This is a genomic window from Metapseudomonas phytobenefica (assembly GCF_043392685.1).
In the GTDB taxonomy this organism is placed as follows: Bacteria; Pseudomonadota; Gammaproteobacteria; order Pseudomonadales; family Pseudomonadaceae; genus Metapseudomonas.
In genome coordinates, this window is the sequence record NZ_JBHZGM010000007.1 from 1 (window position 1) to 111607 (window position 111607).

Sequence of the window (111607 nt, forward strand, 5' to 3'; positions counted from 1 at the left end):
TGTCCTGGAGGGGGTGAACAACCGCATCAAGGTGATCAAACGCATGGCCTATGGCTTTCGGGACTCGGCCTACTTTTTCCTGAAAATCAAGGCCGCCTTCCCCGGGAAAGCGCGATGAACCTTTTTTATGCCCAAATATTGCGGGGCTCAAACTTCTACCGTGCTGCCCTGGGATTGGCTGATCGAGGCAGGTGCTTCGGTAGTGGCCGTGACCGGACGAATATTCACGGCGTGCAGCCCTTTCGGGCCCTGGATGATATCGAAGCTTACCGGCTGTCCAGCCTTTAGCGTCTTGTAGCCCTCCATCTGGATGGCCGAATAGTGGGCGAACAGGTCCTCATCTCGGCCTTCGGCAAGGATGAATCCATAGCCTTTGGCGTTGTTGAACCACTTGACCTTACCGCTAAGCATGCTGATATCCCTCTGCAAAGGACTCCATCACTGGAGTATCATCCACTACGACTCCATGCCTCGAAGGCCGCCATGGCCGCGCGCATGGAACCCCTGATACCCGAAGACGGGTATCCACTGGTTGTAACACCGTTTTGCCGTTAGTCAAGGCGTTCCCGGCATCGCCTGAGAAACGGCTCAAAGTCTTTCCAGTAGCCGTTTTCATTCATCCATGACCTTTATTTCCAGCATGCATGCAAGCAGCCAGATTCGACTAACATTCAATCAGGACAGTCCGCAGCATCATGAGGACGACTCCACGGGCCTGGCGGTGCAGGAAGCGAAACCGGCCCTGCAGGCGCCACCTATGTATAAGGTGGTGATGTTTAACGATGACTACACCCCTATGGATTTTGTGGTCGAGGTGCTCGAGATGTTCTTCGGTATGAACCGGGAGCTCGCCACCAAGATCATGCTGACTGTGCATACGGAGGGGCGGGCGGTTTGTGGTGTGTTCACTCGCGACATCGCCGAAACCAAGGCCATGCAGGTCAATCAATATGCGAGAGAGAGCCAGCATCCGCTGCTCTGTGAAATCGAGAAGGACGGTTAACGCCGCCGCTTGGGTATGAGGTGAAGCCATGTTGAACCGCGAGCTCGAAGTCACCCTCAATCTTGCCTTCAAGGAGGCGCGGGCCAAGCGCCACGAATTCATGACGGTCGAGCATTTGCTGCTCGCCCTGCTGGATAACGAAGCCGCTGCCACCGTATTGCGTGCATGTGGCGCGAACATGGACAAGCTGCGGCACGACCTGCAGGAGTTCATCGACTCCACCACCCCGCTGATTCCGCAGCACGACGAAGACCGCGAAACCCAGCCCACGCTCGGTTTCCAGCGCGTTCTACAGCGCGCGGTATTCCACGTGCAGAGTTCCGGCAAGCGTGAAGTCACAGGCGCCAACGTATTGGTCGCCATCTTCAGCGAGCAGGAGAGTCAGGCCGTATTCCTGCTGAAGCAGCAGAGCGTGGCCCGTATCGACGTCGTCAACTACATCGCCCACGGTATCTCCAAGGTTCCGGGGCATGGCGAGCAGCACGAGCACGACCAGGAGATGCAGGACGAGGAGGGGGGCGAAGCCTCCGCTTCCGGCCATCCGCTGGATGCCTACGCCAGCAACCTCAACGAGCTGGCGCGCATGGGGCGGATCGATCCCTTGGTCGGTCGCGAGAACGAAGTGGAGCGTGTTGCCCAGATCCTGGCGCGTCGTCGCAAGAACAATCCGCTACTGGTCGGCGAGGCCGGCGTCGGCAAGACCGCAATCGCTGAAGGCCTGGCCAAGCGCATCGTCGACAACCAGGTGCCTGACTTGTTGGCCGACAGCGTGGTCTATTCCCTGGACCTTGGCGCGCTGCTGGCGGGTACCAAGTATCGCGGCGACTTCGAGAAGCGCTTCAAGGCGCTGCTCAATGAGCTGCGCAAACGCCCGCACGCCATTCTCTTCATCGACGAGATCCACACCATCATCGGTGCCGGCGCTGCATCGGGCGGGGTTATGGATGCGTCGAACCTCCTCAAGCCGCTGCTTTCTTCCGGGGAGATCCGCTGCATCGGCTCGACGACCTTCCAGGAGTTCCGCGGCATCTTCGAGAAGGACCGGGCCCTGGCGCGGCGCTTCCAGAAAGTCGATGTGACCGAGCCTTCGGTCGAGGACACTGTGGGCATCCTCAAGGGGCTCAAGGCGCGCTTCGAGCAGCATCACCACATCGAGTACAGCGATGAAGCGTTGCGTGCCGCGGCTGAACTGGCTGCACGCTACATCAACGACCGACACATGCCAGACAAGGCGATCGATGTGATCGATGAAGCCGGCGCCTACCAGCGGCTGCAGCCGGAAGAGAAACGGGCCAAGCGTATCGAAGTGGCGCAGGTCGAAGACATTGTGGCCAAGATCGCGCGGATTCCTCCGAAGCACGTCACCAGCTCCGACAAGGAACTGCTGCGCAACCTGGAGCGAGACCTGAAACTGACGGTGTTCGGTCAGGACGCAGCCATCGATTCCCTGTCGACTGCCATCAAGCTTTCCCGTGCGGGCCTCAAGTCTCCGGATAAACCGGTAGGTTCCTTCCTGTTCGCCGGTCCTACCGGTGTGGGTAAGACCGAGGTGGCGCGCCAGCTGGCGAAGGCGATGGGCATCGAGTTGCTTCGCTTCGACATGTCCGAGTACATGGAGCGCCACACCGTTTCGCGTCTGATCGGTGCGCCTCCCGGGTATGTCGGCTTCGACCAGGGCGGCCTGCTGACCGAAGCCATCACCAAGATGCCGCACTGCGTGCTGCTGCTGGATGAGATCGAAAAGGCTCACCCGGAAGTCTTCAACCTGCTGCTGCAGGTGATGGACCACGGCACTCTGACCGACAACAATGGTCGCAAGGCGGATTTCCGCAACGTGATCCTGATCATGACCACCAATGCCGGCGCGGAAACCGCTGCGCGGGCTTCCATCGGCTTCACCCTGCAGGATCACTCCTCGGACGCCATGGAAGTCATTCGCAAGAGCTTCACGCCGGAATTCCGCAACCGCCTGGATACCATCATCCAGTTCGGTCGCCTGAGCCATGAAGTCATCAAGAGCGTCGTGGACAAGTTCCTCACGGAGCTGCAGGCGCAGCTGGAAGACAAGCGCGTGCAGTTGGTTGTCAGTGACGAGGCGCGCGGTTGGCTGGCTGAGCGTGGCTACGATGCGCAGATGGGCGCGCGCCCCATGGCTCGCCTGATCCAGGACAAGATCAAGCGTCCGCTGGCGGAAGAGATCCTGTTTGGCGAACTGGCCGAGCACGGTGGGGTGGTGCACGTCGACGTCAAGGACGAGGAGCTCAGCTTCGAGTTCGAAACCACTGCAGAGATGGCCTGACGGCCATCCACAAAAAAGCCCGGCGGATGCCGGGCTTTTTTATGATCGTTCGATCAGCGGGCGCGGTAGGTGATACGGCCCTTGCTCAGATCGTACGGCGTCAGCTCGACGCGAACCTTGTCGCCGGTGAGGATGCGAATGTAATTCTTGCGCATCTTGCCGGAAATGTGCGCGGTGACGACGTGCCCATTTTCCAACTCCACACGGAACATGGTGTTGGGCAGGGTGTCGATGACAGTGCCTTCCATTTCGAAGCTGTCTTCTTTCGACATGCAGTAAAGCCCTCGGTATTCAATGATGGGCCCTGCCGCAGAGAGCGGCGGGCAAAAACGGCGTGCATTGTGCCCGAAAACAGCACCTCTCGCCAAGGGCTTCAGCTAAGCGTCACCCAGCGCTGATTGACGAACAGTTCGATAGGCCGGTATTGGGTCTTGTAGTTCATCTTCCTGCAGTTCTTGATCCAGTAGCCGAGATAGACGGCCTGCAGGCCGAGGCGGGCGGTTTCACCGATCTGCCAGAGGATGGCGTATCGGCCAAGGCTGCGGCGTTCGTCGTCGGGGTCGTAGAAGGTGTAGACCGCTGACAGCCCATTGGGCAGGACGTCCGTGACCGCTACCGCCTTCAAGACGCCGTTGAGGCGGAATTCATAGAAGCGGGAAAACGGCAGGTCGCGTACCAGGAAGGTGGAGAACTGGTCACGGCTGGGCGGATACATGTCGCCGTCGGCGTGGCGCTGCTCGATATAACGGACATAGAGCGCGTAGTACTCCTCGGTGAATGCCGGGCGTACAGCTGTCACGGTCAGATCCGTGTTGCGCTTGAGGATGCGCTTTTGCTGTCGGTTGGGGATGAACTGGTCGGCCGGTATGCGCGCTGGTACGCAGGCATTGCAGCGCTGGCAATGGGGGCGGTAGAGGTGGTCGCCGCTGCGTCGGAAGCCCATTTCCGAGAGTTCGGCATAGACGTCCACGTCCATGGGCTGGCTGGGGTCGAGGAACAGTGTGGTGGCCTGCTCCTCGGGCAAGTAGCTGCATGGATGCGGTTGAGTGGCGTAAAACTTGAGGCGAGCCAGCTCGGTCATGATCAACCCCCGGGAGAACCCTTCAGCAAGTGTATGTCAGGCTGCGGGGCTCGCCTAGGCGATCCAGTCAGCGACATTCGGCTGGTCGAGGTAGAGCTGCAGGTAGCGGGAGAACTTCTCGCGGCTGATGGGGCGGGCGCCGAAGCTCTGCAGGTGCTGGGTGGGCATCTGGCAATCGATGAGCACGAATCCCCACTTGTGCAGGTGCTGTACCAGGGTGGCAAAGCCGACCTTGGAAGCGTTGTCGACCCTGCTGAACATGGACTCGCCGAAGAACAGCTTGCCCATGGCGAGCCCATACAGGCCGCCGACGAGCTGGTCGTCTTGCCAGACTTCCACCGAATGCGCCACGCCCCGCTTGTGCAGCTCGATATAGGCAGCCTGCATGGCTGGGGTGATCCAGGTGCCATCGGCGTAACTGCGCGGCCCGGCACAGCCTTCGATGACCGCAGGGAATGCCTGGTCGAAGGTCACCCGGAAGCGCTGCTGACGCATCAGCTTGGAAAGGCTGCGGGATATGTGGATCTCCTGCGGTGGCAGCACGGTACGTGGATCCGGAGACCACCAGAGGATGGGCTGGCCTTCCTGGTACCAGGGGAAGCAGCCGTGGCGATAGGCGCGGACAAGTCGCTCGGGCGACAGGTCGCCGCCGGCCGCGAGCAGGCCGTTGGGTTCGCGCATGGCGCGCCCGAGTGGCGGGAAATCGAGGGAGTCGCGTTGCAGCCAGGTGAGCATGGAGGAGGGGAGGGCGGGCCCGAGGGCCCGCCGTGCCTGTCAGTTGTTGTCGAGGAACTTTTCGGCGTCCAGTGCGGCCATGCAGCCCGAGCCGGCAGAGGTGATCGCCTGACGGTATACGTGGTCCGCCACGTCGCCGGCAGCGAACACGCCCGGAATGCTGGTGGCGGTAGCGTTGCCTTCCAGGCCGCCCTGGACGATCAGGTAGCCGTCACGCATTTCCAGCTGGCCCTTGAACAGGTCGGTATTCGGCTTGTGGCCGATGGCGATGAAGACGCCGGCCAGAGACAGCTCCTTGGTGCTGCCGTCGACAGTGCTCTTCAGGCGCACGCCGGTAACTCCGGTGTTGTCGCCCAGGACTTCATCCAGGGTGTGGTTCCAGTGCAGGCGGACGTTGCCGTTTGCAGCTTTCTCGAACAGCTTGTCCTGGAGGATCTTCTCGGAGCGCAGCTTGTCGCGGCGGTGGATCAGGTGCACTTCCTTGGCGATGTTGGCCAGGTACAGCGCCTCCTCCACCGCGGTGTTGCCACCGCCGACCACGCAGACCACCTGGTTGCGATAGAAGAAGCCGTCGCAAGTGGCGCAGGCGGAGACGCCCTTGCCGGCGAAGGCTTCCTCGGACGGCAGGCCGAGGTACTGGGCGGAGGCGCCAGTGGCGAGGATCAGGGCGTCGCAGCTGTAGGTGCCGCTGTCACCCTTGAGGATGAACGGGCGCTGCTGCAACTCGGCGGTGTGGATGTGGTCGTAGATAATCTCGGTGTCGAAGCGCTCGGCGTGCTTCTGCATGCGCTCCATCAGGGCCGGGCCGGTCAGGCCTTCGACGTCGCCGGGCCAGTTGTCTACTTCAGTGGTGGTGGTCAACTGGCCGCCAGGCTGGATGCCGGTGATGACCATTGGCTTGAGGTTGGCGCGAGCAGCATATACGGCCGCGGTGTAACCCGCCGGGCCGGAGCCCAGGACGATCAATCGGGAATGCTTGACTTCGCTCATAAAAAGGCTCCATAAGTCTTTGTCACGAAAGAGAATGCATGCTCAAATTGAGCATTGCGCAAATCGTTGGCGGCTATGCTACACCGAAGCGCGAGACGTCGCCAAAACGCCGGAGCGACAATCACTTCCCACATGGCGTCGCGCAGGCAAATCCGTACAATGGGCCACGTTCCGATTGGGTTGGAGCCCGTGATGGCAGATCGCTAGGCGGACTTTCACCCTCGACCGACTCTTGAGCGCGCCACGGGCGCAGGAAAAGACGCGTTTTGAAGAATTCCACGACCAGAGCCCAGATTCCTGTCTGGCGCCAGCAATTGCATTATCGCCTCAAGGAAGGTGCGTTGATCGCGCTGGGCGCAGTCTGCCTCTACCTGTGGATGGCGCTGCTTACCTACGATTCCTCTGATCCGGGCTGGACCCACACCAGTAACGTCGAGCAGGTGCAGAATGCGGCTGGCCGACTCGGCGCCTGGTTCGCCGATATCCTGTTCATGGCATTGGGCTACTTCGCCTATGTCTTCCCGCTGCTGCTGGCGATCAAGACGCTGCAGGTCTTCCGCCACCGCCACGAACCCATCGACTGGAGCGGCTGGCTGTTCTCCTGGCGCCTGATCGGCCTGATCTTCTTGGTGCTGTCCGGCGCCGCACTGGCCGATATCCACTTCCAGGACCACGCCGGCCTGCCGGCTTCCGCTGGCGGCGCCCTTGGCGAAAGCCTCAGCCATCTGTCGGTCAATGCCCTCAACGTGCAAGGCAGCACACTGCTGTTCTTTGCCCTGTTCCTGTTCGGTCTGACCGTGTTCACCGACCTGTCCTGGTTCAAGGTCATGGACCTCACCGGGAAGATCACCCTCGATCTCTTCGAGCTCATCCAGAGCGCCGTCAATCGCTGGTGGAGCGCGCGCGTGGAGCGCAAGCAACTGGTGGCCAAGTTGCGTGAAGTGGATGTGCGCGTGAACGAGGTGGCAGCGCCAGTGGTGCCTGATCGTCGCGAGCAGGCCAAGGTCAAGGAGCGCCTCATCGAGCGCGAAGAAGCTCTGACCAAGCACATGACCGAGCGTGAGAAGCGCCCGGCGCCGGTCATCGCGCCGCCGCCGCCGCCCAAGCCGGCCGAGCCGAGCAAGCGCGTACAAAAGGAAAAGCAGGCGCCGTTGTTCGTCGATACGGCGATCGAAGGCACTCTGCCGCCGATTTCCATCCTCGATGCCGCGGAAAAGAAGCAGAAGAGCTTCTCGCCGGAATCCCTGGAAGCGATGTCGCGCCTCCTGGAAATCAAGCTGAAGGAATTCGGCGTCGAGGTGATTGTGGAGTCGGTCCATCCGGGCCCGGTGATCACCCGTTTCGAGATTCAGCCGGCCGCCGGCGTGAAGGTAAGCCGCATTTCCAACCTGGCGAAGGACCTGGCGCGTTCCCTGGCGGTAATCAGTGTCCGTGTCGTGGAAGTGATTCCCGGCAAGACCACCGTCGGCATCGAGATTCCCAACGAAGACCGCCAGATCGTGCGCTTCTCTGAAGTGCTGGAATCGTCCGAATACGACGAAGCCAAGTCGCCGGTCACCCTGGCCCTTGGCCATGACATCGGCGGCAAGCCGATCATCACCGACCTGGCGAAGATGCCCCACCTGCTGGTGGCCGGTACCACCGGTTCCGGTAAGTCGGTGGGGGTGAACGCGATGATCCTGTCGATCCTGTTCAAGTCCACGCCGGAGCAGGCGCGGATGATCATGATCGACCCGAAGATGCTGGAACTCTCCATCTACGAAGGCATTCCGCACCTGCTGTGCCCGGTGGTCACCGACATGAAGGAGGCGGCCAACGCCCTGCGCTGGAGCGTCGCCGAGATGGAGCGGCGCTACAAGCTGATGGCCGCCATGGGCGTGCGTAACCTCGCGGGCTTCAACCGCAAGGTGAAGGACGCCGAGGAAGCCGGTACGCCGCTGACCGACCCGCTCTATCGCCGCGAGAGTATGGAAGACGAGGCTCCGCTGCTGAAGACCCTGCCGACCATCGTGGTCATCGTCGACGAGTTCGCCGACATGATGATGATCGTCGGCAAGAAGGTCGAAGAGCTGATCGCCCGTATCGCCCAGAAGGCGCGTGCCGCCGGTATCCACCTGATTCTCGCGACCCAGCGCCCCTCGGTGGATGTGATCACCGGCCTGATCAAGGCCAACATCCCCACCCGCATGGCGTTCCAGGTGTCCAGCAAGATCGACTCGCGCACCATCCTCGACCAGGGCGGTGCGGAACAGCTGCTCGGTCACGGTGACATGCTCTACCTGCCGCCGGGCACCGGGCTGCCGATCCGCGTGCATGGCGCCTTCGTTTCCGACGATGAAGTGCATCGTGTGGTGGAGGCCTGGAAGCTGCGTGGCGCACCGGACTACATCGAAGACATCCTTTCCGGCGTGGAAGAGGGCAGCGGCGGTTCTTCCGGCGGCTTCGACGGTGGTGAAGGTGGTAGCGAAGGCAGTGAAGACGATCCGCTGTACGACGAGGCCGTACGCTTCGTCACCGAAAGCCGCCGTGCTTCGATTTCCGCGGTACAGCGCAAGCTGAAGATTGGCTACAACCGCGCCGCGCGCATGATCGAGGCGATGGAAATGGCTGGGGTGGTGAGCCCCATGAACGGCAACGGGTCGCGCGAGGTGATTGCGCCGGCACCGGTGCGAGACTGATCCGAAACGGATTTTTGACGAGGATTTCCATGCGACTGATCCGCATGCTCATGGTGGCCGTGCTAGGCCTGGCGGCCCTGAACGTCCAGGCTGATGACAAGGTGGCCATCAGCCGCCTGACCGAAATGCTGAACAAGGCCCAGACCATCACGGGGCGCTTCTCCCAGCTGACGCTGGATGGCTCCGGTACTCAGCTGCAGGAAACCTCCGGCGATTTGTCGCTCAAGCGCCCGGGCCTGTTCCGCTGGCATACCGATGCGCCCATGGAGCAGCTGCTGGTATCCAATGGCGAAAAGGTCTGGCTCTACGACCCGGACCTGCAACAGGTGACCATCCAGGCCCTGGACCAGCGCCTGACCCACACCCCTGCTCTGTTGCTGTCCGGTGACGTCTCGAAGATCAGCGAGAATTTCGAGATCACCCACAAGGAGGGCGGCGATGTGGTGGACTTCATCCTCAAGCCCAAGGCCAAGGACACCCTGTTCGATACCCTGCGACTGTCGTTCCGCAATGGCGTGATCAACGACATGCAGCTGATCGACAGCGTTGGCCAGCGCACCAACATCCTCTTCCTCGGGATCAAGATGAACCAGGCGATCGACGCCGCGCAGTTCAACTTCCAGGTTCCGGAAGGCGCCGACGTCATCCAGGAATAAGCTGTAACGCCCATGGACCTTTTTCGCTCCGAACCCATCGCCCAGCCGCTGGCGGCGCGCCTGCGCGCCACCAGCCTGGACGAGTACGTCGGCCAGGAGCACCTGCTGGCGCCGGGCAAGCCTCTGCGCGAGGCCCTGGAGCAGGGCGCGCTGCACTCGATGATCTTCTGGGGACCGCCGGGGGTGGGCAAGACCACCCTGGCCAAGCTGCTGGCACAGGTCACCGACGCTCATTTCGAAACCATCTCGGCCGTGCTTTCCGGGGTGAAGGAAATCCGCCAGTCGGTGGACATGGCCAAGCAGCAGGCTGCCCAGTACGGCCGCCGCACCATCCTCTTCGTGGACGAGGTGCACCGCTTCAACAAGTCCCAGCAGGACGCCTTCCTGCCCTACGTGGAAGACGGCACTCTGATTTTCATCGGTGCCACCACCGAGAACCCCTCCTTCGAGCTCAACAACGCGCTGTTGTCCCGCGCTCGCGTCTACGTGCTGAAAAGCCTGGACGAGGCTGCCCTGCGCAAGCTGGTGGCGCGCGCCCTGAATGAGGACAAGGGGTTGGGCAAGCGCCGGCTGAGCCTGCCGGACGAAAGCTTCGCCATTCTCATGGCCGCTGCCGACGGCGATGGCCGGCGTCTGCTCAACCTGCTGGAGAACGCGGCGGACCTCGCCGAAGACGGCGGCGAGATCGGCGCCGAATTGCTGCAGAACCTGCTGGGCGATAGCCGTCGCCGCTTCGACAAGGGCGGTGAGGCGTTCTACGACCAGATTTCCGCCCTGCACAAGTCGGTGCGCGGCTCCGACCCGGATGCCGCGCTCTACTGGTACGCGCGCATGCTCGACGGCGGTTGCGATCCGCTGTACATCGCGCGTCGTGTCGTGCGCATGGCCAGCGAGGACATCGGCAATGCCGACCCCCGCGCCCTGAGCCTTTGCCTGTCCGCCTGGGATGTCCAGGAGCGCCTTGGCAGCCCCGAAGGCGAACTGGCCGTCGCCCAGGCCATCACCTACCTGGCCTGTGCGCCGAAGAGCAACGCCGTCTACATGGCCTTCAAGGCTGCCATGCGCGACGCCGCCGAGAACGGTTCGCTGGAAGTGCCGCTGCACCTGCGTAACGCGCCAACCAAGCTGATGAAGCAGCTGGGCTATGGCGAGGAATATCGTTATGCCCACGACGAGCCGGATGCCTATGCGGCGGGGGAAGACTACTTCCCCGACCAGCTCGAGCCACGACAGTACTACCAACCGGTGCCGCGCGGCCTGGAATTGAAGATCCGCGACAAGCTGCAGCACCTGAAGAACCTGGACCGCAGCAGTCCCTGGCAGCGGAGAAAGCCGTGATCGGGCTCGTCCTCGCAGTCTCCGCAGGTGGCGTGGCGGGTACGCTGCTTCGATTCGCTACTGGCAATCTGGTCGCTGCCTACTGGCCACGCTACTTCTACGCCGGTACCCTTGCGGTCAACATCGTCGGCTGCCTGCTGATCGGCTATTTGTATGGCTTGTTCCTGCTGCGTCCCGAGGTGCCGGTGGAAATCCGCTCGGGCCTCATGGTGGGATTTCTGGGTGGCTTGACGACTTTTTCATCCTTTTCCCTCGACACGCTGCGCCTGCTGGAAAGCGGCCAGCTGCCACTGGCCCTGGGCTATGGGTTGCTGAGCGTGCTGGGCGGTCTGTTCGCCACCTGGGCAGGCCTGATACTGACGAAAATCTGAGAGACGAGAACCTGACATGCTCGATGCCAAACTGGTCCGCACCCAGCCCCGGGAAATCGCGGAACGCCTTGCCACCCGTGGCTTTGAACTGGACGTAGCGCGCCTGGAGGCGCTGGAGAACCAGCGCAAGTCCGTGCAGACCCGCACCGAACAGCTGCAGGCCGAGCGCAACGCCCGTTCCAAGTCCATCGGCCAGGCCAAGCAGCGTGGCGAAGACATCGCGCCGCTGCTGGCTGATGTCGATCGCATGGGCAGCGAGCTGGAAGAGGGCAAGCGCGAGCTGGAAAGCATCCAGACCGAGCTGGACAACCTGCTGCTGAACATTCCGAACCTGCCCCATGAGTCCGTACCGGTAGGCGCAGACGAAGAGGCCAATGTCGAAGTGCGTCGCTGGGGCACTCCGCGCAGCTTCGACTTCGAGATCAAGGACCACGTCGCCCTGGGCGAGCAGCACGGCTGGCTGGATTTCGAAACCGCCGCCAAGCTATCCGGCGCCCGTTTCGCCTTGCTGCGTGGTCCCATCGCCCGTCTGCACCGCGCCTTGGCGCAGTTCATGATCAACCTGCACGTCACCGACCACGGCTATGAAGAGGCCTACACGCCTTACCTGGTCCAGGCCCCGGCGCTGCAGGGCACCGGCCAGCTGCCGAAGTTCGAGGAAGACCTGTTCAAGATCTCCCGCGAGAACGAGGCCGACTTCTACCTGATCCCGACCGCCGAGGTCTCTCTGACCAACATCGTTGCGGGCGAGATCCTCGATGCCAAGCAACTGCCGATCAAGTTCGTAGCCCATACGCCGTGCTTCCGTAGCGAGGCGGGTGCTTCCGGTCGCGATACCCGCGGCATGATTCGCCAGCACCAGTTCGACAAGGTCGAGATGGTCCAGATCGTCGAGCCGTCCAAGTCCTTCGAGGCCCTGGAAGGCATGACCGCCAACGCCGAGCGCGTACTGCAGCTGCTCGAACTGCCGTACCGCGTGCTCGCGCTCTGCACCGGCGACATGGGCTTCAGCGCCACCAAGACCTACGATCTGGAAGTCTGGGTGCCGAGCCAGGACAAGTACCGCGAAATCTCTTCCTGCTCCAACTGCGGTGACTTCCAGGCCCGTCGCATGCAGGCGCGCTTTCGCAACCCGGAAACCGGCAAGCCGGAACTGGTGCACACCCTGAACGGCTCCGGCCTGGCTGTCGGCCGTACCCTGGTTGCGGTGCTGGAGAACTACCAGCAGGCAGACGGCAGCATCCGCGTGCCTGATGTGCTCAAGCCCTACATGGGCGGCATCGAAGTTATCGGCTGATTGCCTTCCCCCTGCCTGGGCAGGGGTTGCGCAACGCCCTACCGCCCGCGTCGTAGCCAGGCTGCACGCGGGCGGTGACCATTCAAGCTCCACCACCTGTCATTGCTAGAAGGCGCTGCTATGGATTTCCTCCCGCTGTTCCACAATCTTCAAGGGCGTCAGGTGCTCGTTGTTGGTGGGGGCGAAGTGGCCCTGCGCAAGGCACGTTTGCTCGCGGACGCCGGGGCACGGCTTCGCGTGGTTGCGCCAGAGATCGATACGCAGTTGCTGGAAATGGTGGAGCAGGGCGGGGGTGAGTCTCTTCTGCGGGGCTACCAGGAGGCGGATCTGGATGGTTGCTTGCTGGTCATTGCCGCCAGTGACGACCAGCAATTGAACGCCGGGATTTCGGCCCAGTGCCAGGCGCGTGGCATTCCGGTCAATGTCGTGGATGCGCCGAAGCTGTGCAGCGTGATCTTCCCTGCCATCGTCGACCGTTCGCCTCTGATCGTCGCTGTCTCCAGCGCCGGCGATGCTCCGGTGTTGGCCCGGTTGATTCGCGCCAAGATCGAGACCTGGATTCCCGCAGCCTATGGCCAGTTGGCCGGCCTGGCGAAGAAATTCCGCGATCAGGTGAAAACTCTGTTCCCGGATGTGCAGCAGCGCCGGGTGTTCTGGGAGGAGGTGTTCCAGGGCCCGGTGGCCGAGCGCATGTTGGCCGGGCAGGGTGCCGAAGCCGAGCGCCTTCTGGCAGAGCGGGTAGCTGGCGGCGCCCCCAAGGCGCTGGGCGAGGTCTATCTGGTGGGCGCTGGGCCGGGTGATCCCGATCTGCTGACCTTCCGTGCCCTGCGCCTGATGCAGCAGGCCGATGTCGTGCTCTACGACCGCCTTGTGGCTGCGCCGATCATCGAACTTTGCCGCCGTGACGCCGAGCGCATCTACGTGGGCAAGCGCCGGGCCAATCATGCCGTGCCGCAGGATGAGATCAACCGTCTGTTGATCGAACAGGCCAGGCAGGGCAAGCGCGTGCTGCGCCTGAAAGGCGGGGATCCCTTCATATTCGGCCGTGGCGGCGAGGAAATCGAAGAGCTGGCGGCCAATGGCATTCCCTTCCAGGTCGTGCCCGGCATCACCGCCGCTTCGGGCTGCTCTACCTATGCCGGTATTCCGCTGACCCACCGCGACTATGCGCAATCGGTGCGCTTCGTCACGGGGCACCTGAAGGACGGAAGCTGTGATCTGCCCTGGGGCGATCTCGTTGCGCCGGGGCAGACACTGGTGTTCTACATGGGGCTGGTCGGTCTGCCGGTGATCTGCGAGCAGCTGATCAGGCACGGCCGCGCCGCGGACACGCCGGCCGCGCTGGTGCAACAGGGCACCACCTGTCACCAGCGGGTGTTCACCGGTACCCTGGCCAACCTGCCGCAACTGGTGGCGGAGCACGAAGTCCACGCCCCCACCCTGGTGATCGTGGGCGAAGTCGTGACCCTACGCGACAAGCTGGCCTGGTTCGAAGGCGATCAGGCCGGAGCCTGATCCTTCTCCGCGACCGGCAGGGCCTTCAGGTGCTCGCGGCCATGGGGGCGATTGAAGTCCTGCACGGGCCCCAGCGGCACCACACCGGTGGGATTGATGGTGCGATGGCTGGCGTAATAGTGGTGCTTGATGTGGGTGAAGTTCACCGTCTCCGCCACGCCCGGCCACTGGTACAACTCACGCAGCCAGCCTGAAAGATTGGGGTAGTCCTCCAGGCGCCGCAGGTTGCACTTGAAGTGTCCGTGGTACACCGCATCGAAGCGGATAAGTGTGGTGAAGAGGCGCCAGTCCGCTTCGGTAATCCGTTCGCCGGTCAGGTAGCGACGGGTTTCCAGCAGGGCGTCCAACTGGTCCAGTTCGTCGAAGAGGGCGTGGAAGGCTTCCTCATAGGCCTCCTGGGTGGTGGCGAAGCCGGCGCGATACACGCCATTGTTGATCGCCGGGTAAATGCGCTCGTTGAGCGCATCGATTTCCGCTCGCAGTGAATCCGGGTAGAAGTCGAGACGGTTGCCGGTGAGGTGATCGAAGGCGCTGTTGAACATCCGGATGATCTCGGATGATTCGTTGCTGACAATGCGCCCAGTCTGCTTGTCCCACAGCAGGGGCACGGTAACCCGGCCGCTGTAGTCGGCAGTGTCCCGCGTATAGCGCTGGTGCAGGTAGGCCAGTCCATCCAGCTTGTCGCCGGTGGAGCCGAATTGCGGGTCGAAAGTCCATCCCTGCTCCAGCATCAGCCAGCTCACCACTGAGACGTCGATCAGCGATTCCAGGCCTTTCAGCTTGCGGAAAATCAGGGTGCGGTGTGCCCAGGGGCACGCCAGGGATACATATAGGTGATAGCGGCCGGCTTCAGCGGGGAAACCGCCAATGCCCGAATGGCCAGGAGAACCATCGGCGGTGATCCAGTTGCGCCGCCGTGCGCTTTCACGCTGGAAGCGGCCATCCTTGGCGGTGTCGTACCACTTGTCTTGCCATTTTCCATCGATCAACAGGCCCATGTGCGGTCTCCGAAACTGAGTTCGGACTAGAGTCTATCGATAGATGTTCGATGGAAAAGCGCAAATAAGTGACCCTGAATATCGATCAACTCGATGACTTGCGGGCGTCCCAGATGCGATCCGCTTCCGAAAAGGCCTGTTCACGTTCCGCGCCGAGTCCGCGCAAGGCCAGGGCCAGGGTGGCTCGAATCGCCAGCCGGCCATATTCATCCTCGCTTTCATCGCGCCAGACGCGGACGAGTTGGGTGGCATCAAGCCTTTCCGGCTTCACATGGCGCAACGGGGAAAGTGCAGGCCACTCTTCATCCCAGGCTTGCCCATTGGTCGTGCCGTAGAGATGGCAGATGGCGTCCGGGTTGGTTTCGATCTCGCCGCCTTCGCCCTTGATGACGATGGCGTGGTCACCCAGGAGCCTGCTGGCTTCGCGGTGTTCCGCCTGATAACCGGGATGGAAGATGCTCTGCAGGCCACAGCGGGCACCGAGCGGATTGAGTATGCGCGCCAGGGAGTGGATGGGGGAGCGCAGGCCGAGGGTGTTGCGCAGGTCGATCATCCGCTGCAGTTGCGGCGCCCAGGCGCCGAGGGGAATGAAGGCTAGTTGGCGCTCGTCCAGAGCAGTGGCCACCTGTTCCCAGTTCTGGCACAGGGGAATATCCAGCAGTTCCAGCAATTGCTCGCTGTAGAGGCGTCCGGCGGTATGAGCGCCGCCACCGTGCAGCAGGATGCGTATGCCGCTGTCGGCCAGGGCCTTGGCGGCCAGCAGGTACCAGGGCAGGTGGCGTTTCTTGCCGGCGTAGCTTGGCCAGTCTAGGTCGACTGCGATCGCAGGGGCCTGATTGCGTTGCCGGAATGCTTCGGTGAACCCGGCCAGCTCCTCGGCGTTTTCCTCCTTGTGGCGCAGCAACATGAGGAAGGCACCAAGCTGGGTGTCCTCCACTTCGCCGTCGAGCAGCATGCCCATGGCTTCGCGCGCTTCCTCGCGGGTCATGTTGCGGGCGCCGCGCTTGCCTTTGCCGAGTATCCGAACGAACTGGGCGAAGGGGTGTTCAGGTGGGGTGACGAGATTCATAGGCAATTGGTCGGCTTTGGCAGTCCGGCGAGCTTGGCAGCAAGCTTGGCCGGTGCGCCCTTGAACAGGCGGTTCAGGTGCAGGCTGTTGCCCTTGTCGGGACCAAGCTTCTGCGCCACGTATTTGACCAGCGGGCGGTTGGCCGGGGAGAGCTGGAATTCGGCATAGAAGCCGCGCAGTAGCTCAAGGATTTCCCAGTGCTCCGGCTGCAGCTCCAGCTCTTCGCGCTCGGCCAGCGCGGTGGCGACTGCCGGGCTCCAGTCTGCCAGTTCGTGAAGGTAGCCGTCCTTGTCCAGCGGGATGCTGCGGCCGTCGATCAGAAGTTCATTCATAGCCAGCTGTTCACCTTGTCGTAGCGGCAGCACAGCTCGACGAACGCCGGGTAATCCGCTGCGTTCAGGCGCGAGGGCAGGTCGGTCAGCGCGCGGGCCTCGAGGTCTTCGGCAAGCGCGTGCAAGGCAATGGATTCGGGCATTAGTTCCAGCGCCTGACGGGCCGCGCTGCCCGGTTGCAGGGCGTAGACTGCTTCGCCGCTGAGCAGCAGGCCATCATTGGGGCCCAGCAGTCGAAGGCAACTGCCGAGACGGCTGTCGGCGAATGGGGAGTGGGAAAGGATATGCAGCGTGGCCATCAGAGAGTGAGCACCTGGTCGTAACGGTCGATAAGGGCAGTCAGGGCGCTGTCGTCGAGAACTTCCACCGCGAGTTTCAGGGGGGCGCCTTCAAGTCCGCGCTCCTGCAGGCTACGAGCGGAGGCGTAGAGTGATTCCACGCCAAACAGCGGCAGGGCCTGGAGGTTGGCGGTCAGGTCCTTCTGCTCGAGAGTCGCGGGCTGCTGGTCGGTGACGAGCTGGAACACGCCGTCATCCAGGAACAGCAAACCAAGGGGCAGATCGAAGGCACCACCGGCAAGGGCGATATCCAGCGCCTCACGGGCGCCCGGACCGCTCCAGGGACCCTGACGGCTGATGATCAGCATGGACTTCATCTCAATTGCCTCCAAAGCTGACCAGTCGATCGGCCATCTGCGCCGCTTCGTGCAACTGGCCCAGGCCGGAAAGCTCCCAGCCTTCGGCCAGGTTGGCGGCCGGGCGCTCGTAGCGTCGCGCCTCTTCCGGGTTCAGCACGCCACGGCGCAATGCCGCGGCAATGCAGACGACGCCGTCCAGTTGGTGCTTGCGCACGAACTCAGTCCATTCGGTGGAGAGATTCGGCTCGTCCTGGGGGGGGACGACATTGGCGGAGGCGCTATGTACGCCGTCCTGATAGAAGAACAGACGGACGATTTCATGGCCTCCGGCCAGGCACGCTGCGGCAAAGCGCAGGGCGCGGCGGGATGAGGGGGCGTGGGGCGGGGCGAACAGGGCAATGGCGAATTTCATGGTCGCTCGGGCGAATGGAAAACTGCTGGAATGATACGGCCAGACGCATTCTTTTGCCCGTCCGGACAGAAAAAAGCCCGCCGAAGCGGGCTAGTCCGAGGAGCGGTTGGCGATCAATCGTCGCTGCTGAATACGCCAACCAGTTGCAGCAGGCTGATGAACAGGTTGTAGATGGATACGTACAGGCTGATGGTGGCCATGATGTAGTTGCGCTCGCCACCATGGATGATGGCGCTGGTCTGGAATAGGATGCAGACCGACGAGAACACCACGAAGCCGGCGCTGATCGCCAGCTGCAGGCCACTGATGTTGAAGAACAGGCTGGCCAGCATGGCGCCGATCAGGACGAAGAAGCCCGCAGTGATGAAGCCGCCGAGGAAGCTCATGTCCTTACGGGTGGTCAGCACGTATGCGGACAGGCCGAAGAAGACCAGGGCGGTCATGGCGAAGGCCGAGCTCACCACCTCGCCGCCATTGGGCAAACCGAGGTACATGTTGAGGATCGGGCCCAGGGTGTAGCCCATGAAACCGGTCAGGGCGAAGGTGGATACCAGGCCCCAGGCGGAATCACGCAGCTTCACGGTCAGGAAGAACAGTCCGTAGAAGCCGATCAGTACGACGAAGATGCTGGGGTAGGGCACGCGCATCTGCTGAGCGACGTAAGCGACCAGGCCGCTGAAAGCCAGTGTCAGGGCCAGCAGCCCGTAGGTATTGCGAAGGACGCGGCTGACTTCCAGCTGCTCCGCCTGCGCAGGGTTGAGGGCATAGTTCTGTTCGTTCATCGCGACACTCCCGAAAATGGTTTCCGTGACCTTGGTCAGTCCTGGATATTAACAGAGGCTTTGAAGCCGCCAATTGCAAGAGTTTGACAGCGTGTTGCGTTCCGGTAGTATGGCGCCCCGCGCAAGCGGAGGTGTGGCCGAGTGGTTTAAGGCAGCGGTCTTGAAAACCTCTGTAGGAAGAATTTGGAAGCGTGGCCGAGCGGTTTAAGGCACCGGTCTTGAAAACCGGCGACGGGTAACTGTCCCAGAGTTCGAATCTCTGCGCTTCCGCCATATGAAACAAGCACTTACGCACCTGTTCGGCAGATCGAGTGGTGCAGGTTGCTTGTCAGGCAAAAGTAGAAAAAGCCCCCATCCTTGGGGGCTTTTTTGCATGCGTGAAACCTGCGGTAAGCAGAGTGTAGCCACGCTGCAGCAGCTTGATCGGGGCGGTGACGTCCAGCTTGCAGAGCCACTCAATGCGCATTGCCGGTCCACTTCTCCAGGGTGGCTTGCACCTCTTCGGCGGTGGCGAAGTCGTCTTCGTCGGCTTCGGCCACGGCGCGCTGGATTTTGGCGATCTGCCAGCTCTCGCGGCGGATGTATTCGCTCAGGGCTTCCTGGGCAAGGGCATCGGCACTGCGGCCGGTGGCCTTGGCCAGGCTGGCCAGGTGGCGGGCGATATCGTCCGGCAGGTTGAGGGACGCGAGTGACATGCGGGCCTCGGTGGGAAAGTGAGCAACGCACCGATGGTACACCCTGGGCGCAGCCTGACCACCGCTACAGGCCGATGGCGCGGCCACCAGGGGCCGCGCTCACAAGCGTCAGGTTCTGGTGTTCAGCCGAACGCATTCCCCCATCGCCATTGCCTCGTCTTCATGCTTGCCACCGACAAAATCGCCTGTGGCCCTGTCGATGATCCTGTACCAGTAGGCGTCCAGTGCTGTTCCCCCGAGAACTTCTCCATTCCTGACTCCTTTGGAATGTGTACGTGGGACCCTTTTCACCGAGAAGCGTGCACTCACGGTGGATCTCCTTGTGTAGGTAGAAGTGGAACATTTTTGATAGTCGTGCCTGGCCGGTCTCGCAACTTCGAAGTCGAAACGGATCGTTTCAGGCGGCCATCGCCTGAGGTCTTTATCTGCGACTCCCGGGGGGCGAGCGACCATGGTTCTTCAGTGAGCCGTTCGTCTATCGCGCGACTGTTTCCTGCTCTCCCGCGCTTCTTTAAACAGCTCTGACCGGGCTGTTCAGTCTTTACAGACAGGCGCGTCAATATCGTGACAGTCGGCATTTACATTTTGAAACACATGAACTTTAGTCAGGTTGTTGACGTTCTGCGGCGCTAAACAAAACGAGCGATTGCTCAATGAGTCCATTTCTTCACCGGTGAAATTCCTCCCAGAGACGCCTCTAGGCGCCCGGCCGGTGTCGAGGACCAGCAACTGGAGAGAGTCATGAAACGCCCTGACTGCGAGCACGCGACAGGTCGGCCTGAGGAATTGGCCGACAGCGAGGGGAGACGGACATTTCTGAAACTGACGGCAGCGACGATGGCGGCGCCGCTGTTGATGGCGGGCACCAGGGCTCGGGCGAAAGACGAGCTCCCAGCGTTCCCACCCAGCCCGTCGACCGTTCCCTGGGCCCATGAGTTGCCCACCCAGGTGAATCCCATCAGCCCGGTTTCTTCCCTGAGTCCGGCGCCTACCGAGGTTGCCAACGTCGCCGGGGGCGAGGCGGGGAGATATCCCCATCAGCGCTGGGCGCAGTTCGCGCCGGGTGCGCTGTACTACGAGATCAGTGCGATCGAGCGGAATGACTGGGTCTACAGCCCTTCCTACCCGGCGCAGCGGATCTGGGGCTACCAGGCCAACAACAATCCGGACAAGACCATGCCCAGCGCTACCGTTTTTGCGCGCTATGGGCGTCCGATGATCTGCCGCATCCATAACAAGCTGCCGCAGAACCACGTGGGCTTTGGCACGCCGGAAATCTCCACCCACTTGCACAACCTGCACTGCGGGTCAGAGAGCGATGGCTTTCCGGGCGACTACTACAGCCCTAACAAGCACGGCCCGACCCTGTCGGCCAACGGACGCTTCAAGGATCACCTGTATTCCAACGTCAAGGCCGGTTTCGAGGAGCGGCAGGACCTGGTCGGCGATCCCACGGAAGCGCTAGGAACGCTCTTCTATCACGACCACACCCTGGACTTCACATCCCCCAACCTCTACCTCGGCCTGGCAGGTTTCTACTGCCTGTTCGACGAACTGGACTCGGGGAACGAGGCCGATCCCAACCCCGCTGCACTGCGTCTGCCGAGCCATCCGTACGACTACCCGCTGAACTTCAACGACCGGCGCTTCGACGCGAACGGACGGCTGTTCTACGACCAGGTCAACCCGGAGGGAGTCCTGGGTGACAAGGTGGCGGTGAATGGTCGAATCGAGCCGGTGTTGCGAGTGGCTGCCCGCAAGTACCGCTTCCGCCTGCTGAACACCGGGCCGAGCCGCTTCTATAACTTCGCGCTGGTTTCACCGACCAACGTGCTGCAAAAGTTCACTCACATCGCCAACGACGGAAATCTGTTCCCGGCACCGCTGCTCAACCAGACCAACGTGACGCTGGGGGTGGCCGAGCGCGCGGACATAGTGGTCGATTTCTCGAAGTACGCGATCGGGGCCCAGTTGTACCTGGTCAACCGGATGCGTCAGGTGGAGACCCGCCGACCCAAGGACATCAAGGACCCGGGCGACCGGGTGCTGAAGATCATCGTCGATCGCTACCCGCCGTCCCAGGATCTGAGCCGGGTGCCGGCCACGCTGCGGCCGTTGCCGGTGATTACACAGGCGGAAATCAACTCCGCACCGGTGCGGCGCTGGATCTTCGAGCGCGACAAGGGCATGTGGGCAATCAATGGCAAGTTCTTCGATGTGAACGTTGCCAGGGCGCAGATACCCAAGGGTGGTTATGAGATCTGGGAACTGTCCAATGTCGACGATGGTTGGAGCCACCCCATCCACATTCACTTCGAAGAAGGGCGGATCCTGCAGAAGATCGTCAAGGGTGTCAGTGTCCCGATTCCGGCCTATGAGCGAGGGCGCAAGGACGTCTATGTGGTCGAGCCTTTCACCACATTGCGGGTCTTCCTGCGCTTCCGCGACTACAAGGGCAAGTACCCCATGCATTGCCACAACCTGATCCACGAGGACCACGCCATGATGCTGCGCTGGGACATCGTCTGAGCCCCGTGGCGACGCAATTTCGAGGTGGGAGGAATCGTCATGAACACGCGAAGAAACATGCTGGCTGGAATCGGTGGCGCTGCCGCCCTGCTGGCCGGCTGGACGGCGATGCGCGGGCGCGCCGGCCTGGCGGAAGCCACTTCCGAGCAGGGGAGCGGCGCCATTCCGTTTCCCAATGTCACGCTCTATACCCACGAGGGGCGCAGGGTGAGGTTCTATGACGACCTCATTCGCGGCAAGGTCGTGACCTTCAACATGATGTACACCCAGTGCGAGGGCAAATGCCCGACCATGACGGCCAACCTGCGTCAACTCCAGGAACTGCTGGGAGAGCGGGTAGGGCGGAGCGTCTTCATGTACTCCATTACCCTGCAGCCGCTGCTGGATACGCCGGAGGTGCTCAAGGCCTATGTCGAAGAGCATCACATCGGCCCGGGCTGGGCATTCCTGACAGGGGCGCCGGAAGACATCGACGCCATTCGCTTCAGCCTGGGTTTCTATGACATCGATCCTGAGGTGGATCGCAACCTGGCCAGCCACACCGGCCTGGTGCGCATGGGGAACGATAACTACCAGCGCTGGACCATGGCGCCGGCATTGACCGGCACGCAACATATCCTTGCCACGCTGAATCACGTCGACCGCGAATGGGACGCGGTTTCTTGAAACACGTGAGGGTGTCCCTGGATTAACAGGGGCACCCTCGCGCTCCTTGCCGTCCTTACTTAATCATTCGCGGTCGAAATGTCGGACAATTCGCTGTAATTATTCGCATTCGACTGCAATCGGGTGTTCGATTGGGCCGCTCGGGGCGCTTTTCGGTCGAGAAAATTGGCGCTGCCCGTTTGACGGTCCTGCATCTGGAACTAGGTCATTCTCCGCTCATTTGCTAATGTGAGCTTCATTTGGACGAGCTTGCTGCCATGGCAGCGCGCGATGCACTGAGAGGTGTCGCTTGATTAGGGTGCTGGTGGTCGATGACCACGATCTGGTGAGGACGGGCATTACCCGCATGCTGGCCGATATCGATGGCCTGCAAGTGGTTGGGCAGGCCGATAGCGGCGAGGAAGCCCTGAAGAAGGCGCGGGAACTGAAGCCTGATGTGGTCCTGATGGACGTCAAGATGCCCGGCATCGGTGGCCTGGAGGCGACCCGCAAGTTGCTCCGCAGCCATGCCGATATCAAGGTGGTTGCCGTGACCGCCTGCGAAGAGGATCCCTTTCCCACCCGCTTGCTACAGGCTGGCGCGGCCGGTTACCTGACCAAGGGCGCCGCCCTGGAAGAGATGGTCCTGGCGATTCGCCAGGTTTTCGCCGGCCAGCGTTTCATCAGTCCGCAGATCGCCCAGCAACTGGCGCTCAAGTCCTTCCAGCCCCAGGCCAGCGGATCGCCTTTCGATCTGCTGTCGGAACGCGAGATCCAGATTGCGCTGATGATCGCCAACTGCCAGAAGGTCCAGAGCATATCCGACAAGCTCTGCCTGTCGCCGAAAACGGTGAACACCTATCGTTACCGTATCTTCGACAAACTCTCCATTTCCAGCGATGTGGAACTGGCGTTGTTGGCTGTCCGGCACGGCATGGTAGACGCCGTCAGCTAAGATGTCCGACTCTTTCGATGCGAGTGCTTTCCTTGCCGCCTGCAGCGGTCGTCCGGGGGTTTACCGGATGTTCGATGCGGGCGGCAAGCTGCTTTATGTAGGCAAGGCGAAGAACCTCAAGAAGCGCTTGGCCAGCTATTTCCGCAAGACTGGCCTGGCCCCGAAGACCGCCGCCCTGGTGGGGCGTATCGCCCAGGTCGAAACCACCATCACCGCCAATGAAACCGAGGCGCTGCTGCTCGAGCAGACGTTGATCAAGGAATGGCGGCCGCCCTACAACATCCTGCTGCGCGACGATAAGTCCTATCCCTACGTGCTCCTCAGTGACGGAGACTATCCGCGGCTGAGTATCCATCGGGGTGCGAAGAAGCAGAAAGGGCGTTACTTCGGGCCCTATCCCAGCGCGGGCGCCATCCGCGAGAGCCTCAACCTGCTGCAGAAGGCCTTCCTGGTTCGCCAATGCGAGGACAGCTACTACAAGAACCGCACCCGGCCCTGCCTGCAGTACCAGATCAAGCGTTGCAAGGCGCCCTGCGTGGGGTTCGTGGACCCCACCGAATACGCCGAGGACGTGCGCCACTCGGTGATGTTCCTCGAAGGGCGCAGCAATGCACTGACCCAGGAACTGTCCACGGGAATGGAGGAGGCGGCGCAACGCCTGGACTTCGAACGGGCGGCCGAACTCCGCGACCAGATCGCCATCCTGCGTCGCGTCCAGGACCAGCAGAGCATGGAAGGCGGCACCGGTGACATCGATGTCATCGCGGCGATCGCTACCCCCGGCGGCGCTTGCGTGCACCTCATCAGCGTCCGCGGCGGACGTGTGCTGGGAAGCAAGAATTTCTTCCCGCAGGTGGCCATCGAAGAGGAGGGCGCTGACGTACTGGTGGCCTTCATTGCCCAGTACTACCTCGGCAATCACGAGCGCGACCTGCCCAGCGAACTGATCGTCAACACGACCCACGAGGATTTCCCGGCGCTGATCGCTGCTCTCGCCGAGCTCCGTGGCCGTGAGCCGGATATCAGCCACCGGGTGCGTGGTACCCGCGCACGCTGGCAGCAGCTGGCTGTCACCAATGCCGAGCAGGCACTGGCAGCACGCCTGGCCAACCGGCAGCACACGGCGGCGCGCTTCGAAGCTCTTGCCGAAGCCCTGGGGCTGGATGAGGCGCCGCAACGCCTGGAGTGCTACGACATCAGCCACTCCAGCGGCGAGGCGACCGTGGCCTCCTGCGTGGTGTTCGGGCCCGAAGGTGCGCTGAAGTCCGACTACCGTCGCTACAACATCGAAGGGGTCACCGCGGGCGACGATTACGCTGCCATGCATCAGGCGTTGTCGCGCCGCTTCGGCAAGCTGAAGGACGGGGAGGGCAAGCTGCCCGACGTCCTCCTGGTGGACGGCGGCAAGGGCCAGCTCGCCATGGCCCAGGAAGTCCTGAAGGAGTTGGCGGTGCCCGAGCTGATCCTACTGGGCGTGGCCAAGGGCGTCACCCGCAAACCCGGTTTCGAAACCCTCTACCTGAACGATGCCGCTCATGAATTCACCCTGCCTGCGGACTCTCCGGCACTGCACCTGATCCAGCAGATTCGCGATGAAGCGCACCGGTTCGCCATTACCGGGCACCGTGCCCGGCGCGGCAAGGCGCGACGCACCTCCAGCCTGGAAGACGTCGCCGGGGTAGGTCCCAAGCGCCGCCGGGAGCTGCTCAAGCATTTCGGCGGGTTGCAGGAACTCAATCGCGCGAGTATCGAGGAAATTGCCAAGGCGCCTGGCATCAGCAAAAAGCTTGCTGAGTCGATTTATGCGGCCCTGCACAGCGAGTAGAATGCCGCCTTCTTTCAGAACCAGCCTAACGATGAATATTCCAAACCTGCTCACCGTTCTGCGCGTACTGCTCATTCCTGTCTTCATCCTGCTGTTCTATCTGCCGTTCTCCTGGAGTTATCTGGCAGCTAGTGCAGTCTTCGCCATCGCCGCCGTCACCGACTGGTTCGACGGTTATCTGGCTCGTCGCTGGCAACAGAGCACGCCCTTCGGCGCCTTCCTCGATCCGGTGGCGGACAAGTTGATGGTGGCGGTGGCGCTGGTATTGCTGGTGGAAGAGCACCACAATCTCTGGTTGACCCTGCCGGCGGCGATCATCATCGGCCGTGAAATTGTCGTGTCGGCCTTGCGTGAATGGATGGCGGAACTCGGCGCCCGCGCCCATGTGGCAGTGTCCAACCTGGGCAAATGGAAGACTGCCGCGCAGATGCTGGCGCTGGTCATCCTGCTGGCCAATCCGCCGCTGCTTACCTTCTGGGTCGGCGTTGGCTACTTCCTGCTGATCCTGGCTGCGGCGCTGACGCTCTGGTCGATGCTGCACTACCTGCTGGCCGCTCTGCCGCACCTCAGCACCGACCCGAAGGAAAAATAAAAGTTTTTTTGAATCAAGGGGTTGACGGCGCTTCCTGAATCTATAGAATGGCGCCCGTCAACACGACAAAGCGGGAATAGCTCAGTTGGTAGAGCACGACCTTGCCAAGGTCGGGGTCGCGAGTTCGAGTCTCGTTTCCCGCTCCAGTTTCACGCGATGACGCCGCCGCAAGCGGCGTCATCGTTTAGGCCGGATGGCAGAGTGGTCATGCAGCGGATTGCAAATCCGTGTACGCCGGTTCGATTCCGACTTCGGCCTCCATCTAAAAAGCCCCGTAGATCAAAAATCTACGGGGCTTTTTTCATGTCTTTGCGAAAGTTCGTCCAGCTCTTTGTACCGGGGCGCGTCCCGGAACTTTCGTCACTTCGATGGCGGCTTCGCAATAGCGCCCACTGGCAGCAGCTGACTGATGCCCTCCGGACGAAGCACCATATCTCGTCTCGTATTCCTGACTCGATCTTTCCGTGGGGCGAATTTATTGGCTATGTCTGCGTCAGGTGTTGCAGTGCTGAAGGGAATGTCCTAGCCAGGGAGTTCAGGTCTCTGTGTCCGCCTGGCGCTTCCCTCTCCCCCGGCCCCTCTCCCGGAGGGAGAGAGGGGATTCGCACCGACATTGACCTGCTCCCAAGTCTGAAGATGCCGGCGCTGGCAGGTGGACTCAGCTCAGCTGGATCCAAGTGGTCTTCAGTTCGCAGTACTGGTCATGGGCATGGATGGATTTGTCGCGGCCACCGAAGCCCGACTGCTTGTAACCGCCGAAGGGGGTGGAGATATCGCCTTCGGAGAAGCAGTTGACCGACACCGTGCCTGCGCGAATGGCCGAGGCCATGCGGTGGGCGGTGTTGATGTTGTCGGTCCAGAGCGAGGCGGCAAGGCCGTAGCAGGTGTCATTGGCGATGGCGATGGCTTCTTCTTCAGTGTCGAAGGTGATGACCGCCAGCACCGGGCCGAAGATTTCCTCGCGGGCGACCGAAGAAGCGTTGGTCAGGTTATCGAAGATGGTCGGTGCCACGAAGTAGCCGCCGCTCTCCGGATAGAGGCGCACGCCACCGGTAACCAGCCGAGCGCCTTCGGCCTTGGCCTGCTCGATATGTCCCAGCACCTTCTCCATGTGGGCCTGCTCGATCAGCGCCCCCAGGCGCACGCTCGGGTCCAGCGGATCGCCGGTGGCCCAGTCTTCCAGCTGGCGCACCAGTTCGTCGAGCAGCGCGTCCTTGATGGAGCGATGGATGATCAGGCGCGAGCCCGCCGAGCAGTTCTCGCCCATGTTCCAGAACGCCGCACTCAGCACATGACTGGCCACGGTCTGCAGGTCGCCGGCATCGGCCATGACCACCTGCGGATTCTTGCCTCCGCACTCCAGCACGACGCGCTTGAGGTTGCTCCTGGCCGAATATTCCAGGAACAGGCGGCCCACTTCGGTGGAGCCGGTGAAGGCGGCGAGGTCGATGTCGGGGTGCAGGCCGATGGCCTTGCCGGCGGTATGTCCGAGGCCCGGCACTACGTTGAGCACACCGGCGGGAATGCCGGCTTCGAAGGCCAGTTCGGCCAGACGCAGGGTCGCCAGGGAGGTCAGCTCGGCGGGCTTGAGGATCACGCTGTTGCCGGTGATCAGCGAGGGCCCCAGCTTCCAGCCCGCCATCATGCAGGGGAAGTTCCACGGCAGCACCGCGCCCACCACGCCAACCGGTTCGCGCCTGATCATGCCGAGATTGCCGGGGCAGGACGGCGAGATGGCGTCGTACAGCTTGTCACCTGCTTCGGCATGCCAGCGGATGGTCGCCGCCGTATCGGGGATGTCGATGGCGAAGCATTCGCCGACCGGCTTGCCGGATTCCAGCGATTCCAGCACGGCCAGTTCCAGGCGATGTGCATCGATCAGGTCGGCGAAGCGCTGCATGATCGCCTTGCGGCCAGCGGGCGCCAGCTTCGACCAGACGCCCGATTCGAAGGCGGCTCGGGCAGCCTTCACGGCAAGGTCGATGTCTTCGGCATCACAGGCCGCGACTTCGGTCAGCACCTGGCCGGTGGCGGGGTTGAGGGTGGCGAAGGTGGCACCGGAACGGGCGGCGACGAAGCGTCCGTCGATGAAGGCCTGGTTGCGGTATTCGAGTCGTTCGATCTGCTGATCGATGGCACTGCGGGTAAGGGCGTCGGTCATTGTTGTTCTCCAGAGCGGGGCGGTCTCAAAGTTCGGCGCCGGCGGTCCATTCCTTCCAGGCGATGGAGGAACGCACGCCGATGCCCAGAAAGGGCTCGGGCGGGTTGCGGCAGGGTTTGGGCTGTTCGAGCATGCTGCGCAGCAGGTCGCTGTCCATGCCCAGGGCGTACTCGGCGATCAGCTTCCCGGAGATGGTCCCGCGCGTGAGGCCCAGGCCGTTGCAGCACACCGCGCTGTAAACGCCAGGGGCGATCTCGCCGAACACCGAACCGGAGTTGCGCGCCAGGCACAGCGCGCCACCCCAGGTGTATTCGAACTCGACGCCGGGCAGCATCGGGAAGCGGTTCTCGAAGGACTTGCGATGGGCGCGGCGGACGCGCTCGAGGGTCGCGGCACTGGCCTGGACCCGAGGGTTGTAGGTGAAGGAGTTGCGGATGCAGATCCGGCCGTTGGCCAGGCGCCGCACCGTGGTGCCCAGCGGGTCGGCTGGAATCAGGCCCCAGGATTCGTCGCCACCCAGGGCGGCCAGTTCCTGCGCGGTCAGCTGGCGCGTCATGCTGGCGTAGGTGTACACGGGCAGGATGCGTCCCTTCAGGCCCAACTCGCCGAAGGTGGAGGCGTAGGCGTTGTTGGCCAGCACCAGGCGCGGCGCCTTCACGCAACCCTGTGCGGTGGTGAGGGTGTGTGGCTTGCCGACTTCGATGGTCAGCACCGGGCTGTCCTCGAAGAGCCGGACATTCTCCGGCAAGGTCTGGCCCAGCCCGCGGACCAGCGCCGCAGGCTGCACCAGCACGGCGCCGGGGGCATGCAGGCCGGCCTGGTAGAAGGCGGAGCCGGTGACGGCCTTCATCTCCCGGGCATCCAGCATGCGGTAGGGTTCGCCAAGGACTGAAAGCCCCTTGGCGAACGCTTCCAGCGAGTGGGTGCCGCGGCCATTGACCGCCCCGTGCAGCTTGCCCTGTTCGCGCCAGTCGCATTCGATACCGTGGGTTTTCACGATATCGCGCACGTAGTCGATGGCGCCGCGGCACAGGCGGATGATCTTCTGATCGGCCTCCTGGCTGTTGGTGTAGCTGTGGGAGGTGAGGTCGTGGGGCAGGTCGACCATGAAACCGGAATTGCGTCCGGCGGCACCGAAGCCGACCCGCCGGGCGTCGATGAGGACGATCGACGCCTCCGGCTGCAGCTCCGCCAGGCGACGGGCAGCGGCCAGGCCGGATAGTCCGGCCCCCAGCACCACCCAATCCGCCTGCACGGTGCCGCGTAGCGAGGTGCCGGGCGGCGGCGGTGGCAGGGTTTCATACCAGCCGCAGTGGCCGTCGTTCTGGGGCAGGAAATTGCATTGAAGCTGCATGGGACGCCTCCAGTTCCGGCGAACTAACCGCGGTCGGCAATCAGTTGCTCGTAGGCGCGAGCAAAAGCGGCTTTCTCGTGCTCACCGAGCGGCAGCAACGGACGGCGGGTCGGGCCCACCGGCAGGCCGGCCAGCTCGCAGCCGTACTTGATGTACTGGCAGAACTTCCCGCCCTGTTCGAGCAGGTTGAGCATCGGCAGCAGGCGGCTGGCCAGTTCGCGGCCGGCGATCATGTCCTGCTCGACCACGCAGGTGCGGTACAGCGCGACATGCTCGGGGGCGAGGAAGTTGGAGGCCCCGGCCACCCAGCTGCGCGCGCCCCAGGTGAAGAACTCCAGCACCTGGTCATCCATGCCGCAGCTGACCTGCAGCTGGTCGGCGTAGTCCTGGGTCAGGGTGTGCATGCGCTCGATGGAACCGGTGCTTTCCTTGATCGCCTGGAAGTTCGGCCGCTGCTTGAGGGCATCGATGAACTCGAAGCTCATGGCGGTGCCGGTGCGGGCGGGGAAGTTGTAGAGCATGGTCGGCAAGTCGAGCGAGTCGTCCACGGTGAGGGCATGGGCGAGCAGCTCGTCCTGGGTCGGCTGGCAGTAGTAGGGCGCGGCCAGGAGGATGCAGTTGAAGCCGGCGGACTTGGCGTAGCGGCCGAGGTCGAGGCTGTCTTCCGTGGTGGTGGCATTGATACCCGCCATCAGCGGGATACGGCCACCGGCCAGCTCGGCAACCGCATCGAAGAGCTTTTTGCGCTCGCCGTTGCCGAGGGCGTAGTACTCGCCTGTGGTACCGCCGACGATCAGACCGTGGATGCCGTGGCCGATCAGGCTGTCGATCACCGGGGGCAGGGCAGCGAAGTCGATGGAACCCTCTTGGGTGAACGGGGTAACAACGGGGGTCCAGACACCATCAAAGTTCATGTAATCACCTGGGCGAACAAGTTGTATTTGTTGGGAATTTCGAGATGAAGGTTAATGAGGCGATTCTTTCACCAACAAGCAACATTTAAGGCTGGCAATCAATGAGCGGAGGTTATGAGTTGTTCGCAGGGAACAAAAAGCAAAAGACCTGCTCATGGCAGGTCTCTTGTTTTCGGGTAATACGGAATATTGCTATCGATATTGCCTGGCTGCGAATTCGATTATTAACAACCAGAACTTGGGGCTGACAATAACGCCAGATAATCAGATCTGGGCGATCAGCCAGTCGCGCAGGCGGCAGCAAGCCTCGTCGTCCTCCTTGTCTTCGTTGAATGTCAGGTAGTGCTGGCTGTCCTTGAGCACCAGTTCGTGCGCGACGGGGCGAACCAGCGCGCCCGCGGCCACCAGGTGGCCCACCAGGTGGTTCCAGCCAAGTGCCACGCCCTGATGACTCAGGACCATCTGGATCAGCAGGTTGTAGTCGTTGGCGTTGAAGAAGTGCGGCGCATTGGCGGTGCGCGTCTCGATATCGATGTCGTGGAAGGCCAGCCAGACCTGCCAGTCCACGTGCTCGGCCACCTGGGAGCGTCCGTAGGGGCTGAGGTTGAGCAATACGCTGTCGCGCAGCCCCTCCAGGGTGCCCAGTTCCGGGTGCTGTTCCAGGTACTGCGGCGTGCACACCGGGTAGATCACGTCGTGCATCAGCGGATAGCTGCGATAGCCCTCGCGGATCTTGGCCATCTTGGTGACGAAGATGTCGGGGCGCACGCCGGGTTCCATGGAGAGGAAGTTCTGCGTGGTGATCAGGTTCAGGTCCACGTCCGGGTTCGCGCTGAAGAAGCTCGGCAGGCGGTGGGAGAGCCAAAGCGCGGAAAACGCCGGTGAGCAGCAGAGGGTGAGCACGCGTTTGGTGGTGCTGTGGCTGCGGATTCGCTCGGCGGCCTGGGAGATGTTGACGAAGGACAACTGCACCGCATCGAAGAAGATCGACCCGGCCGCCGTGAGTTCCACGGCGCGCCCCACACGCTTGAACAGCTCCGCGCCCAGATAGGTTTCCAGCTCGCGAATCTGCCGGCTGATGGCCGCCTGGGTCACGCACAGGGCTTCTGCCGCGCGGGTGAAGTTCTGGTACTTGGCTGCCGCGACGAAGGATTTCACCGCGCGAAGGGAGGGCATTTTGATCAGGGTCTGATCGGGTTCGGTGTGTTTGACCATAACGGGAGGTAATCAAGATCCTGGATAAAAAGTCGATTCTGCCGGCCTGCAACCTGATCCTAGACTGCGGGCAATCGCGGCGCAGTGGCTTTGCAGACGTTTTGCACAAGCCTGACACCGGGAAATGCGGGCTGTCGAGTCCGTATCCGTTGTCTGCCGCAAAGGGCCAAAACCGACACAACCTCCCGTGCCTGATCTGGAGTGCGCATGACAATGAACAACACTGCCGCCGTACTGGACCTGATTCGCCAGCGCAAGGAGCGCCACGCACTGCCTGGCGCCGCCTACAGCGACCCCGAGGTATATCGCCAGGACCTCGAACGAATCTGGCACAGGGAGTGGATCTTCGCCGGCCATACCTTCGAGCTGGAGAAGCCCGGCCAGTACCTGACCCTGCAGATCGGCGACTACCCGATCGCCGTGGTGCGCGGCGGGGATGGCCAGGTCCGTGCATTCCACAATGCCTGCCGGCATCGCGGCTCCAAGGTGTGCACCGAGGCCAAGGGCAAGGTCGCCCGACTGGTCTGCCCCTATCACAAGTGGGCGTTCGACCTGGACGGAAAACTGCTGTTCGCCCGCAACATGGGGCCTGATTTCAATGCGGCCGACTACGGTCTCAAGCCGGCCCATTGCGAGGTGGTGAACAGCTACATCTACGTCTGCGTGGCGGACAAGGCACCGGACTTCACGCGGTTCCGCGATGCCGTTTCCCCCTTCATCACTCCGCACAACCTGGAAGACTGCAAGGTGGCCTTCGAGTCCAATCTGGTGGAGCGGGGCAACTGGAAGCTGGTGTTCGAGAACAACCGCGAGTGCTACCACTGCGACGGCAGCCATCCGGAACTGCTCAATTCCTTCGTCGAAAACCTGTCCGTGGCCGGCGTCGGTGGCGCCGAGGACCCGGAACTGGTGGCGCACTGGGATCGCTGCGAAGCCGCTGGCCTGCCGAGCCGGATGGTGATGGATGAAGCCGGACAGTTCCGCATGACGCGGATTCCGCTCTCGACCGGCGCCGTCAGCTACACCATGGACGGCAAGCCTGCGGTGGCCGGGCGCCTGGACCGCAGCGGCGAAGAGAACATCGGGGCGCTCCTGTACTTCAACTATCCGTCCACCTGGAACCACTTCCTCGGCGACCACGCGCTGAGTTTCCGTGTGTTGCCGCAAGGCCCTAACGAAACCCTGGTCACCACCAAATGGCTGGTGCCCAAGGACGCCCAGGAGGGCATCGACTACGACATCGAGCGCCTGACCCGTGTCTGGATCGCCACCAACGACCAGGACCGGCGCCTGGTGGAAGGCGCCCAGGCGGGCGTCAGCTCACCCGCCTATGAGCCGGGCCCGTACTCGGAGATCGCAGAAAACGGCGTCTGCCAGTTCGTTGACTGGTACTGCACAACCATGATCAGCCGACTGGCCGACTGAGCTTCATTCGCCTTCGAGCCAGCCCCGTTTCACCGTTGCGGTGAGGCGGGGCTTTCGTCTGCCTGGATGGCCCTGTGGCCAAGGACCCGTTAATGCATTCGCTGAACGTCATTTCTCGTCTCGATGGCCATGCCAGGGGCTTCTGCCTGGTGCTGTTGGCCGCGTTCTGCTACGGCCTGCAACCGCTCTTCGCCCAGTACGCCTATGCCGGTGGCACCGACCCGGTAGGGCTTCTGCTGGCGCGCTTCACGCTGGCTGCGGTGGTACTGCTGGCGATCCTGCGCTGGCGGGGAGTCGTCCTGCCGAGAGGGCGACTGGTGCGGCAGAACCTGCTGCTGGGCTTCGGCTATGGGCTGGCGGCGCTGGGTTACTACAGCGCCTGTCATTCCACCTCGGTCAGCCTGGCGATCATCCTGGTGTACAGCTTCCCGGCATTTGTCACGGTGGTGTCTATCGCCTGCCTGGGCGAACGGCTCAGTGTGCTCAAGCTGGCGAGCCTCGCGCTGGCGCTGGGGGGTGTGCTGATGGCCACCGGGCTCAGCGTAACCAGCGTCTCGGCTGGCGCCTTGTGGGCGCTGTTCGCTGCGATCTGCTACGGCGCCTCGATCATCTACGGCACGCACCGGATCACCCATGAGAACCCGCTGGCATCCGCCGCGATGCTGCTCCTGGGCTGCGCACTGACCTTCGCCGTGGCGGCGCTGCTGCAAGGCGCCTCCCTGCCGTCGACGGCCCCGGCCTGGTGGGCGACCCTGGGCTTGGCTGTATTCGCCACCCTGGTGCCGGTGGCGGCATTCCTTGCCGGGTCCCCGCGCATAGGCCCGTCCACGGCGGCCACGCTCTCGACCGTGGAACCGGTGGTGGCGGTGACCATTGCCGTGCTGCTGATGGGCGAGCAGTTCACCTACGCCATGTTCCTGGGTGGGGTGATGGTGCTGCTTGCCGCGGTATTCCTGGCCCGTCAGGGCAGCGCGGAGCGGGAACCGGCCGCTATGCGCGGCGGCGTCAGTCCCGACCGATAACATCAAGTTATGGTTTAGGGCAAACAAATGTAGTTGGACGCTGCGATAGCTAAATCCTAATTTGAAGTTGCAACACGACATCCTAGTTCGATGTCCTTTTTTATGAAGCAGGAGTTTCTGCACGCCGGTTTTCATAAGTCATATTGCAACAGGACTCCGGCGTTTTTTCTGCACTTGTCATGAGTTGTCTAGTGACAGTGAGAAGTTGTTAACGGGTTATAAGCATAAGAATGAGGGTTGTATGAGCCAGGCCGATGAGATTCTTTCGGTGAAGAACATCTTCAAGGTATTCGGGCCCCATCCGGATATCGCCATGGAGATGTTGCGCAAAGGTGCCGACAAGAACGAAATATTCCGCAAGACGGGTCATGTGGTCGGCGTGTTCGACGCCAGCTTCTCGGTCAAGCGCGGTGAGATCTTCGTGATCATGGGGCTGTCCGGCTCGGGCAAGTCCACCATGGTGCGGCTGTTCAACCGCCTGATCGAACCCACTTCGGGCAGCATCCACCTGAACGGGCGCGAGATCACCGGCCTCTCCGACAAGGCGCTGCTCGATGTGCGCCGCAAGGAGATGGGCATGGTGTTTCAGTCCTTCGCGCTGATGCCACACATGAGCGTCCTGGAAAACACCGCCTTCGGCCTGGAAATCTCCGGCGTCAGCGAGCGCGAGCGCAATGCCCGTGCCTGCGAAGCGCTGCGCCAGGTGGGCCTCGCCGGCCACGAACACAGCTACCCGCACCAGCTGTCCGGCGGCATGCAACAGCGCGTCGGCCTGGCCCGCGCGCTGGCCAACGACCCGGCCATCCTGCTCATGGACGAAGCCTTCTCCGCGCTCGATCCGTTGATCCGTAGCGAGATGCAGGGCGAGCTGATACGCCTGCAGGCGGAGCAGCAGCGCACCATCATCTTCATCTCCCACGACATCGAGGAAGCCATCCGCATCGGCCATCGCATCGCGATCATGGAAGGCGGCCGGGTGGTGCAGATCGGCACCCCGCAGGAACTGTTGGGCAATCCCGCCAACGAGTACGTCGAGACCTTCTTCAAGGGCTTCGACAGCTCCCGCGTACTCAAGGCCGGCGACGTGGCCCAGCTGGACCCGGCGATGGTCTGCCGGGTGAACGGCAAGGCCCCGCATTTCCAGGCGGGGGTGCCTTACGGCTACCTGATCGACGAGCGCGACCAGTTGCTGGCCGTGGTGGGAGCGGACGAGGCCGGCGGCGTGTCCGCCAGCCAGGCAGAGGAGCAATTGAGCCTGCACAAGCAGAACCCGGTGTACACCGACACGCCGCTTCATGACGTGCTGGATATCGTTGCGGCACTGCCTTACCCCGTGCCCGTCCTGGATCGCAGCGGTGCTCTGAAGGGCACCATTTCCAAGAATCTGCTGCTGCACACCCTGAGCCGCCACTGAGCGCGTCACGGATCACACAGCAGCCGCAACTTCGGAGAATAGGTAGCCAGCATGTCAGAGTTCAGTCTTCTCGATCCTTTCCAGAGCGCGACCATTCCACTGGGTGAGTGGGTGGAAACCACCCTCAATTACCTGGTGCACAACTTCCGTGACCTGTTCCGCGCCATCCGTTGGCCCATCGACCAGGTGCTCAATGGCATCGAGTACGTCCTGCAGAGCATCCCGCCGACCATCGGCATCATCCTGTCCTCCTTGCTTGGCTGGCAGTTGGCCGGCAAGCGCATGGCACTGCTTTGCTTCGTCACCCTGACCCTGCTCGGCCTGATCGGCGTCTGGTCGGAGTCCATGACCACCCTGGCGCTGGTGCTGACCTCGGTGTTCTTCTGCGCCGTGATCGGAATCCCGCTTGGCATTCTCTGCGCCCGCAGCGACCACCTGGAGCGGGTGGTGCGGCCGGTGCTCGACGCCATGCAGACCCTGCCGGCCTTCGTCTACCTGGTACCGGTGGTGATGCTGTTCGGCATCGGCAACGTGCCCGGCGTGCTGGTGACCATCGTGTTCGCCCTGCCACCGCTGGTGCGCCTGACCAACCTCGGCATTCGCCAGGTGCCCGAAGACAAGATCGAGGCCGCCCGCGCCTTTGGCTGCACCCCGCGGCAGATGCTGACCCGCGTACAACTGCCGCTGGCCACCTCGACCATCATGGCCGGCATGAACCAGACCCTGATGCTGTCGCTGTCGATGGTGGTGATCGCCTCGATGATCTCCGTCGGCGGACTTGGGCAGATGGTCCTGCGCGGCATCGGCCGCCTGGACATGGGCCTGGCGACCGTGGGCGGGGTAGGGCTGGTGCTGCTGGCCATCTTCCTTGACCGCCTGACCCAGGCCATGGGCGCGCGCACCAGCGCCGACCCGAGCCTGCGCTGGTACCACACCGGCCCCGTTGGTGCGCTGCTGCGCCTGTGTGGTGCCGGGCAAGCCGCCGGGCGGCGCAAGACCGCCTGAGCCGACCGATTCGATCTGCCTAACCCGACATAAAACAAAAGAAAGGTACGAGACGATGCATCGATCCAAGTTTTCCCGCAGCCTCCTGCAATGCGCTACTGCGCTGTGCCTGGCAGTCTCCTCCCTCTGCGCCAGCGCCTCGGCCGACAAGCCCGGCGAGGGTGTCGAGATCACGCCGATCTTCCCCTCCATCGCCGAGGAGCGCTTCCGTGGCGAGGTGGCGATGGAAGGCCTGCGCGAACTGGGCTACGAGGTCGAGGAACCGAAAGAGACCGAGTACGGCGTGATGATGACGGCCCTGGCCAATGGCGACGCCGATTTCACCGTGCACCTGTGGGACAAGCTGCACGACAAGTTCTACCAGCAGGCCGGCGGTGACGAGGTCATGGTAAAGGCCGGTGACATCATGCCCGGGGTACTCCAGGGATACCTGATCGACAAAAAGACTGCCGATGCCCACAACATCAAGTACATCACCGACCTGAAGAAGCCGGAGATCGCCAAGCTGTTCGACGCCGATGGCGACGGCAAGGCGGATCTGACCGGCTGCAACCCGGGCTGGGGCTGCGAGCTGATCATCAGCCATCATATGAAAGCCTACGACCTGGACAAGACCGTGCATGTCAACCAGGGCTCGTACTTCGCCCTGATGGCGGACACCATTACCCGCTACAAGGAAGGCAAGCCGATCCTGTATTTCACCTGGGTGCCGCAGTGGATTGCCACGGTGCTGGTGGAGGACAAGGACGTGGTCTGGCTGGAGGTGCCCAGGACCGACCTGCCGGATGGCAAGAACGATGTGGACACCCTTTACAAGGGCAAGAACCTCGGGTTCGCCGTGGACAAGGTCGAGGCTGTAATGAACAAGGAGTTTGCCGAAGAGAACCCGGCCGCCCTGAAGTTCCTCTCGGTGATGCAGATCACCACCGCCGATGAGAGCGCGCAGAACCTGAAGATGCAGCAAGGCGAGAAGAAGCCTGCCGACATTCGGCGCCATGCCAAGGAGTGGGTCGCGGCGCACCGCCAGCAGTTCGATGCCTGGCTCCAGGCTTCCCGCGCCGCCGCCGCCCAGGCCCAGGCGTCCCAGTGACAGATGCAGCGGGTGCCCCGTAGCGGGCACCCCATTCCTTCAACCCGACAGAATCCGATTGTGGAGTGTCCACATGTCGCTCTATTCGTTCGTCCGTGATTTCCGTTTCAGTCAGGCGCCGTCCCGCACCCGGGAACTGCTGCAGACCTGCCTGCTGGACATCCTCGGCGTTGCCGCCGGAGCCCGCGACAACCACACCAGCCAGGCCCTCAAGCGCTACGCCCTGGAGCACTATCCGGCCACGGGGCTCTCCAGCCGCCTGCTCTTCGACGGGCGCGCGGTCCATCCATTGGGGGCTGCCTGGGCGGGGGGCTTCAGCGTCGACAGCCTGGATGCCCATGAGGGCCACTTCACCTCCAAGGGCCATGCCGGGGCGACAGTGGTGCCGGCCCTGCTGGCACTGGCCGATGCCTGGCGCGAGCAGGGCAGGGCCATCAGTGGCGAGGAATTGCTCAGCGCCCTCTGCATCGGCTACGAGACTGCCCTGCGTGCCGGTGCCGCGCTGATGGCGACCGCGCCCGAATATCACGCCTCCGGCGCGTTCTCCGGGATCGGTGTGGTCTGTGGTGGCGCGCGCCTGCTCGGCCTGGACGAGGAGCGCTTCCGCCATGCCCTGGGCATTGCCGAGTATTTCGGCCCACGCTGCCCGATGATGCGCCTGGTGGACCATCCCTCGATGCTGCGCGATGCCCATGGGGCAGGGGCCTTTGCCGGGGTGAATGCCTTGCTGCTGGCCCAAGCCGGTGTTACCGGCGCACCGGCGGTGTCCGTGGAAGCGGCGGCAGTGGCCAGCCACTGGTACGACCTGGGCGAGCGCTGGGAAATCGACGCCCAATACTTCAAGCCCTGGCCTGTCTGCCGCTGGGCGCAGCCCGCGCTGACCGCGATGACCGCGTTGATGGCCGAGCATCCGCAGATCCGTGGCCAGGACGTCGAGCTGATCCAGGTGCAGACCTTCCATGAATCCATGCGCCTGCAGGGGCACACGCCAGCCAACGCCGACGAAGCCCAGTACGCGCTGGCGTTCCCGCTGGCGGCCCTGGTGGTGCGCGGCCAGGTCGGCCCGCTGGAGGTGACGGGCGACGCCATCCATGCGCCGGATATTCTCGCGGTCAGCCAACGTATCGAGATCGTCGAGAGCGACGAACTCTCCGCACGATTCCCCAACGAAATCCTTTCCCGTGTGCTGGTCTGGCTCAAGGATGGGCAGGCATTCTCCAGCCCGGTCACCGCGTCCAAGGGCGACCCTGAAACGGCCATGAGCCGGGCGGAGTTCCGGGCGAAATTCGACCTGCTGGCGGGCATCAGCCTGGAGGTGGAGTCGCGGCGGGCTATCGAAGAGGCGGTTGCGGCACTGCCGGCTAGCCCCGACTGTGCGAAGCTGTTTACGCTGTTGTTCGGCACAACGGCCGTCTGAGCCGGGCTTCGGTCTGGCAGGGAAGGGCTCCCGGGCCGGCGCCCGGGAGCCCTGTTCCAGCACCAGCGAGCAGAAAGTCTGTGAGTCGAGAGATGAGAACGTCATTCGAAAGTGTCTTGAAGAGCAAGAACCTGGCACACCTGGACAGGGCCAGCCGCGCTGGGCTGACGGTGCCGGTTCGCCGCGTGTCCTTCATCCTGCGCGAGCACTTTTCGATGATGGCGTTCACCGGCGCGGTGGATGCCCTGGTCACCGCCAACCTGATGAGTTCGACACCGCTGTTCGAGGTCCAGGTGGTCGGCGGCGAAAACAACCTGGTGCTGAGCGACCTCGGCATCGCCATCGCCACCGATTGCTCCCTGGCGGAGCTGGATGAAAGGCAGCAGGACATCATCGTCGTGTGCGGCGGCTTCCGGGTTCGTCTCGAATCCGATCCCGTGCTGCGGGCCAAGCTGCGCCATGCCGATGGGGCAGGCGCCGTGCTCGGCGGGCTGTGGAACGGCTGTTACTTCCTGGCTGATGCAGGCGTGCTGGACGGCCATGACTGCGCATTCCACCCGGATGGCCGGGCCATGATGTCGGAGCTCTTTCCCAAGGTGACGGTGACCAGCCATTCCCACGTGCTGGACCGCAAGCGGATCAGCTGCGCCGGCGCCAACAGTTCGCTGGGCATGATGCTCGAAGTGGTCAAGCACAGCGCGGGGCAGGAGCTGGTGGATGCGGTCGAGGAGGTCCTGGGCTGCGACAAGATGCGGGAAATCGTCGATGTGTCGGTGGTTTCGCTCGACTTCGATCCGACCTTGCCGAGAACCCTCAAGCTCGCCCTGGAGCTGATGCACAGCAATATCGAGGACCCCATCGAGATCAACGAGATCGCCCGCTACGCGCGCATCTCCCGCCGACACCTGGAACGGCTGTTCCGGCGCCACGTGAAGGCGACGCCGCCGCGCTACTACCTGGAGCTGCGGCTCACCCACGCGCGCCAGTTGCTGCAGCACACCAACAAGTCCCTGATCGAGATAGCCGTTGCAAGCGGCTTCGCCACGCTGCCGCACTTCCATCGCTGCTTCCGCGAGAAGTTCGACATTTCCCCGGGGCAATTCCGCTCACGCATGCACTTCAAGGTTTGAGCCGCTGCTTGCGATTGAAGGGTGCCAGGCACGCGCCCTGGTGGATGGGCCGTTCGCCACTTCGGCGCCTAAGTGATTGATTCGAAATTTTATTTCGGCTTAAATCAGCGCCCTGCACCAATCCCCCTCCAGCCCGGATGGCGAAATCGGTATACGCAGAGCACTTAAAATGCTTCGCCCTTTGGGCTTGCGGGTTCGAGTCCCGCTCCGGGCACCATTCAAATCAATCACTTGCACGCTGTTTTTCAAGTGGATTCGTGATCTGCTCAAAGCTTCTGTCGCGCGCAGTCCCCGAGCCATCCAGGCGCTGAGTGCGTTCGGTTCCAGCCTGTCCTGGCGCTGAAAGAAATCGATCTAAAAATGCCCTGGCCGCGGCGAGGGGCTTTGCTAGCCTGAATATCAGTAGGTGGATACGCAGACTGATGCGCAAGCGGATAGCGAGGAAACGTGGGGCGCGTTCCGAAGGGTACACGGTTAGAAAGATTTCCCAGATGAAATCCAGCCCTTACGCCGTGTGAAGCAGAAGAGGTGACATTCTTCTGTCAGATTCCCGATAAACCTCGTAAGCCGGAAACCAGCACCGGCCACCTACTACGAATTCCAGGCCCGCCATGTGCGGGCCTGTTCGTATCCGGCAACATCTGCACGCAGTCCTGCCTATCTGATTGCCCAGCGTTCCGTCAGCCGAACTTCGAGCGGATTCGTGGTCTTATGCGCGTGCCCATGATCTTTGATGGATGCAACTTCCACAGGCCAGCGCAGCTGGCCGAAGGGGGGGCTCCATCGGGGCATAGGACGGCCCGCGAGCGGGCATTGTAAGGCGGGTGCGGCGTGATTAGACTGCGCGGCAATTCGCCATAACACCTCCCCCAAAGGATCGAAATGATCAAGAAATGCCTGTTTCCCGCCGCTGGTTACGGTACCCGCTTTCTGCCGGCCACCAAGGCGATGCCCAAGGAAATGCTGCCAGTGGTCAACAAGCCGCTGATCCAGTACGGCGTTGAAGAGGCCCTGGATGCGGGCCTGAACGAGATCTCCATCGTTACAGGTCGTGGCAAGCGCGCCCTGGAAGACCATTTCGATATCAGCTACGAGCTGGAGCACCAGATCAAGGGCACCGACAAGGAGAAATACCTGGTCGGCATCCGCCGCCTGATCAACGAGTGCAGCTTCTCCTACACCCGCCAGGTGGAAATGAAGGGCCTGGGCCACGCCATCCTCAGCGGTCGTCCGCTGATCGGCGACGAGCCCTTCGCCGTGGTCCTGGCGGACGACCTGTGCCTGAACCTGGAAGGTGACGGCGTCCTGACCCAGATGGTCAAGCTGTACAACCAGTTCCGTTGCTCCATCGTTGCCATCCAGGAAGTACCGCGCGAGGAAACCTCCAAGTACGGCGTGATCGCCGGCGAGATGATCCGCGACGACATCTTCCGCGTGAACAGCATGGTGGAAAAGCCCAAGCCGGAAGACGCCCCGTCCAACCTGGCGATCATCGGCCGCTACATCCTGACGCCGGACATCTTCAACCTGATCCAGCAGACCGAGCCGGGCAAGGGCGGCGAAATCCAGATCACCGACGCCCTGATGAAGCAGGCCCAGGACGGCTGCGTGCTGGCCTACAAGTTCAAGGGCAAGCGCTTTGACTGCGGCGGCGCGGAAGGCTACATCGAAGCGACCAACTACTGCTTCGAGCACCTGTACAAGACCGGCAAGGCCTACTGATCGGGCTGCGTCAACAAAGAGGCCGCCTTCGGGCGGTCTTTTTCATTTGTGGTGCACGGTGTTCGCTTCTTCCTGTGGGGGCGAATTCATTCGCTGAGAACAACGTAGCTGCCCCTTTTCAAGGTTGAAGGGCGCACCTGCGGTCCGCATAGCGATTGAAATCGCCCCCACAACTGTAGCTACGGAATCGGCATCGCCTCCGACCCCGGCCCCAGCGGCTGCCCATAGCTGAATTCCACATAGTTGCCCGCCGGGTCGCGCAGGCCGCAGTAGTAGCCCACGGGGTAGGGCTCGTCCCTGGGCGGCCAGATCAGGCATCCCGCCGCCTCGGCCTGGGCGGCGATGGCGTCGACCCGCTCGCGGCTGTCCACGGCGAAGCCGAAGTGGCTGTAGTCGTCGGGGGCCAGGTGGCGGTCGTAGCCGCCGGGCATGATCACGAAGATGAACTGGTGTTCCTTGCCGGGTTCGGCCATCCACACGATCTTCGAACCCTTGGCGGCACGCTCGTGGATCACGCGCATTCCGCAGAAGTCCGCATAGAAGCGGATGCAGGGTTCGAGTTCCGGTACATGAAGGGCCACATGGGTGAGGGTGGGGCGCATGGGAATCTCCTTCTCGATGCCTCAAGAATAGGCCCGGCAACTGGTCAGAGTCAGAACTTCCGGTATGCTGGCGGCTTGATTTTTGGAGACTTGCCATGGCTTACGACTTCGACCTCTTCGTCATAGGTGCCGGTTCCGGCGGTGTGCGCGCGGCGCGCTTTGCTGCCGGCTTCGGCGCCCGCGTGGCTGTCGCCGAGAGCCGCTACCTGGGCGGCACCTGCGTCAACGTCGGCTGCGTGCCGAAGAAGCTGCTGGTCTACGGTGCCCATTTCGCCGAAGACTTCGAGCAGGCCAAGGGATTCGGCTGGAGCCTCGCCGAGGCCGATTTCGACTGGCCCACCCTGATCGCCAACAAGAACCGCGAAATCAACCGTCTCAACGGCATCTACCGCAACTTGCTGGTCAACAGCGGCGTCACCCTGCTGGAAGGCCACGCGCGGCTGCTGGACCCGCATACCGTGGAAGTCGCCGGCCAGCGTTGCACGGCGAAGAACATCCTCATCGCCACCGGCGGCTGGCCGCAGATCCCGGACATTCCGGGGCGCGAATTCGCCATCAGCTCCAACGAAGCCTTCTTCCTCGAGCAGTTGCCCAAGCGCGTGCTGGTGGTGGGCGGCGGCTACATCGCCGTCGAGTTCGCCTCCATCTTCCACGGCATGGGTGCCCAGACCACGTTGCTCTATCGCCGCGAGCTGTTCCTGCGCGGCTTCGATGATTCGGTGCGTACGCACCTGCGTGACGAGCTGGGCAAGAAGGGTATGAACCTGCAGTTCAACGCCGATATCGCCAGTATCGAGAAACAGCCCGACGGCAGCCTGCTGGCCACCTTGCGGGATGGCCGCCAACTGGAAGCCGATTGCGTGTTCTACGCCACCGGACGCCGCCCGATGCTCGACAACCTGGGCCTGGAGACCACCGGCGTCGAGCTGGATGAGCGCGGCTTCATCAAGGTGGACGAGCAGTTCCAGACCACCGAACCGTCCATCCTCGCCCTGGGCGATGTGATCGGCCGCGTGCAGCTCACGCCGGTGGCCCTGGCCGAAGGCATGGCCGTGGCCCGTCGCCTGTTCAAGCCGGAGGAATACCGTCCGGTGGACTACCAGCACATTCCCACCGCCGTATTCAGCCTGCCCAACATCGGTACGGTCGGCCTGACCGAGCAGCAGGCGCGCGCCAACGGGCACAAGGTGAAGATTTTCGAGAGCCGCTTCCGGCCCATGAAACTGACCCTGACCGAGAATCAGGAACGCACCCTGATGAAACTGGTGGTGGATGCCGAAACCGACCGCGTCCTCGGCTGCCACATGGTCGGGCCGGAGGCCGGCGAGATCGTCCAGGGCCTGGCCGTCGCGCTCAAGGCCGGCGCCACCAAGCGCATTTTCGACGACACCATCGGCGTGCATCCCACCGCCGCCGAAGAGTTCGTCACCATGCGTACGCCGGTGGATGCCTGATCCAGAATGGAAAGACTCTTCTACCTTTCCGACCTGTTCGGCGTAGCGGTCTTCGCCATCACCGGCGCCCTGATGGCGGGGCGCAAATCCATGGACCTGTTTGGCGTGCTGGTGATCGCGGTGATCACCGCGCTGGGCGGCGGCACGCTGCGTGATGTCATCCTCGGCAACCACCCGGTGAGCTGGATCCGCAACGACACCTACATCCTGGTCGCCTCCCTGGCTGCAGTGGGCACGGTGCTCTGGGTTCGCCTGACCCGGCCGATCAACGAAACCGGCCTGCTGCTGGCCGATGCCTTCGGCCTGGCGGTGTTCACCGTCTACGGCACCGAAGTCGCCCTGCAGCACAACCTGCAGCCGGGCACGGCAGTGATCATGGGGGTGATCACCGGCGTGGGCGGCGGTGTGCTGCGCGACATCATCTGCAACGAGGTGCCGCTGATCTTCCAGAAGGAGATCTACGCCATCGCCTGCATCGCCGGCTCTCTGGTCTTCCTGGCCTTGCGCGAGCTCGCGCTGCCGGGCTGGCTGGTTTCCATGGCGGCAATGCTGGTGGTCCTGCTGATCCGCCTGGCGGCCATCCGCTGGAAGCTCTCGCTGCCGCGCTTCCACCTGCTCGACCGGGACTGAGGCGAACGTCGGGATCGCTTCTCCTGTGGGGGCGAATTCATTCGCTTAGGGCAGCGCAGCTGCCCCCCTCTGAGATGTGGAGAGGCGAACCTGCGGTCCGCATAGCGATTGAAATCGCCCCCACAATTGGCGTTCAGCCTGGATCTTTGCAGGGATCGCTGGCGAAATCCGGCAAACGCGCGACACTGGATGCAGTCGCTCTTCTCACTTCAGGTTGGAGGAAAACTGCATGTCCCGAATTGTCCTGTCGCTGGCGCTGCTTCTTGGCGCCAGTCTCGTCCAGGCTGAAATCAAGACCAGTGAAATCCCCTACAAGGCCCCGGACGGCACGTCCCTGATCGGTTACTACGCCTACGACGACGCCATCACCGGCAAACGTCCGGGCGTGGTGGTGGTGCACGAGTGGTGGGGGCTCAACGACTACAGCAAGCGCCGCGCCCGCGACCTTGCCACCCTTGGCTACAGCGCCCTGGCCATCGACATGTACGGCGACGGCAAGAACACCGAGCACCCGGCCGATGCCCAGGCGTTCATGCAGGCGGCGCTGGCCAGCGCGCCGGCGGCCAAGGCGCGCTTCCTCGCCGGCCTCGACCTGCTCAAGGCCCAGCCCCAGACCGACCCCGACAAGCTCGCTGCCATCGGCTACTGCTTCGGCGGCAAGGTGGTGTTGGACATGGTTCGCCAGGGCGTGCCCCTGGCTGCTGTGGTCAGTTTCCACGGTGCCCTGGCCACCACAACGCCGGCTACGCCCGGCAGCGTCAAGGCGAAGGTGCTGGTGGAGCACGGCGAGAAGGACACCCTGGTGCCCATGGCGGCGGTCAATGCCTTCAAGGACGAGTTCGACAAGGCCCAGGCGGATTACCGGGTCGTGATCCAGCCCAAGGCCAAGCACAGCTTCAGCAATCCGGACGCCGATCGCCTGAGCCATGCCGGCCATGGCAGCGAGAAGGGGCCGGACCTTGGCTACAGCAAGGTGGCCGACGAGAATTCCTGGGCTGACATGCAGGCGCTGTTCAAGGACGTCTTTTCGCAACCCTGAACCCCATATCCAGGGCATCTCGCGCGCCTGACGCGAGATGCCTTGGCATTCGCCATTCATCGACTAGAGTTTCGAAATCGGCAACTTCCACAGGGTTCACGGCATGTTCAATGCCATAGGTGCCTATGTCAGGGCAGTGGACTGGTTCAACCGCATCGTTGGGCGGTTCGCCATGTACATGATTTTCCTGATGCTCGGTGTGTTGCTGTATTCCTCGATCTCCAAGACCTTTTTCCAGCCGTCGATCTGGACCCTGGAAGTCGCGCAGTTCCTGATGGTCGCTTACTTCCTCCTGGGCGGTGCCTATTCCCTGCAGCTGGATTCCCACGTGCGCATGGACCTGGTCTATTCCCGCTGGACGCCGCGCACCCGGGCGATCATGGATGCCGCGACCATGATCTTCATGGTGTTCTACCTGGTGATGCTGTTCTATGGCGGCGTCTCCTCGACCCAGTACGCCCTGGAGTACAAGGAGACCAGTTACTCCTCCTGGTCGCCGCAGATGGCGCCGATCAAGATCATCATGACCTTCGGCGTGTTCCTGATGCTGCTGCAAGCCTCGGTCACCTTCCTGCGTGACCTCGCCGCCGCCTGTGGCAAGGAACTGCCATGAGCTACGAATACATCGCCCTGCTGATGTTCTCCTCGATGATCCTGCTGCTGCTCACCGGCAAGCGGGTGTTCGGCGCCATCGGTTTCGTCGCGGTGGCGGCATCGTTGCTGCTGTGGGGCGATGGCGGCTCGGAAATGGCCTTCAGCGCGGCGATGAAGCTGATGAAGTGGTACCCGATGCTGACGCTGCCGATGTTCGTCTTCATGGGTTACATGCTTTCCGAATCGCGCATCGCCGACGACCTCTACCGGATGTTCCATGTCTGGGCCGGGCCGCTGCATGGCGGCCTGGCCATCGGCACCATCGGCCTGATGGTGGTGATCTCCGCCATGAACGGCCTCAGCGTCGCCGGCATGGCCATCGGCGCGACCATCGCCTTGCCGGAAATGCTGCGCCGTGGCTACGACAAGATCATGGTCACCGGGGTGATCCAGGCGGGCAGCACCCTTGGCATCCTGATACCGCCGAGCGTGGTGCTGGTGCTCTACGGCATGATCGCCCGCCAGCCGGTGGGGCAGCTGTGGCTCGCGGGGGTCTTTCCGGGCCTGTTGATGGCGGCGATGTTCGTCCTCTACATCGTCATCCGCTGCCGCCTGCAGCCAGAGCTCGGCCCGCCGCTGGCCCTGGAGGAGCGCCAGCAGATTTCCTGGGGCGAGCGCATCCGCCTGCTCAGGGCCGGGCTGATTCCCCTGTTCATTTTCCTTGCCATGACCGGCCTGTTCCTCATGGGCTACACCAGCCTGGTGGAAAGCTCCGCCGTCGGCGCCGTGGCGGCCACCCTGGCGGCGCTGTTCCAGGGGCGCCTGACTGCTGAGGTACTGGAAGAGACCCTGCGCAAGACCCTGGGCATCAGCTGCATGTTCATGTGGATCATCCTTGCCGCGCTGTGCTTCGGCGCCGTCTTCGACGGACTCGGCGCGGTGAAGGCCATCGAAGGCATCTTCGTCGAACAGATGGGCCTCGGCCCCTGGCAAATCCTCATCCTGATGCAACTGTCCTTCATCATCATGGGCATGTTCCTCGACGACACGGCCATGCTGGTGATCGTGGCGCCACTCTACATACCGCTGGTGCAGGCGCTGGGCTTCGACCTCATCTGGTATGGCGTGCTCTACACCATCACGTGCCAGATGGCCTACATGACGCCGCCGTTTGGCTACAACCTGTTCCTCATGCGGGCGATGGCGCCACCGGAAATCACCCTGAAGGACATCTATGTTTCGGTTATTCCATTCGTTTTCATCATGGTCGTGGCCTTGGCCGTGGTGATGCTGTTCCCGCAGATCGCCCTCTGGCTTCCCCAGTGGCACTACGGTCGATAGGCATGAAGATTCAGGAGCGGCAGCACGTCAGGCAGCATTTCAAGCGTGACAGAGAAGGTGAAAGACAGAGGGGCCATTTGCCGACCTGAGAAAACGCCTCCTAGACGAGGCGGCGCTGCGCGGGTGCCGGACACCCGAATCCACATTCCTGGAGATGACAGCATGAGTACCAGACGAACGTTCCTCAAAACCGCTGCCGTGGCGACCAGCGCCGTCGGCGCAACGACCCTGGGCGCACCTTTCGTGCATGCCCAGTCGACGAAGAAGATCACCTGGCGCTTGCAGACCTACGCGGGTGCCGCCCTGGCGGAGCACGTGATCAAGCCTTCCATCGATGCCTTCAACAAGGCGGCCAACGGCGAGATGGAGATCCAGCTCTACTTCGCCGACCAGCTGGTACCCACTGGCGAGCTGTTCCGCGCCATGCAGAAGGGCACCATCGATGCGGTGCAGAGCGATGACGACTCCATCGCCGCGCCGGTGGACGTGGCGGTGTTCGGCGGCTATTTCCCCTTCGCTACGCGCTACAGCCTGGATGTGCCGGCGCTCTTTCACACCTACGGCCTGAACCAGATCTGGGAAGAGGCCTACGGCGAGGTCAAGGACGTCGTCTGGCTCGGCGCAGGGTCCTGGGACCCTTGCAACTTCGCCACGGTGGAGCCCATCCGCAGCCTGGCGGACCTCAAGGGCAAGCGGGTGTTCACTTTCCCCACGGCGGGCAAGTTCCTCACCCGTTTCGGGGTGATCCCGGTGACGCTGCCCTGGGAAGATGTGGAAGTGGCCATCCAGACCGGCGAACTGGACGGCATCGCCTGGTGCGGCATCACCGAGGACTACACCGTCGGCTGGGCCAACGTCACCAAATACTTCCTCACCAACAACATCTCCGGCGCCTGGATCGGTTCCTACTTCGCCAACGCCAAGCGCTGGGCCGAGGTGCCCGAACACCTGAAAACCCTCTTCAGGCTGTGCATGGACAGTTCCCACTACTACCGCCAGCACTGGTACTGGGGTGGAGAAGCCAAGTTGCGGGTAGAGGGCACCAAGCTGCAACTCACCTCCATTCCCGACGAGGAGTGGAAGACGGTGGAAGCCGAGGCACAGAAGTTCTGGGACGAGATCGCCAAGACCAGTCCGCGCTGCGCCAAGGTGGTGGAGATCTTCAAGAAGTACAACGCCCTGATGGCCAAGGCCGGCCCGCCGTACCGTTACTGATCGCGAACGCCGCAGCCCGGCAGGGTCGCCGGGCTGCGGCGTTCCCTGCCCGGGAGGATTCCGATGCTCCACTTGTTGCAGTGCTGTTCGCCCATCGATGGCTCGGTCTACGTCGAACGGCCCTGGGCCTCCTCTGCGGAGATCGCCGCCGCGCTACTGCGGGCCGAAGCTGCGCGCGGGAGGTGGAAGGACGTGCCGGTTGTCGAGCGCGTGGCCATCACTCGCCGTGCTATTGCCGCCTTTGCCACCCGCGAGGCGCAGCTAGCGGAAGAACTCTGCTGGATGATGGGCCGGCCGATCCGCTACGCGCCGGGTGAGATTCGCGGCTTCGTCGAACGCGCCACCTGGATGGCCGATATCGCCGAAGAAGCCCTGGCCGACATCCGCCTGCCAGACAAACCCGGATTCACCCGCCTGATCCGCCGCGAACCCCTGGGCCTGGCGCTGGTCATCGCGCCCTGGAACTACCCCTACCTGACCGCCGTGAACGCGGTGGTGCCGGCGCTGCTGGCAGGCAATTGCGTGCTGCTCAAGCATTCCGCCCAGACGCCGCTCTGCGCCGAACGCATGGTCGAAGCCTTCGCCGAAGCGGGCCTGCCGGACGGCGTGCTGCAGTACCTGCACCTGACCCACAGCGACACCGAACGACTGATCCAGGCCGAACCGGTTCGCCACGTGGCCTTCACCGGCTCGGTGGCGGGCGGCGCCATGGTCGAACGCGCGGCTGCCGGACGTTTCATCAGCACCGGGCTGGAGCTGGGCGGCAAGGACCCGGCCTACGTGCGCGCCGACGCCAACCTCGGCCATGCGGTGGAGACCGCCATCGACGGCGCGTTCTTCAATTCCGGCCAGTCCTGCTGCGGTATCGAACGCATCTACGTGCATGCCGATCTCTTTGATGACTTCGTCGAACAGGCCGTGGCACTGGTGGGCCAGTACCGCCTCGGGCGTTCCGACGATCCGGAAACTACCTTGGGGCCGCTGGTCCGGGCCGAAGCAGCGGAGTTCGTTCGGGCGCAGATCCGCGAAGCCGTGGGGCAGGGCGCCAAGGCCCATCTGGACCCGTCTGCCTTTGCGCTCGACGAACCCGGCAGCGCCTACCTGGCGCCGCAGGTGCTGACCGGCGTTCATCACGGCATGCGGGTAATGAACGAGGAATCCTTCGGCCCGGTGGTGGGCATCCAGAAAGTACGTGACGACGAGGAGGCGCTGGCGTTGATGAACGACAGTCCCTACGGATTGACCGCTGCCATCTTCAGTCAGGACGAAGCCGCTGCCATGGCGCTGGCCGACCGGGTGGAGGCGGGCACGGTGTTCCTCAACCGCTGCGATTACCTGGACCCGGCGCTGGCCTGGACCGGCGTCAAGCAATCCGGGCGGGGCTGCACCCTGTCGCGGGTGGGCTACGAGCACCTGACCCGGCCCAAGTCCTTCCACTTCAAGACCAGCCTGTGAGGCGCACCATGGACCTGAGCCACTTCCGCATGAACTGGAACTACCCGACCTCGGTGCGCGTCGGCGTCGGCCGCATCGCCGAGCTGAGCGCCGCCTGCCGTGAGCTGGGCATGCAGGCGCCGCTGCTGGTCACCGATCCGGGCCTGGCCGCGATGCCGATGATCGACGCGGCCCTGCGCCAATGCAGTGACTCGGGGCTCAAGGCCGGGTTGTTCCACCAGATCAAGGGCAATCCCACCGGGCCCAACGTGATGGATGGCGTGGCGGCCTTCAAGGCCGGTGGTCACGATGGCGTGATCGCCTATGGCGGCGGCTCGGCGCTGGACGCCGGCAAGGCCATCGCCCTGATGGTGGGGCAGGACCGTCCGCTGTGGGACTTCGAAGATGTCGGCGACAACGCCTCGCGGGTCAATGTGGCCGGGATGGCGCCGGTGGTTGCCGTGCCCACCACCGCCGGAACCGGCTCCGAAGTGGGGCGCGCGGCGGTCATCACCGACGACCAGGCGCATATCAAGCGCATCATCTTCCATGCCCGCATGCTGCCGGCCATCGTCATCCTCGACCCGGAACTCACCATCGGCCTGCCGCCGAAAATCACCGCAGCCACCGGCATGGACGCGCTGTCCCACAGCCTGGAAGCCTATTGCTCGCCGCTTTACCACCCGATGGCCGAAGGCATCGCCCTGGAGGGCATGCGCCTGGTCAAGGATTACCTGCCACGGGCTACCGCCAAGGGCAGCGACGTGGAAGCCCGGTTGCAGATGCTGGTGGCCTCCTGCATGGGCGCCACAGCGTTCCAGCGCGGCCTCGGCGCCATGCATGCGCTGGCCCATCCCCTTGGCGCGCTCTACGACGCCCACCACGGCCTGCTCAATGCCGTGCTGATGCCTTACGTGCTGCAGGCCAACCGCGCCCACATCGAAGGCCCCATGGCTCGCCTGGCCCGTTACCTCGGTCTGCCCAAGGCGGGCTTCGCTGGCGTGCTCGACTGGGTAGTGAACCTGCGCAGCGAGCTGGACATTCCCCATAGCCTCGGGGAGATCGGCATCGACGACGCGCGTATCGAACAGGTCGGACGGATGGCGGCAGTCGATCCTTCGGCGGGCACCAACCCGGTGCCCTACGACGCGCAGACCTACAGTCGGATCTTCGAGAAGGCGCTGCACGGTCGTCTCTGAACTAATCTGAACAATGCAGCGGTGAGGCCAACCTGATCCGTACCTGCGCGGGCCCTGGCCCGCTCCGGGACAGTTTCCCGGCGTTCTTCCAACGTCCACGAACCAGGCCCTCGCTGCTGCACGCCCGCACGCCGGCACGCTGCGGCGCAGGCGTCAGCTTCAACTTCGATGGGAGAACGGTCATGATCGAGTCCTTCAGGGCGGTCGGCGGCTGCCGCTGTGACGACAACCCGGTGCGCTACGAATACAGCGCCCGACCCGCGGAAGTGCATTACTGCCTGTGTACCGATTGCACCGATTGCTGCGGCGGCGCCATGGCGATCATCGCCGTGGTGGACCGAAGCGCCTTCAAGATCACCGCCAATGCCGGCAAGCTCAAGTGCTTCCATTCCAAGCCCACCTGTCACCGCTACTTCTGCTCGGAATGCGGTTGCCACCTGTATGTGCACGTGGACAGCTTCCCGGATTTCGAGCTGATTCACGTCCCGACCCTGGACCGCGAGTGCGATGCCGGCGGCAAGCCGGACCGCTATGTGTTCGTGCGCTCCAAGCACCCATTGCTGACCCTGCCGGACGATGGCCTGCCACGCCACGAGGGCTGGGCAAACAGTGGCGAGCCAGTGGAGTGGCAGGCCGGGTAGCCCTGGGCGAATACAGCCAGGCCGTTCACCTGAACATCGGCAGGGCCTTCATTTGAGATAGATTGGCCAGGAATTCACGCACTGCGGAGTTGCTGCGCCATGTCCATCACCCGATTGCTCGACATCGAACACCCCATCATCCAGGCGCCCATGGTGGGTGTTTCCACCCCGGCCCTCGCGGCTGCCGTGTCCAATGCCGGCGCCCTGGGCTCCATCGGCATCGGTGCCTGCACGCCGGCCCAGGCCCGAGCCATGCTGGCCGAGACCCGGGCACTGACCCGCCGCCCGTTCAACGTCAACCTGTTCTGCCACCGCCCGGCCGTGGCTGACGCCCAGCGCGAAGCCGCCTGGCTGGAACACTTGCGGCCGCTGTTCGCCGAGTTCGGCGCCGAGCCGCCGGCCGGCATCCGCGAGATCTACAAGAGCTTCCTCGCCGACCCGGAAATGCTGCAGATGCTGCTGGACGAACGTCCGGCCGTGGTCAGCTTCCATTTCGGCCTGCCTCCCCGCGACTGGATCGATGCGCTCAAGGCGGCCGGTATCCGCCTGCTGGCCAGCGCCACCAGCCTGGAAGAGGCTCGTCGGGTGGAAGCAGCAGGCGTCGATGCCATTGTTGCCCAGGGCATCGAGGCCGGCGGCCATCGTGGCGTGTTCGAGCCCGAGAAGGGCGACGCCGGCATCGGCACCCTGGCTCTGGTGAGGCTGATCGCCTGCAACTGCCGTCTGCCGGTGATCGCTGCCGGCGGCATCATGGACGGGCAGGGCATTCGTGCCGCGCTGGCGCTGGGTGCCCAGGGCGCGCAACTGGGTACCGCCTTCGTGCCGTGCCCGGAATCCGCCGCCAACGCCGCCTACCGCGCCGCGCTGAAAGGCGAACGCGCCCATCAGACGCGCATCACCGCCGCCATTTCCGGCCGCGCCGCCCGTGGCATGGTCAACCGCCTCTGGACCGATCTCGACACCGCCGATGCCCCGGCCCTGCCGGACTACCCGAATACCTACGATGCCGCCAAGGCCCTGCACGCCGCCGCCAGCGCCAGGGGCTGCAACGACTTCGCCGTGCAATGGGCCGGGCAGGGCGCACCCCTGGCGCGGGAGATGCCCGCAGCGGAACTGGTGAAGGTGCTGGTGGAGGAAATGCAGGGCTGAGCCTTCGGCTTGCTTTCCTGTGGGGGCGAATTCATTCGCGAAGGACAGCGCAGCTGCCCCCTGAAACCCCTTGGGGCGAACCTGCGGTCCGCATCGCGATTGAAATCGCCCCACGGAGACCGCCGGTTGTCGATCCGTCGGGTCACCAATCGATAAGGGGATGAGTGTCTATCGTCATACCACCCATCAGGAGGTGCACCATGAGCAAGCGGATTCACACCATCGTCCCGTGCCTCTGGTTCGACGACCAGGCGGAGGCCGCCGCCAACTTCTACGTCGGCATCTTTCCCAACTCAAGGATCACGGCCATGAGTCGCTACGGCGAGGCGGGCAGGGAGGTCCACGGCCGGGAGCCGGGGTCGGTCCTCACCGTGGATTTCGAACTGGACGGCCAGCGCTTCACCGCCCTCAATGGTGGGCCGGCGTTCCGCTTCAACGAGGCGGTGTCCTTCCAGATCCACTGCGACGACCAGGAAGAGCTGGACTACTACTGGGAGCGCCTTTCCGCCGGTGGCGATCCGAATGCCCAGCAGTGCGGCTGGCTCAAGGATCGCTACGGCCTGTCCTGGCAGGTGGTGCCCATCGCCATGCTGGAAATGCTCGAGGATTCGCTGTCGGAGGGTTCCCAGCGCGCCTTCGCCGCCATGATGCAGATGAAGAAGCTGGACCTCGCGGCATTGAAGAAAGCCTACGACGGTTGAGGCCTCCTTCAAGGCGTAATTGCGGCGCGGAACAGATTCGATAGCAAGATACACATCTGTTCGATAACCGCACGAATAGTCGATTATCGGATTGTCCAGGGTGGGGCCGGGGAGTACTTTTTCCTCACCCGGCGCCCAAACGCCCTGGACAACACACGAGATCGACCATGGCTGAAATCCTTTCCCTCCGCGAAGCCGTCGAACGCTTCATCAACGATGGCGACACCGTAGCCCTCGAAGGCTTCACCCATCTGATTCCCACTGCCGCGTCCCACGAGATCATCCGTCAGGGCAAGAAAGACCTGCACCTGGTGCGGATGACTCCCGACCTGGTCTACGACCTGCTGATCGGCGCCGGCTGCGCCCGCAAGCTGACCTTCTCCTGGGGTGGCAACCCCGGCGTGGGCTCGCTGCACCGCCTGCGCGACGCCGTGGAAAAACAGTGGCCGAATGCCCTGGAAATCGACGAGCACAGCCATGCCGACCTGGCCAACTCCTATGTGGCCGGTGCCTCGGGCCTGCCGTTCGCCGTACTGCGCGCCTACGCCGGTTCCGACCTGCCGAAGGTCAACCCGAACATCAAATTCATCCAGTGCCCGTTCACCGGTGAACAACTGGCTGCCGTGCCCTCGGTTCGCCCGGACGTCACCGTGATCCACGCACAGAAGGCCGACCGCAAGGGCAACGTGCTGCTCTGGGGCATCCTCGGCGTGCAGAAGGAAGCGGCCCTGGCGGCCAAGCGCTGCATCGTCACCGTCGAAGAAATCGTCGACGACCTGAACGCGCCGATGAACGCCTGCGTCCTGCCCACCTGGGCCCTGACCGCCGTTTGCCACGTCCCCGGCGGCGCTCATCCGTCCTACGCCCACGGCTACTACGAGCGCGACAACCGCTTCTACCAGGCCTGGGACCCGATTGCCCGCAACCGCGAAACCTTCACTGCCTGGATCGATGAGTACATCCGCGGCACCAAGGATTTCAGCGAGTTCCAAGCCAAGATTGCGGAGGCCAAGTGATGAGCGCTCAATCGACCCTCGACTACAGCACCAACGAAATGATGACCGTGGCGGCTGCCCGCCGCCTGAAGAACGGCGCCGTCTGCTTCGTCGGCATCGGCCTGCCGTCCAAGGCCGCCAACCTGGCGCGCCTGACCTCCTCGCCGGACGTGGTGCTGATCTATGAATCCGGCCCCATCGGCGCCAAGCCGAGCGTGCTGCCGCTGTCCATCGGTGACGGCGAACTGGCCGAAACCGCCGATACCGTTGTGCCCACCGGCGAAATCTTCCGCTACTGGCTGCAGGGCGGCCGCATCGACGTCGGCTTCCTCGGTGCTGCCCAGGTGGACCGCTTCGGCAACATCAACACCACCGTCATCGGCGACTACAACAGCCCGAAAGTGCGTCTGCCCGGCGCGGGCGGTGCCCCGGAGATCGCCGGTTCCGCCAAGGAAGTGCTGATCATCCTCAAGCAGTCCCATCGCACCTTCGTCGACAAGCTGGCCTTCATCACCTCCGTTGGCCACGGCGAAGGCGGTGACCATCGCAAGCAGCTCGGCCTGCCCGGCAAAGGCCCGGTGGCACTGATCACCGACCTCTGCATCATGGAACCGGAAGCCGGCACCAACGAATTCATCGTCACCTCGCTGCACCCGGGCGTGACCCGCGAGCAGGTGATCGAGAACACCGGCTGGGCCATCCGCTTCGCGCCGAACGTGGCCGAGACCCTGGCTCCCAACGAGACCGAGCTGACCGCGCTGCGTGCCCTGGAAGCCCGCACCGCCGCCGCCCACGGCCAGCAAGGGGGTGAGGAATGAGCCGCGAGGTCTACATCTGCGACGCCATTCGTACGCCCATCGGTCGCTTCGGCGGTTCCCTGGCACCGGTACGCGCCGACGACCTGGCCGCCATCCCGCTCAAGGCCCTGGTGGAGCGCAATCCCCAGGTCAACTGGGACCAGCTGGATGAAGTGTTCCTCGGCTGCGCCAACCAGGCCGGCGAAGACAACCGCAACGTCGCCCGCATGGCGCTGCTGCTGGCCGGTCTGCCCGAGAGCATTCCCGGCGTGACTCTGAATCGTCTGTGCGCCTCGGGCATGGACGCGGTGGGCACAGCCTTCCGCGCCATCGCCGCGGGCGAGATGGAGCTGGCGATTGCCGGCGGCGTGGAATCCATGTCCCGCGCACCCTATGTGATGGGCAAGGCCGACAGCGCGTTCGGCCGCACCCAGAAGATCGAAGACACCACCATCGGCTGGCGCTTCATCAACCCCCTGATGAAGGCCCAGTACGGCGTCGACGCGATGCCGCAGACCGCCGACAACGTGGCCGACGATTACCAGGTTTCCCGCGCGGACCAGGACCTCTTCGCCCTGCGCAGCCAGCAGCGTGCCGGCCGCGCCCAGGCCGAAGGTTTCTTCGCGGAGGAAATTGTCCCGGTGGTGATCAAGGGCAAGAAAGGCGAGACCGTGGTCGACCGGGACGAGCACCTGCGTCCGGACACCACCCTCGAAGCCCTGGCCAAACTGAAGCCGGTCAACGGTGAAGGCAAGACCGTCACCGCCGGCAACGCCTCGGGCGTGAACGACGGTGCCGTGGCCCTGATCCTGGCGTCCGCCGACGCAGTGAAGAAACACGGCCTGACCCCGCGCGCGAAAGTGCTCGGCATGGCCAGCGCCGGCGTTGCGCCGCGGGTGATGGGCATCGGCCCGGTGCCGGCGGTGCGCAAGCTGATGGAACGCCTGAACCTGTCCATCGGTGATTTCGACGTCATCGAACTGAACGAAGCCTTCGCCGCACAGGGCCTGGCCGTGATGCGCGAACTCGGCATCGCCGACGACAGCGACAAGGTCAACCCCAACGGTGGTGCCATCGCCCTCGGCCACCCGCTGGGCGCCAGCGGCGCGCGCCTGGTCCAGACTGCGCTGCACCAGCTGGAGAAATCCGGCGGCAAGTTCGGCCTGGCGACCATGTGCGTGGGCGTGGGCCAAGGCCTGGCCCTGGCCATCGAGCGCGTCTGACGCCTCCCGATGCGCACGGCACACCCGACGTAGGGTGCGCCGTGCGCACCGATTGCACTGCGCAAAAGCTGGCCCCACGCGGCCGGCTGCTATAAAACGAAACACCATCCCGAATTCCGGAGCACTGGCTTGAACAGCCCGAGCAACCAACTCTTCGATGCCTACTTCACGGCGCCTGCCATGCGTGCGGTGTTCTCCGACCGTGGGCGGGTGCAGGGCATGCTGGACTTCGAAGCGGCACTGGCCCGCGCCGAAGCCAGCGTGGGACTGATCCCCGTCGACGCCGTCGCCCCCATCGAGGCGGCCTGCAACGCCGAACTCTACGACTTCGCCGCCCTGGCCCAGGCCATCACCAGTGCTGGCAATTCCGCCATTCCCCTGGTGAAGGCCCTCGGCAAGCGGGTCGCCGCACAGAGCACGGACGCCGAACGCTACGTGCACCTGGGCGCCACCAGCCAGGACGCCATGGACAGCGGCCTGGTGCTGCAGCTGCGCGCCGCCAGCGAACTGCTGGAACAGGACCTGGCCGGCCTGGCCGAAGCCCTGGCGGTCCAGGCCGAGCGTTTTGCCGATACACCGCTGGCGGGCCGCACCTGGCTGCAACAGGCTACGCCCGTCACCCTGGGCATGAAGCTCGCCGGCGTGCTGGGCGCGGTCACCCGTCATCGCCAGCGCCTGGCCGAACTCAAGCCGCGCCTGTTCTGCCTGCAGTTCGGCGGAGCGTCCGGCAGCCTGGCCGCCCTGGGCGAAAGGGCCTGGCCGGTGGCCGAGTCGCTGGCCCGTGAACTGGCGCTGAACCTGCCCGACCAGCCCTGGCATACCCAGCGCGACCGCCTGGTGGAATTCGCCAGCCTGCTCGGCCTGATCGCCGGCAGCCTGGGCAAGCTGGGGCGGGACCTGAGCCTGTTGATGCAGACCGAAGCGGGCGAAGTATTCGAGCCCTCCGCGCCGGGCAAGGGGGGCTCGTCCACCATGCCGCACAAGCGCAATCCGGTGAGTGCCGCCGTGATGATCGGCGCCGCCACCCGCGCGCCGGGCCTGGTTTCCACCATGTTCGCCGCCATGCCCCAGGAACACGAGCGCAGCCTCGGCCTGTGGCACGCCGAATGGGAAACCCTGCCGGAGCTGTGCTGCCTGGTTTCCGGTGCCCTGCAGCAGGCGCTGCTGGTAGTGCCCGGCCTGGAAGTCGACGCCGCGCGCATGCGCCGCAACCTCGACCTGACCCAGGGGCTGGTGCTGGCCGAGGCGGTGAGCATCGCGCTCGCCCAGCGCATCGGCCGCGACGCTGCCCATCACCTGGTGGAGCAGTGCTGCCGCCAGGCGGTGAAGGAGGGCGCCCACCTGCGCGCCGTGCTCGGCGACAATGCCGAGGTCAGCGCACAACTTTCCGCCGCCGAGCTGGACCGCCTGCTCGATCCGGCCCATTACCTTGGCCAGGCCCGCCGCTGGGTGGAGCGGGCCCTTGCCGAACACAAGCATTTCTCGCGCTAGGAGTTTTCCATGCCTGCCGTACGACTCGCCGATGGCGACCTGAACTACCTCCTCGAAGGCCCGGCCGGTAAGCCGGTCCTGGTGCTGTCCAACTCCCTGGGCACCGACCTGCACATGTGGGATGCGCAGATCCCGGCGTTCACCCAGCACTTCCAGGTGCTGCGCTACGACACCCGTGGCCACGGCAAGTCCCTGGTCAGCGAAGGCCCCTACAGCATCGAGCAACTGGGCGCTGACGTGTTGGCCCTGCTGGATGCCCTGGACATCGAGAAGGCGTATTTCTGCGGCCTGTCCATGGGCGGCCTGATCGGCCAGTGGCTGGCCATCAACGCTCCGGCGCGCATCGAGCGCCTGGTGCTGTGCAACACCGCTGCGAAGATCGGCTCCCCCGAAGTCTGGAACCCGCGCATCGACACCGTACTGTCCGGCGGCGCCCAGGCCATGCGCGACCTGCGCGATGCCTCCATCTCCCGCTGGTTCACCCCGGAGTTCGCCGAGGCCGAACCGGCCAAGGTCGAACCCATCGTCGGCATGCTGGCGCAGACCTCGCCCGAGGGTTACGCCGCCAACTGCGCCGCCGTGCGTGACGCCGATTACCGCGAGCAGCTTGGCCGCATCGGCGTCCCGACCCTGATCGTCTGCGGCAGCGGTGATGCAGTGACCACCACCGAACACGGCCGCTTCATGCAGGAGCGCATCGCCGGTGCCGAACTGGTGGAGTTCCACGCCGCGCACCTGTCCAACGTGCAGGCCGGAGATGCCTTCAGCCAGCGCGTGCTGGCATTCCTCACTGCCTGACTATTGATGTAGGAGCGAGCTTGCTCGCGAAGCGGTTCGCGAGCAGAGCTCGCTCCTACGATCTCCATCCGAGGACACATCGATGGACGAGAAAGAACGCTACGAAGCCGGCATGAAGGTTCGCCGCGCGGTGCTGGGCGACGCCCATGTGGACCGCAGCCTGCAGAACCTCACGCCGTTCAATGAAGAATTCCAGGAAATGATCACCCGCCACGCCTGGGGTGATATCTGGACCCGCCCGGGCCTGCCGCGCCACACCCGCAGCCTGGTCACCATCGCCATGCTCATTGGCATGAACCGCGAGGGCGAGCTGAAGCTGCACCTGCGCGCCGCCAAGAACAACGGCGTGACGCGCGACGAGATCAAGGAAGTGATCATGCAGAGCGCGATCTACTGCGGCATCCCCGCGGCCAACGCCACCTTCCACCTGGCCGAAGCCGTGTGGGACGAACTTGGGGTGGAATCCCTGCAAGACTGATCCGCCGCAAGATCCCAACGCCGCGCGGACCACGCATCCGCGCGGCGTTTTTCTTTTTGGGGTGTGGGGGCGAATTCATTCGCGAAAAAGGGGTCAGTGCTGTTCGCCGGCCCGCTTGAGCAGCTTCTTGCAGCGCTCGGACAGGTGCACCACGCGCAGGTGCTTGCCGGCCTTGGCGTAGCGTTCGCGCAGGGTTTTCAGCGCGGCGATGGCCGAGTAGTCGACGAAGCTCAGGTGCTGGCAGTCCAGGGTCACCTGGGCGGGGTCGCCGGCCGGGTCGAACTGGTTGAGGAAGGGCGTGCTGGAGGCGAAGAACAGCGTGCCATGGACGCGGTACAGCTTGCTGCCGTCCGCCTCGTGGTGGCTGTCGGCGTAGAGCTCGCGGGCGTGGTGCCAGGCGAAGTTCAGCGCGGCGATGATGATGCCGCAGAGCACGGCGGTGGCCAGGTCAGTGAAGACGGTGATGATGGTCACGGCGACTATCACCAGCACGTCGTTCAGCGGCACCTTGCCGGCCACCCGCAGCGAGCCCCAGGCGAAGGTCTGCTGGGCCACCACGAACATCACACCCACCAGCGCCGCCAGCGGAATGCGTTCGATCAGCGGCGAGAGAAACAGAATGAACAGCAGGATCATCACCCCGGCCACCACCCCGGAAAGCCGGCCCCGGCCGCCGGAGCTGAGGTTGATCACCGTCTGGCCGATCATGGCGCAACCGCCCATCCCGCCGAAGGCACCGGACACCATGTTGGCCGCGCCCAGGGCCACGCATTCGCGATCCGGGAAGCCACGGCTTTCGGTGATCTCGTCGGTGAGGTTCAGGGTCAGCAGGGTTTCCAGCAGGCCCACCAGCGCCATCAGCACCGCGTAGGGCGCGATGATCTTCAGGGTTTCCAGGTTCCAGGGAATCTCCGGCAGCGCCAGGCTAGGCAGGCCGCCGGCGATATGCGCCATATCGCCCAGGGTGCGGGTGGGCAGGCCGAGCAGGTAGACCAGCAGGCCGACACCGAGGATCGCCACCAGCGCCGGCGGCACCGCGCGGGTCAGGCGCGGCAGGATGTAGACGATGGCCATGGTCAGCGCCACCAGCGCCAGCATCAGGTACAGCGGCGTGCCGGCCAGCCAGTCTTCACCGCTCTTGAAATGCTCCAGCTGGGCCAGCGCGATGATGATGGCCAGACCGTTCACGAAGCCGAGCATCACCGGGTAGGGAACCATCCGCACCAGCTTGCCAAGGCGCAGCAGTCCGAACGCGATCATGACCAGGCCGCCGAGCAGCACGGTGGCGAGCAGGTACTGCACGCCGTGCTCCACCACCAGGGCGACGATCACCACCGCCATCGAACCCGCCGCGCCGGAGACCATTCCCGGCCGGCCGCCGAACAGGGCCGTCAGGGTGCAGATGATGAAGGCGCCGTACAGGCCCAGCAGCGGATTGAGATGGGCGACCAGGGCGAAGGCGATGCATTCGGGAACGAGTGCGAAGGACGTGGTGAGTCCGGCCAGGATATCGGCGCGCAGGCGGGCTGGTTTCATGGTGTACCTGAACTGGGCCAGCGGAACTGGCCAGGGGAATGGCGATAAAAAGGGGGGCGGATTTTACGGAATTGCAGAGGATCCGGCCAGCCGACCACCTGCTGAATCACCCACCGAGTCGCGTTCCAGCCAGCAGGCGGAAGTCGCCGTCCGCGGCGCGGGACCTGCCCTTGGACTGAAAAACAAGGACAACTCAACCCCGGCACAAGGACTTCTCCTTCGCGCGCATGCACGCTATGGCCTTTTGATCGATTTCACGAGTTGCTCGAATTGTGTCGTGAAATCCAGGTTTCAGTCCGATTTTCGTATGTCGACTTGATACTTTGGGACAGTGCAGTGCGTGCCTGGTGTCGTGATATTTGTAGGTTTTAACTGCTGGAGGAAGCGATTGATCAGGCTTGTCGGTGTGTTGCTTCGGATCAGGGAAGATTCATGTAGTTGTTGTGGTAATTCGTATGCTTATTGATTCATCGTTTTTTGTTGTCGCCAGACGCTATCTGCCCGAAGTGCAGGCTTCGGATTACGCATTCTGCTTAGTCTTGCTGTCTGCAACCGCACTGCTTTGGCTGGTTAAAAGAAAGTCCGGCGAAAGCTTGCGACGAAGTCGGGATCTGTTGCTGGCCTCGCAAAGGGTCAGTAACTCGAGCAGTGTGATATTTCATGTCGATGAAAAGCGGGAGATTTCCTGGCGGAGCGAGCTTTCCTGGATATTTGAATACCCAGGCAGGCAACTGGGCTCGATTCACAAGGTCTTGAACCGGATACATCCTGATGATCGCCATCGGGTCGAGTCGTTTTTTGAAAGGATTCGCGGTCTTGAGCGGGCCGTTGAGTCGGAACATCGTCTGGTCATGCCGGATGGCCGTATAAAGTTTGTTCGAATTACCGTTCTGAGATCGCATGTAAACAAGAACAAGACCGTCTATGTCGGGGCGATGTTGGACATAACCGCTGCGAAGCGGGCGGAGGAGGCGCTACTAGACTCTCAGGCGCAGTTGGCGCATGTGAGCCGGGTCATCACCCTGGGTGAGCTGGCTGCCTCGATCGCCCATGAAGTGAATCAGCCGCTGGCAGCCATCATGGCCAGCGGAGAGAGCGGCTTGCGCTGGCTGGATCGGCCGGAACCGAACCTCGATGAACTGCGCAAGGCCTTCGAGAGAGTCGTTGATAGTGCGGGAAGAGCTGCCGAGTTCGTCTCCAGTGTTCGATCTCTGGCGCGGAAGATGAATCCGCAGCGAACGATCGTTTCTTTCGACACTATCGTCAGCGATGCGGTTGCACTCGTAACGCGCGAGATGATCAGCAGGCGTATCCGCTTCCAGCTTGAGAAGAATGAACAGCCGGTGAATGTCTTTTGCGACAACGTGCAGCTGCAGCAGGTGATCATCAATCTGGTGGTCAATGCCTGCCAGGCCATGGACAGCGTCGACGATCGGCCCAGGGTGCTCGTATTGCGTACCTGGACGCAAGGCGATCAGGTCACCCTGGAAGTTTCAGACTCCGGGATCGGTATCGAAGAGGCGGCCATGCCCTCGCTGTTCAATCCTTTTTTCACCACCAAGGCCGAAGGGTTGGGGATCGGACTTTCCATCTGCCGTTCAATCGTGGACTGGCACGGGGGGAAAATCTGGGCATCGAGCAAGGTGGGGCAGGGTTCCTCGTTCTTCGTTGCACTGCCGATTGCCAGGCAATGACCGGGCGCCTCGATGAGCGTCGGGTTTCCTGGGCCGAATGAAAGGCCCGCCAGCATCCGTTCTGGCGGGCCTGCAGGGCTGCAGCGGAGTATCCGCTCTGCTCCGTGTCGCGACGCTCGATGGCCGGGTTACGCGGACGATGCGCCAAGGCGCCTAAGCGCGTGCAATCGCAATACGTAGCCAAGCTTGATCGCGGTTGGCCCCAGAAGCGTCAGGAGGTGGGCCATCAACAGGTTCGCTATCGAGAGCCGGGACTCTTCAACGCCATAGGCCACAACGCTCCCGATCACCAGCATGATCACACCGCCGAGCATCGTCAGGGTGGACAGTGTCAGTGCGCGTCGTGCGTCCTTGAGTAAAGCGAACATTCCAGACTCCCTCTGAAGACTTGCGGATGTGATCGCGCGGCGGATGGCCGCGTATCAGCGGGCTTTCTGCACTCAGGCCACCGGAATCATCGGGTCGGCAGCGGCGAGGGCAGTTGTGCGATCGGCAGCCGGCGGGTAGATCCAGACCGTATTGATCTGGGTCTTCAGCTCCTTGGCTTCCTGCTTTTCCAGCTTGAGTTGGCGGTCCCAGCCTTCGGTGAACACCGCGCCCCAGGCGCCGAGGTCGAGGCAGGTCACGTACTTGGGTTGCCGATAGGGAATCGGGTCGACGCCGATCAGCTCGGCGGCGACGTTGTTCCCGGCATGGCGGCCCAACGCGATGGCGTGCTGGCAGGACATGGCAGCGAAGTTTCCCAGGTCATCGGTGGCGGCGTAGGCAACATCGCCGGCGGCGAAAATGCTGTCCTGGTCGAGCACCTTCAGGTTGTGGTCGACATGCAGGCGGCCCAGGGCGTCGCGTTTGCCGGACAGTTGTTCGGTCAGGGCACTGGCGCGGAAGCCGACGGTCCAGATCACGGTGCTGGCTTCGATGCGAGATCCGTCTGCGAGGGTTACCCCCTCTGCATCGACCGAGGTCACTGTGGCGTTCAGCACCCACTCGATGCCCAGGTGGTCCGATGCTTCCGTGATGGCGGGGCGGATTCCGTCGCCCATGGCGGCTGCGATTCGGGGGCCCCGGTCGACGATGATCACGCGGATTTCACTGTCGTCGCCCAGTGCTGCACGCAGGCGCGCAGGCATTTCGGTAGCGGTTTCAATGCCGGTAAATCCACCGCCGGCCACCACCACGGTATTGCGCGCCGTGCGGTGGGGCTGGTCCTTGAGTGACTTGAGGTGATTCTCGAGGCGTACCGCCTCCTCGATCTGGTCCACGTCGAATGCGTGCTGCTGCATGCCATCCAGGTTCGGACGCACGACTTGGCTGCCTGTCGCCAGCACTAGCCGGTCGTAATACACCTCGCGCTCTTTGCCGGCGTCGTCGATGTAGCCAACCGTCTTTTGCCGTTCGTTGATCCGCTTGGCCGTGCCCTTGATGAAGCGCACACCTATCGAGTCGAGCAGGTTGCCCAATGGCGCGAACATCTTATGCACGTCGGCTTCGTAGAAGCGCGGACGAATTCGAAGTTCGGGCTGGGGAGCAAGCAGGCTGATCTGCACATCGTTTCGATCATGCCTGTCCAGCAGACGGGCAGCGCTCAGGGCGCTCCAGACGCCACCGAATCCTGCACCAATAATCAGAATATGCTGTTTCATTGGGTACTCCTGAAGAATGCAAGGAAGTTATCAATCTGTCGTGCGTGACAATTGATTTATCCAGCGATGCCGTTTGTTCGCTGAGTCTTCATGCTATTGATGCGCCTTCCAGGAAACACCCCATTCATTGGCTTGGGAAAAATATGCATAAGTCTCGTAAATCCATACGAAGGTATTGGTCCGCGAGAAGCCGGGATATAACGAGAAACAGAAGATGCCGGGTCAGGTTCTTTTCTGCAGGGCAGATTCCATGCAGGCCAATAGTTCGGCGGATCGAAACGGCTTGGAAAGGACCGCGACCAGGTTCAGGGCGTTTGTGTCTGCAGGCTGCCGGGCCTCTGGATGGCCGGTGATGAGAATGACAGGCAGACGGATTCCCCTTGCGACGAGTACCTGGCACATCTCTACGCCGGACATTCCCGGCATTTGAATGTCGGAAATCAGACAGTGTGTAACGAAGGGACCGCTGGATTGCAGAAAGTCCAGCGCATTCGAATACGTCTGGACTTCATGGCCATTGGATCTCAACAGACTTTCAAGTGCGGTTCGAACGGATTCCTCATCATCGACCACAGAGATGATGGTGGTGTTTCGCGCATGAGTATCTTGCATCAGGTGGATCGCTCGTAATGGCGCCTGTCATTGCTGCAAGATACGCTCGCCTGTAATGCGCAACACTATATCTGTGTATCGTTTCCTCAATTGGATGCGTTGACACCCAGTGATTCCGCCATTCGTACCAGGTCCGCAAAGGATCGTGCCTTCATTTTCCGCATGGCGTTGCCGCGGTGCGTTTTCACCGTTATTTCGCTCAGGCCTATTTCCCCTGCAATCTGCTTGTTCATCAGCCCGGATACGGCCAGTGCCAGAACCTTCCGTTCGCGTGGCGTCAGCGTTGCATAGCGATTGCGCAGGGCTTCCAGGCCGCGTTCGGATTCCCGGCGTTGCGTATCGCGCGCCAGCGCGACGGATACGGCGTCGATGAGGTCTTGTTCCCTGACGGGCTTGGTCAGGAAATCCACGGCACCGGCCTTCATGGCGCGCACCGTCATCGGGATATCGCCATACCCGGTCATGAAGATGATCGGCAAGTTGATATTGGCCGTGGCCAGGTAGTTCTGGAAATCCAGGCCGCTGCTGCCTTGCAGTCGCACATCGAGCACCAGGCAGCTGGGCGAATCGGGGCGGCTGAAGTTGATGAATTCGCGGGCGGAGCCGAACAACCCGACTCTCAAGCCTATGGAGCGCAGCAGGCTGCCCAGGGATTCTCGCAGTGTCGTGTCGTCGTCCACGACGTAGACGCAGGGTTCATCGCTGGTGGTTCTGTTCGACGCAAGGTGTTCGTTCATCAGGGGGGGCTCGCAGAGCAGGTGGCCTCGATCAGTGAGGCGAGTCAGGTTATCGGGGGGAGGCTCCACCGGAGCCGTGGATCCGGGAATCCGTTTGCGCGGGCGAGTGACGGGGGGCGTGTGCGGTAGTCAGGCCTGGTTCGGTTCGGAGCTTAATGGCTGCTTTTCATCCGGATTTGCGTTCCTTGCAGGTCGATGCTGCTGGAACGCCGGGGGATCGTAAAAGCAATGCAGTCGGTTACCTAGGCCATAAAACCCTGAGTTTCTGCCGAACCCGAAGGTGGACGCATACCCAGGTAGCGTGGAATGCACCCAAGGCATCGATGGGCTGGCCTGAGGTACAAGAGACGCGCGCGTGGGCTCGTGCGTAATCTGCTCTCGGGTCGTTCGATGCCGTTCAGGCGAAGCGATCCGAGAAGCGATTTCACTTGTGGCCGGGCGGCAAACACGATGAACAGAAATGACCTGCGGCGTGCGGATATCAACCTGCTGGTGGTCTTCGAAACCATGATGTGCGAGCGCAGCGTCACCCGGGTGGGCGAGCGGCTTTTCCTCGGCCAGCCCGCCATCAGCAGCGCCTTGAGGCGGCTGCGCTCGATGTTCAACGACCCGCTGTTCGTCAGGAGCGGACGGGTGATGGAACCAACCGCCCGGGCGATGGAAATCTACACCCAGCTGACTCCCGCTCTGGATGGTATCGCCATGGCCCTTAGCTGCACTCAGGCATTCGATCCGGCCACCAGCAGCGTGGCATTCCACATAGGCCTCTCGGATGACGTCGAGTACGCGTTGTTGCCCAGCCTGGCCAGGCATCTCCGGGAGGACGCGCCGAATGTCACCCTGGTGGTGCGCCAGGCGGACCAATGGCAACTGCCGCGGCTGCTGGCATCCGGGGAGATCTCCCTTGGCATCAGCCATACTCAGGAGTTGCCCGCCAACGCCCGGCGCAAGGGGCTGCGGCCGATCAGACCGATGTTGCTGCTTGCCGATTCCGCTGCCGATGCGCCGGACCTGGAGGAATTCTGCAGGCGACCTCATGTGGTGGTATCGCCGACGGGTAAGGTCATCGAGGATGTGGACCATGTCCTGGGCCTGGTCGGTCGACAACGCAAGGTGGTGTTGGCAGTGCCGCAGTTCAGTGCCTTGCCGGCGTTGCTGGCCGGCAGTGACATGCTTGCCATCGTCCCGGATTACGTTGCCGAGGCGATGGCGTGCCACCACGGTCTGCGGGCCGAACTCGTGCCGATCGACCTGCCGGCGAGAGAGCTGTCGCTGGCCTGGCGCGGCGCAAGCCATGACGACCCACGGGAGCGCTGGTTGCGCTCGCGGCTCAGCTGTTTTCTGAGCCAATGGCAGGCGAGCCCCCAGGACCTGGCAGTGGCTTGAGTCGGCAGGCCCCGGGGTGGGGAGGGCGACGGCAGTCAGCCGGTCCGCGAGAATCGGCTGCGGTAGTCGCGCGGGGAAATGGACAGGTTGCGCTGGAACGTACAACGCATTCTTTCTTCATCGCCGAAGCCGCACAGGCGTGCGATCTGGTCGATGTTACGCGGCGAGTTTTCCAGCATCCGCCTTGCGGCCTCCAGGCGAAACAGTTCGACGGCCTTGGCGGGCGTGCGGCCGGTCTTGAGTTTGTAGACCCTGGCGAAGTTGCGTTGGCTCATCTGCGCCTGCTGTGCCAGGCGTTCGACCGTGAGGTTTTCGTCGCCCAGGTTCTCGGCAAGCCACAGGTGCAGCTCGTCGAATAAGGAAGAGTCCTTGGACTGCGACTGCAACAGTTCGCTGAACTGTGCCTGGCCGCCGGGTCGCTTGAGGTAGACCACCAGTTCCTTGGCCACCTGCATGGCCAGTTCGCGGCCGCAGTCGGCTTCTACCAAGGCCAGTGCCAGGTCGATACCGGCGGTCACCCCGGCGGAGGTCCAGACCGAACCCTGCTGGACGAAGATGGCATCGGCATCGACATCAATTGCAGGAAAGCGCTGCCTGAGTGTGTCGCACATGGCCCAGTGGGTCGCGGCGCGCCGGCCGTTGAGCAGGCCGGCCCGCGCCAGCAGGAAGGCGCCGCTGCACACTGACGCGACACGCCCGGCCAAGTGGGCGGCGCCACTCAGCCACTCGACGAGTTCGTCGTAGTTGTCCAGGGTCTGGCAGATTTCAGGGGCGCCGGGAACGACGAGAGTGTCGATGGGCAGATCGCTCAACTGGTCGAGCCGCGCCGTATCGACGCAAAGACCCTCAATGGTCCGGATCAGCCCGCCTTCCAGGCTGGCGGTATGCAGTTCATAGGCAGGCAGGCCCCGCTCGCGCGTGCCCTTCGATGCGACCCAGAACACGGTCTGGGCGCCGGTCAGGTCCAGCAGGCCCATCTGCTGATAGGCCACGAACACGATGTGACGAGGCTGGCCCAGCGGCGGAGGAGCAGGGGAGTGGGGCTCATCGTTCATCAGTTGCGCTTCCGAGAGTTGCTTCTGCGTTGAGCCACGCATTGCCGGGCAGCCCTCGCCTCAAGAGTCCCGGGCTTTCCCCGCGTTTCAGCCTGGGCAGAATCACTCCGGAGCACGAGGTCGGTCAATCGTTGTCTGTCGGCTGGATTTCGCTGAAGGGCACGTGCCTGGCGGGGCGTCCGGGCGCCATCTTGCTCCAGCGCCGTTCGATGACGCCGGATGACGCGGCCTTCAGCAGCCGCTTGAAGGTCGGGCACTGCAGATGGCTCGGGGCAGGGCAGGCGGCGGCATGGCGCAGGCCGTGGCTCATGGCTTTCAAGCGCTTGATCAGCGCATCGATCTCCTCGGCCCTGGCCAGCAGCAGGTCGCGGTCGATGTTCGGTTCGCCATCGGGCGAGAACATCGTGCGGATTTCGTCCAGCGACAATCCGGCCGCCTGGCCCAGCGAAATCAGCCCGAGCTGGTCCAGGATGCCGGGGCCGAACCAGCGCCGGGTTCCCTGGTGGCTGAGGGACCTGATCAGCCCCTTCTTCTCGTAATAACGCAGCGTCGATGACGGCAAACCCGTGCGTCGGGCGACCTCGGCGATGTCCATCGGTGATCCCTTGACTTGAAGTTGACTTCAACTTCTAGAGTGGTCCCGACACCACCCACCGTCAACGTACAAGGGACTCACATGAACGACATCATCACAGTGATCTGCATCGGGATCGGCGCCACTGCCGTCATGGATATCTGGCTGCTCCTGCTCAGGCGAATGGGCGTCCAGACACTCAATTTCGCCTTCATCGGCCGCTGGGTTGGCCACCTGTTGCGCGGACGCTTCCGTCACGACGCCATCGCCAGGTCGGAGCCGATCCCCGCTGAGCTGGCATTGGGCTGGATCACCCACTACGCCATCGGCGTCGCCTTTGCGGCCTTGCTGGTGGCGCTGGTCGGCCTCGACTGGACGGCCAGCCCGAGCCTGCTACCCGCCGTGCTGCTGGGGATGGGCACGGTCGCCGCGCCGCTGCTGGTGATGCAGCCGGCGATGGGGGCGGGCTTCTTCGCCAGCAAGACGCCTGCGCCGCTGAAGAACTGCCTGCGCAGCCTGGCCAGCCACAGTGTCTTCGGCCTGGGACTCTTCCTTGCCGCCGTCCTGCTGGGCTGGGTTATCCGCTGAACCGGCTACCGGAAGATGAGCGCCGCTCAGTTCAACCGATACTTCGCCAGCTCATCCTTGGTCAGCACCCGCATGCGCGTCGGCTCGATGCTGTTCATGTCCTCCAGCAGGCTCAGGGGGACGTTCATTTCCCGAAGGTAGGCGGTGGGGCTGTAGCGGCTGCCGACGGCGGAGTGGGCGGAGTCGCCGTGGGGGAAGTAGGGGCGGTGCAGGCCAACGTAGCCGCGCACGGTCTTGTTGAGGCCGGCGGCCAGCAGGTAGACGCAGCTGCCCTGGCACACGCCATCGGTGGGCACCATCACATCGAAGCCGGTTTCCCGCAGCAGGCGGCCCATGCGGATGGCCTCGGCGACGCTGCCGCCGATGCTGTCCAGCAGGGCCAGCTTGCGGTCGAACTTGCCGGGGTTGGCGCGCAGCCCCTTCAGCAGGGCTTCGTAGTCGCCGGGGGCGATGTCTTCGGAAATCTGCACGGCGAGAATCCTGCCCGCCTTGGTGTGCTGCACGGGCTGGACTTCCACCTTGGCGAAGGCGGCTGCCGAGCAGAGGGTGGCGAGGCAGAAGACGGCAGCCCGGATTGCGGTACGGCTCATGGAGCAGGCTCTTACTGGGGAAGGGTTGGCGACGGGCGGAAAAGATACCGAAAAAGGGTGCCAAGTCTCCATATGGCCTGAAAAGGGCTAGCGCCGGATGGTCAAAGACGGGGGCTCGCTGGGCGTTCCGGGGCGAACCTGCGGCTCGCTTGGCCTTTGAAATCGCCCCCACAGGGCTATGCCGGGGCCTGACACCGGCACGGACAACCCCCTCTCCCTCTGGGAGAGGGTTGGGGGGAGGGTGGTTGGGGCTCGCTGGGAGTTACATGGGAGTTCAGGCCTCACTCCCAATCATCCGGCTTCCTGTCCTTGCTCGGCGCCTTGTCGCTGATGCGTTTCACGTCCGCCGCAGGGACTTGCTCCGGCGGCTGGCTGGGCCCCGGCGGCCTGGGGGCGGGGGTGCGGACGTTGGGATCGGCGTTCATGGCGGGCCCTCCTGAGGTGACTTCATTCAAGCCCAGCACAACAGCGCGTGCGGCGCCCTGGCCGTCGGTCGCATTCGGTCCCGGCTGCAGGGCGGATGGTGTTTGCTAGGCTCAGTCCACTCGTTAATCGAGAGGCATGGCCATGAGCAGCAACGTCGACCTTAACCAGCGACCCCCGTACGACCCGGTGATCCAGACCATCGCCGACTATGTGCTGGACTACCGCACATTCTCCGCCGAGGCACTGGATACCGCGCGCAATTGCCTGATGGACAGCCTCGGCTGCGCGATGCTGGCCCTGCGCTTTCCCGAATGCACCAAGCTGCTCGGACCTCTGGTGGAAGGCACCCAGGTGCCCCAGGGCTCGCGGGTGCCGGGCACCTCCTACCGGATGGACCCGGTGAAGGCCGCCTGGGACCTGGGCGCGATGATCCGCTGGCTGGACTTCAACGACACCTGGCTGGCGGCCGAATGGGCGCACCCCTCCGACAATCTGGGCGGCATCCTTGCCGTGGCCGATCATCTGTCCCAGCGGCGCCTGGCCCGGGGCGAGGCGCCGCTGACCATGCGCCTGGTGCTGGAAGCCATGATCAAGGCCCACGAGATACAGGGCGTGATGGCCCTGGAGAACTCCTTCAACCGCGTCGGCCTGGATCACGTGGTGCTGGTCAAGCTGGCGTCCACCGCCGTGTGCGCCTGGCTGCTGGGGGCGAACCGCGAGCAGTTGCTCTCGGCCATCTCCCACGCCCTGGTGGATGGCCAGGCCCTGCGCACCTATCGCCACGCGCCCAATGCCGGTTCGCGCAAGTCCTGGGCGGCGGGGGATGCCACCAGTCGCGGCGTGCGCCTGGCGGAGATCGCCCTGCGCGGCGAAATGGGTGTTCCCGGCGTGCTCAGTGCGCCGCAGTGGGGCTTCTACGACGTGCTGTTCAGCCACACCAACAAGGACCTGGCGACCAAGGCGCCGGAGCAGGTGCATTTCCGCCTACCCCAGGCATTCGGCAGCTATGTGATGGAGAACATCCTGTTCAAGGTCAGCTTCCCGGCCGAGTTCCACGGCCAGACAGCCTGCGAGGCGGCGGTGCGCCTGCATCCGCTGGTGCGCAACCGCATCACCGAGATCGATCGCATCGTCATCACCACCCAGGAATCGGCCATCCGCATCATTGCCAAGGAGGGCGTGCTGGCCAATGCCGCCGACCGCGACCATTGCCTGCAGTACATGACGGCGGTGGCCCTGGCCTTCGGCGATCTGCAGGCCGAGCACTACGAAGACAGCTTCCACCAGTCCCATCCGATCATCGACCGCCTGCGCGAACGCATGGAGGTGGTGGAGGACCCGCGCTACAGCCGCGAATACCTGGAACCCGACAAACGCTCCATCGCCAATGCCGTGCAGGTGTTCTTCAAGGATGGCCGGCACACGGAGAAGGTGGAGGTGGAATACCCCGTCGGCCACCGGCGCCGGCGCGCCGAAGGCATGCCGTTGTTGGAAGAGAAGTTCAGGGCCAGCCTGGCGACCCGCTTCGCGCCGCAGCGCTGCGCGCAGATCCTGGCCCTGTGCAGGGACCAGGCAGCCCTGGAGGCGACGCAGGTGGACCGCTTCGTGGAAATGTTCGTGGTCTGAACGGGAGCGGCCGGCGCCTGGGCGATCAGTCGTGGTAACGGTTGCGCGTGCGGCAGACCTTTTCCTTGTCGAACACCTCGCGCGAGGCATCGATGCGTATCCGGCAAGGACCGTCGTGGTAGTCGCGGTGCCAATCGCCCCGGCGCCACGTCTTGCCGCGCCCGCCGGGGCAGCGGACGACCTTGCGGTAGTAACCGTAGTCGGTGATTTCCTTCACCCGGCAAGGGCCGTCGCGATACTGCTCGACCCTGGCATGGTCCCTGTCCCGCCTGTGCTCGGCCTGGGCGCACTGCACCGCGCCGGCAAGGGCTGCAACCAGAACCAACACACCCACTGACGGGCCTGTTTTCATTTCACTACCTCGATTCCGCTACGTCTGGAGTTGGCCGGTGCCGCGCGCGTTTGCGCGGTGCTCGTCCCGGCGCGTGATCAGACAGCGCGGCGGAGGTTTTTGCTCAATCGTGCCCCACGTCCGATCGAGGGGCGGCAGGGTGGGGTGGTTCCTATACTCAAGGGACCCCGGGCGAAAGGTCCACGGGGTGGAAGAAGCCCTATGAACGCTGCAGAAGGTTCTCCCGGAGACCGGGTAGAACGGCTGTCTGGCTGGCTTCGAGAGGTTCCGGTCCGGCTCCTGTTCAGCTTGCTCGTCTGCCTTGCGTTGACGCTGGGCGGTTGTGCGTCGAAGCCGGCGCCGCCCGAGCCTCCCGTCGTGGTGCCGCAGAGCACCTGGCGGCAGGTGGACCGGGATATCGCCGCCGCCTCCCTGGCCGCCACTGGCCAGGCCAGGGCCTACGCCCAGGATTCCATGGAGCGCTGGATGGACCTGGTCTACCAGCGCACTGAAAGTGAGTTCATCCCCTGGTTTTCCAGTTTCTGGACCCGCAAATGGCTGAGCATGAAGGTGGGTTGGTACCGCTTGAACTCCGACGGTAAGCGCGAGGAAACGGTGAATCGGCTGGCCGCCTACCTGCAGGAAGAATATGACGAGAAGGTGCTTGAGGCGGTTGCCCGTCAGCTCGATCCGGACGACATCATGGAGCAGACCACGCGGATGTATATCCAGCAGCTGGATGAGCGCCTGCAGCTGATACCCCAGCGTTTCGGCGTGCCCGGCGACCAGTTCGCCCAGCATTTGCAGCAGATCCCGGCCATCGAGCTGGCACCGCCGGGCCAGAGCGCCTCGCTGTTCCAGGTCCTCAAGGCCGAGCCGCTGGAAGAGTTGCCGGCCTATGCCTCTCTCATGCAGCGGATTCGCAATTCACCCAGCGGCGCTGGCGCCTGGAAAACGGACGACGGGCTGTCCACCATCACCCGCGAAACCAGCGAACAACTGGAAACGGAACTGGCCACCAGCGGTGCCGCCAGCGTCGCCACCAGCTTCATGGGGCGCGTGGCGGGTCCGGTGCTGTCCCTCGGCTTCACCGGGATCAGCGCCATGCTCCACGAGGAGGGGCGGCCTGACCGTGAAGCGACCTTGCGCAAGAGCCTCAACCAGGCCTTCGACGAAGAGTGGCTGGAGCTGATGCGCAACCCGGAAACGGGGGTGATGGCCGGCGTCATCCATCTGTCCGGGCAGATCGAGGGCAGCCTGAGGCGGACAGACACCCTGCCGATCCGTTTCGAACCCCTGCCACGCGTGGTGCCCTTGCCCGACTAGCCGAACAGCGCGGAAAAAGCCGTCCGGCGCGCCGTTGGGGCGGCCGGCCAGGGGCCTGTCATGAAATGAGAAGCGGCTGTCGCGCGATGTGAAGCACCCGGAAGGGGGGATGCCTAGAGTCCAATCCATGGGTCCGTGACCCGACTACAAGTATCCAGATTGGAGACAGGCATGGCCAAAGCCGTTCGTTTTTATGAAACCGGGGGACCGGAAGTACTTCGCTATGAAGAGGTCGAGGTCGCTGATCCGGGCCCTGGTGAGGTACGTGTTCGCCACGTCGCCGTAGGTCTGAACTACGCCGATACCTACTTCCGCAACGGCACCTACCCGATTCCCCTGCCCAATGGCATCGGCGTCGAGGCTTCCGGCGTGGTGGTGGCGGTGGGCGAGGGCGTGGACAACGTCGCCCTGGGCGACCGCGTGACCTACACCGGCTTCGTCAACACCCTCGGCGCCTACAGCACCGAGCGCCTGGTGCCTGCTGCGCCGCTGATCAAGCTGCCCGGTACCATTTCCTTCGAGACCGCGGCGGCGATGACCATGCGCGGCCTCACTTCCGCCTACCTGATGCGCCGCATCCATGACTTCAAGGAAGGCGACAGCATCCTCCTGCACGCAGCCGCCGGCGGCGTCGGCCTGATCGTTTCGCAGTGGGCCAAGCTGCTCGGCCTGAACGTGATCGGCACCGTGTCCACCGAAGAAAAGGCTGAAATCGCCCGCGCCCACGGCTGTGACCACGTCATCAACTACAGCGCAGAAGACATCGCCGGGCGCGTGCGTGAGCTGACCGGCGGGCGCGGCGTCGACGTGGTGTTCGACAGCGTCGGCAAGAACACCTTCATGGCCTCCCTGGATTCCCTCAAGCGCCGTGGCCTGATGGTCTGCGTCGGCACCGCGTCCGGCCCGATCCCGGCCTTCGATCCGGTGCTGCTGGCGATGAAGGGCTCGCTGTTCATCACCCGTCCGGCCCTGGCCGACTACATCGCCGACCCGGCGGAGAAGGCGGCACTGGTGGGCGAACTGTTCGATCACGTCGGCAATGGCCGCATCCGCATCGACATCAACCAGCACTACGCACTGGAAGACGCGGTACAGGCCCACCGCGACCTGGAATCGCGCAAGACCACTGGTTCGTCCATCTTCGTCATCTGAGGCGCAGGTCATGAAAGTAGAGCAACTCACATGCGCCATCGGCGCCGAAATCAGCGGTGTGAACCTGGGCGATGCCGCCCGTGACGACGCCCTGTTCGCCGAGATCAAGGCGCTGCTGCTCAAGCACAAGGTCCTGTTCCTGCGTGACCAGGAAATCAGCCGTGCCGAGCACGTGGCCTTTGCCCGCCGCTTCGGCGAGCTGGAAGACCACCCGGTGGCCGGCAGCGACCCGGAGCATCCGGGCCTGGTGCGCATCTACAAGGACCCGGAGCAGCCCAACGACCGTTACGAGAACGCCTGGCACACCGACGCCACCTGGCGCGACGCCCCGCCCATGGGTTGCGTGCTGCGTTGCGTGGAGTGCCCGCCGGTGGGCGGCGACACCATGTGGGCGAACATGGCGCTGGCTTACGAGAAGCTGCCGGAAGACGTGAAAGAGCGCATCGCGGGCCTGCGTGCCCGGCACAGCATCGAGGCGAGCTTCGGTGCGGCCATGCCCGTCGACAAGCGCCTGGCGCTCAAGGCCATGTACCCGGATGCCGAGCACCCGGTGGTGCGCATCCACCCGGAAACCGGCGAGAAGATCCTCTTCGTCAACGCATTCGCCACCCACTTCACCAACTTCCACACCCCCGAGCGCGTGCGCTACGGCCAGGACTACAGCATGGGCGGCAGCGACTTGCTGCGCTATCTGGTCAGCCAGGCGTACATCCCGGAATACCAGGTGCGCTGGCGCTGGAAGAAGAACAGCGTGGCGATCTGGGACAACCGCTCCACCCAGCATTACGCCGTCATGGATTACCCGCCCTGCGTCCGCAAGATGGAGCGTGCCGGGATCATCGGTGACAAGCCGTTCTGACCACCTGTCCGACCGGACGGGTGATGCCCGGCCGGGACCTCTGAACAAGCACTGAACCAGGAGATTCCCATGCAATTCCTCGACGATTCCCTGCACCCGGAAAACATGGAAAAGGTGGTCATCACCGTGGCGCCCTATGGCCCCGAGTGGATGCCGGCCGACTTTCCGGAAGACATTCCGGTGACCATGGACGAGCAGGTCCAGAAGGCTGTCGACTGCTACGAAGCGGGCGCCACCGTCCTCCACCTGCACGTGCGAGAACTGGACGGCACCGGCTCCAAGCGCCTGTCCAAGTTCAACGAGCTGATCGCCGGCGTGCGTGAAGCCGTACCGGACATGATCATCCAGGTAGGCGGTTCCATTTCCTTCGCCCCCGAGAGCGAAGGCGAGGCGGCCAAATGGCTGTCCGACGACACCCGCCACATGCTGGCCGAGCTGACCCCGAAGCCCGACCAGGTCACCGTGGCCATCAACACCACCCAGATGAACATCATGGAGCTGCTGTATCCGGAGTATCTGAAGGGCACCTCCCTGGAGAACCCGCTCTACCAGGCCGCCTACAGCGAAATGACCGTGCCGGCCGGCCCGGCCTGGGTCGAGGAACACCTCAAGCGCCTGACCGCCAATGGCATCCAGCCGCACTTCCAGCTCACCGGCATCCATGCCCTGGAAACCCTTGAGCGCCTGGTGCGCAAGGGCGTTTACAAGGGCCCGCTGAACCTGACCTGGATCGGCATCGGCGGCGGCTTCGACGGCCCCAACCCGTTCAACTTCTTCAACTTCATCCACCGTGCGCCGAATGGTGGCACCCTCACCGCCGAGTCGCTGCTCAAGAACGTCCTGCCGTTCAACACCATGGCGCTCGCCATGGGCCTGCACCCGCGCGTCGGCATCGAGGACACCATCATCGACCAGCACGGCAAGCGCTTCACCTCGGTGCAGCAGATCCAGCAGACCGTGCGCATCGCCCACGAGCTGGGCCGCGAAATCGCCAGCGGCAAGGAAGCGCGCGAGATCTACAAGATCGGCGTGCAGTACAAGGACGTGGAAGAAACCCTGCGCATGAACGGCATGGCGCCGAACCGCCAGCCGGGCCAGAAGCACGTTCCGTTGCGTACCTGACCTGCGTGGAATCCGCCAGCCCTGGAGGCCGGCGATGGCGGGGCGGCGATCGGCCGCTCTGCCAGCTAGCGTGACAAAAACAAGAACGCGCAATTCAAGGTATTGCCATGGCTTATTACTCCGCCACCGCCGATCTCGACGATTCGGCCGTGAATGTCCCCCGCACCTACGCCTGGGTGGTGTTCGCCCTGACGTTCGGCCTCCTGATCTCCGACTACATGTCGCGTCAGGTGCTCAACGCGGTCTTCCCGCTGCTCAAGTCCGAGTGGACGCTCACCGATTCCCAGCTCGGCCTGCTCAGCGGCATCGTCGCCCTGATGGTGGGGTTGCTGACCTTTCCCCTTTCGTTACTGGCCGACCGCTTCGGCCGGGTGAAGAGCCTGGTGCTGATGGCGATGCTGTGGAGCCTGGCGACCCTCGGCTGCGGCCTGGCGAAGAACTACGAACACATGTTCCTTGCCCGCTTCCTGGTGGGTGTGGGCGAGGCGGCCTATGGCAGTGTCGGCATCGCCGTTGTCCTGTCGGTATTCCCCAAGAACATGCGTGCCACCGTCACTGGCGCCTTCATGGCCGGCGGCATGTTCGGCTCGGTACTGGGCATGGCCCTGGGCGGCGTCCTGGCGCAACACCTGGGTTGGCGCTGGTCTTTCGCCGGCATGGCGATCTTCGGCCTGGTGCTGGCGCTGGTCTATCCGCTGGTGGTCAAGCAGTCGCGCATCGGTAGTCCGCTGCCGGAGCCGAGCGCGACGGACGAATTCCCCTGCCGCCGCCCGCTGAAAACCCTGTTCGCCAGCCGCTCGGTGATCTGCGCCTATGTCGGCAGCGGCCTGCAGCTGTTCGTCGGCGCTGCGGTGATGGTGTGGTTCCCCAGCTACCTGAATCGCTACTACCACATGGGCACCGATCAGGCTGGCGCCGTCTCGGCCATCATCGTGCTCACCGGTGGTGCCGGCATGATCGTCTGCGGCATGCTCAGCGACCGCATGTGCCGCAATGCTCCGAACCGCAAGATCGCCCTGGCCATCGCCTACTGCCTGATCAGCTGCGTGCTCCTGTCGCTGGCGTTCCGCATGGCGCCCGGCGTGCCGCAACTGGTGGTCATCGCCCTGGCCATGCTGGTGGCGACCGGCACCTCCGGCCCGGCTGGCGCCATGGTCGCCAACCTGACCCACTATTCGATCCACGGAACCGCCTTCGCCACCCTGACCCTGGCGAACAACCTGCTGGGCCTCGCGCCCGGTCCCTACCTCACCGGCGTACTGGCCGATGGCTTCGGCCTCGACCGCGCCTTCCAGTTGATACCGCTGATCAGCGTCGCCGCGGCCCTGGTGTTCTGGTACGGCAAGCGCCACTACCACAAGGACATCCAGAAGCTCGCGCCGCTGATGGCAAGTGAGGAACGTAAATGAAACCGCTGTTGGTCGAAATGACTTTCGACTTCATCTGTCCCTGGTGCCTGATCGGCAAACGCAACCTGGAGAGGGCCGTGCGCACACTCGCGCAGAGCCGCCCGGATGTGCAGGTGCAAACGCGCTGGCGCGGCGTGCAGCTGCTGCCAGATCTGCCGGCGCAAGGCGTGCCCTACATGGAGTTCTATGTAGATCGCCTCGGCAGCGAAGCCGCGGTACGCGCCCGCCAGGAGCAGGTTCAGGATGCCGCCTACCACGCCGACGTGGACATGGACCTGCGCCGCATCCAAGTCATGCCCAATACCGCCAATGCCCACCGCCTGCTGGCCTTGGCCATGGAGCAGGGCAGCGAGCGGCAGGTGGACAATCTGCTGGAGCGCCTGTTCACCGGATACTTCCAGGCCGGCGAGGACTTGGGTAACAGCGAACGGCTGCTGAGCCTGGCCAGGCAGTGTGGTTTCGATCCGCGCCGCCTGGAAGCCGCGTTGTTCGACGACGGACGCCCTTACGTGGGTAGGGAGGCCGTTCCGGCTACCCAGGCCGTGCCGTCCTTCGTTATCGACCAGCGCCTGTCGCTGGCCGGCGCTCAGCCTCCGTGGCTGATGCTGGCGCAACTGCAACGTGCCCTGGAGCTGCGCTCCGTGACGAAGGTCTGCGCCTGATGGCCCGGCGGGTGGAAGTGCCGGCAGCGCAGATGCCGCCGGTGGGCGGGCGCAGCCTGTTCCGCCATGAAGAAAAGTCGCTGGTGCTGTTCAACCAGAACGGCGAGCTCTACGCCATCGACGAAAGCTGCCCGCACAACGGTGCCTCGCTGTTCGCTGGCCGCCTGGACGGGCGCCTGCTGCATTGCCCGGCCCACGGCCTGCGCTTCGATCTCGCCAGCGGCTGCGTGGCGGGTGTGAAAGGCTTTGGTGTCGCCACCTATGCGGTGGAGCAGCAGCAGGGCCGTTGTTTCATCGATCTGTCGCGGCCCCGGCCGCAGGAATCACTCGCATGTCTGCAACTGCAATAACCGCGCTGGGCTCGCGCAGCCGGGTACTGATGCCCGGCGTGATCGTCAGCGCCATGGTCGCCGCGGCGGCCACATTCCTTTCCGAGCACTACGGTGCCCCGGTGATGCTGTTCGCCCTGTTGCTGGGGCTTTCGGTGAACTTCCTCGCAGCCGATGGCGTGTGCAAGCCCGGCATCGAGTTCACCGCCCGCGAAGTGCTGCGCGTTGGCGTGGCGCTGTTGGGCATCCGCATCACCCTGGAACAGATCGCGTCCCTCGGCTGGCAGCCAGTCGCCATGGTGGTGGCACTGGTGGTGGTGACCATCCTCGTGTCAGTCGCGGTGGCGCGTCTAATGGGTTTCAACAGTCTGTTCGGCCTGCTCACCGGCGGCGCCACGGCCATCTGCGGCGCCTCGGCGGCCCTGGCCCTGGCGGCGTCCCTGCCGGCCCACGCGCAGAAGGAGCGCGCCACGCTGTTCACCGTGATCGGCGTATCGGCGCTGTCCACCCTGGCGATGATCCTCTACCCGATGATCGCCGAGGCGCTCGGCCTTTCCCCGCTGCATGCAGGGCTCTTCATCGGCGGCACCATCCATGACGTCGCCCAGGTCGTGGGCGCGGGTTACAGCATGGGGCACGAGACCGGCGACAGCGCCACCGTGGTCAAGCTGATGCGTGTGGCCATGCTGCTGCCGGTGATCCTCTGCTGCGCCATGATCACCCGCATGCGCGGCGCCGAGCCGGGCAGCAAGCGGCCGCCGCTGTTGCCCTGGTTCGCCGTGGGCTTCGTGATCCTCGCCGCGATCAACAGCACGGGCCTGATTCCGCCGATGGTGCAAACGGCCGGCAATGAACTGTCGCGCTGGTGCCTGGTGATCGCCATCAGTGCCCTGGGCATGAAGACCCAGCTCAAGGAACTGGCCTCGGTGGGCATCAAGCCCATCCTGCTGATGGTGGGGGAAACCGCATTCCTCGCAGCCCTGGTGCTGGCCATGTTGCACTGGGGGTTCTGAAAGCCTTACTCCTGCTCCCGTGAGGGGGTCATCGACGCCTGCCACAGCGGGCACTTTGCCGCGCGACGAAACCTCCTGGGACGGGTTTCGAAGCGCGGTTTTTTTTTGCCTTCGTTTTTTTGTCGGAGCGAGGGTGGACGAGGCTTTTTTCTTTTACCAGACGGACGGGTCTGCCGCTTTACTGTGGGGGCGAATTCATTCGCGAAGGGCGGCGCAGCCGCCCCAATCGGACCTGCAAGGCGAACCTTCGGTCCGCATGGCGATTGAAATCGCCCCCACAGTTCGTAGCCCATCAGATGGAATCCGGGAGCGGTGGTTGGAATTTCCCCGGATTTCATCCGGGCTACTGTCCCGTAGGTTGGTCAGAGCGCAGCTAAGCCCAACAATCGTGCCATCCACCATCCACCATCCACCATCCAATTCCGGCCGGCGCCGCTTACTCGTCCACCTTCACCTGGTGCTCCTTGCGCCAGGCCGCCGGGGCGGTGCCGAACTGGGTGGTGAACCAGCGGGTGAAGGAGCTGGGTACCGAGTAGCCGAGCAGGTCGGCGATGCGGGAGAGGGAATAGCGCGGGTTCTCCATGTAGCGCAGGACCAGGTCGCGGCGCACCTCGTTGATCAGGTCGGAGAAGGTCATTTCGCTTTCTTCCAGGCGCCGTTGCAGGGTGCGCACGTTCATCCCGAGGGACTGGGCGATCTGCTCGATGGTGGCGCGGCCCATGGGCAGCAGCAGGTAGATGGCCTTGCGCACGTCGTTCAGGGTCGACTGCTGGGCGGCGCCGGGCAGGGACTCCACCAGGCGCCGGGCATGCCGGGCCATGGCCGGGTCGGCCAGGGGGTTGGCCTTGTCCAGGTCGGCGGCCTGGCAAACGATGCCGTTGAACTCGCTGCCGAATTCCACCTTGCAGCCGAATACCCGCCGATGCAGTTGCAGGTCGGGCGGCGCGTCGTGGCTGAAGTGCACGGCCAGCGGACGCCAGCCCGAGCCGAGGAGGGCGCTGCACATGCGGAACAGCACGCCGATGGCCAGTTCGATGCCCTGGCGCACGGGTACCGGCGGGTCGGTGATGATCTCTTCCCGCAGCACCACCGTCTTGCCCACTTCGTCCACGAACAGCGCGAGGGATTCGTTGAGCAGGTGGCGGTACTGGACGATGGTCTCCAACGCGTCGCGCAGCGTCGGCTGGTGCGACAGCAGCAGGCTGATGGCGCCGAAGTCCGAAAGCTGGCGGGACTCGGCCATGCGCAGGCCGAAGGTGAGGCAGCCGCTGGCGCGGGCGGAGTCTTCCAGCAGGGTGGCAACCGCCGAGGTGGGCAGGCGTTGTTCGGGGTTTTCTATCAATGCCTGGCTGAGGCCGGCCTGGCGCAGCATCTGTTGCGGGCTGAGGCCCAGGTGCTGGGCCACTTCCATGTAGTTGGTAAGGGCCGCTGCGCGAACCATTGGGGTCATGTCGATCGCCACGCTGTCGTTGTACCGGAGCTTACCTGTAGGCATGCGCCGATTGTTCTTGTCAGATAAAGCGAAGTGAGTCTGTCGTCGCGGATAGTCTTTGAATTTCTCTTGCATGACAACGCCGGCATTTTTCCCTGTTCCGGCCAGATGAAAGTAAAGCCAATCCCAGGAAATCGGCCCAGGCCACGGACGGCGGGCAGGACCCCGGAACGGACCGTCAGGCGGGGCAAATTCGCGCTGTCATGAAATGCGAAGCACCTGACGTTCTATGCAAAGCGGCTACACCCCCGCATCTCTACTGTTCACATCACGAAGTTCCTTCCGCCGCGATGGCGATCCCATCAGACGCAACAGGTCAATGACGTGAACGACAACGACAAGAACAGCACGACCATCCTCATCGTCCCGGGTCTTCGGGACCATGTGCCGGAGCACTGGCAGACCCTGCTGGCAGAACAGCTGCCCAGGGTTCGCAGCGTTCCGCCGCTGGAGCAGGACAAGCTGAGCCTGCCGGCACGGGTCGAGGCCATCCAGCATGAGCTGGAGCAGATCGACGGCCCGGTGATCCTGGTGGCCCACAGCGCCGGTGTGCTCATGGTGGTGCACTGGGCAGCCCGCTACAGCCGGCCGATCAAGGGTGCGCTGCTTGCGACCCCACCAGACCTGGACGCCACCTGGCCCGAGAACTATCCGAGCCCGGAATCCCTGCATGCCAATGGCTGGACGCCATTGCCGCGCCAGCCGTTGCCGTTCCCCAGCCTAGTCTGCGCCAGCGACGACGACCACCTCGCCAGCCTGGAAGCGGTCCGCCGCATGGCCAGTGACTGGGAAAGCAGCCTCGTCGAACTGGGACGGGTAGGGCACCTCAACCCGGCATCGGGTTACGGCGAATGGCCCTACGCTCATGAATTGATCCAGATGCTGGATCGCTGAAGCGCAAATCGAACGAAGTCCGCCGGGGGAGTCCGGCGAGGCAGCGCGCGGCCAGGCAACCGGCTGCGCGCTGAAACGGCAGGGAGCACGGAAAGGGTTGCAGTAGCCACTACAACAAGAAGCGGAGCCAACGCATGAACAACAAGAACAATCCCAACCTCAACCTGCGCAGGTGCTTGCTCGCCTCGGCCATTGCCGCCGGATTGGGCGTGCCGGCCGTGGTGCAGGCCTTCGAGGTCGATACCGGGAATCCGGACTGGTCGGTTCGCTTCGACAACACCGTGAAGTACAACTACGGCGTTCGCACCGAGAGCGCAGACAAGCGCATGCTGGCCACGCCGAACAACAACGACGGCGACTACAACTTCCGTCGTTCCGGCACCAACATCACCAACCGCGTCGACCTGTTGACCGAGCTGGACGTGATCCACCAGGGCAACAAGGGCTTCCGCGTCAGTGCCGCCAGCTGGTACGACAAGGCCTACGACAATACCGGTTCCAACTCGAACCCCTTCGTCAACGGCAACGAGGCCTTCTCCCGCATTGCCGGCCAGCCCGGCACCAACAATGCAGTGCTGGGCAGCCCGCACCTGTCCAACTATGCCCAGCGCTATTACAGCGGCCCGTCCGGCGAAATCCTCGACGCCTTCGTGTTCTACAGCACCGAGATCGGCGAAGAGTCGATGTTCAGCATCAAGGCCGGCCAGCACAACGTGTACTGGGGCGAGACCATCCTCAACCCGGTGCATGGCATCAGCTACGGCCAGTCCGGCCTGGACCTGGCCAAGCTCTCCGCGGCGCCGGGCACCGAGGCGAAGGAACTCTTCGTTCCGCGCAACCAGGTTTCCGCGTCCTTCACCATCAACCCGGAGCTGACCGTTGCCGCCCAGTACTTCCTCGATTGGGACGCCGCACGCCTGCCCGAGGCCGGCACCTACTACGGCAGCTCCGACCTGGTGGGCTACGGCGCTCAGTCCTTCATTCTTGGCCACACTGGCGGCCCGGGCCTGGCGGGTCCGAACGGCACCGTCACCAGCATCGCCCGTGGCCACGACATCACCCCGGACAAGCGCGGCGACTGGGGCCTGATGCTCAAGTGGTCGCCGGAGTGGCTGGACGGCACCCTTGGCGCCTATTACCGCAATACGTCGGAAATCCTGCCGCAGGCGGTGCTGGACGGTACGGGCCTGAGCGTGCTCGGCGCCAACCCGCTGCCGGCGGGCGCCATCGCCAACGTGCGCAATTCCATCAGCACCACCAACTACAAGTTCGCCTATGGCGACGACATCGACATCTTCGGCCTGAGCCTGTCGAAAGACATCGGTGGCGTCAGCGTCGCCAGCGACCTGAACGTCCGCCACAACATGCCCCTGGCCAGCATTCCGGCCATCGTCAGCGCTACCGGCCCGTTCGGCCTGGCCAATGGTCTCGGCGTGCTGCCGCCCCGCGTCGCCAGCACCGGCGTGGTCACCGAACTGCCGGGCAGCGGCGACAGCATGAGCGCCACCGGCGACACCCTGCACTGGACCATCAATGGCCTGGTGACCATCGGCGACACGCCGTTGTTCGACTCGGCTTCGCTGCTGGGCGAGCTCTACTACAGCAACCTGCTGAAGCTCGATAGTCACAACGAGGCGCTCTACAAGGGCAAGGACACCTACCGCGGCATCGACAAGCCAACCCGCGACAACTGGGGCGTCGCGGTGAACTTCACGCCCACCTGGTACCAGGTGTTCCCGGGCGTGGACCTGTCTGCACCGATGTCCGTCAACGTCGGCCTGGACGGTGTTTCTCCGGTCCAGGGCGGCGGCGCCGAAGACACCGGCACCTACTCGGTCGGCGTCGGCGCAGCCATCTACAACCAGTACTTCGTCGACCTGAAGTACGTGGACTCTTTCGGCGATGCCGAGAAGTGCACCAACGGAGCCACAGACGGCTCTACTCCCAACGCACTGGATGCCACGCAGCGCTACACCTGCTACGCCGGGGGTTACTCCTCCTTCTCCGGCGGCGGGGCTACCACGGAAGACCGTGGCGCGGTCTACCTGACCTTGAAGACCACCTTCTGACAATCCGCATTGCTCATAAGAAAGAGCAGGAGAACAAAACGAGATGAAATTCGTGAAAACTCTGATGGCGGCTTCCCTCGCGGTGGCCTTCGCTGGTTCCGTCCACGCCGCCGTATCGCCCGCCGAAGCCGCAAAACTGGGCAATGACTTGACCCTCGTGGGCGCCGAGAAAGCGGCCAATGCCGATGGTTCGATCCCTGCCTATGCCGGTGGCCTGACCACCGCGCCGGCGGGTTTCAAGGCCGGCGACAGCATGCGTCCCGATCCTTTCGCCAGCGAGAAGCCGGTGATGGCGATCGACGGCAAGAACGTCGACCAGTACAAGAACCTGCTCAGCGCCACTACCGTGGAACTGGCCAAGCGCTATCCGAACTTCCGCGTCGATGTCTACCCGACCCACCGTACCGTGGCCATGCCGCAGCCGGTGCTGGACAACGCGGTGAAGAACGCCACCGGCGCCAAGACCGCCAACGGTGGCCTGGCGCTGGAAAACGTCCTGCCGGGCGTTCCCTTCCCGATCCCGCAGTCGGGCGCCGAGGCCATGTGGAACCACCTGCTGCGCTACCAGGGCGTGACCATCAACTCCAAGTACGACTCCTGGAACGTGGACGCCGCGGGCGTTGCCACCCTGGCCACCACCGGCCAGGCTTTCATCAACTACCCGATCTACCAGGACCTGAACAAGCCCATCGCCAATACCGACGTGTATTACCAGATGAAGCTGTACTACTCCGGTCCTGCCCGCCGCGCCGGCGAGGCGATCATGCTCAAGGACGCCGCCAACGCCGTCGAGCAGCCGCGCCGCGCCTGGCAGTACCTGCCCGGCCAGCGCCGCGTGAAGCTCGCGCCGAGCCTGGCCTATGACACCCCGAACCCGGGTACCGCCGGTGCCGGCACCTACGACGACGTGTTCGTCTTCAACGGCGCCCTGGACCGCTATGACTGGAAACTGGTCGGCAAGCAGGAACTCATCGTTCCCTACAACACCTACAAGCTGACCTATGCCCAGGACCCGAAAGCCCTGACCACCCCCAACCACCTGGCACCCGACTACGTGCGCTGGGAGAAGCATCGCGTCTGGGTCGTGGAAGGCAACTTGAAGGCCGGCGCCCGTCACATCTACGCCAAGCGCCGCTTCTACCTGGATGAGGACAGCTGGGTCGCCCTGGCTTCCGACCAGTACGACGCCCGTGGGCAGATCTATCGTGGCTCCTTCGCGTTCCTCAGCCAGAGCTACGACAAGCAGGTACCGGACACCACCCCGTTCGTGATCTACGACCTGGTGGGCAACTCCTACAACATCAACGGCATCGTTGGCCCGTACGGCGGCATCCGTTATATCGACCCGCTGACCAAGGCTCAGTGGGCAGCCGAGTCCCTGGCTGGCGCCGGCATTCGCTAAGCCAGGTTGGTTGCCGCTCCCTTTGAGTGTGGGGGAGCGGCAACCGCTTTCTTTTTCAGAGGACGTCCCGATGTTTTCTATCAAGTTCATCGTTCTGGGCATGGCCCTGATGGCGGGTAATGCCCAGGCCGAGTCCCTGGTCGATGTGCTCGACCTGCCGGCCCAGCGCAGCGAGCTGGCGGTACGCAGCCCGCTGCTGGACGTGGCCCAGGCCGGTCAGCGGCTGGTCGCAGTCGGCCAGCGCGGCCATATCCTTTATTCCGACGATCAGGGCGCCAGCTGGACCCAGGCCAGCGTTCCGGTCAGTTCCGATCTCAATGCCGTGCACTTCCCCACAGCCAGCGACGGCTGGGCGGTAGGGCACGACGGCATCGTCCTGCACAGCCGTGACGGTGGCGCCAGCTGGGAGAAGCAGCTCGATGGCCGCCAGCTCGGCCGCCTGATGCAGGACTACTACGCAAGCCGCCCCGACGCCGCGCAATGGCTCGACGAAGGCAAGCGCATCGAAACCGAAGGCGCCGACAAGCCCTTTCTCGATGTCTGGTTCAGTGATGCGCAGAACGGCTTCGTGGTCGGCGCCTTCAACCTGATATTCCGTACCCGCGACGGTGGCCAGAGCTGGCAGCCCTGGGCGGACCGTACCGACAACCCGTCCGGCTACCACCTGGCCGCCATCACCGGCGATGGCAAGCAGGTGTTCATCGCCGGGGAGCAGGGCCTGTTGCTGCGCCTGGACGACAGCGGCGAGCGCTTCCAGGCCCTGACGTCGCCCTACCAGGGCAGCTTCTTCGGCGTCAGCGTCCAGCCCGACGTCGTCCTGGCCTATGGCCTGCGCGGCCATGCTTTCCGCAGCGTCGACGGCGGTGCGAGCTGGAGCAAGGTCGAAACCGGGCTGAACGCCAGCATCACGGCGTCCGCTCGCGATGCGCGCGGCCGTCTCTACCTGTTCAGCCAGACCGGCCAGGCCCTGGCGAGCACCAATCAGGGCAGCAGCTTCCAGCAACTGGATATCGGCCAGCCGGTACCGGTCTACGGCGCCCTGGCGTCAGGCGAAAACGGCCTGCTGCTGGTAGGCGCGCGGGGCATTGCCCAGCGCACCCTGGCTAGCGGAAAACAAGAATAAGAGCGAGGCGACCCTATCATGGGCGGCATTAAACAAAGCGCGATGCCGGTAATCCGGGATCTGAAAGACTTCGATGCGCAAAGCGGCAACCTGCTCGAGCGCCTGGTGTTCAACAACCGGCTGGCGTTCGTGGCCGGCATCCTCCTGGTGACCCTGCTGCTGGGCTACATGGCCATTACCCGCCTGGAGCTCAAGCCCAGCTTCGAGAAGATGATTCCCCAGGGTCATCCCTACATCCAGAACTTCCTGGAGAACCGCAAGGCCCTGCGCGGCCTGGGCAACAGCGTGCGCGTGGTGGTGGAGAATACCCAGGGCGACATTTTCGACCCGGCCTACCTCGACGCCCTCAAGCAGGTTCACGACGAACTGTTCCTCACCCCCGGCGTCGACCGTGCCTGGATGAAGTCCCTCTGGGCGCCCGGCGTGCGCTGGACCGAAGTGACCGAGGAAGGCTTCCAGGGCGGCCCGGTGATGCCCGACGGCTACGACGGCTCGCCTGCCAGCATCGAGCAGCTGCGGCAGAACATCGCCCGTGCCGGTATCGTCGGCAGCCTGGTGGCCAACGACTTCAAGTCCACCATGCTGGTGGTTCCGCTGCTGGACCAGGCCACCGCTGGCGGCCAGGGCGTGGACTACCACCAGTTCTCCCGCACCCTGGAAGACAAGTTCCGCCTGCGCTTCGAATACGCCGGCGATACCAAGGCCCAGGCATCGGGCGAAGAAGGGCAGGGCGCGATCAAGTTCCGCGTCATCGGCTTCGCCAAGCTGGTGGGTGACCTGATCGACGGCCTGATGCGCGTCATGGCCTTCTTCGGCCTGGCCGTGGTCACCGCCTTCTTCATCATCCTGGCCTACACCCGCTGCCTGCGCAGCAGTCTGCTGGTGATCGTCTGCTCGCTGCTGGCGGTGATCTGGCAGCTGGGCATCGTCGCCTGGCTGGGCTATGCCCTGGACCCCTATTCGATCCTGGTGCCGTTCCTGATCTTCGCCATCGGTGTGTCCCACGCGGCGCAGAAGATGAACGGCATCATGCAGGACATCGCCCTGGGCACCCATCGCCTGGTGGCGGCGCGCTATACCTTCCGCCGCCTGTTCCTGGCCGGTGTCACCGCACTGCTGGCCGACGCCGTGGGCTTTGCCGTGCTGATGCTGATCGACATCCCGGTGATCCAGGACCTGGCCATCACTGCCAGCATCGGTGTGGCCGTACTGATCCTCACCACCCTGCTGATGATGCCGGTGGCGCTGTCCTACGTCGGCGTGGGCAAGAAGGCCGCCGAGCGCGCCCTGCGCATCGACGACAACGCTGCCGCGCACAAGGGCTTCGGCCATGTGTGGGACTTCCTCGACCGCTTCACCGAGAAGCGCTGGGCCCTGACCACCGTGGCCCTGGCCTCGGTGCTCGGCGTGGCGGGTTTCGTGGTCAGCATGAACCTGCAGATCGGTGACCTGGATGCCGGCGCACCGGAATTGCGCCCGGAGTCGCGCTACAACCGTGACAACGCCTACATCACCAGCCACTACGCGCTGTCCAGCGACCTGTTCGCGGTGATGGTGAAGACGGCGCCCGAGGGCTGCCTGAACTACCAGACCCTGATCCAGGCCGACCGCCTGGCCTGGGCCCTGCAGCAGCACCCGAACGTGCAGGCCACGGCTTCCCTGGCCAACGCGGTGCGGCAGATCACCGCCGGCACCTACGAAGGCAACCCCAAGTTCCTCAGCCTGCAGCGCAACCAGGACGTGCTCAACTACGCTGCCCAGCAGGCGTCGGTCAACACTCCCGAACTGTTCAACACCGACTGCTCGCTGATGCCGGTGATCGCCTTCCTCAAGGATCACAAGGCCCAGACCCTGGACGAGGTGGTGGCCATCGCCGAGCGCTTCGCTGCTGAAAACAGCAGCGAGGAGCGCCAGTTCCTGCTGGCGGCGGGCAGTGCCGGTATCGAAGCGGCGACCAACATCGTCGTGCGCGATGCCAACCGCACCATGCTGCTCTACGTCTACCTGGCGGTAACCCTGTTCTGCCTGGTCACCTTCCGCAGCTGGCGGGCGACCGTGGTGGCCCTTCTGCCGCTGGTACTCACCTCGGTGCTCTGCGAGGCGCTGATGGTGGCGATGGGGATCGGCGTGAAGGTCGCCACCCTGCCGGTGATCGCCCTCGGCGTGGGCATCGGTGTGGACTACGCGCTGTACCTGCTCAGCGTGCAATTGCAGTACCAGCGCCAGGGGCTGCCGCTGGCGGCCGCCTACAAGCAGGCGGTGTTCTTCACCGGGCGCGTGGTGGCCCTGGTGGGCATCACCCTGGCCGCCGGTGTGGTGTGCTGGGCCTGGTCGCCGATCAAGTTCCAGGCCGACATGGGCATCCTGCTCACCTTCATGTTCATCTGGAACATGATCGGCGCGCTGATCCTGATTCCGGCGCTGTCGTACTTCCTGCTGCGCGAGCGCGGCGAAGCGACGCATCCGGTCGTCCCGGTCGAAGAGCCGGTCTCAGGCCCGACCCGCGAGGCCGCGCCGGGCAGCCGCATGGAGTCCGTACAACCCTGACCGGCAAGCGAAGGAACTTGAACTAATCTGGAAAACGGGGGTCGCCGCCATCCGCGTAGCTAGCGGATGGCGGCGACGCCGTTTCCGGATTTGCCGACGCGCCTGCTCCCATGTTGTGAGGGCCGCCTTCAAGGACATAACAACATGCTTGATTACTTCGCACTGGGCGTTCTCTTCTTCGTGGGGATCGTGTTGTTCTACGGCATCATCGTGCTCCACGACATTCCCTACGAAATTGCCGTACACCGTAACCACCCCCACCAGGACGCCATCCATGCCGCCGGCTGGGTGAGCCTGTTCACCCTCCATGCGCTGTGGCCGTTCCTGTGGATCTGGGCGATGTTGTACCGCGAGGACCGCGGCTGGGGCTTTGATCACGGCAAGCGTGACGCCTCGCAGGACGCTGACCTGGCAAAGGAACTGGCCGAGCTGCGCCAGCGCATCGAGCAGCTCGAAGGACGGGCACCGGTCGTCCAGACCGAGAAGGAGGCTTGAGCCATGGACCTGTTGCTGATCCTCACCTACACGGCGTTCTGCGTTGCCATCTTCAAGATCTTCAAGATCCCGCTGAACAAGTGGAGCGTGCCCACCGCGGTGCTGGGCGGCATCGTGCTGATCGGCGCGCTGATCTTCCTGATGAACTACAACCACCCCTATTCGGAAGTAGCGCGCACCTACTTCACCTCGGTGCCCATCGTGCCGGAGGTGTCCGGCCAGGTGATCGAAGTGCCGGTCAAGGCCAACCAGCCGCTGAACAAGGGTGACGTGCTGTTCCGCATCGACCCGACACCCTTCGAGAACCGGGTGAAGTCCATCCAGGCACAGCTGATATCGGCCCGCGCCGACCAGTCCCGTGCCCGCGAACTGGCCGCCCGCAATGTCGGCAACCGCCGCGACGTGGACCTCACCACGGCGCGGGTGGACGACCTGCAGGCACAACTGAACATCGCCAAGTTCGACCTGGACAACACCGTGGTACGGGCGCCAAGCAAGGGGTTCGTCACCCATGTGTCGCTGCGTCCGGGCGTGCGGGCGGTGAAGCTGCCGCTGCGTCCATCGATGATCTTCATCCCGGACGAAGGCTTCTACTTCGTCGCCTGGATGCGCCAGAACAGCCAGTTGCGCCTGACTCCCGGCGACGAGGCGGAAGTGGCCTTCGACGGCATCCCCGGCAAAGTGTTCAAGGGCCAGGTGAAACAGGTGATTTCAGTGATCGGTGAAGGCCAGGTACAACCTTCCGGCACCCTGATCAGCTTTACCGGGTCACCGCCGCCGGGCCGGGTGCCGGTGTTCATCGAAATCACCGACCCGGAATACGCCCAGTACGCAGCCTTGATGCCCGGCGGCTCCTACGGCCAGGCGGCGCTCTACAGCAAGCACTTCCACCATGTGGCGATCATGCGCAAGATCCTCCTGCGTATGGCAGCGTGGATGAACTACATCTTCCCGTTCCACTAAATACGGAAGCCAAGCACCTGTATTCCGACGCGCAGCAAGTCGTAAACAGGTTCTACGGTGGGCTGCCTCCGGGGCGGCCCGCCTCATATGGATGCTCGGCCATCCAGTGCCGGGCGATCTCTTCCCGCCGACAGACCCACACGCCCTCATGCCGCTGCACATGGTCAAGGAAGCGCGCTAAAGCCATGGTGCGGGCGGGGTGGCCGCTGATCCTGCCGTGCAGGCCAACGCTCATCATCTTTGGCTGCCGCGCGCCCTCCAGCCAGAGGCAGTCGAAGGCATCCTTGAGCTGCTGGAAGAAGTCTTCTCCCGAGGCGAAACCGTGGGGCATCAGGTAGCGGGCATCGTTGTTGACCAGTGTGTAGGGAATCACCAGATGCGGCGGCGAGCCGGGGAGCCAGTAGGGCAGGTCGTCGTTGTAGGCATCCGCGCTGTAGAGGAAGCCGCCTTCCTCACGCAGCAGCCGGCGCGTGTTGGCGCTGACCCGGCCGGTGTACCAGCCCAGCGGGCGCCGGCCGCAGATGCGCTCGATGAGGTCGATGGTCAGGCGGATATGACGCCGTTCGTCGTCTTCGGGAATGTCCCGGTAATCCAGCCAGCGATAGCCGTGCCCGGCCACTTCGTGGCCGCCGACGCGCAGCGCATGGCCGATTTGCGGCACCAGCTCCAGGGCGCGGCCTACGACGAAGGCGGTGAGCGGCAGGCCGCGTTCGGCGAAGAGGTCGAGAATGCGCCAGACGCCGGCGCGCGAGCCGTACTCGTACAGGCCTTCCACGCTCAGGTCGCGCTCACCGATGCGCGCCGGCCGTCCCGGCAGTTCGTGCAGGTAGGCCTCCGACTGGGCGTCGCCGTTGAGCACGCAGGATTCGGCGCCTTCCTCGACGTTCAGCACGAACTGCAGGGCCAGCCGCGCATCGCCCGGCCAGCGTGGGTGGGGCGGTTTGCCGGCGTAGCCGGCGAGGTCGCGCTCAGTCATCAGCCCAGCTCGAAGGTGGTGACGCCGAAGACTCGCTCCTGGGCGACGGCGGGGAAGGGGCCGAGGTACATCCGCGCGCAGCCGAAGACTTCGCTCATGCCGTGGCGCTGCACCAGGGCCATGGCTTCGGGGTTGTTCTCCGGGGCATCGAGGTACAACGGTCCGCCGGTGGCGAAACCGGCCAGGTCCGCATAGAGGGCTTCGGCCGCCTGGGCATCATCGGCGAACAGCGGGCCGATCTTGCAGCCCTGGAGGCAGCGCCGGACGACGCCAAATCCGGCAAGCCGCCCATTGCGCCGGCAACCCAGGGCCAGCGCGTCGGGCTGATTGATCCAGCCCTGGAGAAAGTGCGGGCGCGGCGCGGGGAAGCAGGTGCGGTCGTACGCTTGCACCTCGTCGAAGGCGAATTCCGCGAGGGGGAGGATCTCTTCGTCGGGCGTCCATTCCGGCGGTTCGGCAATGTCTAGCTGGAAGCGCAGGTTGCGGTGGGAAAACACGAAGCCGCCTTTGGCGTAGTAATCCTGCATGGCGAACACGCCGTCCATGCCGATGCTGGCGCCCGGCCGCAGGCGCGCCAGCAGGCGGTCGCGACGAGCGTGCCAGAGCATGTCGCCAAGCCCCCGGCCACGGAATTCCGGGCGGACGATGAAAAAACCCATGAAACCGAATTCGCCGCCATAGGAAGTGATGGCGCCGCCGCCGATCAACTGGCCGTCCAGGTCCGCCGCGATGTAAGCCTCCGAATCGGTGGCCCAGAACAATTCGGCATCGTGCAGGCCGGGGTTCCAGCCTTCGCGCGCGGCCCAGTCGACCAGCTCGTCCAGCTCGGGGCGAAGCATGTTGCGGATCACCAGCGGAATGGCCATGGCGGAGCACTCCTGGACAGGGCGGACGCTTTCGGTATAGCGCCAACCGGGGAGGGCGGCCAGGCCGTCGGGCGGCGTCAGGCGTCGCGCAGGAGGTCGTGGGAATCCAGCAGCCGCCAGGCGATTTCCGGGCGATTCTCCAGGCCCCGGCGGATGGCGGCCGGGATCGACTGGCGGGTCTTGCGGCAAAGGCCCGGCAATTCGTCGATCTCGATCTCGATGCCACGCATGCTGCGCACTTCGTTGAAACCGGGGGCGATATGCAGGCGCAAGCCGAGCTGCTCGAACATGCGCCGCTGCATGTGCTCCAGGTCGGCAAGGCTCTGGATGTTCTCCAGCCGCTCCAACAGGCGCTTTTCCTCCTGCCGGGTCAGCAGGAGGATGCGCACATCGGCGCCGGGCTGTTCCAGCAGCTCGTCACGCCCGCAGATGCAGGCGCCGGGCGGGCAGGGTTGGCGGGTGGGGAGTGTGGGCGTCATGGCTTCCGATCATAGATAGCCGAATGCCGGGGTGCCAGGGGGTTATCGCAGCAGTTCCGCCACCGCCTGAAGCACCACGTCCGGCTGTTCCTTATGGGGAACGTGGCCACAGCCTTCGATCATCAAAACTTGCGAAGGGCCGTCGGTCAGCCGGGCGATCCGCTGCGGGTGCAACTCCGAGCCGAACTCGTCCTGGTCGCCATGGATGGCCAGCACGGGGCAATCCAGCCGTTCGATTCCGGCTTCCAGGTTCCAGTCGGCGAAGTCGGGGGACAGCCAGGTTTCGGTCCAGGCGTCGAGTACCCAGCGGGCCTTGTCGCCGTGGTACCTGGCCAGCCGATCCAACTGGCCGTCCTGCTGGAAGTTCTGCTTGGCTTCACGGATGCCCTGCAGCGTGCGGTCTTCGACGAAGGCCTGGGCCGATTCGGTGATCAGCGCCAGGCAGTGCTCGCGGTGGCGCGCCGCGCAATGGGTAGCCATGCCGCCACCGACGCTGTGGCCGAAGGCGATGAATTGGTCGATGCCCAGGCGGTCTTTCACGGTGGCGAAAGCGTACTCGGCCTCGTCTGCGACGAAGCCGACCGACAGGTCACCGGGATATGCATCCGAGCGGCCGAAGCCGAGGCGGTCATAGGCCACCACCGTCTTGCCAGTGATGGCGGCCAGCCTGGCGGGAAACTCGCGCCACAGCTCCACGCAACCCAGGGAGTCATGAAAGAGGACGATGGGCGCCTCGTCGAAGGACGGGCTGAGGTGGGATGGGCTCCAGATGCGGACGAACAGCCGGCCATGGAGGCTGTCGATGCGCAGGTCCTGTGTGTGGTGGCTGGGGCTAGGCACGGGGTGCTCCAGATTGGGGAAATGCTGCCAAGGCTGCCAGAAAATGCCGCGTTCGTAACGGGGCAGGGTGCATGCCCCGACGTGGCTGGCGTTGGCGGCGGAGCCGGCCTAAGCTCGCGGCTTTTCCTCGCCAGGGATGATTCGCCATGAATACCGCACTGTTGATCATCGACGTCCAGCGCGCCCTTTGCGTCGGTCAGTACGCCGCTTTCGAGATCGATCGGGTGATCGCCACCATCAACGGCCTCAGTGCCAGGGCGCGGGCCGCCGGGATTCCCGTGGTGCTGGTCCAGCATGAGGAGCCCGGCGGCGCGTTCGAGTACGGCACCGAGAGCTGGCAACTGGCGGACGATCTGGCCGTTGCCGACAGCGATATCCGGGTGCGCAAGACCACGCCGGACGCCTTCCACCGCACCAGCCTGCAGGATCTGCTGCATTCCCGGGATATCCAGCGCCTGATCGTCTGCGGCCTGCAGACCGACTATTGCGTCGATACCACGGTGCGCCGCGCCCTGGCGCTGGGCTACCAGGTGGTGCTGGCGGAAGATGCGCATTCGACGCTGGACAATGCCGCCATCCGCGCGCCGCAGATCATCGCCCACCACAATGCGGTGCTTGGCAGCATGTCCAGCTTCGGCGTGCGGGCGCAGGTGATTCCGGCTGCGGCGGTCGGCATCGAGGGCTGAAGTCGCACCAGGCTGCTCTCGGTCATCCTGGGGTGCTTGAGGCCCCGGTAGCTAGAGCCACCTGCGCACGCGGCCCCGGTAGGCGTTGAAGGTGTCCCCGAACAGGGCCGCCAGCGCCCGCTCTTCCGGGCCGATCTGGAAGCGGTTCATGTAAAACACGAACCCGGCCACGCCCAGCAGCGCGATGGGCGACGCGAGGTAGATCGACCACGCGACCAAGGCGATGGCGAAGCCGAGGTACATCGGGTTGCGCGTGTAGCGGTAGATGCCGGAGCTGACTAGAGACGATGCGGTTTCCGGCAGCAGCGGGTTGACCGTGGTTCCAGCGTGGCGGAACGACAGGACACCGCTCAGGCACACCGCAATGCCTGCTGCCAGCACCGTCAGCGCAAGGGCAATGCGCCAGCCGGCGGGCGCATCGAAGCCAGGCACCCAGCGGTCAAGCTGCCACATCAGGATGCCGAACAGCACGGCAACCAGGGGCGGCGGTATGCGGTGTTCCAGCCAGTTCATGACGTGAGCTCCTTTTCTGTCCATGTTCGATCGGGCCGGGCGGCGCCAATCCGGGACTTTAGCAGCGGTTCGCCGCTGCGCCATTGCGTGTCAATCCGCGAAGAGTTCGAACATCAACTGCCTGAGCCAGCGCGTGGCGGGGTCCCGATGGTACTTGGCGTGCCAGAACAGGTTGATGTCGATCTCCGGCAGCGGGACCGGGTGGGGCAGGGGCTGCAGGACGCCTAATTCCTGGCGCGCATGCTGGGCGATCAGTGGGTGGCATGTTGTCCGCCGGGCTGGGCATGGCACTGATGCCCGCCTGGGGCTGGCAATCGGTGTTCTTCGTGGCTGTGGTGCCGCTGCCGGGCCTGATCGGCGCCGCTGCCATCCTGGTGTTTCTCTGGCAGCGGCCGGTGATAGCCGCACAGGCCAAGGTGGCGCTGGAGAAACCGCTGAGTTGACCGGAGTCACTGGCGGCTGGTTGATGCCCGTCTGGAGGAAGACGAGGAACCTGGCGGGCTTCTCCTTGCTGGTATTGCGGCCCACCGTGTGCAGGTCCTTCGGCCCTGTTGCGCTGGAGGTGGGCCTTGATGAAGGCGAGCATCGGCAAGCGGCCTGGCCCGGCCACCACTGTTATCCCGCTGCGGGGTGCCTGCCGGGCGACCTTTGCCAGGCTCGCGGCGATGCGCGCGGCGGGGCGATACCTTGCGCCAGGCCTTGCAAGCCGCGGCGCATTGCCGGAAGGTAGGCGCCCTCAGGCTCCGACCTCCCCCTGTTCGGGCGCCTTGGGCACAGCCGCCCCGGACACCAAAGAGAAAATCCGCATGAACATCAATGTTCGCAATGAACGCGTCGAGGATATCGAGGCCATTTCCGGACTCACCGAGGCTGCCTTCCGGCACGAAGAGCATTCGAGCCACACCGAGCAATTCATCGTCAACGCGCTGCGGCGTGCCGGATGCCTGACGATTTCCCTGGTGGCGGAGGAGGGCGGAGCGATTGTCGGCCACGTCGCGATTTCACCAGTGACCCTGTCGTCCGGTACGACGGGCTGGTACGGTCTCGGGCCGATCTCCGTCTGCCCCGAACGCCAGGGCCAGGGCATCGGTTCGACCTTGATGCGCACCGCCCTTGCGGAACTACAGCGCCTGGGCGGCGCCGGCTGCGTGGTGCTGGGGGACCCCGGCTACTATGCGCGCTTCGGTTTCGAGGTGCGGCCGGGCCTCACGCTTCCGGGCGTTGCGCCGGAATACTTCCAGGCACTCGCTTTCGCAGGTGAATACCCGATGGGGAGCGTGAGCTACCACGAGTCCTTCGACGCCACCCAATAGGCCCGTCGCGTCAGTTCTCGGCCATCACCCGTTCGTGCGCGTACTGCCTGAACTGCTCGGGGGACAGTGGACGGGAGAACAGGTAGCCCTGGAAGGCCTGGCAGCCGTGACTGACGAGGAAGCTGCGCTGGGCCTCGGTTTCCACGCCTTCGGCCATGACCGACAGGCCGAGGATATGGCTCAGGCTGATGATCGCGCAGGCGATGGCGGCATCGTTGGGGTCGATCAGTACGTCGCGGATGAAGGATTGGTCGATCTTCAGCTGGTCGAGCGGCAGGCTCTTCAGGTAGGAGAGTGACGAGTAGCCGGTACCGAAGTCGTCCAGCGACAGGCCGATGCCGATTTCCTTCAATTGGACCATCTTGGCGACCGTGCTTTCCATGTCCTCCACCAGCATGCCCTCGGTCAGCTCCAGCTTGAGCTTCTTCGGGTCGGCGCCGGTGTACTTCAGCACGGCCAGCACCTCTTCCACGAAGTCGGGATGGTGGAACTGGCGCGCGCTGACATTCACCGCCATGACCAGCCGGGCGGTGTCCGGGTGCCTGGCCCAGGCCACCAGCTGGGCGCAGGCGGCCTGGAGCGCCCAGCGGCCCAGAGGCAGGATCAGGCCGGTTTCCTCGGCCAGGGGAACGAACTCGGTGGGGAACACGATGCCGCGTTCAGGGTGCTGCCAGCGCATGAGCGCCTCCGCACCGATGATGCAGCCGGCGCTGTTCACCTGCGGCTGGAAATACAGCAGCAGGTCCTTGTCCTGCAGGCCCTGGCGCAAGTCGGCTTCCAGCCGCGCCCGCGCGGTGGCCACCGCCTGCATTTCCGGATCGAAGAAGCGCAGGGTGTTGCGGCCCGCCGCCTTGGCGCGATACATCGCCAGGTCGGCGCGTTTCATGATGTCGTCCACCGTGTTCATCTGCCCCTGGAACAGGGCGATGCCGAGGCTGGGCGTGCTGTGATACTCGTAGCCGTCCAGGTGGTAGGAGATGTTCAGCGAGGTCAGGATCTTTTCGCAGATGGCCCTGGCCTGGATTGCGGCGTCCGGCGGGTTCTCGCTGAGCCCTTCCAGCAACACCACGAACTCGTCACCGCCCAGGCGCGCCACGGTGTCGCTCTCGCGAATGCAGGCGCAGAGGCGCTGGGCCACCTGTTGCAGCAGCAGGTCGCCACGGTCATGGCCCAGGGTGTCGTTGAGGGCCTTGAAGTTGTCGAGATCGATCAGGATCACCGCGTTCGTGTGCGGGTTGCGCATGCCGCCGGCCAGCACATGCTGCAGGCGGTCGAGCATGAGGCGACGGTTGGCCAGGCCTGTCAGCTGGTCGTAGAAGGCCAGGCGATTGACCTCCTGTTCGGCGGCCTTGCGATGGCTGATGTCGGTATTGATCGACAGTACCGAGTGCGGCTCGGCGTTTTCGTCGCGCACCAGGGTGCGGTGGCTTTCGAAGGTGATGGTGCTGCCGTCCCGGCGGCGCAGGGTCACTTCGCCCGACCAGTCGCCCGTCTCCAGCAGGCTCTGGGTGGCGACATCGATGGCGGCGTGGTCCTGGTAGATCAGGTCAGCGGCCGACTGGCCAAGGGCTTCTTCGCGGGTCATGCCGTAGAGGCGCTCGGCGCTCTTGTTCCAGTAGAGGATGCGGTGCTCCATGTCGTGGACGACGATGGCGTCCTGGGCCTTGTCCAGCAGCGATGCCTGCTGGCGGAACTGCCGCTCGCTGGCGCGAAGCACAACGAGATAGCCCTCGCGTTCGGCGGCGTGGGCCTCCATTTCCCGCTTGATCCGCCGACCGTAGAACACCGCGGCACTGACCATCATCAGCACGAACACCATGATCGCGTATTCGATCCGGCGGAGCTCTTCCACCGACTCCAGCTCCTCTTCCAGCAACCGGCTCTGGATCTGGCCGACCCGCTCGCGCACCGTGGCGAGGGAGGCCAGCAGCATGGCGTACTTCCGGTCCATGGTCGCCATGCGTTTACCGGCTTCGTCCGATCTGCCTTGCCGGAAGAAGGAGAAGATCAGCGAGGCTTCCTTCACCATCTCTACCATCGCGGCGTCCACTTCGGCGACTTCGTCCTTCAGCGCGAGGGTGTAGGCCTGGATGTCGGCGCTGTGTTCGGCCTGGTTGGCGATCCGCGCCTCCAGCTGCTGCCTGGCCATCGCCAGGTGCCGGTCGAAGATGTGCAGCGCCGCGGTCATGTTGCGCGATTCGGACTCGACGTCATGGGTATCGAACACGTTGTTGCCGGGAGCGTTGACGTCCGATGCCAGGCTGCCCAGGGTCGAGTAGGACGACAGCTGCTGGACCCAGGACTGGTTGGCCTTGATGGAGCGGTGATAGGTGTCGACGATCAGGTGGTTCAGCAGCACGCTCAGCACCACGACCAGCACGTCGAAGCCGGCGAGGAAGAAGTACATGCGATGCCAGCGGGTCGTGCGCGGGGGATGCGATTGGGCGGAGATCGCCTGGTTTGCGGCGCTTTCACCGTCGAAAGAGTCCATTTCACGATCTCCAGGCAAGGTCCCTCTGGATGGAACTGGATAGCGACGCTCGATACCCGGACTTGCAGCTGCGCCTGATCGAATCCGGGTGGGGCCGGGTCGCCAACGCAGGCTCCGGTGGCGGTCGGCTTCCAGGACAATCAAAGCATAGCCATGGATTTGCCATTAATCCGGCGGTGACTGCTGGTACGCGCTTGGCGACGGACAGTCATGGCCGCCGGGCGCCAGGATTGGGGCTTCGACTCGCGTGCCCGGCTCGATCGGGGAATGCGTCAAGGGTGACGGAAACGACCGGCTGGCGCCCGCCGCTACCAGGTTGCCGGACGTCTTGTAAGCTGATTGTTGGACCCGTCTACACGTGAGGAGGTTTGCGATGAGTGTCAACGAAATCGGGCTGATCGTGATGGCGTGCCTGTTCCTTGCCAGCCTCGGCATGGTGGTCTGGACCAATCGCTCGTTCATCAGGGACTGGTTCGAGCACCATCATTGGCACTGGCCGCATTTCCACTGAGTTGCCGCACCGCCGCTTGCCAATCGGGTGCAAAAGGGACCGCCACGGTGCCAAGGCGCAATCCGGCACTTCATGCCGTGGCGGTCAAGCTCGAAGAACCTCGAGCGCTATTAACATGCATCCTTTTCGCATGTGGCGGTGTGCCATTAGCCCTGAACATTCGACCGTACGGGCTGAACGCCACGTCCTGCCCGGGGCAAGGGGTGTGCCGCGCGTACCGGCTTTTGCCCGCCCGCCGCGAGTGGCCGGACTTCAGCAGTCCGGCCTGGCCAGGGAGGTGAGGGCGCCGTCGAAGCGCGCCGATACCAGGCGGTTGCGGCCTTGCTGTTTGGCGCGGTAGAGCAGCTGGTCGACGGCCTGGATGAAGGGCAGGGGCTGGTCTTCATGCCGGGGCACCACGGTGCCGACGCCCAGACTGATGGTGAGTAGTGAGGCGACGCCGGATTTTTCGTGGGGGATGCACTGCTCGCGGATCAGCTTGCGGCAGCGCTCGGCGACGTGGCAGGCGTCGGCCTCATCGGTGGCGGGAAGGATCAGCACGAACTCTTCGCCGCCGAAGCGGGCGACGAAGTCGCGGGGGCGAATAGCGGCATTGGCCAGCGCACGGCCCACGCTCTTTAGACAGTCATCGCCCTGAATGTGGCCGTAGTGGTCGTTGTACTGCTTGAAGTAGTCGATATCCAGGAGGATCAGCGACAGCGGCTCACCGGTGCGCTGGGCATTGGCCCACTCGACCTCCAGCATGGAATCGAACATGCGCCGGTTGGCCACGCCGGTCAGCCCGTCCTTGTAGGAGTACTCCTCCAGTTGTTTCTGCAGGTCGATCAGCTGCTGCTCGGCCTTCTTCCGCTCGCTGATGTCGAACATGAAGCCGATCAGGGCTTCCACCTCGCCATCGGCGTTGCGCATCACATGCACCACGTCGCGGATCCACACGTAGTCGCCGGTGGCGGTCAGGGCCCGGTAGTCCGCTTCGTGGTCGGTGCCCGCCTGGGATTGGGAGACGCAGAAGCCGACGACCGTGTCGCGATCGTCCGGGTGCATGCGCTCAGCCCAGTCATTGACGCTGACCCAGCTGGACTGGCTCCAGCCCAGCAGTTCTTCGATCTGCGGGCCGATGTAGGCGAAGGTCATGGTCTTCCAGTCGATCTTCCACGGGATCGCCCGGGTGGATTCCAGAAGGGCCTTGTAGACCTCCTGGGTGGTTTCTGCGTCGTCTCTCATGCTGCCCCCGTAATTGGCGCCGGCCATTGCGCGAAGCCTTTTTATACCGGATCGGATGGGTTTGAGGCAGTGGCCACGCGCCCCAGGTGATGACTCAGGGAAACCGGGAAGCCGCAGGGGACACATAGGTTGGCGAAGAACACATCGTAGCCCGATGAAATCCGGGAGAGGCGGTAGGACTTTCCCCGGATTTCATCCGGACTACGGGACTGCGTCGTCTCTCGTGCCGCCCCCTAGTGGCCGGATCTATTGGCTCCGGCCATTGGGGGCAGGCCCGGCTCAGGACTTGCTGACCTGGCCCTGCACCGGCGTGGCCGCGGCGGGCAGCAGCATGCCCTTGGGCCAGAGCAGCCAGATCCGGCCCTGCTGCTTCATGTTGCCGGCCAGCTCGCCGGCCTCGGCGCCCGTGCCCCAGAACAGGTCGGCACGCACTTCGCCGGCGATAGCGCCGCCAGTGTCCTGGGCTGCGACCGGACGGATCACCGGGCTGCCGTCGTCGGGGCGGGTGGTGGAGAGCCAGAGCAGGCTGCCCAGCGGGATCACCTTGCGGTCGATGGCCACGCTGTAGCCAGCGGTGAGCGGCACGTTGAGGGAGCCTCGCGGACCTTCGTTGCTGTCCGGGTTGAGGCCGAAGAAGACGAAGCTCGGGTTGCTCGCCAGCAGTTCCGGTACCCGCTGCGGGTTGGCGCTGGCCCAGTCGCGGATCTTGCCCATGCTGACTTCTTCCTGCTTGAGCTGGCCCTGCTCCACCAGCCAGCGGCCGACCGGCCGATACGGGTGGCCATTCTGGTCGGCGTAGCCGATGCGCAGCTGGCGGCCGTTTTCCAGCTGGATGCGGCCGGAGCCCTGGATCTGCAAGAACTGCAGGTCCATCGGGTTGGTGAGCCAGGCCAGCACCGGCGCCTTGACGCCCTGGGCGCGAATGGTGGCGGCGTCGTCATAGGGTTTGAGTACGCGGCCTTCCAGGCGGCCGCGCAGGCGCTTGCCCTTGAGTTCCGGGTAGAGGCCGTCCAGGGCGACCACGATCATGTCCTCGGGCACGCCGTAGACCGGCACCGGCGTCTGCTCGCTGCGCTCCAGGCTGCCGGCATACACCGGCTCGTAGTAGCCGGTGATCAGGCCCTGGGGACTATTGCGGGCGTTGCGCAGGCTGTAGACGTCCAGCTGCGCCTTGAGCCAGGCGCGAACGGCGGCCGGGTCCTCCTGCACCTGGGCTGCGCTGGTGCAGGGGGCCGACCAGACCGGGTCCCGGGCCAGACGCGCGCAGGCGGAACGCCAGGCGGCGAAGCCGGCGATCACGTCAGCGTCGCTGCTGGCGGGAAGTTCGTCCCAGCTCGCCCGGGTGTAGGTTTCGACCTTGGGCGGCTCGGGCTTGGCGGGCTCCTTGTCGCAACCGGCGAGCAGGGAGAGCAGGGCGGCGACGCACAGCGCCAGCCGCCCCCGGCGGAAGAGGGGGGCAATCACGTCTTGCAGTTCCTGATGGGCTGAATCGAGGCCGGTAGCTTGGTGAATGGTGTGCGCAAGGTCAAATCCACCCGACCGATTCATTGATCCAAGCCACTGAAATAAAAAGGAAATAATCATTCAATAAGCTGATTCCAGATTTGACAGAGGCCTTTGGTGTGACTCGTAACCTCAGAAACTTCCGCAAGACCCTGGACGCCGTGGCCATGAACAACGAGGCCGCCGCCCTCGCGGTGATGCGCGCGGCTGACCGAATCGGTGATGCGGCGTTGAAAGAACAACTGTTCAGTGTGATCCGGCGCATGAACCAGGACGCCGCCGAGCTGCGCATGGTGCGCGATCACGTCGCCTGAGCGCTGTCCAGCGCGATTCTTCCATTGGTATTGAATGAAATTGCTGCTTGACCTGAAGGCCATAGTCCCACTAGATTGCCCGCCATGACTCAATCCCCTTGGTTGTCCGGCCCCGCGATTATTACCGCCATTCCAGCAGTGGCGGGTTAGCCGACGACCAAACAGAAACCCGCCCTCGAGGCGGGTTTCTTCTTTCTGTCTCCTGGGCGCTGAAATCAGACCAGGAGCCCAGCATGACCAGCTTCACTAGCCAAACCGGACACCTCACCGAGGGCCCGCTGGATGAGCGCGATGCACTGCTCAAGCACTACGTGCGCAAGATCCTCGCGGCGCCGGTGTACGACGTGGCCATCGAAACGCCGCTGCAGCCGGCGCGCCAGCTCAGCGAACTCCTGGGCAACCAGGTGCTGCTCAAGCGCGAGGACCTGCAGCCGGTCTACTCCTTCAAGATCCGTGGTGCCTACAACCGTGTGGTGCAACTGAGCGCGGAAGAGCGCGCGCGGGGCGTGATCGCCGCATCGGCCGGCAACCATGCCCAGGGCCTGGCGCTGGCGGCGCGGGAGCTGGGCATCGAAGCGACCATCGTGATGCCGCGCACCACCCCGGAGCTCAAGGTCCACGGCGTGCGTTCCCGTGGCGGCAAGGTGGTGCTGCACGGCGATGCCTTCCCCGACGCCCTGGCCCACTCGCTGAAGCTGGCGGCGGAGCAGGGCCTGACCTTCGTGCCGCCCTATGACGACCCGGACGTGATCGCCGGGCAGGGTACCGTGGCGATGGAAATCCTCCGCCAGCACGCCGGCCGCCTGGACGCCATCTTCGTGCCGGTGGGCGGCGGCAGTCTAATCGCGGGGATCGCCGCCTATGTGAAGTACCTGCGTCCGGACGTGAAGGTGATCGGTGTCGAGCCGGAAGACTCCAATTGCCTGCAGGCCGCCATGGCCGCCGGCGAGCGCGTGGTGCTTGGGCAGGTCGGGTTGTTCGCCGATGGCGTGGCGGTGGCGCAGATCGGTGCGCACAACTTCGAGGTCTGCCGGCATTTCGTCGATGAGGTGCTGACGGTGAGCGCCGACGAAATCTGCGCGGCGATCAACGACATCTACGACGACACCCGCTCCATCACCGAGCCCGCCGGCGCGCTGGCCGTGGCCGGGATCAAGAAGTATGTCGAGCGCGACGGCGCCAGCGGCCAGACCCTGGTGGCCATCGACTCCGGCGCCAATATCAACTTCGACCGCCTGCGCCACGTGGCCGAGCGCGCCGAACTGGGAGAAAAGCGCGAAGCGATCATCGCCGTGACCCTGCCGGAGCGGCCGGGCGCGTTCAAGGCCTTCTGCGAGGCGCTCGGCCGGCGGCAGATCACCGAGTTCAACTACCGCTACAGCTCGGAGGACGAGGCGCACATCTTCGTGGGCGTACAGACCCATCCGCTCACCGACCCGCGCGCGGCGCTGGTGGAGAACCTGCAAGGCCAGGGCTTCCCGGTGCTGGACCTGACCGACAACGAACTGGCCAAGTCGCACATCCGCCATATGGTGGGCGGCCGTTCGGCGCACATAGGCGAAGAACGGCTGTTCAGCTTCGAATTCCCCGAGCGTCCCGGCGCGCTGTTCAACTTCCTCAACAAGCTGGGCGGGCGCTGGAGCATCACGCTGTTCCACTACCGCAACCACGGCGCCGCCGATGGTCGCGTCCTGGCCGGGCTGCAGGTTCCGGAAGACGAGAATCACCTGATCTTCGAGGCACTGGACGAAATCGGCTATCCGTACTGGGAAGAAACCGACAACCCGGCCTGCAAGCTGTTCCTGGGTTAGTGCCTACTTCTTTGTGGGGGCGATTTCAATCGCTGAGCGGACCGCAGGTTCGCCTTTTGAGCGGGGGAGCTGCGCTCCCCATAGCGAATGAATTCGCCCCCACAACCCCGTTCCCCACTCAGCAGAAAGACCCCGTCAGACAAATCCGACAAAAACGATGTTAACGCTAACAATCTGGTGTTAGAGTGCGCCCCATTCGTTGATCGATCCCCTGGAGGACTTGCCCATGTTGACCTGCGGAGAACTGCTGGTTGAGCTGCTGGAAGGCTTTGGCGTGGATACCGTGTTCGGTATCCCTGGCGTGCACACCGTAGAGCTGTATCGCGGCCTGCCCAATACCGCTATCCGCCACGTGACACCGCGTCACGAGCAGGGCGCCGGCTTCATGGCCGACGGTTACGCCCGCGTTTCCGGCAAGCCGGGCGTGTGCTTCATCATCACCGGCCCGGGCATGACCAACATCACCACCGCCATGGGCCAGGCCTATGCCGACTCCATTCCGATGCTGGTGATCTCCAGCGTCAACAACACCGAACAACTGGGCATGGGCGGTGGCCGCCTGCACGAGCTGCCGTCCCAGCGCAACCTGGTGTCGGGCGTTGCCGCCTTCAGCCACACCCTGATGCGTCCAGACGAACTGCCGGACGTGCTGACCCGTGCTTTCGCCGTGTTCAACGGCGCCCGCCCGCGCCCGGTGCACATCGAGATTCCGATCGACGTGATCACCGCGCCGGCCGACCACGTGCGCCGCAAGCTGGGCGCACTGCCGAGCCGCCCCGGCCCGTGTGCGGACGCCATTGCACGTGCCGCCGAAATGCTCAAGGGCGCCAAGCGTCCGCTGGTACTGCTGGGCGGCGGCTGCGCCGACGCAAGCGCCGAGGCCCAGCGCCTGGTGGAAGCCCTGGATGCGCCCACGGCCTACACCATCAACGCCAAGGGCGTGCTGCCCAAGGGCCACCCGCTGGCCCTGGGCTGCAACCAGGCCTGGGTGCCGGTGCGCAAGTTGGTGCTGGAGTCGGACGTGGTGCTGGCCATCGGCACCGAGCTGGGCGAGACCGACTATGACGTGGTGTTCGACGGCAATTTCCGCATCGAGAGCCAGCTGATCCGCATCGACATCGACGCCGAGCAGTTGAACCGCAACTACCCGGCAGATATCGCCATCCTTAGTGATGCCCGCAAGGCGATGGCTGCGCTGGCCGATGCCCTTGGCAGCGGTGCCGCCTTCAACGCCGATAGCCTGGGCTCGCAGCGTGCCGCTGCAGTGCGCGCCGAGCTGGACGCCCAGTGGCCGGAAGCCTGGAATGGCCAGCGCAAGGTCCTGGAGACATTGCAGCAGACCCTGCCGGACCTGATCGTGGCGGGCGATTCCACCCAGCCGGTTTACTCCGGCAACCACCTGTTCGAAGCCACCCGCACGCGCAGCTGGTTCAACTCCGCCACCGGTTACGGCACGCTCGGTTACGGCCTCCCAGCCGCCGTCGGCGCCAAGCTGGCTGCACCGGATCGCCCGGTGATCGCGCTGATCGGCGACGGCGGTATCCAGTTCACCCTGCCGGAACTGGCTTCGGCCGTGGAAGCCGGCGCACCGATCATCGTGCTGCTGTGGAACAACCGCGGCTATGGCGAGATCAAGCGCTACATGCAGAACCGTGACATCCCCACCATCGGTGTCGATATCTACACCCCGGACTTCCAGGGCCTGGCCCGTGCCTTCGGCTGCAACGCAGAGAAGGCCGAGAGCCTGGAGCACCTGGCCGAGCTGCTGAAAGCCGCCGCCAAGGCCGACCGCCCGACGGTGATCGAGGTGTGGGAACACGCGGAGTTCCTGCAATAACGGAGCAGGCGTTCTGTGGGGGCGATTTCAATCGCTGAACGGACCGCAGGTTCGCCCTTCGAAACCCGGGGGGCAGCTGCGCTGCCCTTCGCGAATGAATTCGCCCCCACAGTGAATTTGCGCACACCCGTGACTGTTCAGGGATAATGCCCCTCCCCACAAACAGCGCCAGAGGCCAGGATGTCGACCCGGAACAAACCCGCCACCCTGCACGATGTCGCCCAACTGGCCGGGGTTTCCGGCATGACGGTGTCGCGGGCGCTGTCCAAGCCGGACATGGTTTCCGAGCGGACCCGGCAGAAGGTCGAGCAGGCGGTGCGTGAACTGGGCTACGTGCCCAATCTCGCCGCCAGCCAGTTGGTGACGCGCCGCAGCGGCATCATTGGCGCGCTGATCACCACCATCACCAACCCCATCCTCGCCACCACCATCGAAATCCTCCAGCAGGGGCTGGCGCGGGCCGGCTATCACCTGTTGATCGGTGAAACCCGCTTCTCCCAGGAAGAAGAAGGCAAGCTGCTGCGCGCCTTCCTCGGCCGCCAGCTGGACGGCCTGATTCTCGCCTACGGCTATCACGCGCCAGAAACCCTGGAACTGCTGCAGGCCGCCGACATTCCATTGATCGAACTCTGGGACCTTCCCGAAGGCGATGCGCCGCGCACGCCCGTGGGGCAGGTGGTCGGCTTCTCCAACTGGTCCGCCGGTGCGGCGGCCGGTCGCCACCTGGTGGAATGCGGCTACCGCAAGCCGGCATTCTTCGGCTTCGATGACGAGCGGGAGAACCTGCGCTTCGCCGGGTTCCGCCAGGCCGTGGTCGATGGCCTGGGCATCGAACCCCTGCGCTTCAACACCTCGCCCGTGCCGCATATCGATGACGGTGTGGACGTGATCCAGCGCTTCGCCCGTGGCGAAGTCGACTGCGATGGAGCCTTCTTCACCAACGACATGCCGGCGATCGGCGCGCTCTTCACCTGCCAGCGCCTCGGCATCCGGGTACCGGACGAACTCGGCATCTGCGGCTTTGGCGACCTGCCCATCGCCCGCGTGGCCACGCCGTCACTCACCAGCGTGCGGATTCCCGCCGAGCGCGTGGCCAACGCCACCGTGGAGCTGCTCTGCCAGCGCATTCGCGGCGAAGGCGAACGAAATGCCCTGGTGGACGTGGGCAGCGCACTGGTGGCGCGGGAGTCGACTGCGCTAAGGCGTTAACAACACGTGCACCGCGCGCGGCCCATGGGCGCCGTAGAGCAACTGGCCGCCGATATCCGCCGTACTGGACGGACCTGTCACTAGTTGCACCGCCTGGGTGTCGCGCCCCTTCAGCAAGGGCCAGAGTCGCTCCAGACGATCCAGCAGCCTGCTGCGTGACAGCATCACCAGGTGATGCTCCGGCAGGAAGTTGAGCCGGGGCGGGTTGTCGGCATCGGCGAGCATCGCCAGGCTGCCCGTTGCGGCGATTCCGGCGAAGGCCTTGCCTACGGCGACAGCGTGATGCGGCTGGGCGCTGCCGACGTCCACCGGAAGGTCGCGCCAATCCAGGCTGGCCAAGGATGGGGCGAGGGCGACCGGTCCTGCCAGGCGCCGCCGCGCCAGATAGCCGGCGAGGGCGTCGGGCAGCGCCTGCATGCCTGGCAGGCATTCCAAGGTCACGCCGGTGACGGCGAACCGTTCGCGCAGGCGTTGCTCAAGGTCGTCGGCAGTGGCTAGGGCGATTGCGCTGAAGAACGGCCTGGGTGCCGGTGCATCACCCGGCTGACGCCCGACTGCCAGGCGAATCTTGTCGAGGATCGCTGCGCGCGAGTCGCTCATGGTGCATCCCCCTTCTGTTGTTTTTCCCAGAGTTGCTGGAAGGTCGCGCCCTGTGGCGCCGGCATATCGCGTTCGGCCGTCCAGGCACCAGCAAGGGGCAGGCGACGCAAGCGTCCTCGGCTACCGGCGACCCTCCGCAGGATCTGCGCGAGCATCGCGCTGGCAAACCGGTAAAGGGCAGGGCGGCGCGCCAGGGCGCCCCACAGGCGCAGTCCCCAGCGACTGCTGGTTGGCGTCAGATGCCGTTGCCACTGCTGATGGCGCAGCTCGCGGAGCATGTCTGGCAGAGGAATCTGCATCGGGCAGACTTCTTTGCAGCGGCCATTCAGGGTGCACGCGTTGGGCAGGTCGCGGGTGTCTTCGAGGCCGACGAGGTTCGGCGTCCAGACCGATCCCATGGGGCCGGGATAGATCCAGCCATAGGCATGTCCGCCGACCCAGTTGTACACCGGGCAGTTGTCCATGCACGCGGCGCAGCGGATGCAGCGCAGCATGGGGCGGAATGCGCCGGCGAGCATCTCGCTGCGGCCATTGTCCAGCAACACCACATGGCATTCCTCTGGACCGTCTTCGACCGCGCCGCCGTAGATCGAGGTGTAGCTGGTCAGCGGCTGGCCGGTGGCGCTGAGGGCCAGCAATTGCAGATGGGTGCCTGCGTCGGCCAGCGTCGGCAACACCTTCTCGATGCTCGCCAGGACGATGCGCACCCGTGGCAGCAGGCTGGCGAGGTCGCCGTTGCCTTCGTTGGTCACGAGCACGTGCGTGCCGTCCTCGGCGACGAGGAAGTTGGCGCCGGTGATGCCTACGTCCGCGTCGATGAACCGCTGGCGCAGCAGTCGTCGGGCTTCCGCCAGCAGGTCAGCCGGGTCGACCAGATACTCGCCGCGGCCCAGTTCCTGGTGATGCTCATGGAACAACGCCTGCACCTGCCTGAGTGTCTTGTGGATCGCCGGGCCGTTGATGTGGCTGGGAGGCTCGTCGGCCAACTGGAGGATGTATTCGCCCAGGTCGGTTTCAAAGCGTTGGATACCGGCGCGGGCCAGGGCCGCGTTGATGCCCATTTCTTCGCCGATCATGGTCTTGCCTTTGATGACCTGGCGCGCTCCGGCCTGCCGACAGATGGCGAGCACTTGCGCCTGGGCTTCCTCCGGTGTGGCAGCCCAGTGGACTTGGACGCCGCGTTGGGCGGCAGCGGCTTCGTAGCGCTCCAGGTAATGGTCGAGGTTCGCCAGGGTGTGATCCTTGATGGCGCGTGCCTCGTCGCGCAGGGCCTGGAAACTGCCGGTGGCATCTACTTGGCGGCGAACGTGGGCGGCGAAATGACGGTTGTCGGCCATCGCCTCTTGCAGTTGAGGGTCGAACAGCGCGACACGGGCCGCGGATTTGAAGCGCGCGGAACGCAGTTCCATCAGTCGTTTCTCCCTTCGCCGATTGCGAGGCCGTCGGCCATGCCTGCCAGCACTTCTGCGGTGTGGAATACCCGTACCGGACTGCCCTGCCGGGTCAGGCGGCCGCTCATGTTGAGCAGGCAACCGAGGTCGCCGCCGAGCACGATGCCGGCGCCACTGGTATGGATGTTTGCGACCTTCTGGCTGGCCATGCGGGCGGAGATGTCGGGGTACTTCACGCAAAAGCTGCCGCCGAAGCCGCAGCAGGTTTCCGCTTCGTCCATTTCCACCTGTACCAGCTCGTCGACCCCAGCCAACAGGCGCCGTGGCTGGTGCTTGATGCCCAGTTCACGCAGGCCCGAGCAGCTGTCGTGGTAGGTGGCAATGCCAGGCAGGCGTGCGGTGGGACGGAAGTTCATGACTTCGGCGAGGAAGCTCAACAGCTCATGGCTGCGGCCAGCCAGGTCGAGCGCGCGACAATGCCAGGCCGTGTCGTTCTCGAGCAAGCGGGGGTAGTGCAGCTTGAGAAGACTGATGCAGGAGCCGGAGGGCCCCACCACGTAATCGTAGCCGCCGAACGCCTCGATCAGCTTCTGCGCGAGTTCGCGCGCGAGTCCCGTGGCACCGCTGTTGAAGGCCGGCTGGCCGCAGCAGGTCTGGTTCGCGGGCACTTCCACCTGGCAGCCGGCCTGCTCCAGCAGGCGGACGGCAGCGAAGCCGACACTGGGGCGGTAGAGGTCCACCAGGCAGGTGTGAAAGAGCGCCACGCGAGGTTTCGGGTTGGACATCGGGCACCAGCTGAGTCAAGTTGGGTGCCAAGACTCTATGTTAGCGTTAACATTCGTGTCAACACGATACTGGACAGGCGTGACCTGCAGTCCGCTGCTGGTGGAGAATGCAGTGTTTTCCTTACTCGAGTTGCGATGCCTTGAGCTCCACTGTCTTCGACCTTGCCCAGTGGCTACGACTGGAAGCCAGCCTGATCGACGCCATCGGCCAGCCGGAATTTCCTGCGCGCCTGTTGCAGGCACTCTTCGCTGCCGTGCCCATCGACACGGCCTTCATCGTCGCCCATGCCCCGGGCCAGCCCCCGCTCATGCTGGAGGAAGGGCGAGTGTTGCCTGCGCGGCGCGAGGAAGTTCATCGCTATCTGGCCGGCCCCTACCTGCTGGACCCGGTGCATCTGGCGTGTGTCGAGGGGGGGCGTCAGGGGTTGGTGCGGCTGGCGGATATCGCCCCCGACCAGTTCCAGGAGTCCGAGTACTACCGCAACTTCTACTCCTCCCACGGGCTGGCGGATGAAGTGAACATTCTCATCGGCCTGGAGGGCGCGGGCGGTATTGCCCTGTCGATGGGACGAATCGCCTCCCACGGCGCCTTCGCGCCCGAGGAGATTGCCGTACTGGCCTCCATCGAGCCTCTGGTGGCCGCTGCTGCCCGCAGGCACTGGGCTGCGGAAGCGGTCGGTGGCGATGGTGCGGGGCAGGCCCTGCACGGGCAGTTGGAACGCGCCTTCAACCGCTTCGGTGGCAATTGCCTGACCGATCGGGAGGCTGAAGTCGCGCGGCTGATCCTGCGGGGGCACTCGTCGAAATCGGTGGCGCATGAACTGAGCATCAGTGCGGATACGGTGCGGGTCCATCGCAAGAACATCCATGCCAAGCTCGGCATCAGCTCCCAGGGCGAACTGTTCTCGCTGTTCCTTGCCGCCATCGCCACGCCGGGCGCGGCATGACCGGGCACTTACCCTAATCTGGGTATGGTTCCGCCCGATGGCCGAACCTAGGCTGTCCCCCTTCGTCACCACCGGCCACGCACCGGTGGCCAACCGGGAGACAGCTGCATGGCCAACACACAAATCCATTCATTGCGCATCAGCGGCGAGCGCCTCTGGGGCCGCCTCATGGACATGGCGCGGATCGGTGCCACCGAGCAGGGCGGTTGCAACCGGCAAGCCCTGACGGACCTGGACAAGGCCGGTCGCGACCTTTTCGTGGGCTGGTGCCGCGAAGCGGGTTGCGAGATCAGCGTGGACCAGATGGGCAACATCTTCGCCCGCCGCGCTGGCCTCGAAGACGACCTGCCGCCGGTGCTCACCGGCTCGCACCTGGATACCCAGCCGACTGGCGGCCGCTTCGACGGCGTCTATGGCGTGCTGGCGGGACTGGAGGTGATCCAGACCCTGAACGACGCCGGCATTCGCACGCGTACCCCGCTGGAGGTGGCCGTGTGGACCAACGAAGAGGGCGCGCGCTTCTCGCCGGCCATGATCGGCTCGGGTGTCTGGACGGGTGCCTTCGACCTTGC

Annotated in this window: 108 protein-coding genes, 4 tRNA genes and 1 pseudogene (1 of these 113 cut by a window edge); 72 read left to right on the forward strand and 41 right to left on the reverse strand. The window is 64.1% G+C overall.

All coding sequences use genetic code 11. The features are described from left to right. On the forward strand, positions 1–118 hold a 118-nt coding region (locus tag ACFW0B_RS07965; protein WP_211168518.1), incomplete at its 5' end, for a transposase. A 29-nt stretch (positions 119–147) separates the two neighbouring features. Here ACFW0B_RS07965 and cspD read toward each other — a convergent pair. Beyond that, complete coding sequence (cspD, locus tag ACFW0B_RS07970) at positions 148–411, reverse strand: cold shock domain-containing protein CspD (protein WP_449147398.1); 264 nt, start codon at positions 409–411, stop codon at positions 148–150. A 229-nt stretch (positions 412–640) separates the two neighbouring features. On the opposite strand from cspD, the gene clpS reads away from it, so the two are divergent. Further along, positions 641–1003, forward strand: a complete 363-nt coding sequence (gene clpS / locus ACFW0B_RS07975) for an ATP-dependent Clp protease adapter ClpS (RefSeq protein ID WP_449147554.1) — start codon at positions 641–643, stop codon at positions 1001–1003. Positions 1004–1031: 28 nt separating this feature from the next. Further along, a complete protein-coding gene (gene clpA / locus ACFW0B_RS07980; protein WP_449147399.1) occupies positions 1032–3302 on the forward strand; it encodes an ATP-dependent Clp protease ATP-binding subunit ClpA in 2271 nt (756 codons plus the stop codon). Between the two features lie 53 nt (positions 3303–3355). Here the strand turns inward: clpA and infA are convergent, their stop codons facing one another. The 4 genes from infA to trxB all read right to left on the reverse strand — a co-directional run bounded on the left by infA (position 3356) and on the right by trxB (position 6108). Continuing rightward, positions 3356–3574, reverse strand: coding sequence for a translation initiation factor IF-1 (gene infA, locus ACFW0B_RS07985; protein ID WP_016492441.1), 219 nt, complete (start codon positions 3572–3574; stop codon positions 3356–3358). Between the two features lie 101 nt (positions 3575–3675). Beyond that, positions 3676–4383, reverse strand: coding sequence for an arginyltransferase (locus ACFW0B_RS07990; protein WP_449147400.1), 708 nt, complete (start codon positions 4381–4383; stop codon positions 3676–3678). A gap of 54 nt (positions 4384–4437) precedes the next feature. Next, positions 4438–5118, reverse strand: a complete 681-nt coding sequence (gene aat, locus ACFW0B_RS07995; RefSeq protein ID WP_449147401.1) for a leucyl/phenylalanyl-tRNA--protein transferase — start codon at positions 5116–5118, stop codon at positions 4438–4440. Positions 5119–5157: 39 nt separating this feature from the next. Further along, positions 5158–6108, reverse strand: coding sequence for a thioredoxin-disulfide reductase (trxB, locus tag ACFW0B_RS08000; RefSeq protein ID WP_449147402.1), 951 nt, complete (start codon positions 6106–6108; stop codon positions 5158–5160). A 266-nt stretch (positions 6109–6374) separates the two neighbouring features. Here trxB and ftsK point away from each other — a divergent pair, with 266 nt between their 5' ends. The 6 genes from ftsK (at position 6375) to cysG (ending at position 13963) form a co-directional block, all read left to right on the forward strand. Then, positions 6375–8786 (forward strand): DNA translocase FtsK, encoded by a 2412-nt coding sequence (gene ftsK, locus ACFW0B_RS08005; RefSeq protein ID WP_449147403.1) that lies wholly within the window; start codon positions 6375–6377, stop codon positions 8784–8786. A gap of 29 nt (positions 8787–8815) precedes the next feature. After that, positions 8816–9442, forward strand: a complete 627-nt coding sequence (lolA, locus tag ACFW0B_RS08010) for an outer membrane lipoprotein chaperone LolA (protein WP_449147404.1) — start codon at positions 8816–8818, stop codon at positions 9440–9442. A gap of 12 nt (positions 9443–9454) precedes the next feature. Further along, a complete protein-coding gene (locus ACFW0B_RS08015) occupies positions 9455–10780 on the forward strand; it encodes a replication-associated recombination protein A (RefSeq protein ID WP_449147405.1) in 1326 nt (441 codons plus the stop codon). Beyond that, the gene (gene crcB, locus ACFW0B_RS08020) at positions 10777–11151 is read left to right on the forward strand and encodes a fluoride efflux transporter CrcB (protein ID WP_449147406.1); all 375 of its coding nucleotides are present in this window, start codon (positions 10777–10779) and stop codon (positions 11149–11151) included. Before ACFW0B_RS08015 ends, crcB begins: the two co-directional genes overlap by 4 nt. A 16-nt stretch (positions 11152–11167) precedes the next feature. Continuing rightward, positions 11168–12448: a serine--tRNA ligase gene (serS, locus tag ACFW0B_RS08025; protein ID WP_449147407.1), complete on the forward strand. Its 1281-nt coding sequence runs from the start codon at positions 11168–11170 to the stop codon at positions 12446–12448. A gap of 120 nt (positions 12449–12568) precedes the next feature. Next, positions 12569–13963, forward strand: coding sequence for a siroheme synthase CysG (gene cysG / locus ACFW0B_RS08030; protein WP_449147408.1), 1395 nt, complete (start codon positions 12569–12571; stop codon positions 13961–13963). Here the strand turns inward: cysG and ACFW0B_RS08035 are convergent. The 7 genes from ACFW0B_RS08035 to ACFW0B_RS08065 form a co-directional block, all read right to left on the reverse strand. Further along, on the reverse strand, positions 13948–14961 hold the full coding sequence (locus ACFW0B_RS08035) for a glutathione S-transferase family protein (protein ID WP_449147409.1): 1014 nt from the start codon (positions 14959–14961) through the stop codon (positions 13948–13950). The two genes, cysG and ACFW0B_RS08035, sit on opposite strands and share 16 nt — an antisense overlap. An 85-nt stretch (positions 14962–15046) precedes the next feature. Then, positions 15047–16030, reverse strand: coding sequence for a glycosyl transferase family protein (locus tag ACFW0B_RS08040; RefSeq protein ID WP_449147410.1), 984 nt, complete (start codon positions 16028–16030; stop codon positions 15047–15049). Beyond that, the gene (locus ACFW0B_RS08045) at positions 16027–16362 is read right to left on the reverse strand and encodes a TusE/DsrC/DsvC family sulfur relay protein (RefSeq protein WP_449147411.1); all 336 of its coding nucleotides are present in this window, start codon (positions 16360–16362) and stop codon (positions 16027–16029) included. The genes ACFW0B_RS08040 and ACFW0B_RS08045 overlap by 4 nt, the downstream gene beginning before the upstream one ends. Beyond that, positions 16359–16661: a sulfurtransferase complex subunit TusB gene (tusB, locus tag ACFW0B_RS08050; RefSeq protein ID WP_449147412.1), complete on the reverse strand. Its 303-nt coding sequence runs from the start codon at positions 16659–16661 to the stop codon at positions 16359–16361. The genes ACFW0B_RS08045 and tusB overlap by 4 nt, the downstream gene beginning before the upstream one ends. After that, complete coding sequence (tusC, locus tag ACFW0B_RS08055) at positions 16661–17017, reverse strand: sulfurtransferase complex subunit TusC (protein ID WP_449147413.1); 357 nt, start codon at positions 17015–17017, stop codon at positions 16661–16663. The genes tusB and tusC overlap by 1 nt, the downstream gene beginning before the upstream one ends. A 1-nt stretch (position 17018) precedes the next feature. Continuing rightward, positions 17019–17411, reverse strand: a complete 393-nt coding sequence (tusD, locus tag ACFW0B_RS08060; RefSeq protein WP_449147414.1) for a sulfurtransferase complex subunit TusD — start codon at positions 17409–17411, stop codon at positions 17019–17021. A 113-nt stretch (positions 17412–17524) separates the two neighbouring features. Beyond that, a complete protein-coding gene (locus tag ACFW0B_RS08065) occupies positions 17525–18193 on the reverse strand; it encodes a Bax inhibitor-1/YccA family protein (protein WP_449147415.1) in 669 nt (222 codons plus the stop codon). 185 nt (positions 18194–18378) lie between these two features. On the opposite strand from ACFW0B_RS08065, the gene ACFW0B_RS08070 reads away from it, so the two are divergent. Next, positions 18379–18466 (forward strand) — tRNA-Ser (locus ACFW0B_RS08070). A 182-nt stretch (positions 18467–18648) separates the two neighbouring features. Here ACFW0B_RS08070 and ACFW0B_RS08075 read toward each other — a convergent pair. Next, entirely contained in the window at positions 18649–18888 is a 240-nt protein-coding gene (locus ACFW0B_RS08075; RefSeq protein WP_449147416.1) for a CopG family ribbon-helix-helix protein, read from the reverse strand. A gap of 741 nt (positions 18889–19629) precedes the next feature. Between ACFW0B_RS08075 and ACFW0B_RS08080 the strand changes: the two genes are divergently transcribed. From ACFW0B_RS08080 to ACFW0B_RS08110, 7 genes are all read left to right on the forward strand, one after another. Further along, complete coding sequence (locus ACFW0B_RS08080) at positions 19630–21417, forward strand: multicopper oxidase family protein (RefSeq protein WP_449147417.1); 1788 nt, start codon at positions 19630–19632, stop codon at positions 21415–21417. A gap of 39 nt (positions 21418–21456) precedes the next feature. Next, on the forward strand, positions 21457–22083 hold the full coding sequence (locus tag ACFW0B_RS08085) for an SCO family protein (protein WP_449147418.1): 627 nt from the start codon (positions 21457–21459) through the stop codon (positions 22081–22083). Positions 22084–22372: 289 nt separating this feature from the next. Then, complete coding sequence (gene gacA / locus ACFW0B_RS08090) at positions 22373–23017, forward strand: response regulator transcription factor GacA (protein WP_449147419.1); 645 nt, start codon at positions 22373–22375, stop codon at positions 23015–23017. 1 nt (position 23018) lies between these two features. Further along, on the forward strand, positions 23019–24842 hold the full coding sequence (gene uvrC, locus ACFW0B_RS08095; protein ID WP_449147420.1) for an excinuclease ABC subunit UvrC: 1824 nt from the start codon (positions 23019–23021) through the stop codon (positions 24840–24842). A gap of 31 nt (positions 24843–24873) precedes the next feature. Further along, positions 24874–25434, forward strand: coding sequence for a CDP-diacylglycerol--glycerol-3-phosphate 3-phosphatidyltransferase (pgsA, locus tag ACFW0B_RS08100; protein WP_449147421.1), 561 nt, complete (start codon positions 24874–24876; stop codon positions 25432–25434). Positions 25435–25504: 70 nt separating this feature from the next. Continuing rightward, positions 25505–25580, forward strand: a tRNA-Gly gene (locus ACFW0B_RS08105). 41 nt (positions 25581–25621) lie between these two features. Then, positions 25622–25695 (forward strand) — tRNA-Cys (locus tag ACFW0B_RS08110). A gap of 397 nt (positions 25696–26092) precedes the next feature. Here ACFW0B_RS08110 and ACFW0B_RS08115 read toward each other — a convergent pair. The 4 genes from ACFW0B_RS08115 to ACFW0B_RS08130 form a co-directional block, all read right to left on the reverse strand. Next, a complete protein-coding gene (locus ACFW0B_RS08115) occupies positions 26093–27595 on the reverse strand; it encodes an aldehyde dehydrogenase (protein ID WP_449147422.1) in 1503 nt (500 codons plus the stop codon). A 25-nt stretch (positions 27596–27620) separates the two neighbouring features. Next, positions 27621–28949: an NAD(P)/FAD-dependent oxidoreductase gene (locus ACFW0B_RS08120; RefSeq protein WP_449147423.1), complete on the reverse strand. Its 1329-nt coding sequence runs from the start codon at positions 28947–28949 to the stop codon at positions 27621–27623. Positions 28950–28972: 23 nt separating this feature from the next. After that, positions 28973–29863 carry a dihydrodipicolinate synthase family protein gene (locus ACFW0B_RS08125; RefSeq protein ID WP_449147424.1) on the reverse strand — a complete coding sequence of 297 codons (891 nt, stop codon included), beginning with the start codon at positions 29861–29863 and terminating at the stop codon, positions 28973–28975. Positions 29864–30127: 264 nt separating this feature from the next. Then, entirely contained in the window at positions 30128–31078 is a 951-nt protein-coding gene (locus tag ACFW0B_RS08130; protein WP_449147425.1) for a LysR family transcriptional regulator, read from the reverse strand. A 213-nt stretch (positions 31079–31291) separates the two neighbouring features. Here ACFW0B_RS08130 and ACFW0B_RS08135 point away from each other — a divergent pair, with 213 nt between their 5' ends. The 9 genes from ACFW0B_RS08135 (at position 31292) to galU (ending at position 41303) form a co-directional block, all read left to right on the forward strand. After that, entirely contained in the window at positions 31292–32503 is a 1212-nt protein-coding gene (locus ACFW0B_RS08135) for an aromatic ring-hydroxylating oxygenase subunit alpha (protein WP_449147555.1), read from the forward strand. A 92-nt stretch (positions 32504–32595) separates the two neighbouring features. Next, positions 32596–33525, forward strand: a complete 930-nt coding sequence (locus ACFW0B_RS08140) for a DMT family transporter (protein WP_449147426.1) — start codon at positions 32596–32598, stop codon at positions 33523–33525. A gap of 241 nt (positions 33526–33766) precedes the next feature. Then, entirely contained in the window at positions 33767–34939 is a 1173-nt protein-coding gene (gene proV, locus ACFW0B_RS08145) for a glycine betaine/L-proline ABC transporter ATP-binding protein ProV (RefSeq protein WP_449147427.1), read from the forward strand. Between the two features lie 51 nt (positions 34940–34990). Beyond that, entirely contained in the window at positions 34991–35944 is a 954-nt protein-coding gene (proW, locus tag ACFW0B_RS08150; RefSeq protein WP_449147428.1) for a glycine betaine/L-proline ABC transporter permease ProW, read from the forward strand. 55 nt (positions 35945–35999) lie between these two features. Further along, a complete protein-coding gene (proX, locus tag ACFW0B_RS08155; protein WP_449147429.1) occupies positions 36000–37034 on the forward strand; it encodes a glycine betaine/L-proline ABC transporter substrate-binding protein ProX in 1035 nt (344 codons plus the stop codon). A 73-nt stretch (positions 37035–37107) separates the two neighbouring features. Next, positions 37108–38451 (forward strand): MmgE/PrpD family protein, encoded by a 1344-nt coding sequence (locus ACFW0B_RS08160; protein WP_449147430.1) that lies wholly within the window; start codon positions 37108–37110, stop codon positions 38449–38451. 92 nt (positions 38452–38543) lie between these two features. Beyond that, on the forward strand, positions 38544–39581 hold the full coding sequence (locus tag ACFW0B_RS08165) for a GlxA family transcriptional regulator (protein ID WP_449147431.1): 1038 nt from the start codon (positions 38544–38546) through the stop codon (positions 39579–39581). 131 nt (positions 39582–39712) lie between these two features. Next, positions 39713–39798 (forward strand) — tRNA-Leu (locus ACFW0B_RS08170). Between the two features lie 665 nt (positions 39799–40463). Continuing rightward, positions 40464–41303 carry a UTP--glucose-1-phosphate uridylyltransferase GalU gene (gene galU, locus ACFW0B_RS08180; protein WP_449147432.1) on the forward strand — a complete coding sequence of 280 codons (840 nt, stop codon included), beginning with the start codon at positions 40464–40466 and terminating at the stop codon, positions 41301–41303. Positions 41304–41482: 179 nt separating this feature from the next. Here the strand turns inward: galU and ACFW0B_RS08185 are convergent, their stop codons facing one another. Next, the gene (locus ACFW0B_RS08185) at positions 41483–41905 is read right to left on the reverse strand and encodes a VOC family protein (RefSeq protein WP_449147433.1); all 423 of its coding nucleotides are present in this window, start codon (positions 41903–41905) and stop codon (positions 41483–41485) included. A 95-nt stretch (positions 41906–42000) separates the two neighbouring features. Between ACFW0B_RS08185 and gorA the strand changes: the two genes are divergently transcribed. From gorA to pcaC, 17 genes are all read left to right on the forward strand, one after another. Next, positions 42001–43359 carry a glutathione-disulfide reductase gene (gorA, locus tag ACFW0B_RS08190; RefSeq protein WP_449147434.1) on the forward strand — a complete coding sequence of 453 codons (1359 nt, stop codon included), beginning with the start codon at positions 42001–42003 and terminating at the stop codon, positions 43357–43359. A 6-nt stretch (positions 43360–43365) separates the two neighbouring features. Then, positions 43366–43989, forward strand: coding sequence for a trimeric intracellular cation channel family protein (locus tag ACFW0B_RS08195; protein ID WP_449147435.1), 624 nt, complete (start codon positions 43366–43368; stop codon positions 43987–43989). 229 nt (positions 43990–44218) lie between these two features. Beyond that, on the forward strand, positions 44219–45028 hold the full coding sequence (locus tag ACFW0B_RS08200) for a dienelactone hydrolase family protein (protein WP_449147436.1): 810 nt from the start codon (positions 44219–44221) through the stop codon (positions 45026–45028). Positions 45029–45131: 103 nt separating this feature from the next. Then, positions 45132–45641 carry a TRAP transporter small permease subunit gene (locus tag ACFW0B_RS08205; RefSeq protein WP_449147437.1) on the forward strand — a complete coding sequence of 170 codons (510 nt, stop codon included), beginning with the start codon at positions 45132–45134 and terminating at the stop codon, positions 45639–45641. After that, positions 45638–46963, forward strand: a complete 1326-nt coding sequence (locus ACFW0B_RS08210; protein WP_449147438.1) for a TRAP transporter large permease — start codon at positions 45638–45640, stop codon at positions 46961–46963. The genes ACFW0B_RS08205 and ACFW0B_RS08210 overlap by 4 nt, the downstream gene beginning before the upstream one ends. Before the next feature lie 162 nt (positions 46964–47125). Then, a complete protein-coding gene (locus ACFW0B_RS08215) occupies positions 47126–48178 on the forward strand; it encodes a twin-arginine translocation signal domain-containing protein (RefSeq protein ID WP_449147439.1) in 1053 nt (350 codons plus the stop codon). Positions 48179–48241: 63 nt separating this feature from the next. Further along, positions 48242–49633, forward strand: coding sequence for an aldehyde dehydrogenase family protein (locus tag ACFW0B_RS08220; protein WP_449147440.1), 1392 nt, complete (start codon positions 48242–48244; stop codon positions 49631–49633). A gap of 8 nt (positions 49634–49641) precedes the next feature. After that, positions 49642–50811, forward strand: coding sequence for an iron-containing alcohol dehydrogenase (locus ACFW0B_RS08225; protein WP_449147441.1), 1170 nt, complete (start codon positions 49642–49644; stop codon positions 50809–50811). 182 nt (positions 50812–50993) lie between these two features. Continuing rightward, complete coding sequence (locus tag ACFW0B_RS08230; protein ID WP_449147442.1) at positions 50994–51452, forward strand: GFA family protein; 459 nt, start codon at positions 50994–50996, stop codon at positions 51450–51452. A 99-nt stretch (positions 51453–51551) separates the two neighbouring features. Next, positions 51552–52601 carry an NAD(P)H-dependent flavin oxidoreductase gene (locus ACFW0B_RS08235; protein ID WP_449147443.1) on the forward strand — a complete coding sequence of 350 codons (1050 nt, stop codon included), beginning with the start codon at positions 51552–51554 and terminating at the stop codon, positions 52599–52601. Between the two features lie 200 nt (positions 52602–52801). Then, positions 52802–53302: a VOC family protein gene (locus ACFW0B_RS08240; protein ID WP_449147444.1), complete on the forward strand. Its 501-nt coding sequence runs from the start codon at positions 52802–52804 to the stop codon at positions 53300–53302. 167 nt (positions 53303–53469) lie between these two features. Beyond that, entirely contained in the window at positions 53470–54318 is an 849-nt protein-coding gene (locus tag ACFW0B_RS08245; protein ID WP_449147445.1) for a CoA transferase subunit A, read from the forward strand. After that, a complete protein-coding gene (locus ACFW0B_RS08250; RefSeq protein ID WP_449147446.1) occupies positions 54318–55115 on the forward strand; it encodes a CoA-transferase subunit beta in 798 nt (265 codons plus the stop codon). The genes ACFW0B_RS08245 and ACFW0B_RS08250 overlap by 1 nt, the downstream gene beginning before the upstream one ends. Then, a complete protein-coding gene (gene pcaF / locus ACFW0B_RS08255; RefSeq protein ID WP_449147447.1) occupies positions 55112–56317 on the forward strand; it encodes a 3-oxoadipyl-CoA thiolase in 1206 nt (401 codons plus the stop codon). Before ACFW0B_RS08250 ends, pcaF begins: the two co-directional genes overlap by 4 nt. A 129-nt stretch (positions 56318–56446) precedes the next feature. Then, the gene (locus tag ACFW0B_RS08260) at positions 56447–57808 is read left to right on the forward strand and encodes a 3-carboxy-cis,cis-muconate cycloisomerase (protein WP_449147448.1); all 1362 of its coding nucleotides are present in this window, start codon (positions 56447–56449) and stop codon (positions 57806–57808) included. A 9-nt stretch (positions 57809–57817) separates the two neighbouring features. Continuing rightward, entirely contained in the window at positions 57818–58606 is a 789-nt protein-coding gene (pcaD, locus tag ACFW0B_RS08265) for a 3-oxoadipate enol-lactonase (protein WP_449147449.1), read from the forward strand. Between the two features lie 82 nt (positions 58607–58688). Further along, on the forward strand, positions 58689–59084 hold the full coding sequence (pcaC, locus tag ACFW0B_RS08270) for a 4-carboxymuconolactone decarboxylase (protein ID WP_449147450.1): 396 nt from the start codon (positions 58689–58691) through the stop codon (positions 59082–59084). 93 nt (positions 59085–59177) lie between these two features. Here the strand turns inward: pcaC and ACFW0B_RS08275 are convergent, their stop codons facing one another. Further along, a complete protein-coding gene (locus ACFW0B_RS08275; RefSeq protein WP_449147451.1) occupies positions 59178–60620 on the reverse strand; it encodes a SulP family inorganic anion transporter in 1443 nt (480 codons plus the stop codon). A gap of 455 nt (positions 60621–61075) precedes the next feature. On the opposite strand from ACFW0B_RS08275, the gene ACFW0B_RS08280 reads away from it, so the two are divergent. Beyond that, positions 61076–62314, forward strand: coding sequence for a sensor histidine kinase (locus tag ACFW0B_RS08280; protein ID WP_449147452.1), 1239 nt, complete (start codon positions 61076–61078; stop codon positions 62312–62314). 128 nt (positions 62315–62442) lie between these two features. Here ACFW0B_RS08280 and ACFW0B_RS08285 read toward each other — a convergent pair whose 3' ends face one another. The 4 genes from ACFW0B_RS08285 to ACFW0B_RS08300 form a co-directional block, all read right to left on the reverse strand. Next, complete coding sequence (locus tag ACFW0B_RS08285; protein WP_449147453.1) at positions 62443–62682, reverse strand: transmembrane sensor/regulator PpyR; 240 nt, start codon at positions 62680–62682, stop codon at positions 62443–62445. 72 nt (positions 62683–62754) lie between these two features. Continuing rightward, positions 62755–63957, reverse strand: coding sequence for an NAD(P)/FAD-dependent oxidoreductase (locus tag ACFW0B_RS08290; protein WP_449147454.1), 1203 nt, complete (start codon positions 63955–63957; stop codon positions 62755–62757). Between the two features lie 222 nt (positions 63958–64179). Then, on the reverse strand, positions 64180–64569 hold the full coding sequence (locus ACFW0B_RS08295; protein WP_449147455.1) for a response regulator transcription factor: 390 nt from the start codon (positions 64567–64569) through the stop codon (positions 64180–64182). A gap of 86 nt (positions 64570–64655) precedes the next feature. Further along, a complete protein-coding gene (locus ACFW0B_RS08300) occupies positions 64656–65306 on the reverse strand; it encodes a response regulator transcription factor (protein ID WP_449147456.1) in 651 nt (216 codons plus the stop codon). Between the two features lie 450 nt (positions 65307–65756). On the opposite strand from ACFW0B_RS08300, the gene ACFW0B_RS08305 reads away from it, so the two are divergent. Further along, entirely contained in the window at positions 65757–66692 is a 936-nt protein-coding gene (locus tag ACFW0B_RS08305; RefSeq protein ID WP_449147556.1) for a LysR family transcriptional regulator, read from the forward strand. Positions 66693–66727: 35 nt separating this feature from the next. On the opposite strand, the gene ACFW0B_RS08310 is transcribed toward ACFW0B_RS08305, so the two are convergent. Together ACFW0B_RS08310 and ACFW0B_RS08315 are read right to left on the reverse strand one after the other, a co-directional pair. Beyond that, complete coding sequence (locus ACFW0B_RS08310) at positions 66728–67747, reverse strand: GlxA family transcriptional regulator (RefSeq protein ID WP_449147457.1); 1020 nt, start codon at positions 67745–67747, stop codon at positions 66728–66730. A 124-nt stretch (positions 67748–67871) separates the two neighbouring features. Further along, positions 67872–68342 (reverse strand): helix-turn-helix domain-containing protein, encoded by a 471-nt coding sequence (locus ACFW0B_RS08315; protein WP_449147458.1) that lies wholly within the window; start codon positions 68340–68342, stop codon positions 67872–67874. A gap of 81 nt (positions 68343–68423) precedes the next feature. Here ACFW0B_RS08315 and ACFW0B_RS08320 point away from each other — a divergent pair, with 81 nt between their 5' ends. Next, entirely contained in the window at positions 68424–68909 is a 486-nt protein-coding gene (locus ACFW0B_RS08320; RefSeq protein WP_449147459.1) for a DUF2938 domain-containing protein, read from the forward strand. Between the two features lie 26 nt (positions 68910–68935). On the opposite strand, the gene ACFW0B_RS08325 is transcribed toward ACFW0B_RS08320, so the two are convergent. Together ACFW0B_RS08325 and ACFW0B_RS08330 are read right to left on the reverse strand one after the other, a co-directional pair. Next, the gene (locus ACFW0B_RS08325) at positions 68936–69499 is read right to left on the reverse strand and encodes a COG3904 family protein (RefSeq protein ID WP_449147460.1); all 564 of its coding nucleotides are present in this window, start codon (positions 69497–69499) and stop codon (positions 68936–68938) included. 281 nt (positions 69500–69780) lie between these two features. Then, complete coding sequence (locus tag ACFW0B_RS08330; RefSeq protein WP_449147461.1) at positions 69781–69924, reverse strand: hypothetical protein; 144 nt, start codon at positions 69922–69924, stop codon at positions 69781–69783. Between the two features lie 142 nt (positions 69925–70066). Here ACFW0B_RS08330 and prpD point away from each other — a divergent pair, with 142 nt between their 5' ends. Next, a complete protein-coding gene (prpD, locus tag ACFW0B_RS08335; RefSeq protein WP_449147462.1) occupies positions 70067–71551 on the forward strand; it encodes a 2-methylcitrate dehydratase in 1485 nt (494 codons plus the stop codon). 25 nt (positions 71552–71576) lie between these two features. Here prpD and ACFW0B_RS08340 read toward each other — a convergent pair whose 3' ends face one another. After that, positions 71577–71903 (reverse strand): hypothetical protein, encoded by a 327-nt coding sequence (locus tag ACFW0B_RS08340; protein ID WP_449147463.1) that lies wholly within the window; start codon positions 71901–71903, stop codon positions 71577–71579. 360 nt (positions 71904–72263) lie between these two features. Here ACFW0B_RS08340 and ACFW0B_RS08345 point away from each other — a divergent pair, with 360 nt between their 5' ends. The 8 genes from ACFW0B_RS08345 (at position 72264) to ACFW0B_RS08380 (ending at position 79754) form a co-directional block, all read left to right on the forward strand. Next, complete coding sequence (locus tag ACFW0B_RS08345) at positions 72264–73208, forward strand: hypothetical protein (protein ID WP_449147464.1); 945 nt, start codon at positions 72264–72266, stop codon at positions 73206–73208. 171 nt (positions 73209–73379) lie between these two features. Beyond that, positions 73380–74360: a quinone oxidoreductase family protein gene (locus ACFW0B_RS08350; RefSeq protein WP_449147465.1), complete on the forward strand. Its 981-nt coding sequence runs from the start codon at positions 73380–73382 to the stop codon at positions 74358–74360. A gap of 10 nt (positions 74361–74370) precedes the next feature. After that, positions 74371–75219, forward strand: coding sequence for a TauD/TfdA dioxygenase family protein (locus ACFW0B_RS08355; RefSeq protein ID WP_449147466.1), 849 nt, complete (start codon positions 74371–74373; stop codon positions 75217–75219). A 69-nt stretch (positions 75220–75288) separates the two neighbouring features. Continuing rightward, positions 75289–76341, forward strand: coding sequence for a beta-keto acid cleavage family enzyme (locus tag ACFW0B_RS08360; RefSeq protein ID WP_449147467.1), 1053 nt, complete (start codon positions 75289–75291; stop codon positions 76339–76341). A 107-nt stretch (positions 76342–76448) separates the two neighbouring features. Continuing rightward, entirely contained in the window at positions 76449–77750 is a 1302-nt protein-coding gene (locus ACFW0B_RS08365; RefSeq protein ID WP_449147468.1) for an MFS transporter, read from the forward strand. Then, positions 77747–78412 (forward strand): DsbA family oxidoreductase, encoded by a 666-nt coding sequence (locus ACFW0B_RS08370; protein ID WP_449147469.1) that lies wholly within the window; start codon positions 77747–77749, stop codon positions 78410–78412. Before ACFW0B_RS08365 ends, ACFW0B_RS08370 begins: the two co-directional genes overlap by 4 nt. After that, positions 78412–78762, forward strand: a complete 351-nt coding sequence (locus ACFW0B_RS08375; RefSeq protein ID WP_449147470.1) for a Rieske (2Fe-2S) protein — start codon at positions 78412–78414, stop codon at positions 78760–78762. The genes ACFW0B_RS08370 and ACFW0B_RS08375 overlap by 1 nt, the downstream gene beginning before the upstream one ends. Next, on the forward strand, positions 78744–79754 hold the full coding sequence (locus ACFW0B_RS08380) for a YeiH family protein (protein WP_449147471.1): 1011 nt from the start codon (positions 78744–78746) through the stop codon (positions 79752–79754). Before ACFW0B_RS08375 ends, ACFW0B_RS08380 begins: the two co-directional genes overlap by 19 nt. Positions 79755–80190: 436 nt before the next feature. Here the strand turns inward: ACFW0B_RS08380 and ACFW0B_RS08385 are convergent, their stop codons facing one another. Continuing rightward, positions 80191–81195 carry an AraC family transcriptional regulator gene (locus ACFW0B_RS08385; protein WP_449147557.1) on the reverse strand — a complete coding sequence of 335 codons (1005 nt, stop codon included), beginning with the start codon at positions 81193–81195 and terminating at the stop codon, positions 80191–80193. A 375-nt stretch (positions 81196–81570) separates the two neighbouring features. Here ACFW0B_RS08385 and ACFW0B_RS08390 point away from each other — a divergent pair, with 375 nt between their 5' ends. The 7 genes from ACFW0B_RS08390 (at position 81571) to ACFW0B_RS08420 (ending at position 90739) form a co-directional block, all read left to right on the forward strand. Then, positions 81571–82140 (forward strand): RBBP9/YdeN family alpha/beta hydrolase, encoded by a 570-nt coding sequence (locus ACFW0B_RS08390; RefSeq protein ID WP_449147472.1) that lies wholly within the window; start codon positions 81571–81573, stop codon positions 82138–82140. 134 nt (positions 82141–82274) lie between these two features. Next, a complete protein-coding gene (locus ACFW0B_RS08395) occupies positions 82275–84209 on the forward strand; it encodes a DUF1302 domain-containing protein (RefSeq protein WP_449147473.1) in 1935 nt (644 codons plus the stop codon). 43 nt (positions 84210–84252) lie between these two features. Then, positions 84253–85611 (forward strand): DUF1329 domain-containing protein, encoded by a 1359-nt coding sequence (locus ACFW0B_RS08400; RefSeq protein WP_449147474.1) that lies wholly within the window; start codon positions 84253–84255, stop codon positions 85609–85611. Positions 85612–85681: 70 nt separating this feature from the next. Continuing rightward, complete coding sequence (locus ACFW0B_RS08405; protein ID WP_449147475.1) at positions 85682–86734, forward strand: WD40/YVTN/BNR-like repeat-containing protein; 1053 nt, start codon at positions 85682–85684, stop codon at positions 86732–86734. An 18-nt stretch (positions 86735–86752) separates the two neighbouring features. After that, positions 86753–89281, forward strand: coding sequence for an efflux RND transporter permease subunit (locus ACFW0B_RS08410; protein WP_449147476.1), 2529 nt, complete (start codon positions 86753–86755; stop codon positions 89279–89281). Positions 89282–89425: 144 nt separating this feature from the next. Then, positions 89426–89776, forward strand: coding sequence for a DUF3302 domain-containing protein (locus ACFW0B_RS08415; RefSeq protein WP_449147477.1), 351 nt, complete (start codon positions 89426–89428; stop codon positions 89774–89776). Between the two features lie 3 nt (positions 89777–89779). Further along, positions 89780–90739 (forward strand): HlyD family secretion protein, encoded by a 960-nt coding sequence (locus ACFW0B_RS08420; RefSeq protein WP_449147478.1) that lies wholly within the window; start codon positions 89780–89782, stop codon positions 90737–90739. Positions 90740–90791: 52 nt separating this feature from the next. Here ACFW0B_RS08420 and ACFW0B_RS08425 read toward each other — a convergent pair whose 3' ends face one another. The 4 genes from ACFW0B_RS08425 to ACFW0B_RS08440 form a co-directional block, all read right to left on the reverse strand. Continuing rightward, complete coding sequence (locus ACFW0B_RS08425) at positions 90792–91715, reverse strand: polysaccharide deacetylase family protein (RefSeq protein ID WP_449147479.1); 924 nt, start codon at positions 91713–91715, stop codon at positions 90792–90794. Further along, positions 91715–92581: a GNAT family N-acetyltransferase gene (locus ACFW0B_RS08430; protein ID WP_449147480.1), complete on the reverse strand. Its 867-nt coding sequence runs from the start codon at positions 92579–92581 to the stop codon at positions 91715–91717. The genes ACFW0B_RS08425 and ACFW0B_RS08430 overlap by 1 nt, the downstream gene beginning before the upstream one ends. A 77-nt stretch (positions 92582–92658) precedes the next feature. Then, positions 92659–93060: a hypothetical protein gene (locus ACFW0B_RS08435; protein ID WP_449147481.1), complete on the reverse strand. Its 402-nt coding sequence runs from the start codon at positions 93058–93060 to the stop codon at positions 92659–92661. 42 nt (positions 93061–93102) lie between these two features. Beyond that, positions 93103–93900 (reverse strand): alpha/beta fold hydrolase, encoded by a 798-nt coding sequence (locus ACFW0B_RS08440; RefSeq protein WP_449147482.1) that lies wholly within the window; start codon positions 93898–93900, stop codon positions 93103–93105. Between the two features lie 146 nt (positions 93901–94046). Here ACFW0B_RS08440 and ACFW0B_RS08445 point away from each other — a divergent pair, with 146 nt between their 5' ends. Further along, positions 94047–94586, forward strand: a complete 540-nt coding sequence (locus ACFW0B_RS08445; protein ID WP_449147483.1) for a cysteine hydrolase family protein — start codon at positions 94047–94049, stop codon at positions 94584–94586. A gap of 51 nt (positions 94587–94637) precedes the next feature. Here ACFW0B_RS08445 and ACFW0B_RS08450 read toward each other — a convergent pair whose 3' ends face one another. After that, positions 94638–95099, reverse strand: a complete 462-nt coding sequence (locus ACFW0B_RS08450) for a methyltransferase family protein (RefSeq protein ID WP_449147484.1) — start codon at positions 95097–95099, stop codon at positions 94638–94640. Between the two features lie 90 nt (positions 95100–95189). Next, positions 95190–95318: pseudogene (locus ACFW0B_RS08455) on the reverse strand (LysR family transcriptional regulator); the annotation flags it as partial. 65 nt (positions 95319–95383) lie between these two features. Here ACFW0B_RS08455 and ACFW0B_RS08460 point away from each other — a divergent pair. After that, positions 95384–95542, forward strand: a complete 159-nt coding sequence (locus ACFW0B_RS08460) for a hypothetical protein (RefSeq protein WP_449147485.1) — start codon at positions 95384–95386, stop codon at positions 95540–95542. Positions 95543–95905: 363 nt separating this feature from the next. Then, a complete protein-coding gene (locus ACFW0B_RS08465) occupies positions 95906–96412 on the forward strand; it encodes a GNAT family N-acetyltransferase (protein ID WP_449147486.1) in 507 nt (168 codons plus the stop codon). 10 nt (positions 96413–96422) lie between these two features. Here ACFW0B_RS08465 and ACFW0B_RS08470 read toward each other — a convergent pair whose 3' ends face one another. Beyond that, positions 96423–98903 carry a putative bifunctional diguanylate cyclase/phosphodiesterase gene (locus tag ACFW0B_RS08470; protein ID WP_449147487.1) on the reverse strand — a complete coding sequence of 827 codons (2481 nt, stop codon included), beginning with the start codon at positions 98901–98903 and terminating at the stop codon, positions 96423–96425. 373 nt (positions 98904–99276) lie between these two features. Between ACFW0B_RS08470 and ACFW0B_RS08475 the strand changes: the two genes are divergently transcribed. Next, positions 99277–99414: a hypothetical protein gene (locus tag ACFW0B_RS08475; RefSeq protein WP_449147488.1), complete on the forward strand. Its 138-nt coding sequence runs from the start codon at positions 99277–99279 to the stop codon at positions 99412–99414. Positions 99415–99666: 252 nt separating this feature from the next. Here the strand turns inward: ACFW0B_RS08475 and ACFW0B_RS08480 are convergent, their stop codons facing one another. Together ACFW0B_RS08480 and ACFW0B_RS08485 are read right to left on the reverse strand one after the other, a co-directional pair. Then, positions 99667–100638: a diguanylate cyclase domain-containing protein gene (locus ACFW0B_RS08480; protein WP_449147489.1), complete on the reverse strand. Its 972-nt coding sequence runs from the start codon at positions 100636–100638 to the stop codon at positions 99667–99669. 279 nt (positions 100639–100917) lie between these two features. Continuing rightward, the gene (locus tag ACFW0B_RS08485; RefSeq protein WP_449147490.1) at positions 100918–102102 is read right to left on the reverse strand and encodes a murein transglycosylase A; all 1185 of its coding nucleotides are present in this window, start codon (positions 102100–102102) and stop codon (positions 100918–100920) included. 158 nt (positions 102103–102260) lie between these two features. Here ACFW0B_RS08485 and ACFW0B_RS08490 point away from each other — a divergent pair, with 158 nt between their 5' ends. The 4 genes from ACFW0B_RS08490 to ACFW0B_RS08505 all read left to right on the forward strand — a co-directional run bounded on the left by ACFW0B_RS08490 (position 102261) and on the right by ACFW0B_RS08505 (position 107312). Beyond that, positions 102261–102455 carry a hypothetical protein gene (locus tag ACFW0B_RS08490; protein ID WP_449147491.1) on the forward strand — a complete coding sequence of 65 codons (195 nt, stop codon included), beginning with the start codon at positions 102261–102263 and terminating at the stop codon, positions 102453–102455. 233 nt (positions 102456–102688) lie between these two features. After that, positions 102689–104266 (forward strand): threonine ammonia-lyase, biosynthetic, encoded by a 1578-nt coding sequence (ilvA, locus tag ACFW0B_RS08495; RefSeq protein WP_459251693.1) that lies wholly within the window; start codon positions 102689–102691, stop codon positions 104264–104266. 226 nt (positions 104267–104492) lie between these two features. Then, a complete protein-coding gene (locus ACFW0B_RS08500) occupies positions 104493–106103 on the forward strand; it encodes a 5-guanidino-2-oxopentanoate decarboxylase (RefSeq protein WP_449147492.1) in 1611 nt (536 codons plus the stop codon). A gap of 180 nt (positions 106104–106283) precedes the next feature. Then, positions 106284–107312, forward strand: a complete 1029-nt coding sequence (locus ACFW0B_RS08505; RefSeq protein WP_449147493.1) for a LacI family DNA-binding transcriptional regulator — start codon at positions 106284–106286, stop codon at positions 107310–107312. On the opposite strand, the gene ACFW0B_RS08510 is transcribed toward ACFW0B_RS08505, so the two are convergent. Genes ACFW0B_RS08510 through ACFW0B_RS08520 form a run of 3 tightly spaced genes read right to left on the reverse strand, consistent with a single transcriptional unit; the run spans position 107301 to position 110088 of the window. Then, positions 107301–107912 (reverse strand): LutC/YkgG family protein, encoded by a 612-nt coding sequence (locus tag ACFW0B_RS08510; protein ID WP_449147494.1) that lies wholly within the window; start codon positions 107910–107912, stop codon positions 107301–107303. The genes ACFW0B_RS08505 and ACFW0B_RS08510 overlap by 12 nt on opposite strands. Next, positions 107909–109321 (reverse strand): lactate utilization protein B, encoded by a 1413-nt coding sequence (locus tag ACFW0B_RS08515; RefSeq protein WP_449147495.1) that lies wholly within the window; start codon positions 109319–109321, stop codon positions 107909–107911. Before ACFW0B_RS08515 ends, ACFW0B_RS08510 begins: the two co-directional genes overlap by 4 nt. Further along, positions 109321–110088, reverse strand: a complete 768-nt coding sequence (locus ACFW0B_RS08520; protein WP_449147496.1) for a (Fe-S)-binding protein — start codon at positions 110086–110088, stop codon at positions 109321–109323. The genes ACFW0B_RS08515 and ACFW0B_RS08520 overlap by 1 nt, the downstream gene beginning before the upstream one ends. Before the next feature lie 140 nt (positions 110089–110228). Here ACFW0B_RS08520 and ACFW0B_RS08525 point away from each other — a divergent pair, with 140 nt between their 5' ends. Together ACFW0B_RS08525 and ACFW0B_RS08530 are read left to right on the forward strand one after the other, a co-directional pair. Further along, positions 110229–111035, forward strand: coding sequence for a helix-turn-helix transcriptional regulator (locus tag ACFW0B_RS08525; RefSeq protein WP_449147497.1), 807 nt, complete (start codon positions 110229–110231; stop codon positions 111033–111035). 108 nt (positions 111036–111143) lie between these two features. Further along, positions 111144–111607, forward strand: the 5' portion of a protein-coding gene (locus ACFW0B_RS08530) for a Zn-dependent hydrolase (RefSeq protein WP_449147498.1). Its footprint extends 784 nt past the window's final position; 464 of the gene's 1248 nt are visible here — the first part of the coding sequence; its start codon is at positions 111144–111146; its stop codon lies off the right edge, out of view.

Excerpts from the sequence above, each read along its gene's own strand:
- cspD (WP_449147398.1), bottom strand. The coding sequence starts at position 411 with ATGCTTAGCGGTAAGGTCAAGTGGTTCAACAACGCCAAAGGCTATGGA.
- clpS (WP_449147554.1), top strand. The coding sequence starts at position 641 with ATGCATGCAAGCAGCCAGATTCGACTAACATTCAATCAGGACAGTCCG.
- clpA (WP_449147399.1), top strand. The coding sequence starts at position 1,032 with ATGTTGAACCGCGAGCTCGAAGTCACCCTCAATCTTGCCTTCAAGGAG.
- infA (WP_016492441.1), bottom strand. The coding sequence starts at position 3,574 with ATGTCGAAAGAAGACAGCTTCGAAATGGAAGGCACTGTCATCGACACC.
- ACFW0B_RS07990 (WP_449147400.1), bottom strand. The coding sequence starts at position 4,383 with ATGACCGAGCTGGCTCGCCTCAAGTTTTACGCCACTCAACCGCATCCA.
- aat (WP_449147401.1), bottom strand. The coding sequence starts at position 5,118 with ATGCTCACCTGGCTGCAACGCGACTCCCTCGATTTCCCGCCACTCGGG.
- trxB (WP_449147402.1), bottom strand. The coding sequence starts at position 6,108 with ATGAGCGAAGTCAAGCATTCCCGATTGATCGTCCTGGGCTCCGGCCCG.
- lolA (WP_449147404.1), top strand. The coding sequence starts at position 8,816 with ATGCGACTGATCCGCATGCTCATGGTGGCCGTGCTAGGCCTGGCGGCC.
- ACFW0B_RS08015 (WP_449147405.1), top strand. The coding sequence starts at position 9,455 with ATGGACCTTTTTCGCTCCGAACCCATCGCCCAGCCGCTGGCGGCGCGC.
- serS (WP_449147407.1), top strand. The coding sequence starts at position 11,168 with ATGCTCGATGCCAAACTGGTCCGCACCCAGCCCCGGGAAATCGCGGAA.
- cysG (WP_449147408.1), top strand. The coding sequence starts at position 12,569 with ATGGATTTCCTCCCGCTGTTCCACAATCTTCAAGGGCGTCAGGTGCTC.
- ACFW0B_RS08035 (WP_449147409.1), bottom strand. The coding sequence starts at position 14,961 with ATGGGCCTGTTGATCGATGGAAAATGGCAAGACAAGTGGTACGACACC.
- ACFW0B_RS08040 (WP_449147410.1), bottom strand. The coding sequence starts at position 16,030 with ATGAATCTCGTCACCCCACCTGAACACCCCTTCGCCCAGTTCGTTCGG.
- ACFW0B_RS08045 (WP_449147411.1), bottom strand. The coding sequence starts at position 16,362 with ATGAATGAACTTCTGATCGACGGCCGCAGCATCCCGCTGGACAAGGAC.
- tusB (WP_449147412.1), bottom strand. The coding sequence starts at position 16,661 with ATGGCCACGCTGCATATCCTTTCCCACTCCCCATTCGCCGACAGCCGT.
- tusC (WP_449147413.1), bottom strand. The coding sequence starts at position 17,017 with ATGAAGTCCATGCTGATCATCAGCCGTCAGGGTCCCTGGAGCGGTCCG.
- tusD (WP_449147414.1), bottom strand. The coding sequence starts at position 17,411 with ATGAAATTCGCCATTGCCCTGTTCGCCCCGCCCCACGCCCCCTCATCC.
- ACFW0B_RS08065 (WP_449147415.1), bottom strand. The coding sequence starts at position 18,193 with ATGAACGAACAGAACTATGCCCTCAACCCTGCGCAGGCGGAGCAGCTG.
- ACFW0B_RS08075 (WP_449147416.1), bottom strand. The coding sequence starts at position 18,888 with ATGTCACTCGCGTCCCTCAACCTGCCGGACGATATCGCCCGCCACCTG.
- ACFW0B_RS08080 (WP_449147417.1), top strand. The coding sequence starts at position 19,630 with ATGAAACGCCCTGACTGCGAGCACGCGACAGGTCGGCCTGAGGAATTG.
- ACFW0B_RS08085 (WP_449147418.1), top strand. The coding sequence starts at position 21,457 with ATGAACACGCGAAGAAACATGCTGGCTGGAATCGGTGGCGCTGCCGCC.
- uvrC (WP_449147420.1), top strand. The coding sequence starts at position 23,019 with ATGTCCGACTCTTTCGATGCGAGTGCTTTCCTTGCCGCCTGCAGCGGT.
- pgsA (WP_449147421.1), top strand. The coding sequence starts at position 24,874 with ATGAATATTCCAAACCTGCTCACCGTTCTGCGCGTACTGCTCATTCCT.
- ACFW0B_RS08115 (WP_449147422.1), bottom strand. The coding sequence starts at position 27,595 with ATGACCGACGCCCTTACCCGCAGTGCCATCGATCAGCAGATCGAACGA.
- ACFW0B_RS08120 (WP_449147423.1), bottom strand. The coding sequence starts at position 28,949 with ATGCAGCTTCAATGCAATTTCCTGCCCCAGAACGACGGCCACTGCGGC.
- ACFW0B_RS08125 (WP_449147424.1), bottom strand. The coding sequence starts at position 29,863 with ATGAACTTTGATGGTGTCTGGACCCCCGTTGTTACCCCGTTCACCCAA.
- ACFW0B_RS08130 (WP_449147425.1), bottom strand. The coding sequence starts at position 31,078 with ATGGTCAAACACACCGAACCCGATCAGACCCTGATCAAAATGCCCTCC.
- ACFW0B_RS08135 (WP_449147555.1), top strand. The coding sequence starts at position 31,292 with ATGAACAACACTGCCGCCGTACTGGACCTGATTCGCCAGCGCAAGGAG.
- ACFW0B_RS08140 (WP_449147426.1), top strand. The coding sequence starts at position 32,596 with ATGCATTCGCTGAACGTCATTTCTCGTCTCGATGGCCATGCCAGGGGC.
- proV (WP_449147427.1), top strand. The coding sequence starts at position 33,767 with ATGAGCCAGGCCGATGAGATTCTTTCGGTGAAGAACATCTTCAAGGTA.
- proW (WP_449147428.1), top strand. The coding sequence starts at position 34,991 with ATGTCAGAGTTCAGTCTTCTCGATCCTTTCCAGAGCGCGACCATTCCA.
- proX (WP_449147429.1), top strand. The coding sequence starts at position 36,000 with ATGCATCGATCCAAGTTTTCCCGCAGCCTCCTGCAATGCGCTACTGCG.
- ACFW0B_RS08160 (WP_449147430.1), top strand. The coding sequence starts at position 37,108 with ATGTCGCTCTATTCGTTCGTCCGTGATTTCCGTTTCAGTCAGGCGCCG.
- ACFW0B_RS08165 (WP_449147431.1), top strand. The coding sequence starts at position 38,544 with ATGAGAACGTCATTCGAAAGTGTCTTGAAGAGCAAGAACCTGGCACAC.
- galU (WP_449147432.1), top strand. The coding sequence starts at position 40,464 with ATGATCAAGAAATGCCTGTTTCCCGCCGCTGGTTACGGTACCCGCTTT.
- ACFW0B_RS08185 (WP_449147433.1), bottom strand. The coding sequence starts at position 41,905 with ATGCGCCCCACCCTCACCCATGTGGCCCTTCATGTACCGGAACTCGAA.
- gorA (WP_449147434.1), top strand. The coding sequence starts at position 42,001 with ATGGCTTACGACTTCGACCTCTTCGTCATAGGTGCCGGTTCCGGCGGT.
- ACFW0B_RS08195 (WP_449147435.1), top strand. The coding sequence starts at position 43,366 with ATGGAAAGACTCTTCTACCTTTCCGACCTGTTCGGCGTAGCGGTCTTC.
- ACFW0B_RS08200 (WP_449147436.1), top strand. The coding sequence starts at position 44,219 with ATGTCCCGAATTGTCCTGTCGCTGGCGCTGCTTCTTGGCGCCAGTCTC.
- ACFW0B_RS08205 (WP_449147437.1), top strand. The coding sequence starts at position 45,132 with ATGTTCAATGCCATAGGTGCCTATGTCAGGGCAGTGGACTGGTTCAAC.
- ACFW0B_RS08210 (WP_449147438.1), top strand. The coding sequence starts at position 45,638 with ATGAGCTACGAATACATCGCCCTGCTGATGTTCTCCTCGATGATCCTG.
- ACFW0B_RS08215 (WP_449147439.1), top strand. The coding sequence starts at position 47,126 with ATGAGTACCAGACGAACGTTCCTCAAAACCGCTGCCGTGGCGACCAGC.
- ACFW0B_RS08220 (WP_449147440.1), top strand. The coding sequence starts at position 48,242 with ATGCTCCACTTGTTGCAGTGCTGTTCGCCCATCGATGGCTCGGTCTAC.
- ACFW0B_RS08225 (WP_449147441.1), top strand. The coding sequence starts at position 49,642 with ATGGACCTGAGCCACTTCCGCATGAACTGGAACTACCCGACCTCGGTG.
- ACFW0B_RS08230 (WP_449147442.1), top strand. The coding sequence starts at position 50,994 with ATGATCGAGTCCTTCAGGGCGGTCGGCGGCTGCCGCTGTGACGACAAC.
- ACFW0B_RS08235 (WP_449147443.1), top strand. The coding sequence starts at position 51,552 with ATGTCCATCACCCGATTGCTCGACATCGAACACCCCATCATCCAGGCG.
- ACFW0B_RS08240 (WP_449147444.1), top strand. The coding sequence starts at position 52,802 with ATGAGCAAGCGGATTCACACCATCGTCCCGTGCCTCTGGTTCGACGAC.
- ACFW0B_RS08245 (WP_449147445.1), top strand. The coding sequence starts at position 53,470 with ATGGCTGAAATCCTTTCCCTCCGCGAAGCCGTCGAACGCTTCATCAAC.
- ACFW0B_RS08250 (WP_449147446.1), top strand. The coding sequence starts at position 54,318 with ATGAGCGCTCAATCGACCCTCGACTACAGCACCAACGAAATGATGACC.
- pcaF (WP_449147447.1), top strand. The coding sequence starts at position 55,112 with ATGAGCCGCGAGGTCTACATCTGCGACGCCATTCGTACGCCCATCGGT.
- pcaD (WP_449147449.1), top strand. The coding sequence starts at position 57,818 with ATGCCTGCCGTACGACTCGCCGATGGCGACCTGAACTACCTCCTCGAA.
- pcaC (WP_449147450.1), top strand. The coding sequence starts at position 58,689 with ATGGACGAGAAAGAACGCTACGAAGCCGGCATGAAGGTTCGCCGCGCG.
- ACFW0B_RS08275 (WP_449147451.1), bottom strand. The coding sequence starts at position 60,620 with ATGAAACCAGCCCGCCTGCGCGCCGATATCCTGGCCGGACTCACCACG.
- ACFW0B_RS08280 (WP_449147452.1), top strand. The coding sequence starts at position 61,076 with ATGCTTATTGATTCATCGTTTTTTGTTGTCGCCAGACGCTATCTGCCC.
- ACFW0B_RS08285 (WP_449147453.1), bottom strand. The coding sequence starts at position 62,682 with ATGTTCGCTTTACTCAAGGACGCACGACGCGCACTGACACTGTCCACC.
- ACFW0B_RS08290 (WP_449147454.1), bottom strand. The coding sequence starts at position 63,957 with ATGAAACAGCATATTCTGATTATTGGTGCAGGATTCGGTGGCGTCTGG.
- ACFW0B_RS08295 (WP_449147455.1), bottom strand. The coding sequence starts at position 64,569 with ATGCAAGATACTCATGCGCGAAACACCACCATCATCTCTGTGGTCGAT.
- ACFW0B_RS08300 (WP_449147456.1), bottom strand. The coding sequence starts at position 65,306 with ATGAACGAACACCTTGCGTCGAACAGAACCACCAGCGATGAACCCTGC.
- ACFW0B_RS08305 (WP_449147556.1), top strand. The coding sequence starts at position 65,757 with ATGAACAGAAATGACCTGCGGCGTGCGGATATCAACCTGCTGGTGGTC.
- ACFW0B_RS08310 (WP_449147457.1), bottom strand. The coding sequence starts at position 67,747 with ATGAACGATGAGCCCCACTCCCCTGCTCCTCCGCCGCTGGGCCAGCCT.
- ACFW0B_RS08315 (WP_449147458.1), bottom strand. The coding sequence starts at position 68,342 with ATGGACATCGCCGAGGTCGCCCGACGCACGGGTTTGCCGTCATCGACG.
- ACFW0B_RS08320 (WP_449147459.1), top strand. The coding sequence starts at position 68,424 with ATGAACGACATCATCACAGTGATCTGCATCGGGATCGGCGCCACTGCC.
- ACFW0B_RS08325 (WP_449147460.1), bottom strand. The coding sequence starts at position 69,499 with ATGAGCCGTACCGCAATCCGGGCTGCCGTCTTCTGCCTCGCCACCCTC.
- ACFW0B_RS08330 (WP_449147461.1), bottom strand. The coding sequence starts at position 69,924 with ATGAACGCCGATCCCAACGTCCGCACCCCCGCCCCCAGGCCGCCGGGG.
- prpD (WP_449147462.1), top strand. The coding sequence starts at position 70,067 with ATGAGCAGCAACGTCGACCTTAACCAGCGACCCCCGTACGACCCGGTG.
- ACFW0B_RS08340 (WP_449147463.1), bottom strand. The coding sequence starts at position 71,903 with ATGAAAACAGGCCCGTCAGTGGGTGTGTTGGTTCTGGTTGCAGCCCTT.
- ACFW0B_RS08350 (WP_449147465.1), top strand. The coding sequence starts at position 73,380 with ATGGCCAAAGCCGTTCGTTTTTATGAAACCGGGGGACCGGAAGTACTT.
- ACFW0B_RS08355 (WP_449147466.1), top strand. The coding sequence starts at position 74,371 with ATGAAAGTAGAGCAACTCACATGCGCCATCGGCGCCGAAATCAGCGGT.
- ACFW0B_RS08360 (WP_449147467.1), top strand. The coding sequence starts at position 75,289 with ATGCAATTCCTCGACGATTCCCTGCACCCGGAAAACATGGAAAAGGTG.
- ACFW0B_RS08365 (WP_449147468.1), top strand. The coding sequence starts at position 76,449 with ATGGCTTATTACTCCGCCACCGCCGATCTCGACGATTCGGCCGTGAAT.
- ACFW0B_RS08370 (WP_449147469.1), top strand. The coding sequence starts at position 77,747 with ATGAAACCGCTGTTGGTCGAAATGACTTTCGACTTCATCTGTCCCTGG.
- ACFW0B_RS08375 (WP_449147470.1), top strand. The coding sequence starts at position 78,412 with ATGGCCCGGCGGGTGGAAGTGCCGGCAGCGCAGATGCCGCCGGTGGGC.
- ACFW0B_RS08380 (WP_449147471.1), top strand. The coding sequence starts at position 78,744 with ATGTCTGCAACTGCAATAACCGCGCTGGGCTCGCGCAGCCGGGTACTG.
- ACFW0B_RS08385 (WP_449147557.1), bottom strand. The coding sequence starts at position 81,195 with ATGGTTCGCGCAGCGGCCCTTACCAACTACATGGAAGTGGCCCAGCAC.
- ACFW0B_RS08395 (WP_449147473.1), top strand. The coding sequence starts at position 82,275 with ATGAACAACAAGAACAATCCCAACCTCAACCTGCGCAGGTGCTTGCTC.
- ACFW0B_RS08400 (WP_449147474.1), top strand. The coding sequence starts at position 84,253 with ATGAAATTCGTGAAAACTCTGATGGCGGCTTCCCTCGCGGTGGCCTTC.
- ACFW0B_RS08405 (WP_449147475.1), top strand. The coding sequence starts at position 85,682 with ATGTTTTCTATCAAGTTCATCGTTCTGGGCATGGCCCTGATGGCGGGT.
- ACFW0B_RS08410 (WP_449147476.1), top strand. The coding sequence starts at position 86,753 with ATGGGCGGCATTAAACAAAGCGCGATGCCGGTAATCCGGGATCTGAAA.
- ACFW0B_RS08415 (WP_449147477.1), top strand. The coding sequence starts at position 89,426 with ATGCTTGATTACTTCGCACTGGGCGTTCTCTTCTTCGTGGGGATCGTG.
- ACFW0B_RS08420 (WP_449147478.1), top strand. The coding sequence starts at position 89,780 with ATGGACCTGTTGCTGATCCTCACCTACACGGCGTTCTGCGTTGCCATC.
- ACFW0B_RS08425 (WP_449147479.1), bottom strand. The coding sequence starts at position 91,715 with ATGACTGAGCGCGACCTCGCCGGCTACGCCGGCAAACCGCCCCACCCA.
- ACFW0B_RS08430 (WP_449147480.1), bottom strand. The coding sequence starts at position 92,581 with ATGGCCATTCCGCTGGTGATCCGCAACATGCTTCGCCCCGAGCTGGAC.
- ACFW0B_RS08435 (WP_449147481.1), bottom strand. The coding sequence starts at position 93,060 with ATGACGCCCACACTCCCCACCCGCCAACCCTGCCCGCCCGGCGCCTGC.
- ACFW0B_RS08445 (WP_449147483.1), top strand. The coding sequence starts at position 94,047 with ATGAATACCGCACTGTTGATCATCGACGTCCAGCGCGCCCTTTGCGTC.
- ACFW0B_RS08450 (WP_449147484.1), bottom strand. The coding sequence starts at position 95,099 with ATGAACTGGCTGGAACACCGCATACCGCCGCCCCTGGTTGCCGTGCTG.
- ACFW0B_RS08460 (WP_449147485.1), top strand. The coding sequence starts at position 95,384 with ATGGCACTGATGCCCGCCTGGGGCTGGCAATCGGTGTTCTTCGTGGCT.
- ACFW0B_RS08465 (WP_449147486.1), top strand. The coding sequence starts at position 95,906 with ATGAACATCAATGTTCGCAATGAACGCGTCGAGGATATCGAGGCCATT.
- ACFW0B_RS08470 (WP_449147487.1), bottom strand. The coding sequence starts at position 98,903 with ATGGACTCTTTCGACGGTGAAAGCGCCGCAAACCAGGCGATCTCCGCC.
- ACFW0B_RS08475 (WP_449147488.1), top strand. The coding sequence starts at position 99,277 with ATGAGTGTCAACGAAATCGGGCTGATCGTGATGGCGTGCCTGTTCCTT.
- ACFW0B_RS08480 (WP_449147489.1), bottom strand. The coding sequence starts at position 100,638 with ATGAGAGACGACGCAGAAACCACCCAGGAGGTCTACAAGGCCCTTCTG.
- ilvA (WP_459251693.1), top strand. The coding sequence starts at position 102,689 with ATGACCAGCTTCACTAGCCAAACCGGACACCTCACCGAGGGCCCGCTG.
- ACFW0B_RS08500 (WP_449147492.1), top strand. The coding sequence starts at position 104,493 with ATGTTGACCTGCGGAGAACTGCTGGTTGAGCTGCTGGAAGGCTTTGGC.
- ACFW0B_RS08505 (WP_449147493.1), top strand. The coding sequence starts at position 106,284 with ATGTCGACCCGGAACAAACCCGCCACCCTGCACGATGTCGCCCAACTG.
- ACFW0B_RS08510 (WP_449147494.1), bottom strand. The coding sequence starts at position 107,912 with ATGAGCGACTCGCGCGCAGCGATCCTCGACAAGATTCGCCTGGCAGTC.
- ACFW0B_RS08515 (WP_449147495.1), bottom strand. The coding sequence starts at position 109,321 with ATGGAACTGCGTTCCGCGCGCTTCAAATCCGCGGCCCGTGTCGCGCTG.
- ACFW0B_RS08520 (WP_449147496.1), bottom strand. The coding sequence starts at position 110,088 with ATGTCCAACCCGAAACCTCGCGTGGCGCTCTTTCACACCTGCCTGGTG.